The sequence below is a fragment of the Halomonas sp. AOP7-E1-9 genome, assembly GCF_052376035.1.
In the GTDB taxonomy this organism is placed as follows: domain Bacteria; phylum Pseudomonadota; class Gammaproteobacteria; order Pseudomonadales; family Halomonadaceae; genus Vreelandella; species Vreelandella citrativorans.
In genome coordinates this window covers 1-111,158 of sequence record NZ_JBQSVC010000010.1, presented here as the reverse complement: position 1 = coordinate 111,158, position 111,158 = coordinate 1, and the positions used below count along the sequence as shown (strand labels likewise).

Annotated in this window: 115 protein-coding genes, 4 tRNA genes and 2 pseudogenes; 30 read left to right on the top strand and 91 right to left on the bottom strand. The window is 54.2% G+C overall.

What is annotated here, in order from left to right; all coding sequences use genetic code 11:
- Window positions 1–62 precede the first annotated feature (62 nt).
- The 46 genes from rplQ to ACT3R4_RS08085 form a co-directional block, all read right to left on the bottom strand.
- On the bottom strand, window positions 63–449 hold the full coding sequence (gene rplQ, locus ACT3R4_RS08310; protein WP_018917717.1) for a 50S ribosomal protein L17: 387 nt from the start codon (window positions 447–449) through the stop codon (window positions 63–65).
- A 39-nt stretch (window positions 450–488) separates the two neighbouring features.
- Window positions 489–1,484 (bottom strand): DNA-directed RNA polymerase subunit alpha, encoded by a 996-nt coding sequence (locus ACT3R4_RS08305; protein WP_172117703.1) that lies wholly within the window; start codon window positions 1,482–1,484, stop codon window positions 489–491.
- Between the two features lie 120 nt (window positions 1,485–1,604).
- Window positions 1,605–2,225 (bottom strand): 30S ribosomal protein S4, encoded by a 621-nt coding sequence (rpsD, locus tag ACT3R4_RS08300; RefSeq protein WP_087108925.1) that lies wholly within the window; start codon window positions 2,223–2,225, stop codon window positions 1,605–1,607.
- Window positions 2,226–2,237: 12 nt separating this feature from the next.
- Window positions 2,238–2,624 (bottom strand): 30S ribosomal protein S11, encoded by a 387-nt coding sequence (rpsK, locus tag ACT3R4_RS08295; RefSeq protein WP_009099028.1) that lies wholly within the window; start codon window positions 2,622–2,624, stop codon window positions 2,238–2,240.
- A 39-nt stretch (window positions 2,625–2,663) separates the two neighbouring features.
- Complete coding sequence (gene rpsM / locus ACT3R4_RS08290; RefSeq protein ID WP_192536496.1) at window positions 2,664–3,020, bottom strand: 30S ribosomal protein S13; 357 nt, start codon at window positions 3,018–3,020, stop codon at window positions 2,664–2,666.
- A 123-nt stretch (window positions 3,021–3,143) separates the two neighbouring features.
- The gene (rpmJ, locus tag ACT3R4_RS08285; protein WP_009099023.1) at window positions 3,144–3,257 is read right to left on the bottom strand and encodes a 50S ribosomal protein L36; all 114 of its coding nucleotides are present in this window, start codon (window positions 3,255–3,257) and stop codon (window positions 3,144–3,146) included.
- A 50-nt stretch (window positions 3,258–3,307) separates the two neighbouring features.
- Complete coding sequence (gene secY, locus ACT3R4_RS08280; protein ID WP_087108929.1) at window positions 3,308–4,639, bottom strand: preprotein translocase subunit SecY; 1,332 nt, start codon at window positions 4,637–4,639, stop codon at window positions 3,308–3,310.
- Window positions 4,640–5,074, bottom strand: a complete 435-nt coding sequence (gene rplO / locus ACT3R4_RS08275; RefSeq protein WP_193053640.1) for a 50S ribosomal protein L15 — start codon at window positions 5,072–5,074, stop codon at window positions 4,640–4,642. It abuts the gene before it with no gap.
- A gap of 3 nt (window positions 5,075–5,077) precedes the next feature.
- Window positions 5,078–5,260 (bottom strand): 50S ribosomal protein L30, encoded by a 183-nt coding sequence (gene rpmD, locus ACT3R4_RS08270; protein WP_087108933.1) that lies wholly within the window; start codon window positions 5,258–5,260, stop codon window positions 5,078–5,080.
- Between the two features lie 6 nt (window positions 5,261–5,266).
- Complete coding sequence (rpsE, locus tag ACT3R4_RS08265) at window positions 5,267–5,767, bottom strand: 30S ribosomal protein S5 (RefSeq protein ID WP_172117708.1); 501 nt, start codon at window positions 5,765–5,767, stop codon at window positions 5,267–5,269.
- An 11-nt stretch (window positions 5,768–5,778) separates the two neighbouring features.
- A complete protein-coding gene (gene rplR / locus ACT3R4_RS08260) occupies window positions 5,779–6,129 on the bottom strand; it encodes a 50S ribosomal protein L18 (protein ID WP_008959159.1) in 351 nt (116 codons plus the stop codon).
- 9 nt (window positions 6,130–6,138) lie between these two features.
- Complete coding sequence (rplF, locus tag ACT3R4_RS08255) at window positions 6,139–6,669, bottom strand: 50S ribosomal protein L6 (RefSeq protein ID WP_193053641.1); 531 nt, start codon at window positions 6,667–6,669, stop codon at window positions 6,139–6,141.
- A gap of 9 nt (window positions 6,670–6,678) precedes the next feature.
- Window positions 6,679–7,071 carry a 30S ribosomal protein S8 gene (gene rpsH, locus ACT3R4_RS08250; protein WP_172117710.1) on the bottom strand — a complete coding sequence of 131 codons (393 nt, stop codon included), beginning with the start codon at window positions 7,069–7,071 and terminating at the stop codon, window positions 6,679–6,681.
- A gap of 32 nt (window positions 7,072–7,103) precedes the next feature.
- Complete coding sequence (rpsN, locus tag ACT3R4_RS08245) at window positions 7,104–7,409, bottom strand: 30S ribosomal protein S14 (RefSeq protein ID WP_172117711.1); 306 nt, start codon at window positions 7,407–7,409, stop codon at window positions 7,104–7,106.
- 10 nt (window positions 7,410–7,419) lie between these two features.
- The gene (rplE, locus tag ACT3R4_RS08240; RefSeq protein ID WP_193053642.1) at window positions 7,420–7,959 is read right to left on the bottom strand and encodes a 50S ribosomal protein L5; all 540 of its coding nucleotides are present in this window, start codon (window positions 7,957–7,959) and stop codon (window positions 7,420–7,422) included.
- Between the two features lie 18 nt (window positions 7,960–7,977).
- Entirely contained in the window at window positions 7,978–8,292 is a 315-nt protein-coding gene (gene rplX, locus ACT3R4_RS08235; RefSeq protein ID WP_009723895.1) for a 50S ribosomal protein L24, read from the bottom strand.
- 14 nt (window positions 8,293–8,306) lie between these two features.
- Window positions 8,307–8,678 carry a 50S ribosomal protein L14 gene (gene rplN / locus ACT3R4_RS08230; RefSeq protein WP_172117712.1) on the bottom strand — a complete coding sequence of 124 codons (372 nt, stop codon included), beginning with the start codon at window positions 8,676–8,678 and terminating at the stop codon, window positions 8,307–8,309.
- Window positions 8,679–8,729: 51 nt separating this feature from the next.
- Window positions 8,730–8,990 carry a 30S ribosomal protein S17 gene (gene rpsQ / locus ACT3R4_RS08225; RefSeq protein ID WP_009723897.1) on the bottom strand — a complete coding sequence of 87 codons (261 nt, stop codon included), beginning with the start codon at window positions 8,988–8,990 and terminating at the stop codon, window positions 8,730–8,732.
- Between the two features lies 1 nt (window position 8,991).
- The gene (gene rpmC, locus ACT3R4_RS08220; protein ID WP_027337514.1) at window positions 8,992–9,183 is read right to left on the bottom strand and encodes a 50S ribosomal protein L29; all 192 of its coding nucleotides are present in this window, start codon (window positions 9,181–9,183) and stop codon (window positions 8,992–8,994) included.
- Window positions 9,183–9,596 carry a 50S ribosomal protein L16 gene (gene rplP, locus ACT3R4_RS08215; protein ID WP_007112000.1) on the bottom strand — a complete coding sequence of 138 codons (414 nt, stop codon included), beginning with the start codon at window positions 9,594–9,596 and terminating at the stop codon, window positions 9,183–9,185. Before rplP ends, rpmC begins: the two co-directional genes overlap by 1 nt.
- A gap of 15 nt (window positions 9,597–9,611) precedes the next feature.
- Complete coding sequence (gene rpsC / locus ACT3R4_RS08210) at window positions 9,612–10,316, bottom strand: 30S ribosomal protein S3 (protein ID WP_193053643.1); 705 nt, start codon at window positions 10,314–10,316, stop codon at window positions 9,612–9,614.
- Window positions 10,317–10,327: 11 nt separating this feature from the next.
- Window positions 10,328–10,660: a 50S ribosomal protein L22 gene (gene rplV, locus ACT3R4_RS08205; RefSeq protein ID WP_009723900.1), complete on the bottom strand. Its 333-nt coding sequence runs from the start codon at window positions 10,658–10,660 to the stop codon at window positions 10,328–10,330.
- 18 nt (window positions 10,661–10,678) lie between these two features.
- Window positions 10,679–10,954 carry a 30S ribosomal protein S19 gene (gene rpsS / locus ACT3R4_RS08200; protein ID WP_027337511.1) on the bottom strand — a complete coding sequence of 92 codons (276 nt, stop codon included), beginning with the start codon at window positions 10,952–10,954 and terminating at the stop codon, window positions 10,679–10,681.
- 33 nt (window positions 10,955–10,987) lie between these two features.
- Complete coding sequence (gene rplB / locus ACT3R4_RS08195) at window positions 10,988–11,818, bottom strand: 50S ribosomal protein L2 (RefSeq protein WP_193053644.1); 831 nt, start codon at window positions 11,816–11,818, stop codon at window positions 10,988–10,990.
- Window positions 11,819–11,835: 17 nt separating this feature from the next.
- Window positions 11,836–12,132 (bottom strand): 50S ribosomal protein L23, encoded by a 297-nt coding sequence (rplW, locus tag ACT3R4_RS08190; protein WP_087108950.1) that lies wholly within the window; start codon window positions 12,130–12,132, stop codon window positions 11,836–11,838.
- Window positions 12,129–12,734: a 50S ribosomal protein L4 gene (gene rplD / locus ACT3R4_RS08185; RefSeq protein ID WP_441678394.1), complete on the bottom strand. Its 606-nt coding sequence runs from the start codon at window positions 12,732–12,734 to the stop codon at window positions 12,129–12,131. Before rplD ends, rplW begins: the two co-directional genes overlap by 4 nt.
- A 15-nt stretch (window positions 12,735–12,749) precedes the next feature.
- Window positions 12,750–13,388, bottom strand: a complete 639-nt coding sequence (gene rplC, locus ACT3R4_RS08180; protein WP_193053646.1) for a 50S ribosomal protein L3 — start codon at window positions 13,386–13,388, stop codon at window positions 12,750–12,752.
- A gap of 149 nt (window positions 13,389–13,537) precedes the next feature.
- A complete protein-coding gene (gene rpsJ, locus ACT3R4_RS08175; RefSeq protein WP_087108956.1) occupies window positions 13,538–13,849 on the bottom strand; it encodes a 30S ribosomal protein S10 in 312 nt (103 codons plus the stop codon).
- 159 nt (window positions 13,850–14,008) lie between these two features.
- Window positions 14,009–15,202 (bottom strand): elongation factor Tu, encoded by a 1,194-nt coding sequence (tuf, locus tag ACT3R4_RS08170; RefSeq protein ID WP_172117716.1) that lies wholly within the window; start codon window positions 15,200–15,202, stop codon window positions 14,009–14,011.
- 29 nt (window positions 15,203–15,231) lie between these two features.
- On the bottom strand, window positions 15,232–17,355 hold the full coding sequence (gene fusA / locus ACT3R4_RS08165) for an elongation factor G (protein ID WP_172117717.1): 2,124 nt from the start codon (window positions 17,353–17,355) through the stop codon (window positions 15,232–15,234).
- A 232-nt stretch (window positions 17,356–17,587) separates the two neighbouring features.
- On the bottom strand, window positions 17,588–18,058 hold the full coding sequence (rpsG, locus tag ACT3R4_RS08160) for a 30S ribosomal protein S7 (protein ID WP_018917738.1): 471 nt from the start codon (window positions 18,056–18,058) through the stop codon (window positions 17,588–17,590).
- A 155-nt stretch (window positions 18,059–18,213) separates the two neighbouring features.
- Window positions 18,214–18,588 carry a 30S ribosomal protein S12 gene (gene rpsL, locus ACT3R4_RS08155; RefSeq protein WP_009098973.1) on the bottom strand — a complete coding sequence of 125 codons (375 nt, stop codon included), beginning with the start codon at window positions 18,586–18,588 and terminating at the stop codon, window positions 18,214–18,216.
- 188 nt (window positions 18,589–18,776) lie between these two features.
- Window positions 18,777–22,991, bottom strand: a complete 4,215-nt coding sequence (gene rpoC / locus ACT3R4_RS08150) for a DNA-directed RNA polymerase subunit beta' (RefSeq protein ID WP_193053649.1) — start codon at window positions 22,989–22,991, stop codon at window positions 18,777–18,779.
- 10 nt (window positions 22,992–23,001) lie between these two features.
- The gene (gene rpoB / locus ACT3R4_RS08145) at window positions 23,002–27,078 is read right to left on the bottom strand and encodes a DNA-directed RNA polymerase subunit beta (RefSeq protein ID WP_172117719.1); all 4,077 of its coding nucleotides are present in this window, start codon (window positions 27,076–27,078) and stop codon (window positions 23,002–23,004) included.
- A gap of 257 nt (window positions 27,079–27,335) precedes the next feature.
- Window positions 27,336–27,707 carry a 50S ribosomal protein L7/L12 gene (rplL, locus tag ACT3R4_RS08140; protein ID WP_087108966.1) on the bottom strand — a complete coding sequence of 124 codons (372 nt, stop codon included), beginning with the start codon at window positions 27,705–27,707 and terminating at the stop codon, window positions 27,336–27,338.
- 111 nt (window positions 27,708–27,818) lie between these two features.
- Entirely contained in the window at window positions 27,819–28,322 is a 504-nt protein-coding gene (gene rplJ / locus ACT3R4_RS08135) for a 50S ribosomal protein L10 (protein ID WP_018917742.1), read from the bottom strand.
- A 302-nt stretch (window positions 28,323–28,624) separates the two neighbouring features.
- Entirely contained in the window at window positions 28,625–29,317 is a 693-nt protein-coding gene (gene rplA / locus ACT3R4_RS08130; protein ID WP_193053650.1) for a 50S ribosomal protein L1, read from the bottom strand.
- A gap of 2 nt (window positions 29,318–29,319) precedes the next feature.
- Window positions 29,320–29,751 (bottom strand): 50S ribosomal protein L11, encoded by a 432-nt coding sequence (gene rplK / locus ACT3R4_RS08125; protein WP_172117721.1) that lies wholly within the window; start codon window positions 29,749–29,751, stop codon window positions 29,320–29,322.
- 104 nt (window positions 29,752–29,855) lie between these two features.
- A complete protein-coding gene (gene nusG, locus ACT3R4_RS08120; protein ID WP_193053651.1) occupies window positions 29,856–30,389 on the bottom strand; it encodes a transcription termination/antitermination protein NusG in 534 nt (177 codons plus the stop codon).
- An 8-nt stretch (window positions 30,390–30,397) separates the two neighbouring features.
- Complete coding sequence (secE, locus tag ACT3R4_RS08115; protein ID WP_193053652.1) at window positions 30,398–30,781, bottom strand: preprotein translocase subunit SecE; 384 nt, start codon at window positions 30,779–30,781, stop codon at window positions 30,398–30,400.
- Between the two features lie 69 nt (window positions 30,782–30,850).
- Window positions 30,851–30,926: transfer RNA gene (locus ACT3R4_RS08110), tRNA-Trp, on the bottom strand.
- Window positions 30,927–31,098: 172 nt separating this feature from the next.
- Window positions 31,099–31,173 (bottom strand) — tRNA-Thr (locus ACT3R4_RS08105).
- A gap of 14 nt (window positions 31,174–31,187) precedes the next feature.
- Window positions 31,188–31,261, bottom strand: a tRNA-Gly gene (locus ACT3R4_RS08100).
- Window positions 31,262–31,365: 104 nt separating this feature from the next.
- A tRNA-Tyr gene (locus ACT3R4_RS08095) sits at window positions 31,366–31,449 on the bottom strand.
- Between the two features lie 119 nt (window positions 31,450–31,568).
- A complete protein-coding gene (locus ACT3R4_RS08090) occupies window positions 31,569–32,408 on the bottom strand; it encodes a type III pantothenate kinase (protein ID WP_193053653.1) in 840 nt (279 codons plus the stop codon).
- On the bottom strand, window positions 32,405–33,388 hold the full coding sequence (locus ACT3R4_RS08085) for a biotin--[acetyl-CoA-carboxylase] ligase (RefSeq protein ID WP_172117725.1): 984 nt from the start codon (window positions 33,386–33,388) through the stop codon (window positions 32,405–32,407). The genes ACT3R4_RS08090 and ACT3R4_RS08085 overlap by 4 nt, the downstream gene beginning before the upstream one ends.
- A gap of 163 nt (window positions 33,389–33,551) precedes the next feature.
- On the opposite strand from ACT3R4_RS08085, the gene typA reads away from it, so the two are divergent.
- The 4 genes and pseudogenes from typA to ACT3R4_RS08065 all read left to right on the top strand — a co-directional run.
- Window positions 33,552–35,378, top strand: a complete 1,827-nt coding sequence (typA, locus tag ACT3R4_RS08080) for a translational GTPase TypA (protein WP_193053654.1) — start codon at window positions 33,552–33,554, stop codon at window positions 35,376–35,378.
- Window positions 35,379–35,694: 316 nt separating this feature from the next.
- Entirely contained in the window at window positions 35,695–37,128 is a 1,434-nt protein-coding gene (locus ACT3R4_RS08075) for a sodium-dependent transporter (RefSeq protein WP_193053655.1), read from the top strand.
- 113 nt (window positions 37,129–37,241) lie between these two features.
- On the top strand, window positions 37,242–37,958 hold the full coding sequence (locus ACT3R4_RS08070; RefSeq protein WP_287077452.1) for an ABC transporter ATP-binding protein: 717 nt from the start codon (window positions 37,242–37,244) through the stop codon (window positions 37,956–37,958).
- Window positions 37,959–38,020: 62 nt separating this feature from the next.
- A pseudogene (locus ACT3R4_RS08065) lies at window positions 38,021–38,440 on the top strand (ATP-binding cassette domain-containing protein); the annotation flags it as partial.
- 264 nt (window positions 38,441–38,704) lie between these two features.
- On the opposite strand, the gene ACT3R4_RS08060 reads toward ACT3R4_RS08065, so the two are convergent.
- A complete protein-coding gene (locus tag ACT3R4_RS08060) occupies window positions 38,705–38,941 on the bottom strand; it encodes a hypothetical protein (protein ID WP_193053656.1) in 237 nt (78 codons plus the stop codon).
- Between the two features lie 67 nt (window positions 38,942–39,008).
- On the opposite strand from ACT3R4_RS08060, the gene ACT3R4_RS08055 reads away from it, so the two are divergent.
- On the top strand, window positions 39,009–39,812 hold the full coding sequence (locus tag ACT3R4_RS08055) for a TlpA disulfide reductase family protein (protein WP_172117734.1): 804 nt from the start codon (window positions 39,009–39,011) through the stop codon (window positions 39,810–39,812).
- A 115-nt stretch (window positions 39,813–39,927) separates the two neighbouring features.
- Window positions 39,928–42,873 (top strand): RNA polymerase-associated protein RapA, encoded by a 2,946-nt coding sequence (gene rapA / locus ACT3R4_RS08050; RefSeq protein WP_193053657.1) that lies wholly within the window; start codon window positions 39,928–39,930, stop codon window positions 42,871–42,873.
- Between the two features lie 4 nt (window positions 42,874–42,877).
- On the opposite strand, the gene ACT3R4_RS08045 is transcribed toward rapA, so the two are convergent.
- A complete protein-coding gene (locus ACT3R4_RS08045) occupies window positions 42,878–43,789 on the bottom strand; it encodes a TIGR01777 family oxidoreductase (protein ID WP_193053658.1) in 912 nt (303 codons plus the stop codon).
- Between the two features lie 475 nt (window positions 43,790–44,264).
- Between ACT3R4_RS08045 and ACT3R4_RS08040 the strand changes: the two genes are divergently transcribed.
- Both ACT3R4_RS08040 and phrB read left to right on the top strand, forming a co-directional pair.
- A complete protein-coding gene (locus ACT3R4_RS08040) occupies window positions 44,265–45,185 on the top strand; it encodes a MerR family transcriptional regulator (RefSeq protein WP_193053659.1) in 921 nt (306 codons plus the stop codon).
- Between the two features lie 102 nt (window positions 45,186–45,287).
- Window positions 45,288–46,712: a deoxyribodipyrimidine photo-lyase gene (gene phrB / locus ACT3R4_RS08035; protein ID WP_193053660.1), complete on the top strand. Its 1,425-nt coding sequence runs from the start codon at window positions 45,288–45,290 to the stop codon at window positions 46,710–46,712.
- Here phrB and ACT3R4_RS08030 read toward each other — a convergent pair.
- The gene (locus ACT3R4_RS08030) at window positions 46,709–48,547 is read right to left on the bottom strand and encodes a putative bifunctional diguanylate cyclase/phosphodiesterase (RefSeq protein WP_193053661.1); all 1,839 of its coding nucleotides are present in this window, start codon (window positions 48,545–48,547) and stop codon (window positions 46,709–46,711) included. The genes phrB and ACT3R4_RS08030 overlap by 4 nt on opposite strands.
- Before the next feature lie 374 nt (window positions 48,548–48,921).
- On the opposite strand from ACT3R4_RS08030, the gene fabA reads away from it, so the two are divergent.
- Both fabA and fabB read left to right on the top strand, forming a co-directional pair.
- Window positions 48,922–49,437 carry a 3-hydroxyacyl-[acyl-carrier-protein] dehydratase FabA gene (gene fabA, locus ACT3R4_RS08025; protein ID WP_172117740.1) on the top strand — a complete coding sequence of 172 codons (516 nt, stop codon included), beginning with the start codon at window positions 48,922–48,924 and terminating at the stop codon, window positions 49,435–49,437.
- Window positions 49,438–49,449: 12 nt separating this feature from the next.
- Window positions 49,450–50,667 (top strand): beta-ketoacyl-ACP synthase I, encoded by a 1,218-nt coding sequence (gene fabB / locus ACT3R4_RS08020; protein WP_193053662.1) that lies wholly within the window; start codon window positions 49,450–49,452, stop codon window positions 50,665–50,667.
- 116 nt (window positions 50,668–50,783) lie between these two features.
- On the opposite strand, the gene ACT3R4_RS08015 is transcribed toward fabB, so the two are convergent.
- The 4 genes and pseudogenes from ACT3R4_RS08015 to ACT3R4_RS08000 all read right to left on the bottom strand — a co-directional run bounded on the left by ACT3R4_RS08015 (window position 50,784) and on the right by ACT3R4_RS08000 (window position 54,624).
- The gene (locus ACT3R4_RS08015) at window positions 50,784–51,527 is read right to left on the bottom strand and encodes a lysophospholipid acyltransferase family protein (protein WP_172117742.1); all 744 of its coding nucleotides are present in this window, start codon (window positions 51,525–51,527) and stop codon (window positions 50,784–50,786) included.
- Window positions 51,524–52,413, bottom strand: a pseudogene (locus ACT3R4_RS08010) (sugar nucleotide-binding protein). Before ACT3R4_RS08010 ends, ACT3R4_RS08015 begins: the two are co-directional and overlap by 4 nt.
- A gap of 51 nt (window positions 52,414–52,464) precedes the next feature.
- Window positions 52,465–53,145: a single-stranded DNA-binding protein gene (locus ACT3R4_RS08005; protein ID WP_193056588.1), complete on the bottom strand. Its 681-nt coding sequence runs from the start codon at window positions 53,143–53,145 to the stop codon at window positions 52,465–52,467.
- A gap of 102 nt (window positions 53,146–53,247) precedes the next feature.
- Window positions 53,248–54,624 (bottom strand): MFS transporter, encoded by a 1,377-nt coding sequence (locus tag ACT3R4_RS08000; protein ID WP_172117745.1) that lies wholly within the window; start codon window positions 54,622–54,624, stop codon window positions 53,248–53,250.
- 169 nt (window positions 54,625–54,793) lie between these two features.
- Here ACT3R4_RS08000 and uvrA point away from each other — a divergent pair, with 169 nt between their 5' ends.
- The 3 genes from uvrA to ACT3R4_RS07985 all read left to right on the top strand — a co-directional run bounded on the left by uvrA (window position 54,794) and on the right by ACT3R4_RS07985 (window position 59,229).
- The gene (uvrA, locus tag ACT3R4_RS07995) at window positions 54,794–57,637 is read left to right on the top strand and encodes an excinuclease ABC subunit UvrA (RefSeq protein ID WP_193053665.1); all 2,844 of its coding nucleotides are present in this window, start codon (window positions 54,794–54,796) and stop codon (window positions 57,635–57,637) included.
- Window positions 57,638–57,808: 171 nt separating this feature from the next.
- Window positions 57,809–58,552, top strand: a complete 744-nt coding sequence (locus ACT3R4_RS07990) for a Crp/Fnr family transcriptional regulator (protein WP_193053666.1) — start codon at window positions 57,809–57,811, stop codon at window positions 58,550–58,552.
- Window positions 58,553–58,683: 131 nt separating this feature from the next.
- Complete coding sequence (locus ACT3R4_RS07985) at window positions 58,684–59,229, top strand: hypothetical protein (RefSeq protein ID WP_193053667.1); 546 nt, start codon at window positions 58,684–58,686, stop codon at window positions 59,227–59,229.
- Here the strand turns inward: ACT3R4_RS07985 and ACT3R4_RS07980 are convergent.
- The 26 genes from ACT3R4_RS07980 to fliS form a co-directional block, all read right to left on the bottom strand.
- The gene (locus ACT3R4_RS07980; RefSeq protein ID WP_193053668.1) at window positions 59,206–59,397 is read right to left on the bottom strand and encodes a hypothetical protein; all 192 of its coding nucleotides are present in this window, start codon (window positions 59,395–59,397) and stop codon (window positions 59,206–59,208) included. The genes ACT3R4_RS07985 and ACT3R4_RS07980 overlap by 24 nt on opposite strands.
- Before the next feature lie 23 nt (window positions 59,398–59,420).
- On the bottom strand, window positions 59,421–60,092 hold the full coding sequence (locus ACT3R4_RS07975) for an OmpA/MotB family protein (RefSeq protein ID WP_193053669.1): 672 nt from the start codon (window positions 60,090–60,092) through the stop codon (window positions 59,421–59,423).
- Between the two features lie 4 nt (window positions 60,093–60,096).
- Window positions 60,097–60,915: a motility protein A gene (locus ACT3R4_RS07970; protein WP_087109028.1), complete on the bottom strand. Its 819-nt coding sequence runs from the start codon at window positions 60,913–60,915 to the stop codon at window positions 60,097–60,099.
- A gap of 43 nt (window positions 60,916–60,958) precedes the next feature.
- The gene (locus ACT3R4_RS07965) at window positions 60,959–61,660 is read right to left on the bottom strand and encodes an RNA polymerase sigma factor FliA (RefSeq protein WP_087109031.1); all 702 of its coding nucleotides are present in this window, start codon (window positions 61,658–61,660) and stop codon (window positions 60,959–60,961) included.
- 26 nt (window positions 61,661–61,686) lie between these two features.
- The gene (locus ACT3R4_RS07960) at window positions 61,687–62,088 is read right to left on the bottom strand and encodes a flagellar protein FlhE (RefSeq protein ID WP_193053670.1); all 402 of its coding nucleotides are present in this window, start codon (window positions 62,086–62,088) and stop codon (window positions 61,687–61,689) included.
- A 16-nt stretch (window positions 62,089–62,104) separates the two neighbouring features.
- The gene (locus tag ACT3R4_RS07955; protein ID WP_193053671.1) at window positions 62,105–62,683 is read right to left on the bottom strand and encodes a hypothetical protein; all 579 of its coding nucleotides are present in this window, start codon (window positions 62,681–62,683) and stop codon (window positions 62,105–62,107) included.
- A complete protein-coding gene (flhF, locus tag ACT3R4_RS07950) occupies window positions 62,680–64,857 on the bottom strand; it encodes a flagellar biosynthesis GTPase FlhF (protein WP_193053672.1) in 2,178 nt (725 codons plus the stop codon). The genes ACT3R4_RS07955 and flhF overlap by 4 nt, the downstream gene beginning before the upstream one ends.
- A gap of 54 nt (window positions 64,858–64,911) precedes the next feature.
- Entirely contained in the window at window positions 64,912–66,993 is a 2,082-nt protein-coding gene (gene flhA / locus ACT3R4_RS07945) for a flagellar biosynthesis protein FlhA (RefSeq protein ID WP_193053673.1), read from the bottom strand.
- A complete protein-coding gene (gene flhB, locus ACT3R4_RS07940) occupies window positions 66,990–68,156 on the bottom strand; it encodes a flagellar biosynthesis protein FlhB (protein WP_193053674.1) in 1,167 nt (388 codons plus the stop codon). Before flhB ends, flhA begins: the two co-directional genes overlap by 4 nt.
- A gap of 116 nt (window positions 68,157–68,272) precedes the next feature.
- Window positions 68,273–68,968 carry a protein phosphatase CheZ gene (cheZ, locus tag ACT3R4_RS07935; RefSeq protein ID WP_193053675.1) on the bottom strand — a complete coding sequence of 232 codons (696 nt, stop codon included), beginning with the start codon at window positions 68,966–68,968 and terminating at the stop codon, window positions 68,273–68,275.
- A gap of 42 nt (window positions 68,969–69,010) precedes the next feature.
- Window positions 69,011–69,400: a chemotaxis response regulator CheY gene (gene cheY / locus ACT3R4_RS07930; RefSeq protein WP_172117759.1), complete on the bottom strand. Its 390-nt coding sequence runs from the start codon at window positions 69,398–69,400 to the stop codon at window positions 69,011–69,013.
- Window positions 69,401–69,451: 51 nt separating this feature from the next.
- A complete protein-coding gene (locus tag ACT3R4_RS07925; RefSeq protein WP_193056589.1) occupies window positions 69,452–71,149 on the bottom strand; it encodes a methyl-accepting chemotaxis protein in 1,698 nt (565 codons plus the stop codon).
- Between the two features lie 41 nt (window positions 71,150–71,190).
- Complete coding sequence (locus ACT3R4_RS07920) at window positions 71,191–72,252, bottom strand: protein-glutamate methylesterase/protein-glutamine glutaminase (protein ID WP_193053677.1); 1,062 nt, start codon at window positions 72,250–72,252, stop codon at window positions 71,191–71,193.
- Window positions 72,253–72,345: 93 nt separating this feature from the next.
- Window positions 72,346–73,212 (bottom strand): CheR family methyltransferase, encoded by an 867-nt coding sequence (locus tag ACT3R4_RS07915; RefSeq protein WP_193053678.1) that lies wholly within the window; start codon window positions 73,210–73,212, stop codon window positions 72,346–72,348.
- Entirely contained in the window at window positions 73,209–75,377 is a 2,169-nt protein-coding gene (locus tag ACT3R4_RS07910; protein ID WP_441678391.1) for a methyl-accepting chemotaxis protein, read from the bottom strand. The genes ACT3R4_RS07915 and ACT3R4_RS07910 overlap by 4 nt, the downstream gene beginning before the upstream one ends.
- A 53-nt stretch (window positions 75,378–75,430) precedes the next feature.
- On the bottom strand, window positions 75,431–76,720 hold the full coding sequence (locus ACT3R4_RS07905; RefSeq protein WP_226912073.1) for a methyl-accepting chemotaxis protein: 1,290 nt from the start codon (window positions 76,718–76,720) through the stop codon (window positions 75,431–75,433).
- A gap of 130 nt (window positions 76,721–76,850) precedes the next feature.
- Entirely contained in the window at window positions 76,851–77,351 is a 501-nt protein-coding gene (cheW, locus tag ACT3R4_RS07900; protein WP_193053680.1) for a chemotaxis protein CheW, read from the bottom strand.
- Window positions 77,348–79,429 carry a chemotaxis protein CheA gene (cheA, locus tag ACT3R4_RS07895; RefSeq protein WP_193056591.1) on the bottom strand — a complete coding sequence of 694 codons (2,082 nt, stop codon included), beginning with the start codon at window positions 79,427–79,429 and terminating at the stop codon, window positions 77,348–77,350. The genes cheW and cheA overlap by 4 nt, the downstream gene beginning before the upstream one ends.
- A 43-nt stretch (window positions 79,430–79,472) precedes the next feature.
- Window positions 79,473–80,396 carry a flagellar motor protein MotB gene (gene motB / locus ACT3R4_RS07890; protein ID WP_087109056.1) on the bottom strand — a complete coding sequence of 308 codons (924 nt, stop codon included), beginning with the start codon at window positions 80,394–80,396 and terminating at the stop codon, window positions 79,473–79,475.
- Window positions 80,393–81,262, bottom strand: a complete 870-nt coding sequence (motA, locus tag ACT3R4_RS07885) for a flagellar motor stator protein MotA (RefSeq protein ID WP_193056592.1) — start codon at window positions 81,260–81,262, stop codon at window positions 80,393–80,395. The genes motB and motA overlap by 4 nt, the downstream gene beginning before the upstream one ends.
- A 191-nt stretch (window positions 81,263–81,453) precedes the next feature.
- A complete protein-coding gene (flhC, locus tag ACT3R4_RS07880; RefSeq protein ID WP_193056593.1) occupies window positions 81,454–82,011 on the bottom strand; it encodes a flagellar transcriptional regulator FlhC in 558 nt (185 codons plus the stop codon).
- Window positions 82,008–82,337, bottom strand: a complete 330-nt coding sequence (gene flhD / locus ACT3R4_RS07875) for a flagellar transcriptional regulator FlhD (protein WP_193056594.1) — start codon at window positions 82,335–82,337, stop codon at window positions 82,008–82,010. Before flhD ends, flhC begins: the two co-directional genes overlap by 4 nt.
- Before the next feature lie 112 nt (window positions 82,338–82,449).
- Window positions 82,450–82,734 (bottom strand): EscU/YscU/HrcU family type III secretion system export apparatus switch protein, encoded by a 285-nt coding sequence (locus ACT3R4_RS07870; RefSeq protein ID WP_193056595.1) that lies wholly within the window; start codon window positions 82,732–82,734, stop codon window positions 82,450–82,452.
- Window positions 82,718–83,998, bottom strand: coding sequence for a flagellar hook-length control protein FliK (locus ACT3R4_RS07865; RefSeq protein WP_193056596.1), 1,281 nt, complete (start codon window positions 83,996–83,998; stop codon window positions 82,718–82,720). Before ACT3R4_RS07865 ends, ACT3R4_RS07870 begins: the two co-directional genes overlap by 17 nt.
- On the bottom strand, window positions 83,995–84,399 hold the full coding sequence (fliT, locus tag ACT3R4_RS07860; protein WP_193056597.1) for a flagellar protein FliT: 405 nt from the start codon (window positions 84,397–84,399) through the stop codon (window positions 83,995–83,997). The genes ACT3R4_RS07865 and fliT overlap by 4 nt, the downstream gene beginning before the upstream one ends.
- Before the next feature lie 7 nt (window positions 84,400–84,406).
- Window positions 84,407–84,823, bottom strand: a complete 417-nt coding sequence (fliS, locus tag ACT3R4_RS07855; protein WP_087109068.1) for a flagellar export chaperone FliS — start codon at window positions 84,821–84,823, stop codon at window positions 84,407–84,409.
- Between the two features lie 328 nt (window positions 84,824–85,151).
- Here fliS and ACT3R4_RS07850 point away from each other — a divergent pair, with 328 nt between their 5' ends.
- Window positions 85,152–85,532, top strand: a complete 381-nt coding sequence (locus ACT3R4_RS07850) for a flagellar protein FlaG (protein WP_193056598.1) — start codon at window positions 85,152–85,154, stop codon at window positions 85,530–85,532.
- An 88-nt stretch (window positions 85,533–85,620) separates the two neighbouring features.
- Here ACT3R4_RS07850 and fliE read toward each other — a convergent pair whose 3' ends face one another.
- Window positions 85,621–85,950 carry a flagellar hook-basal body complex protein FliE gene (gene fliE, locus ACT3R4_RS07845; RefSeq protein ID WP_087109075.1) on the bottom strand — a complete coding sequence of 110 codons (330 nt, stop codon included), beginning with the start codon at window positions 85,948–85,950 and terminating at the stop codon, window positions 85,621–85,623.
- A 255-nt stretch (window positions 85,951–86,205) separates the two neighbouring features.
- On the opposite strand from fliE, the gene fliF reads away from it, so the two are divergent.
- From fliF to fliR, 13 genes are all read left to right on the top strand, one after another.
- Window positions 86,206–87,978 (top strand): flagellar basal-body MS-ring/collar protein FliF, encoded by a 1,773-nt coding sequence (gene fliF / locus ACT3R4_RS07840; RefSeq protein WP_193056599.1) that lies wholly within the window; start codon window positions 86,206–86,208, stop codon window positions 87,976–87,978.
- Complete coding sequence (gene fliG, locus ACT3R4_RS07835; RefSeq protein WP_087109079.1) at window positions 87,971–88,978, top strand: flagellar motor switch protein FliG; 1,008 nt, start codon at window positions 87,971–87,973, stop codon at window positions 88,976–88,978. The genes fliF and fliG overlap by 8 nt, the downstream gene beginning before the upstream one ends.
- Window positions 88,971–89,729 (top strand): flagellar assembly protein FliH, encoded by a 759-nt coding sequence (gene fliH, locus ACT3R4_RS07830; protein ID WP_193053690.1) that lies wholly within the window; start codon window positions 88,971–88,973, stop codon window positions 89,727–89,729. The genes fliG and fliH overlap by 8 nt, the downstream gene beginning before the upstream one ends.
- Window positions 89,730–89,740: 11 nt before the next feature.
- Complete coding sequence (gene fliI, locus ACT3R4_RS07825) at window positions 89,741–91,135, top strand: flagellar protein export ATPase FliI (RefSeq protein WP_193056600.1); 1,395 nt, start codon at window positions 89,741–89,743, stop codon at window positions 91,133–91,135.
- A complete protein-coding gene (fliJ, locus tag ACT3R4_RS07820; protein WP_192527266.1) occupies window positions 91,132–91,584 on the top strand; it encodes a flagellar export protein FliJ in 453 nt (150 codons plus the stop codon). The genes fliI and fliJ overlap by 4 nt, the downstream gene beginning before the upstream one ends.
- Before the next feature lie 19 nt (window positions 91,585–91,603).
- Entirely contained in the window at window positions 91,604–93,031 is a 1,428-nt protein-coding gene (locus tag ACT3R4_RS07815) for a flagellar hook-length control protein FliK (RefSeq protein ID WP_193056601.1), read from the top strand.
- A gap of 152 nt (window positions 93,032–93,183) precedes the next feature.
- Entirely contained in the window at window positions 93,184–93,660 is a 477-nt protein-coding gene (fliL, locus tag ACT3R4_RS07810) for a flagellar basal body-associated protein FliL (RefSeq protein ID WP_087109089.1), read from the top strand.
- A 20-nt stretch (window positions 93,661–93,680) separates the two neighbouring features.
- Window positions 93,681–94,736 (top strand): flagellar motor switch protein FliM, encoded by a 1,056-nt coding sequence (fliM, locus tag ACT3R4_RS07805; protein WP_087109091.1) that lies wholly within the window; start codon window positions 93,681–93,683, stop codon window positions 94,734–94,736.
- Window positions 94,733–95,320, top strand: coding sequence for a flagellar motor switch protein FliN (gene fliN, locus ACT3R4_RS07800; protein WP_193056602.1), 588 nt, complete (start codon window positions 94,733–94,735; stop codon window positions 95,318–95,320). The genes fliM and fliN overlap by 4 nt, the downstream gene beginning before the upstream one ends.
- Window positions 95,317–95,754, top strand: a complete 438-nt coding sequence (fliO, locus tag ACT3R4_RS07795) for a flagellar biosynthetic protein FliO (protein ID WP_193056603.1) — start codon at window positions 95,317–95,319, stop codon at window positions 95,752–95,754. Before fliN ends, fliO begins: the two co-directional genes overlap by 4 nt.
- Before the next feature lie 8 nt (window positions 95,755–95,762).
- The gene (gene fliP, locus ACT3R4_RS07790) at window positions 95,763–96,530 is read left to right on the top strand and encodes a flagellar type III secretion system pore protein FliP (protein ID WP_140398986.1); all 768 of its coding nucleotides are present in this window, start codon (window positions 95,763–95,765) and stop codon (window positions 96,528–96,530) included.
- 27 nt (window positions 96,531–96,557) lie between these two features.
- A complete protein-coding gene (gene fliQ, locus ACT3R4_RS07785) occupies window positions 96,558–96,827 on the top strand; it encodes a flagellar biosynthesis protein FliQ (protein WP_087109097.1) in 270 nt (89 codons plus the stop codon).
- Window positions 96,828–96,831: 4 nt separating this feature from the next.
- Entirely contained in the window at window positions 96,832–97,623 is a 792-nt protein-coding gene (gene fliR / locus ACT3R4_RS07780; RefSeq protein WP_087109099.1) for a flagellar biosynthetic protein FliR, read from the top strand.
- Between the two features lie 57 nt (window positions 97,624–97,680).
- Here the strand turns inward: fliR and flgL are convergent, their stop codons facing one another.
- From flgL to flgB, 11 genes are all read right to left on the bottom strand, one after another.
- A complete protein-coding gene (flgL, locus tag ACT3R4_RS07775; protein ID WP_193056604.1) occupies window positions 97,681–98,928 on the bottom strand; it encodes a flagellar hook-associated protein FlgL in 1,248 nt (415 codons plus the stop codon).
- Between the two features lie 16 nt (window positions 98,929–98,944).
- Window positions 98,945–100,864, bottom strand: a complete 1,920-nt coding sequence (flgK, locus tag ACT3R4_RS07770; RefSeq protein WP_193056605.1) for a flagellar hook-associated protein FlgK — start codon at window positions 100,862–100,864, stop codon at window positions 98,945–98,947.
- A gap of 62 nt (window positions 100,865–100,926) precedes the next feature.
- Window positions 100,927–101,946: a flagellar assembly peptidoglycan hydrolase FlgJ gene (gene flgJ, locus ACT3R4_RS07765; protein WP_441678389.1), complete on the bottom strand. Its 1,020-nt coding sequence runs from the start codon at window positions 101,944–101,946 to the stop codon at window positions 100,927–100,929.
- Window positions 101,946–103,076 carry a flagellar basal body P-ring protein FlgI gene (locus ACT3R4_RS07760; RefSeq protein WP_441678387.1) on the bottom strand — a complete coding sequence of 377 codons (1,131 nt, stop codon included), beginning with the start codon at window positions 103,074–103,076 and terminating at the stop codon, window positions 101,946–101,948. Before ACT3R4_RS07760 ends, flgJ begins: the two co-directional genes overlap by 1 nt.
- 46 nt (window positions 103,077–103,122) lie before the next feature.
- Window positions 103,123–103,812, bottom strand: coding sequence for a flagellar basal body L-ring protein FlgH (locus ACT3R4_RS07755; RefSeq protein ID WP_087109109.1), 690 nt, complete (start codon window positions 103,810–103,812; stop codon window positions 103,123–103,125).
- Window positions 103,813–103,837: 25 nt separating this feature from the next.
- Window positions 103,838–104,620 carry a flagellar basal-body rod protein FlgG gene (gene flgG, locus ACT3R4_RS07750; RefSeq protein WP_087109111.1) on the bottom strand — a complete coding sequence of 261 codons (783 nt, stop codon included), beginning with the start codon at window positions 104,618–104,620 and terminating at the stop codon, window positions 103,838–103,840.
- Window positions 104,621–104,653: 33 nt separating this feature from the next.
- A complete protein-coding gene (gene flgF / locus ACT3R4_RS07745; RefSeq protein ID WP_087109113.1) occupies window positions 104,654–105,412 on the bottom strand; it encodes a flagellar basal-body rod protein FlgF in 759 nt (252 codons plus the stop codon).
- 31 nt (window positions 105,413–105,443) lie between these two features.
- Window positions 105,444–107,540, bottom strand: a complete 2,097-nt coding sequence (locus ACT3R4_RS07740; RefSeq protein WP_193056608.1) for a flagellar hook-basal body complex protein — start codon at window positions 107,538–107,540, stop codon at window positions 105,444–105,446.
- Between the two features lie 36 nt (window positions 107,541–107,576).
- Window positions 107,577–108,272, bottom strand: coding sequence for a flagellar hook assembly protein FlgD (locus ACT3R4_RS07735; protein ID WP_193056609.1), 696 nt, complete (start codon window positions 108,270–108,272; stop codon window positions 107,577–107,579).
- Between the two features lie 2 nt (window positions 108,273–108,274).
- Window positions 108,275–108,685 (bottom strand): flagellar basal body rod protein FlgC, encoded by a 411-nt coding sequence (gene flgC, locus ACT3R4_RS07730; protein WP_087109119.1) that lies wholly within the window; start codon window positions 108,683–108,685, stop codon window positions 108,275–108,277.
- A gap of 27 nt (window positions 108,686–108,712) precedes the next feature.
- Window positions 108,713–109,144 (bottom strand): flagellar basal body rod protein FlgB, encoded by a 432-nt coding sequence (flgB, locus tag ACT3R4_RS07725; protein WP_087109121.1) that lies wholly within the window; start codon window positions 109,142–109,144, stop codon window positions 108,713–108,715.
- Between the two features lie 252 nt (window positions 109,145–109,396).
- On the opposite strand from flgB, the gene flgA reads away from it, so the two are divergent.
- The 3 genes from flgA to ACT3R4_RS07710 all read left to right on the top strand — a co-directional run bounded on the left by flgA (window position 109,397) and on the right by ACT3R4_RS07710 (window position 110,857).
- Window positions 109,397–110,044, top strand: a complete 648-nt coding sequence (flgA, locus tag ACT3R4_RS07720; protein ID WP_319643846.1) for a flagellar basal body P-ring formation chaperone FlgA — start codon at window positions 109,397–109,399, stop codon at window positions 110,042–110,044.
- A gap of 85 nt (window positions 110,045–110,129) precedes the next feature.
- Window positions 110,130–110,396, top strand: a complete 267-nt coding sequence (gene flgM / locus ACT3R4_RS07715) for a flagellar biosynthesis anti-sigma factor FlgM (RefSeq protein WP_192527248.1) — start codon at window positions 110,130–110,132, stop codon at window positions 110,394–110,396.
- A gap of 11 nt (window positions 110,397–110,407) precedes the next feature.
- Complete coding sequence (locus tag ACT3R4_RS07710) at window positions 110,408–110,857, top strand: flagella synthesis protein FlgN (RefSeq protein ID WP_193056611.1); 450 nt, start codon at window positions 110,408–110,410, stop codon at window positions 110,855–110,857.
- Window positions 110,858–111,158 lie beyond the last annotated feature (301 nt).

Here is a 111,158-nt window from a genome sequence, read left to right as displayed (position 1 = left end):
AAAAAAAACCGACCCAGCTGGGTCGGTTTTCATTCTGCTTTAAAGAGGCAGCAACTAAAGATTTACTCTTCAGCAGCGGCTTCTTCAGCAACCGGACGGTCTACTAGCTCAACGTACGCCATAGGCGCGTTGTCGCCGGTGCGGAAACCGCACTTGAGAATACGGATGTAGCCACCCGGACGCTCGGCGTAACGCGGACCCAGCTCATTGAACAGCTTGCCAACGGCTTCTTTGGAACGTGTGCGAGAGAACGCCAAACGACGGTTCGCAACGCTATCCTGCTTGGCTAAGGTGATCAGCGGCTCGATAACGCGACGCAGTTCCTTGGCCTTGGGCAGGGTTGTCTTGATGACTTCATGTTCGACCAGCGAGACAGACATGTTCTTGAACATGGCCTGACGATGCGAGCTGGTGCGATTCAGATGACGACCACTCTTACGATGACGCATGGTTGTAATTCCTTACCAAACTGGGACTCAAGTCGACACTCACGCGGTGGCCTTGTCGTCCTTCAGGCTAGCGGGCGGCCAATTTTCCAACCGCATGCCGAGGGACAAGCCGCGCGCCGCCAAAACGTCCTTGATTTCATTCAAGGATTTTTTACCGAGGTTCGGTGTCTTCAACAGCTCAACTTCTGTGCGCTGGATAAGATCACCGATATAGTAAATATTCTCGGCTTTTAGGCAGTTCGCGCTGCGAACGGTCAACTCAAGATCGTCTACGGGGCGCAATAGGATTGGATCAACGTGATCTTCTTCCTCTTCGACTTCCTGCTCTTTATCAGCTTCAAGGTCGACGAAGGCGGCCAGCTGCTCTTGCAGAATGGTCGCACTGCGACGGATAGCCTCTTCCGGATCCAAAGTACCGTCGGTTTCCAGATCGATAATCAGCTTATCGAGGTCGGTGCGCTGCTCAACACGAGCGGCTTCAACCGAGTAGGAAACGCGGCGGACAGGGCTGAAGGTGGCATCCAGCTGCAGGCGGCCAATAGCACGGGTCTCTTCATCAGAGCCACGGGCGTCAGCCGGTTCGTAGCCACGACCCAGCGCTACCTTAAGCTGAATTTTCAGCTCGGCACCTTCATTGACGTGTGCAATGACGTGGTCCGGGTTGACGATTTCGACGCTATGATCAAGCGCAATGTCGCCAGCAGTGACGACGGCTGGGCCCTGCTTGTTCAGCGAGAGCACCGCCTCATCGCGGCTGTGCATCTTGATCGCAACATCTTTCAAGTTCAGGAGGATTTCGATGACATCTTCCTGCACCCCTTCGAGCGCACTGTACTCGTGCTCTACACCCGCAATTTCAGCCTCTACCACGGCAGCGCCGGGCATAGACGAAAGCAGAATGCGACGCAGTGCATTCCCCAGGGTGTGACCAAAACCACGCTCGAACGGTTCGAGAACGATTTTGGCATGATGTGCGCTGATTTCTTCGACCTTGATGTCGCGAGGACGAAGAAACTCTGTCACTGAACGCTGCATATGAACACCTTTCAGGCTGCCAAACGGATACTGAGTTCTTAAGAACCGTACTCAAGAGCATCTGGGCGGTTAGCTTTGCTATCCCGCCCAGGCTTCAAGAAGCAGATTAATTAACGCCGCTTACTTGGAGTACAGCTCGACGATCAGGTTTTCGTTGATGTCGGCAGTCAGGTCACCGCGTTCAGGCAGAGCCTTGAAAGTGCCTTCCATCTTCTTGGCGTCGATTTCAATCCAGAGGATATCGCCACGGTTGGCCGCAATGGTCAACGCGTTTTGAATACGTGCCTGATTCTTCGCCTTTTCGCGAATAGCAACAACGTCACCCGGCTTCACTTGGTAGGAAGCAACGTTAACGGTGCGGCCGTTCACGGAAATCGCCTTGTGGCTAACGAGCTGACGCGCTTCAGAGCGAGTCGAGCCGAAACCCATACGGTAGACGACGTTATCCAGTCGGGATTCAAGCAACTGCAACAATACTTCACCGGTCGCACCTTTCAGGCGAGCAGCTTCTTTGTAGTAGTTACGGAACTGTTTTTCGAGTACGCCATACATGCGACGTACTTTTTGCTTCTCACGAAGCTGCAAGCCGTAGTCTGAAAGACGCTGACGACGCTGGCCGTGTACACCCGGGATTTGCTCGGATTTACACTTTTTCTCGAAGGGAGTCACGCCACTCTTCAAAAAGAGATCGGTGCCTTCACGACGAGACAGTTTGCACTTCGGTCCAATATAACGAGCCATGAATCTGTCTCCTTAAACGCGGCGTTTCTTAGGCGGACGGCAGCCATTATGGGGAATGGGCGTCGCGTCTACGATGCTTTGCACGCGGAAGCCTGCGGCATTGAGTGCGCGCACGGCGGATTCACGACCGGGACCTGGGCCTTTAACCAGTACGTCTACGTTTTTCACACCATACTCGGCTGCAGCAGTCGCTGCACGCTCGCTTGCTACTTGAGCAGCGAACGGGGTGCTCTTGCGAGAACCACGAAAACCCGAACCACCGGCAGTTGCCCAAGAAAGAGCATTGCCCTGGCGGTCTGTGATCGTCACGATCGTGTTGTTAAAAGAGGCATGGATATGCGCAACGGCGTCCACTACCTGCTTTTTAACCTTTTTACGGTTACTACGCGGGTTAGCCATGTTGATGTCTATTCCTGTCTTTACGCCAGAACGTGCGTGTTATTTGCGGATCGGCTTACGCGGGCCCTTACGGGTGCGCGCGTTAGTCTTGGTCCGCTGACCACGCAGCGGAAGACTACGACGATGACGCAGACCACGGTAGCAGCCTAAGTCCATGAGACGCTTAATGTTCAGCGTAACATCACGACGAAGGTCGCCTTCTACGGTGTACTTACCAACTTCAGAACGCAGGGTATCCAGCTCTTCGCCAGATAGGTCCTGGATCTTGGTAGTCAGCGCGATACCGGCAGCAGCACAGATATGCTGCGCGCGAGTACGGCCAATCCCGAAGATATAGGTCAGCGAGATCGCCGCATGCTTGTTGTCCGGGATATTGACGCCTGCAATACGGGCCATCAGCTTACTCCGAAATTTGAGCGGCTTGCTCGTTTATTCATCTACAAAAGGCGCAACAGCATACCCCTTTAAATGCCCTAAGGCAAGGGGTATGCCGAACACCCACTTAAAACAACGTAGGAATTAACCCTGACGCTGCTTGTGCCGTGGTTCGATGCAGATGACGCGAACAGCGCCATTGCGACGAATGATCTTACAGTTACGGCACATTTTCTTTACGGAAGCTCGAACTTTCATCGTTCTTTCTCCAAAAACGGCTCGCGGCGCGCCAATCGTAAGGCGGCGCCTCAGCGCATGATGCCGCCGCTACCGTAGCCTTTCAGGTTGGACTTCTTCATCACCGAGTCATACTGATGCGACATGAGGTGTGACTGCACCTGAGCCATGAAGTCCATGATGACCACCACCACGATCAGGAGCGAGGTGCCGCCAAAAAAGAATGGCACATTCCACGCAACGATCAGGAACTGGGGCATCAAGGAAACCGCAGTGATATACAGGGCACCGAACAAAGTCAGACGCGTCATGACTTTGTCGATATAGCGAGCGGTCTGCTCGCCGGGGCGAATGCCCGGCAGGAACGCACCTGACTTTTTCAAATTGTCAGCTACATCCTTCGGATTGAAGACCAGCGCTGTGTAAAAGAAGCAGAAGAATACCACTGCCGCCGCGAAAAGCAAGATGTAAAGCGGTTGCCCAGGGGCTAATGCTTGTGATGCACGCTGTAACCACTCCATACCTTCACCTGCACCTACCCACTGACCAATAGAAGCCGGGAAGAGTAGGATACTGGACGCGAAGATCGCAGGAATAACACCCGCCATATTCACTTTCAAAGGCAGGTAGCTGCTTTGGCCTGCATACATCTTGTTGCCAACCTGGCGACGTGGGTAGTTCACTTTCAAGCGGCGTTGACCGCGCTCAATGAACACCACAAACGCGACGGTGGCAATACCTAGCACTGACAGCGCTAACAGCGGAAGGACATTCCAGGCCCCTTCGTTACGAGCAAGTTCAAACGCTTGCCCCACGGCACTGGGCAGCCCAGCGACGATACCAGCGAAGATCAGCAACGAAATACCGTTGCCGATGCCCTTCTCGGTAATCTGCTCACCTAGCCACATCATAAACACCGCGCCTGACACAAACGTAATCACGGCGGTGAAATAGAAGCTGAAGTCAGCGCTGTAAGCGATGCCTTGGCTAGCCAGACCGACCGACATACCGGTAGCCTGGACAAGAGCCAGTATCACCGTGCCGTAGCGGGTGTACTGGCTAATCTTGCGGCGGCCGGACTCACCTTCCTTCTTGAGCTGTTCAAGATGGGGTGAGACCGCAGTCATCAGCTGCATGATAATCGACGCAGAAATATAAGGCATTATGCCCAAAGCGAGGACGCTCATGCGCTCCAGGGCGCCACCCGAGAACATGTTAAACATGCCCAGGATGGTGCCCTGTTGCTCCCTAAACAAGGCAGCAAGCTGGTCAGGATTGATACCGGGAACGGGAATGTGGGCACCGATACGGTACACCACGATGGCGAGGAGCACGAAGCGCAAACGCGCCCACAGTTCACTCAGACCGCTGCCCATCGCCGGCATATTTCCTGACTTGGCCATTTAGTCCTCTACCTTGCCGCCAGCAGCTTCGATCGCTTCACGGGCACCTTTGGTGACCTTGATTCCACGAACGGTAACTGCCTTGTTCAGTTCGCCTGAAAGGATGATTTTCGCGTGTAGCGTTGCATCCTTCAGCACGTTGGCTTGCTTCAGTGTTTCCATAGTGACTTCGTCACCGGAAACCTTGGCAAGTTCAGCCAGGCGTATTTCTTCAGAGACCAATGATTTAGCAGACGTAAAACCGAATTTCGGCAAACGACGCTGCATGGGCATCTGACCGCCTTCGAAACCAGGCTTGACGCTACCGCCACTGCGTGATTTCTGACCTTTGTGACCACGGCCGCCGGTCTTACCAAGACCGGAACCGATACCACGACCAACGCGCTTTTCAGCGGGTTTGGAGCCCGGGGCCGGGCTTAAGGTATTAAGTTTCATGGATTACTCTCCCTCAACACGCACAAGGTAATTTACCTTGTGGATCATGCCGCGAACGGCAGGGGTGTCTTCCAGTTCAACCGAGTGACCGATGCGACGCAGGCCCAGGCCTTTCATAGTAGCCTTGTGCTTGGGCAAAACGCCGATGGTGCTGCGGATCTGGGTAACCTTGATCGTTGCTGCCATGGTGCCTTACCCCGTGATCGCGTCGACAGACAGACCGCGCTTGGCGGCGATGTCTTCCGGTGCATGCATAGCAGAGAGACCTTTAACAGTCGCTCGTACCACGTTAACCGGGTTGGTGGAACCGTAGCACTTGGCCAGTACATCGTGGACGCCAGCAAGCTCTAATACAGAGCGCATAGCACCACCGGCGATGATACCGGTACCTTCGGAGGCTGGCTGCATGTAGACCTTGGAAGCACCGTGACGGGCTTTCACAGGGTACTGCAGCGTGTTGCCTGCAAGGTTAACCTTGACCATGTTGCGACGAGCCTGGTCCATTGCTTTCTGAATTGCGACCGGCACTTCACGCGCCTTGCCACGACCGAAACCAACACGACCTTTACCATCACCTACGACGGTCAGCGCGGTGAAGCCGAAAATACGACCACCCTTGACCACCTTGGCGACGCGGTTAACCTGCACTAACTTCTCTTGCAGATCACCGTTTTGCTGTTCGTTCTTCGCCATCGTAAAACCCTTTAGAATTCCAGGCCGCCTTCACGAGCGGCGTCGGCCAGAGCCTTGACGCGACCGTGATACTTAAAGCCAGCACGGTCGAAGGCCACCTGGGTGATGCCTGCTTCTTTAGCGCGTTCAGCAATCAGAGCACCGACCTTGGAGGCCGCATCTGAGTTACCGGTCGCACCCTCGCGCAGTGCTTTGTCCAGCGTTGAAGCGCTGGCCAACACTTTGCCACCATCCGGCGAGATAATCTGCGCGTAGATGTGACGCGGGGTACGGTTGACGCACAGGCGATACACGCCCAGCTCGCGGATCTTGGCGCGAGCACGGCGGGCACGACGGAGACGAGATTCTTTCTTCGCGTTCATAACCCTGCCTTACTTCTTCTTGGCTTCTTTGCGACGCACCTGCTCGTCGGCGTACCGAACACCCTTGCCTTTATACGGCTCAGGCGGACGGAAAGCGCGGATTTCCGCGGCGCACTGACCGAGCATCTGCTTATCCGCGCTTTTCAGCACGATCACGGTGTTTTTCGGCGTTTCCGCTGTGACACCTTTCGGCAGTTCGTAGTCGACCGGGTGCGAGAAGCCCAGTGAAAGATTGAGCGTCTGGCCCTTAGCTTGGGCACGATAACCGACGCCAACAATTTCGAGAGTTTTTGTGAAACCCTCGGATACGCCCGTTACCAGGTTCTGAACCAAGGCGCGGGTAGTACCGGCCATTGCCCAGCTCTTGGCAGATTCGCTCGGGGCGAAGGTCAGCTGGCCATCTTCTTGACCAATCACCACGTCCTGGTGAATGGGCAGTGACAGCGTGCCTTGGCCGCCTTTGGCGGTCAGCTGGCTAGCATCGATTTTGATCTCGACACCAGCAGGCACTTTAACCGGATATTTCGCTATGCGGGACATTCCAGCCTCCTAGAATACGGTGCAGATGACTTCGCCACCTACACCCGCCTGGCGTGCGGCACGAGCGGTCATGACACCATTAGAGGTGGTGACAATCGCGATGCCCAGACCATCGGCAACCTTGGGCAGGTTGTCCTTGCCCTTGTACTGACGCAAAGACGGCTTGGAAACCCGCTGAATGTGCTCAATGACCGGCTTACCCTCAAAGTACTTGAGAGTCACGGTTAGTGCAGGCTTAACGCCTTCATCAACCGCAAAGTCGGTAATGTAGCCTTCTTCCTTTAGCACGCGGGCCACTTCCACTTTCAACTTGGAAGACGGCATGACTGCCGTCTCCTTGGTGGCCATCTGCGCATTGCGGATACGGGTAAACATATCCGCCAGAGTGTCTTGCATGCTCATTTAATGTGCGCTCCTGATGATTCTACGTGGCGTTACCAGCTGGACTTTTTCAGACCAGGGACGTCGCCACGCATGGCGGCTTCACGCAGCTTGTTGCGGCCAAGGCCGAACTTGTTGTAAAAACCGTGCGGACGACCCGTGATGCGGCAGCGGTTACGCTGACGTACCGGGCTTGAGTCGCGCGGCAGTTGCTGCAGCTTCAGCGTCGCCTCGAAGCGCTCTTCCTCAGACGTATTCACGCTTGAGATGATTGCCTTGAGCTCAGTACGCTTGGCCGCATACTTCTCGACCAGCTGCGTACGCTTGAGCTCACGCTCTACCATACTTTTCTTAGCCATGATCCAACCCTTATTTCTTAAACGGGAAGTTCAGTGACGCTAGCAGCGCACGACCTTCCTCGTCGGTGTTGGCAGTAGTAGTGATAGTGACGTCCAGCCCCCGAATGCGATCGATTTTATCATACTCGATCTCCGGGAAGATGATCTGCTCACGCACACCCATGGAGTAGTTGCCGCGACCGTCAAAAGACTTCGGGTTAAGACCACGGAAGTCACGCACGCGAGGAATCGCAATGTTAACCAGACGGTTCAAAAAGTCCCACATACGCTCACCGCGCAGCGTTACCTTGACACCAATCGGCCAACCTTCGCGCACCTTGAAGCCCGCGATGGACTTACGTGCTTTGGTCACCAGCGGCTTTTGACCGGACAATTTCTCCAGGTCACCGACGGCATTGTCGATCAGCTTTTTATCACTAACCGCTTCACCGATACCCATGTTCAGAGTCACTTTCGTGATCCGTGGTATCTGCATAACGTTGTTGTAGCTGAACTGCTCTTTGAGTTGAGCTACGACCTCGTTTTGATAACGTTCTTTCAAGTTCGCCATTTTGCTACCCGACTCGCGTTAGGCGTCGATCTGCGTCTGCGTCGACTTGTAGATACGTACCTTGGTACCGTCTTCCTTAACTTGGAAGCCGACGCGATCCGCCTTACCGGTCTCCGAATTGAAGATGGCTACGTTGGACGCGTGAATCGGAGCCTCACGCTCGACGATACCGCCCTGATTTCCCGCCATGGGATTCGGCTTGGTGTGACGTTTAATCATGTTCACACCCGATACCACGAAGCGGTTTTCTAATACCCGCTTAACGGTACCACGTTTGCCTTTATCCTTCCCGGCGATGACGATGACTTCATCGTCACGTTTGATCTTTTGCATATCCGCCTCGCTCCTTACAGCACTTCAGGCGCTAGGGAAATGATCTTCATGAACTTCTCATTACGAAGCTCACGAGTAACCGGCCCGAAGATGCGCGTGCCGATCGGCTGTTCGTTGGTGTTATTCAACAAAACCGCCGCATTTCCATCGAAACGGATCAGCGAACCGTCACTACGACGGACGCCACTACGGGTGCGAACCACTACCGCTTTCATGACTTGGCCTTTTTTGACCTTGCCACGCGGAATAGCTTCTTTCACCGTTACCTTAATGACGTCACCAACGCGGGCGTAGCGACGGTGTGAACCGCCTAGCACCTTGATGCACTGCACCCGGCGCGCTCCGCTGTTGTCGGCGACATCCAGCATTGTCTGAGTCTGAATCATCGGTTTTCTCCAAACCTAATCTGACTGCACTGATCGGCAGACTTTAGGTAATTAACCCTTAGCCTGCTCAACCACCTCGACCAGCGTCCAGGCTTTCTTTTTGGAAAGCGGACGGCACTCCTGAATGGAAACCGTATCGCCTGCCTTAGCCTGGTTCGCCTCATCATGGGCGTGCAGCTTGGTGGAGCGCTTAACGTATTTTCCGTAGATCGGGTGACGTTCACGACGCTCGATCATAACGACGATGGATTTATCCATCTTGTCGCTCACCACCTTACCGGTGAGCGTACGGGTTTTTTTCTCTTCGGCCATCTCAATCACCTGCCTTCTCGTTGAGCACAGTCTTAACGCGGGCGATATCCCGACGGACCTGCTTGAGCAGATGAGTCTGGCTCAGTTGGCCAGTGGCCTTCTGCATGCGCAGGTTAAACTGCTCGCGGAGTAGCTCGAGGAGCTGCTCTTTGAGCTCTCCTGCTGACTTTTCACGAATTTCCTGGGCTTTCATCACATCACCGTCCGTTTCGCAAAGGTGGTGGATAAGGGCATCTTCTGTGCGGCCAGTTCAAACGCTTCACGGGCCAGCTCTTCGGATACGCCTTCAATTTCGTACAGGACCCGACCCGGTTGGATCTGGGCTACCCAGTACTCAACAGAACCTTTACCTTTACCCATACGAACTTCGAGCGGCTTCTTGGAAATCGGCTTATCAGGGAAAACGCGGATCCAGATTTTACCGCCACGCTTAACGTGACGTGTGATCGCACGACGGCCGGCTTCGATCTGACGCGCAGTGATGCGGCCGCGACCAGTAGCTTTCAGACCGTACTCCCCGAAGCTGATCTTGCTTCCGCGATGCGCTAGGCCACGGTTGCGGCCTTTCATCATCTTGCGGAATTTCATACGCTTGGGCTGTAACATCGACTCGCTCTCCCCTTACCTGGAACCTTTCTTCTTGGGCGCGTTGCCGGCAGGCTGCTGTTGCTTAGCCTTGGCACGTACTTCCTCGATACCGCCGAGGATTTCGCCCTTGAAGATCCACACTTTAACGCCGATGACGCCATAGGTGGTGTGAGCTTCGTAAGTGGCGTAGTCGATGTCCGCACGCAGAGTGTGCAGCGGAACGCGACCTTCGCGGTACCATTCGGTACGTGCGATTTCGGCACCACCAAGACGACCTGACAGCTGAATCTTGATGCCGCCAGCGCCAAGACGCATTGCGTTCTGTACCGCGCGCTTCATGGCACGACGGAACATGACGCGACGCTCAAGCTGACCCGCTACGTTAGCAGCGACTAGCTTGGCATCCAGCTCTGGCTTGCGAACTTCTTCGATGTTCACATGAACCGCAACGCCCATCATTTCGGTAAGATCGCGACGCAGACGGTCGACATCTTCACCTTTTTTACCAATCACGATACCCGGACGGGCAGTGTGAATGGTGATGCGGGCATTGTTAGCCGGACGCTCGATGTGAATGCGGCTTACGGAAGCGCTTTTAAGACGCTCTTCCAGGAAGCTGCGCACTTCGAGATCGTTATTGAGCTTATCGGCATAGGCGCCGCGCTCGGCATACCAGACAGAAGCATGGTCTTTGACGATGCCCAGTCGAATGCCTGTTGGATTGACTTTCTGACCCATCTGGTCGACTCCTACTTCTCGGCTACCTTGACGGTGATGTGGCAGGTGCGCTTCAAGATACGATCCGCACGGCCTTTGGCGCGCGGCTTGATACGCTTGAGCGTCATGCCCTCATCGACGCAGATGGTCGAGACACGCAGCTCGTCGATGTCCATGCCGTTATTTTCTTCCGCATTCGCGATGGCGGACTGAAGCACTTTCTTGACCAGTTTGGCAGCCTTCTTCGGTGAGAAGGTCAGCAGGTCAATAGCTTCGGCGACCGGTTTACCGCGCACCTGGTCAGCCACCAAACGGGCCTTCTGTGCGGATAAAGCAGCGCCACTCAGCTTAGCTGTGACTTCCATCTCTAAATCCTCTCTGGCTTACCGTTTGGCTTTCTTGTCCGCCACATGCCCGCGATATGTGCGAGTAGCAGCGAATTCGCCAAGTTTATGACCCACCATTTCCTCGGAGACGTGCACCGGGACATGCTGGCGTCCGTTATGGACCGCAATAGTCAGACCTACCATATTGGGCAGGATCATCGAACGACGCGACCAGGTCTTGATCGGTTTACGGTCGTTCTTCTCCACTGCAGCCTCTACCTTCTTCAAAAGATGAAGGTCAATGAAGGGACCTTTCTTTAGTGAACGTGGCACAGCCGTTACCTCTTAAGTTCTTGGCAATTTCGATTAACGCGTCTTGTTACGACGACGGATAATCAGCTTGTCGGTGCGCTTGTTCTTACGCGTCTTGTGACCCTTAGTCGGCATGCCCCACGGGGATACCGGGTGACGACCACCGCTAGAGCGGCCTTCACCACCACCGTGCGGGTGGTCTACCGGGTTCATCGCGACACCGCGAACAGTCGGACGCACGCCTCTCCAGCGCTTCGCACCGGCCTTGCCAAGTTGACGCAGGCTGTGCTCGGAGTTGCTCACTTCACCCAGCGTTGCGCGGCACTCAGCCAGGATCTTACGCATTTCGCCAGAGCGAAGACGCAAGGTGGCGTAGTTACCTTCACGAGCAACCAGCTGAGCGCTAGTACCGGCACTGCGAGCAATCTGCGCGCCTTTACCCGGCTTCAGTTCGATACCGTGAACGGTAGAACCAAGCGGAATGTTGCGCAGCGGCAAGGCATTGCCTTTTTTGATGGGCGCGTTGACACCAGATTCCAGCACGTCACCCGCGCTGACACCTTTCGGTGCAATGATGTAACGACGCTCGCCATCTGCATATTTCAATAGTGCAATATGCGCGCTACGGTTCGGATCGTGCTCAAGACGCTCAACAGTGGCTGGAATGCCATCTTTGGTGCGTTTGAAGTCGATCAAACGGTAGTGCTGACGGTGACCACCGCCCACGTGGCGGGTGGTGATGCGACCGTTATTATTACGGCCACCGGACTTGGACTGTTTTTCCAAAAGCGGTGCATACGCACGGCCCTTGTACAGCCCCTCGCCAACGATCTTGACGACGTGGCGACGACCGGCGGATGTGGGTTTGGTCTTGACGATTGCCATTATCCGTACTCCTGCCCTTATTCGGCGCCAGAGAAGTCTTCGAGCGTTTCACCCGCAGCCAGGGTCACATACGCTTTGCGGTAACCCTTACGCAGGCCAACGCCGTGTGCAGTACGTTTGGTTTTACCCTTAACGTTCAACACTTGAACGCTGCCGACCTGTTTGCCGAACAGTATTTCAACGGCTTTCTTGATCTCGGGCTTGGTAGCATCAGATGCCACCTTGAAAACGTACTGGTTGCGCTCTGCAGCCATCGCGGCCTTTTCGGTCACGTGCGGTCCAAGCAGAACCTTGAATACGCGTTCCTGGTTCATGCCAGCTTCTCCTCGAATTTACGCAGGGCGGAGACGGTGACCAGGACCTTATCAAAGGCAACCAGGCTCACCGGGTCAGCTGCCGCGACATCCACCACGTCAACGTGGGGAAGGTTGCGTGCGGCTAGATAGAGCGTTTCGTCCATTTCTTCAGTGACGATCAACACTTTCTCAAGGTTGAGCTCTTTCAGCTTGGCAGCTACCTGCTTGGTCTTGGGCGCTTCGACGCTGAACTCTTCAATTGCGACTAAACGCTCTTGACGGACAAGTTCAGACAGGATGGAGCGCATCGCCGAGCGGTACATTTTGCGGTTAACCTTCTGGGTATAGTCTTGCGGACGTGCCGCGAAGGTTACGCCGCCACTGCGCCACAGCGGAGAACGGATGGTACCAGCACGTGCACGACCGGTACCTTTCTGACGCCACGGTTTTTTACCACCACCGCGAACATCGGAACGGCTCTTTTGAGCGCTAGTACCTTGACGGCCACCAGCCAAATAGGCGGTAACAACCTGGTGAACTAGCGCTTCGTTGAATTCTTTGCCAAAAGTGGCGTCGGCTACTTCAACGGTACCCGTGCCTGCAGCAAGATTCAGATTCATTGGTAATTATCCCCTTCAGCCAGCTTTCACGGCGCTGCGAACGATAACGTCGCTGCCGGGTGCTCCCGGTACGGCGCCCTTGATCAGCAGCAGGTTACGCTCGGCGTCAACACGGACGATCTCAAGGCTCTGTACGGTGCAACGGGCGTTACCCATTTGACCGGCCATTTTCTTGCCTTTAAATACGCGACCAGGTGTTTGACACATGCCGATAGAACCCGGCGCGCGGTGCGACAGGGAGTTACCATGGCTGTTGTCTTGGGTACGGAAGTTCCAGCGCTTAACAGCACCCTGGAAGCCTTTACCCTTAGAGGTGCCGGTCACGTCGATCATTTGACCAGCTTCGAAGAGGGATACGGTGAGCTCGCCACCCACTTCTGGAGCTTCTTCGCCTTCTGCAAGGCGGAATTCCATCAGTGAACGACCAGCCTCAACACCCGCTTTGGCAAACTGACCAGCCTGCGCTTTGGTGAGGTGTTTGGCTTTACGAGAACCTGTAGTGATCTGAACCGCTGCGTAGCCGTCAGACTCAATGGTCTTAACGCGCGTCACACGATTAGGATCAACTTCAATAACGGTCACGGGCACGGATGCGCCATCTTCGGTAAAGACACGGGTCATCCCGGCCTTTGTACCGACTAAACCGATAGTCATACTCAGTCTCCTATAGTGTACGGGGCTATCACCCGCTATGGCTGCCCTTTCCAGAGCATTCCACTAGCACATTGTGTGGCGCCTCACGGCGCGGCGGCTGCTGTTCATGCGATAAATGATGAACGCTGGGCCGCAAGTGTCTAGTGTAATTAGTTGAGTTTGATTTGCACGTCTACGCCAGCGGCGAGATCAAGCTTCATCAACGCATCAACTGTTTTTTCAGTTGGCTCAACGATGTCGAGCACACGCTTGTGCGTACGAATCTCATACTGATCACGCGCATCCTTATTGACGTGCGGTGAAACCAGGATGGTGTAACGCTCGCGGTTGGTCGGCAGCGGGATCGGCCCACGAACCTGAGCACCAGTACGCTTAGCGGTTTCAACAATCTCCGCTGTGGACTGGTCGATCAGGCGATGGTCGAACGCTTTCAACCGAATGCGAATCTTTTGGTTCTGCATTTGCCCTAAACTCCAATGGATGTCGACGGCGCGAGCCGTCTACCCACGCATTCAAAGGATGCGCATTATAGGCACGCCAAAAGCCCATGTCAAACATTTGCTATTGGTGCGCAGAAAAGGGGGCTCGCGAGAGCCCCCTTCATCGATCAAGTAAATCGATTACTTAACGATTTTTGCCACAACGCCAGCACCAACGGTACGACCACCTTCGCGAATAGCGAAGCGCAGACCGTCGTCCATAGCGATCGGAGCAATCAAGGTAACAACCATCTGAACGTTGTCACCCGGCATTACCATTTCAACACCTTCCGGCAGTTCACAGGTACCGGTGATGTCAGTGGTACGGAAGTAGAACTGCGGACGGTAGCCCTTGAAGAAAGGCGTGTGACGACCACCTTCTTCTTTGGACAGTACGTAAACTTCGGCTTCAAACTCGGTGTGCGGATTGATAGTACCCGGCTTGGCCAGAACCTGACCACGCTCAACGTCATCACGCTTGGTACCACGAAGCAACGCACCAACGTTCTCACCTGCACGACCTTCGTCGAGCAGCTTACGGAACATTTCAACACCGGTAACGATAGTTTTGGTGGTCTCGCGGATACCCACGATCTCAACTTCGCTACCCGGATTGATAATACCGCGCTCTACACGACCGGTAACAACAGTACCACGGCCAGAGATAGAGAATACGTCTTCAATCGGCATCAGGAACGGCTGGTCGACAGCACGCTCCGGCTCAGGAATGTAAGCATCCAGAGCTTTGATCAGATTAGCAACGGCGGTAGTACCCATGCCGTTCTCATCTTCACCGTTCAGAGCCATCAGCGCTGAACCAGTGATGATCGGCGTGTCATCGCCCGGGAAGTCGTACTCGTCGAGGAGCTCACGAACTTCCATCTCAACCAGCTCAAGCAGCTCTTCGTCATCGACCATGTCCGCTTTATTCAGGAACACAACGATGTACGGAACGCCAACCTGGCGAGACAGCAGGATGTGCTCGCGCGTCTGCGGCATCGGGCCGTCAGCAGCAGAACATACCAGGATCGCGCCGTCCATCTGCGCAGCACCGGTGATCATGTTCTTGACGTAGTCAGCGTGCCCCGGGCAGTCAACGTGCGCGTAGTGACGCTCTTCAGACTGATATTCCACGTGGGAAGTCGCGATAGTGATACCACGCTCGCGCTCTTCAGGAGCGTTATCGATAGTATCAAATTCACGCCAATCGCCGCCGAAAACCTCAGCAGATACGCGGGTTAGGGCCGCAGTCAGAGTCGTTTTACCGTGGTCGACGTGACCGATGGTGCCGACGTTGACGTGCGGTTTGGAACGTTCGAATTTTTCCTTAGCCACTGCTATAACCTCTTTACGTTAGCTAACGGTTAACCGTTTTGATTGATGACGGCTTCAACGACGCTGGAGGGCGCCTCGTCGTACTTCGAGAACTCCATAGAGTAGCTCGCACGGCCCTGGGTTTGTGAGCGCAGGTCGGTTGCGTAACCGAACATCTCACCCAGCGGCACCGTCGCACGAATGACTTTACCAGAAGAAGAGTCATCCATACCCTGCACCAGACCGCGACGACGGCTCAGGTCGCCCATGACGTCGCCCATAAATTCCTCGGGAGTCACGACTTCGACCTTCATCACCGGCTCCAGCAGCACGGCCTTGGCCTTCCTGGCACCTTCCTTCACTGCCATAGAAGAAGCAATCTTGAACGCAGTCTCGTTAGAGTCTACGTCGTGGAAGGAGCCGTCGAACAGCGTCACTTTAACGTCGATCATCGGGTAACCCGCGATGACACCGTTTTTAAGCTGCTCGTAAGCGCCTTTCTCAACCGCAGGGACGTATTCCTTGGGAACCGTACCACCTACGATCTCAGAGTTGAATTTGAAGAAAATCTCTTCTTCGCCTTCACCCTTCTCTTCAGCAGTCAGCGGCTCAATACGCAGCAAAACGTGACCGTACTGACCACGACCACCGGACTGACGTACAAACTTGCCTTCCTGCTCAATGCTGCCACGAATAGTTTCGCGGTATGCTACCTGCGGCTTACCGATATTGGCTTCCACCTTAAACTCGCGACGCATACGGTCAACGAGAATATCCAGGTGAAGCTCACCCATACCAGAAATAATCGTCTGGCCGGTCTCTTCGTCGGTTTTAACCTGGAAAGAAGGATCTTCCTGGGCCAATTTACCCAGTGCAATACCCATTTTTTCCTGGTCAGCCTTGGACTTCGGCTCAACGGCAACCGAGATAACCGGATCCGGGAACTCCATGCGCTCAAGAACGATCTTGTTATCAATATCACACAGGGTATCACCCGTGGTGACATCTTTCAGACCGATACATGCTGCAATATCGCCAGCGAGTACTTCTTTGATCTCTTCGCGCGAGTTGGCGTGCATCTGTACGATACGACCAACGCGCTCTTTCTTCTGCTTAACGGAGTTATATACACCGTCACCAGACTTCAGAACGCCCGAGTAAACGCGGATAAAGGTCAGCGTACCAACGAAGGGGTCGGTAGCGATCTTGAATGCCAACGCTGCAAACGGCGCACTGTCATCGGCTTCACGCTTAGCGATGGTGCCATCTTTATCGTCCAGCTCACCTTCGATCGCCTTAACTTCAGTTGGCGAAGGCATGTACTCGATAACACCGTCCAGCACTGCCTGAACACCTTTATTCTTAAAGGCAGAACCGCAGGTAACCAGAACAATCTCATTGGCCAGAGTACGCGTACGAAGACCTGCCTTGATCTCTTCGATCGACAGCTCGACGCCTTCCAGGTACTTGTCCATTAGCTCGTCAGAGCCTTCGGCAGCCGCTTCAACCATCTGCTCGCGATATTTCTCGGCAGTCTCTTGCAGCTCAGCCGGAATATCCACGAGTTCGAAATTCATACCCAGGCTAGCCTCATCCCACAGGATAGCCTTCATCTGAATCAGGTCGATAACGCCCTTAAAGTCTTCTTCCGTACCCCAGTTAATCTGGATCGGCACGGCATTCGCACCCAAGCGCTCTTTCAACTGGTCAACAACCATGAAGAAATCAGCGCCAGTACGGTCCATCTTGTTAACAAAGACCATACGCGGTACTTCGTACTTATCGGCCTGACGCCATACTGTTTCGGTCTGCGGCTGAACGCCGGAAGACCCACACAGTACGACAACCGCACCATCTAGCACGCGCAATGAACGCTCAACTTCGATAGTGAAGTCAACGTGCCCAGGCGTATCGATGATGTTGATACGGTGCTCATCAAACTGCTTGGCCATACCTTGCCAGAAGGTGGTGACAGCGGCAGAGGTGATCGTAATACCACGCTCCTGCTCCTGCTCCATCCAGTCAGTCGTTGAGGCACCCTCGTGTGTTTCACCCAACTTGTGATTCAAGCCGGTATAGAACAGTACCCGCTCGGTCGTTGTGGTTTTACCCGCATCAACGTGCGCTACGATACCAATATTGCGATAACGATTAAGTGGTGTCTTGCGTGCCACGGTGAAACTCCCGTTAGTTGGCGATGCTCGTTAACTTAGCAGTGGCAAAAGTGAGCCTTACGCTACCGCCGCTATCACAGAATGATAACGGCGGGGTGTTGCAACAAAGCGACTCGACCTACCACTTCCAACGACGCCCTGCTGAAACAACGTGCATATATAAACGCGAACTTTATAAACACTGCGCTTACAAACGCCGTACTTAAAAACGTCACTCTTGAAAGGGACGCTCTTAGAAACGATAGTGCGAGAAAGCCTTGTTGGCTTCGGCCATACGATGCACGTCTTCGCGCTTCTTAACAGCAGAACCTTTACCTTCTGCGGCATCCAGCATTTCACCTGCCAGACGCTGAACCATCGTTTTTTCACCGCGGCGACGCGCCGCGTCTACCAACCAGCGCATAGCGAGCGCTTGGCGGCGAGACGGACGAACTTCAACCGGAACCTGATAGGTCGCACCACCCACGCGGCGCGACTTCACTTCGACCATCGGCTGGATGGTTTCCAGCGCTTTGTCGAAGATTTCCAGCGGCTCTTCACTACTACGCTCGGCAACCTTGTCCAACGCACCGTAAACAATGCGCTCAGCTATGGACTTCTTGCCGCTGACCATCAGGTGGTTCATGAACTTCGCCAGACGCTCACTTCCGAACTTAGGATCCGGCAGGATTTCGCGTTTAGCTACAACTCTTCTTCTAGGCATGATAAGCCCTCAATTAAGGATCCTTCAGGTAAACCCGGAACTCGCGCTTAGTATCGACTACCCTGCACTGCCCGACCTTACTCTTATCAGACCATCATATTCGTGTTGGACATTACGTTACATACGCTGCAAACACAGCGTGACGGCAAGCTGTCTTAAGACTTCGGACGCTTAGTACCGTACTTGGAACGGCCCTGCTTACGATTCTGTACGCCAGAGGTGTCAAGGGCGCCACGAACGGTGTGATAACGCACACCTGGCAAATCCTTTACACGACCGCCGCGAATCAGAACAACAGAGTGCTCCTGCAGGTTGTGACCTTCACCACCAATGTAAGAAGAAACTTCGAAACCGTTGGTCAGGCGCACACGGCAAACCTTACGCAGGGCCGAGTTCGGCTTCTTGGGAGTAGTGGTGTATACGCGCGTACATACGCCGCGCTTTTGCGGACAAGCCTGAAGCGCGGGCACGTCACTTTTAGTAACGGGGCGCTTGCGCGGCTTACGCACTAGCTGATTAATCGTTGCCATGGTGTTTAGCTGACTCCAATGGTTGCCTAGCCTTTAACAAATACGGGCAGCGGATGCGGGCGCACCCACCCCACTGTTAAAGGCTGCGCATTCTAAAGGCTGACCCTAGTCGACGTCAAGTCTTGCCGGCGGTTTTACCGGCAAGATAGCGCTTCCAGGGTCAGATGCTCATTTTTTACTACTCATTTTTAGAGCTCGTCGTCAGAATCAAGTGCTGTCAACTGTGCTCCAAGCTCCTGCTCTACCTCAGTCGCTGAGGGATTGAACAGGCGCTCAACGTCTTCGCGTTTGCGGCGACGTTCAGCGTGGTGAGTCAGACCGGTACCTGCCGGAATCAGACGCCCAACTACCACGTTTTCTTTCAGGCCGCGCAGATAATCGCGCTTGCCGGTAACAGCCGCTTCGGTCAGTACGCGGGTTGTCTCCTGGAAGGAGGCCGCAGAGATGAACGATTCGGTCGCCAGGCTGGCCTTGGTGATACCCAGCAACAAGCGCTGATACTTCGCCGGGAATTTACCTTCTTTTTCGAGACGAGCGTTCTGCTCCAGCACGCGCACAAGCTCAGCCTGGTCGCCGGTGATGAAGTCAGAATCGCCTGAATCGGCAATTTCGACCTTACGTAGCATCTGACGCACAATAACTTCGATGTGCTTGTCGTTGATGCCTACGCCCTGCAGACGGTAAACATCTTGCACTTCGGCCGTAATGTACTTGGCAAGCTCCGCTACGCCGAGCAAACGCAGAATATCGTGCGGATTGCTCGGGCCATCGGAGATGACCTCACCCTTCTCAACACTTTCGCCTTCAAAAACGGCGATTTGACGCCATTTCGGGATCAGCGCTTCAAACGGATCGCCAGACCCTGGCGTAATCGTCAAACGACGCTTGCCTTTGGTCTCTTTACCGAAGCTCACCACACCGCTGATTTCGGCAAGGATCGCCGGTTCTTTCGGCTTACGTGCTTCGAATAGGTCAGCAACGCGTGGCAGACCACCGGTGATATCCTTGTTACCTGATGCTTCAACCGGAATACGGGCAACCACCTCACCCACACCGATGGTGGAACCATCATCAACGGAGATAATGGAATTGCCTGGCAGCAGATATTGCACTGGCGTGTTCGAGCCGGAAACCGACACGTACTCACCGGCCGCATCTTGCAGCATGACCATCGGACGCTTGTCGCGACCAGCCATCGGGCGAGCGGCGGACTCAATGACTTCGATAGAGGAGAGACCGGTCATCTCGTCGACTGAGCGGTGCATGGTGACACCTTCGTCGAGATCGATGAACTGCGCCTTACCCTCTACTTCAGCAATGATCGGATGGGTGTGCGGATCCCACTTGGCAACCATCGCACCGGCATCAACCACGTCGCCGTCGCGTACGGAAAGTTCAGCACCGTAGGGCAGCTTGTAGTACTCACGCTCACGACCGTGATCGTCAGCCACCGCCAGGGCGCTAGAACGCGATACCACGACCAATTTGCCGTCGGCACGCTCTACGTGCTTAATGTTGTGCAGACGAACCTTACCGCCGTGCTTGACCTGTACGCTATCGACGGCCGATGAACGCGATGCCGCGCCACCGATGTGGAACGTACGCATGGTCAGCTGGGTACCCGGCTCACCGATTGACTGAGCGGCGATAACACCGACAGATTCACCGATGTTGACCTGGTGACCGCGGGCAAGATCACGTCCGTAACAGGACGAACATACGCCGTGCGGTGTGTCACAGGTAATGGTTGAGCGTACGATAATCTCATCCACACCCATGGTGTCGAGCTCAGCACACCACTTCTCGTCTAGCAGCGTGTTACGTGGGATCAGAACTTCTTCAGTACCTGGATCAACCACATCCAACGCAACCACACGACCCAATACGCGCTGTGATAGCGGTACGATGATGTCGCCACCCTCGATAATCGGGTGCAGGGTCAGACCGTTTTCAGTACCACAGTCAACCTCGGTGATCACTAGATCCTGGGCCACGTCCACCAGACGACGCGTCAAGTAACCGGAGTTAGCCGTTTTCAGAGCCGTATCCGCCAGACCTTTACGTGCACCGTGGGTCGAGATGAAGTACTGAAGTACGTTCAGGCCTTCACGGAAGTTGGCCACGATCGGCGTCTCGATGATCGAGCCATCCGGCTTGGCCATCAGGCCACGCATACCCGCCAACTGGCGGATCTGAGCGGCACTACCCCGTGCACCGGAGTCGGCCATGATGAAGACGCTGTTGAACGATTCCTGCTCAACTTCGTTGCCATCGCGGTCAATAACGGTCTCTTTGGAAATACCGGTCATCATCGCCTTGGCGACTTTATCGTTGGCCTTGGACCAGATATCGATAACCTTGTTGTACTTCTCGCCCGCAGTTACCAGGCCAGAAGAGAACTGGTCTTCGATCTCTTTGACTTCAGCTTCGGCCGCGTCGACGATCTCGGTTTTGGCATCCGGGATGACGAAGTCGTTAACGCCGATAGAGGCGCCGGACCAGGTCGCCAGACGGAAACCGGTGTACATCAGTTGGTCAGCGAAGATGACCGTCGGCTTGAGGCCGGAGCGGCGATATACTTCGTTGATCAGGCCAGAAATCGCCTTCTTCTTCATCGGCTGGTCGATCAGCGCAAACGGCACGCCTTCAGGCAGAATGCGGAACAACAGCGCACGGCCAACCGTGGTTTCGTATAGACGACGATGGAATGACTTCTCGCCGGTCTCTTCTTCGATGTCGACCTCGTCCAGACGCACCTTGACACGGGCGTGCAGCGATACCGACTGAGTACCGAAGGCGCGCTCAACCTCGTTGAGGTCAGAGAACACCATGCCTTCGCCCTTGGCGTTGATCTTCTCACGGGTCATGTAGTAAAGACCCAGAACAACGTCCTGCGACGGCACGATGATCGGCTCGCCGTTGGCGGGCGACAGCACGTTGTTGGTCGCCATCATCAGCGCACGGGCTTCGAGCTGGGCTTCCAGGGTCAGCGGCACGTGTACCGCCATCTGGTCACCGTCGAAGTCGGCGTTGTAGGCCGCACACACCAGCGGGTGCAACTGGATCGCTTTACCTTCAATCAGCAGCGGTTCAAACGCCTGGATACCCAGACGGTGAAGCGTCGGTGCACGGTTAAGCAGTACCGGGTGTTCGCGGATAACATCGGCAAGGATGTCCCACACTTCCGGCAGCTCGCGTTCAACCATTTTCTTCGCGGCTTTAATCGTTGAGGCGAAGCCTAGCGACTGAAGCTTGGAGTAGATAAACGGCTTGAACAGCTCCAGTGCCATTTTCTTCGGCAGACCACACTGATGCAGGCGCAGAGTAGGACCCACGGTAATCACCGAACGGCCCGAGTAATCGACGCGCTTACCCAACAAGTTCTGACGGAAACGACCCTGCTTACCTTTGATCATGTCGGCGAGCGACTTCAGCGGGCGCTTGTTGGAGCCCGTGATCGCGCGGCCACGACGACCGTTGTCAAGCAAAGCATCGACCGCTTCCTGAAGCATACGCTTCTCGTTGCGCACGATGATATCCGGCGCATTAAGGTCGAGCAGACGCTTCAAGCGGTTGTTACGGTTGATCACACGACGGTAAAGGTCGTTGAGATCGGAGGTCGCGAAGCGGCCGCCGTCCAGCGGTACCAGCGGACGTAAATCCGGTGGCAGGACAGGCAGCACTTCCATGACCATCCACGCCGGCGCATTGCCGGAGTGGTAAAACGCTTCCAGCAGCTTCAAACGCTTGGAAAGCTTCTTGATCTTGGTTTCAGAGTTAGTCTGCGGAATCTCTTCACGCAGGGTGTTTATCTCTTCTTCAAGATCAATATCTTTGAGGAGTTCTTGCACCGCTTCGGCACCCATGCGGGCATCGAAGTCATCGCCGAACTCTTCAAGGGCTTCAAAGTACTGCTCATCGTTCATCAGCTGACCACGCTCAAGCGTGGTCATGCCTGGATCGATAACAACGAAGGACTCAAAGTACAGCACGCGCTCGATATCACGCAGGGTCATATCGAGGAACATGCCGATACGCGACGGCAATGATTTCAAAAACCAGATGTGAGCAACCGGCGAGGCCAGCTCAATGTGCCCCATACGCTCACGGCGCACGGCTGCCTTGGTGACTTCAACGCCACACTTTTCACAAATGATGCCGCGGTGCTTCATGCGCTTGTACTTACCGCACAAGCACTCGTAATCCTTTACCGGGCCAAAAATCTTGGCGCAGAACAGACCGTCCCGCTCCGGCTTAAAGGTACGGTAGTTAATGGTCTCAGGCTTCTTCACCTCGCCAAACGACCAGGAGCGAATCATGTCCGGCGACGCCAGAGTAATCTTGATCGCGTCAAACTCTTCGGACTGAGACTGCGATTTGAGTACTTTCACCAAATCTTTCATAGCACGGCTCCTAGCTCTCTAACTCAATATCGATGCCCAGCGAGCGGATTTCCTTCACGAGTACATTGAAGGATTCCGGCATGCCTGCCTGCATGGTGTGGTCGCCATCCACGATGTTTTTGTACATCTTGGTGCGGCCTTCGACGTCGTCCGATTTGACGGTGAGCATCTCTTGCAGGGTGTAGGCCGCGCCATAGGCTTCCAGCGCCCACACTTCCATCTCACCAAAGCGCTGACCACCGAACTGTGCTTTACCACCCAAGGGCTGCTGGGTAACCAGCGAGTAAGAGCCGGTAGAACGAGCGTGCATCTTGTCGTCTACCAAGTGGTTCAGCTTCAGCATGTACATGTAGCCGACGGTGACCGGGCGATCAAACGCATCACCGGTACGGCCATCGTGCAGCACCATCTGGCCAGACTCAGGAATGTCAGCAAGCTTCAGCAAGTGTTTGATTTCGTGCTCTTCGGCACCATCAAATACCGGCGTGGCCATGGGGACACCGCCTTTCAGGTTTTTCGCCAGCGCGATAACTTCGTCATCACTGAGCGAATCCAGATCTTCAAGGCGCGCACCCGGCGTGTTGTATACCTGGCCAAGGAAGTCACGGATCTCGGCAACCTGCTGGCCGCGCGCATCACGTAGCATAGCGTCGATTTTGACACCCAAACCACGCGCTGCCATTCCCAGGTGAGTTTCAAGAATCTGACCCACGTTCATACGCGACGGTACACCCAAGGGGTTAAGTACCACATCGACCGGCTCGCCCTTCTCATCGAACGGCATGTCTTCGATCGGCATAATCGCGGAGATAACACCCTTGTTACCGTGACGACCTGCCATCTTGTCGCCTGGCTGGATACGGCGCTTGACCGCCATGTAAACCTTGACGATTTTGAGCACGCCAGGCGCCAGGTCATCGCCCTGAGTCAGCTTGCGTTTCTTGTCTTCAAAACGCTCGTCCATCTCTTTACGACGGTTTTCCAACTGCTCGTCGGCCTGTGCCAGAAGCTCGTTGTAAGCCTCATCCTGCATGCGCAGCTTGAACCACTGCTGACGCGGCAGCTCGTCGAGGTAAGCCTCGTCCAGCACGTCGCCTTTCTTGAGGTTCGGACCGCCGTTAACGGCTTGGCCATCCAGCGTACGCTGCAGACGCTCAAACGTTGCGTCTTCAGCAATACGGTAGGTTTCCTGCAGGTCCTTACGCACTTCATCCAGCTGCATTTGCTCGATGGAGAGCGCACGTGAATCTTTTTCAACGCCGTCGCGAGTGAACACCTGAACGTCGATAACCGTACCTTTCATGCCCGTAGGAGCACGCAGGGAGGTATCTTTTACGTCAGACGCTTTCTCACCGAAGATCGCACGCAGCAGCTTCTCTTCTGGCGTCAGCTGGGTTTCACCCTTCGGCGTTACCTTACCGACCAGAATGTCGCCCGGGCCAACTTCAGCACCGATGTACACGACGCCCGCCTCGTCCAATTTACCCAGCGCGGACTCACCGACGTTGGGAATATCAGAGGTGATCTCTTCCGGCCCCAGCTTGGTGTCGCGAGACACACAGGTCAGTTCCTGAATGTGGATCGTGGTGAAACGGTCTTCTTGAACGACCCGCTCAGAGAGCAGAATGGAGTCCTCGAAGTTGTAGCCGTTCCAGGGCATGAACGCGATGCGCATATTCTGACCCAGTGCCAGGTCACCCATGTCAACAGACGGGCCGTCGGCGAGAATATCGCCACGTGCAACGCTGTCGCCAGGACGCACAATGGGGCGCTGGTTCATACAGGTGTTCTGGTTCGAGCGGGTGTACTTGGTCAGATTGTAGATATCAACGCCGGCTTCACCACCGATGATCTCATCTTCGCTAACCCGTACTACCACACGACGCGCATCTACCGAGTCGATAACGCCGCCACGACGCGCCACGGCACATACGCCGGAGTCACGCGCAACGAAACGCTCCATGCCGGTACCTACCAGCGGCTTGTCAGCACGCAGAGTAGGAACGGCCTGACGCTGCATGTTCGCACCCATCAAGGCGCGGTTAGCATCATCGTGCTCCAGGAACGGAATCAGGGCAGCCGCCACCGACACGACCTGGCGAGGAGAAACGTCCATCAGCGTCACTTGCTCAGGACGCATAAAGGTGGTTTCACCACGGTGACGCACCTGAACCAGGTCGTCAGAAAGCTTATTGGACTCATCTACCGCTGCAGAAGCCTGAGCGATGATGTAGTCGCCCTCTTCAATAGCAGAGAGGTGCACAATATCGTCAGTTACCTGACCCGCATTCACCTTACGGTACGGCGTTTCGAGGAAGCCGTAGCTGTTGGTGTGGCTGTAGGTGGCCAGCGAGTTGATCAGACCGATGTTCGGTCCTTCAGGTGTTTCGATCGGGCATAAACGGCCGTAGTGCGTGGCGTGTACGTCACGTACTTCAAAGCCAGCGCGCTCACGGGTCAAACCACCCGGGCCGAGTGCAGACACACGACGCTTGTGGGTAACTTCCGAAAGTGGGTTGTTCTGGTCCATGAACTGGGACAGCTGGCTTGAACCGAAGAACTCTTTCACCGCCGCTGCAACTGGCTTGGCGTTGATCAAGTCCTGGGGCATCAGGCCTTCGCTTTCCGCCATGGAAAGACGCTCTTTTACCGCACGCTCAACGCGTACCAGGCCGACACGGAACTGGTTCTCGGCCATTTCGCCCACACAGCGAATACGACGGTTACCCAGGTGATCGATATCATCAACGTCACCAAAGCCGTTACGGATATTGATCAGCTCGCGCAGCACATCGAGGATGTCCTTGCGATCCAGTACGCCGGAACCCGTGTCGGATTCACGACGCAGGCGACGGTTGAACTTCATGCGGCCAACGCCCGACAGGTCGTAGCGGTCCTCAGAGAAGAACAGGTTGTTAAACAACGTCTCGGCAGACTCTTTTGTGGGCGGCTCGCCGGGACGCATCATGCGATAAATTTCAACGAGCGCTTCAAGTGCTGAGCCAGTCGTATCCAACTTTAAGGTGTCGGAAATGAACGAGCCGCAGTCGAGGTCATTGGTGTAAAGCGTTTCAATGCGCTTGATGCTGCCTTGCGCCATGCGCTCAAGCACTTCAGGCGTAATTTCGGTGTTGCACGGGCAGATCAGCTCACCGGTTTTGGTGTCAATCTGATCCTTGGCCAGCGTTTTACCGAACAGGTATTCCATCGGCACTTCCAGACGCTCAAGGCCGGCTTTTTCAAGCTGACGAATGTGCTTCTGAGTAATCCGACGACCTTCTTCAACAATAATGTCGCCGTTGCCATCCTTGATATCAAAGGTGGCGGTCTCGCCGCGCAGACGCGAGGGCACCAGCTCCACGGAGAAGCCAGACTTCTCGATGTGGAAAACGCTGGTTTCGAAGAACTCACCGAGGATTTCTTCAGTACTCATGCCTAGCGCACGCATCAGCACCGAGGCCGGCAGTTTGCGGCGACGGTCAATACGTACAAACACGTTGTCTTTGGGGTCGAACTCGAAGTCCAACCAGGAACCACGGTAAGGAATTACGCGAGCAGAGTAGAGCAACTTACCAGAAGAGTGGCTCTTGCCCTTGTCGTGATCGAAGAACACACCGGGCGAGCGGTGGAGCTGGGAAACGATAACCCGCTCAGTACCATTGATAACAAAGGTACCGTTCTCAGTCATCAGGGGGATTTCCCCCATGTAGACTTCTTGCTCTTTAATATCCTTGATTGCCTTGTTCGAGGAATCGCGATCATAAATGATCAAGCGAACCTTGACGCGCAGCGGGGCGGAATAGGTCACGCCACGCAGCTGACACTCCTTAACATCGAACGCCGGCGTACCAAAGCGATAGCTAACGTACTCAAGTGCCGCGTTGCCCGAGAAACTCTCGATCGGGAAAACGGACTTGAACGCCGCATGCAGGCCAACTTCGTGACGCTCGTCAGGCGAACGATCTTGCTGGAGAAAGTCGTAATAGGAATCAAGCTGGATGGCCAGCAAGTAAGGCACATCCATCACTTGGGGCAGTTTGCCGAAATCCTTGCGGATGCGTTTTTTCTCAGTATATGAGTAAGCCATCTGTATTCCCCAGCTTGTTCACCATGGGTGACCGATGCGTGGTCATCGCTGCCCTGCGCGGGCGTGTCAGACGCAGACAGCAAGCTCCTAAACCGGTAGCTCGCCGTCGAAAATCTTGATCGATAACAGTATTACAACAACGGTATTACTGTGTTTCTGCTGCAACCTAAACGTTGCAACAGAAAAAGGCCGGCAGCGGGAAAACCCGCCGCCAGCCGTGGAAGCTTACGCAGCGCGTAAAGCCGTCAGCACAAGAATTACTTGAGCTCGACGCTTGCGCCCGCTTCTTCCAGCTTCGCTTTTGCTGCTTCTGCGTCGTCTTTGGACATGGCTTCTTTGATCGTTGCCGGAGCGCCGTCAACAGCGCCTTTAGCTTCTTTCAGGCCAAGACCAGTGATTTCGCGAACGGCTTTGATGACGTTAACTTTCTTGTCACCAGCAGCGGTCAGAACCAGGTCAAACTCGGTTTGCTCTTCTGCAGCAGCTTCGCCGCCAGCAGCCGGGCCAGCCATAACAGCTGCAGCAGCTGATACGCCGAATTTCTCTTCCATTGCTTCGATCAGCTCAACAACTTCCATTACGGACATGTCGGCTACAGCATTGATGATATCGTCTTTAGACAGTGCCATTTTTCATTCCTAACTTTGCGGGAGCCTCGGTCGGCCGAGGACTCAGGATTCATTGCTCGGTTCAGGCAACGTAATCGGCATAGCGTTCACGCCGCCTGCAAAAAGGTCTGCTTACGCAGCTTCTTCTTGCTTCTGATCGCGCAGAGCGGCCAGGGTACGAACCAGCTTGCCAGCGGAGGCTTCTTTCATTACCGACATCAACTTGGCAATTGCTTCGTTGTAAGTCGGTAGGGTTGCCAGACGGTCGATGTCAGCAGCCGGGATCAGTTCGCCTTCGTAGGCCAACGCCTTCACTTCGAAGTTCTGCTCAGTTTTAGCGAACTCTTTGAACAAACGAGCGGCAGCGCCCGGATGATCGGTAGAGAAAGCCAACAGAGTCGGACCAACAAAGCTCTCGTTCAGACACTCCCACTGAGTGCCCTCGAGGGCGCGGCGAGCCAGCGTGTTACGAACAACACGAAGCTCTACACCATTCTCACGTGCCTGCTTGCGCAGATCGGTCATTTTACCGACCGTTACACCGCGAGAATCGGCAACTACGACGGAGAGTGCGCCCTTGGCCGCTTCACTGACCTCGGCAACAATCGCTTTCTTGCCTTCAAGTGCTAGTGGCACAGTGATCACTCCTTCGTGCCGGAGCCTTTTTAAGGCGCCGGAGGTTACCATCTCTTCCAGGCCTACTCTAACCAGCACTGGAAGCCTTAGGGGATGGTGCTCACCAGAAAGCAATGTCGCTAAAAAGCTTCAACCAACTGGCGGCCACACCATCTGCGCAGGCGCTTTAGGCAATTAAGCCGCGTGAGATAAAAACATCCAGCGCGGCACCTGCGGTCTTTGACGGTGCTCCAGTAGGCTTACCTAACTAGAGGACCGCAAAGTTCTTGCTCGGTTCTTACTTAAACCTGTCGACGGTCTGCTTATACAAACGCAGAGTGGTCGATAGTCAGACCTGGGCCCATGGTAGTGGACAGGGTGACTTTCTTAAAGTAAATACCTTTAGAGGAACTCGGCTTGAGCCTCTTAAGGTCAGCAACCAGCGCTTCCAGGTTGCCTTGAACAGACGCAGCATCAAACGTCACTTTACCCAGCGTCGTGTGGATAATACCGTTTTTGTCAGTACGGAAACGTACCTGACCGGCTTTGGCGTTCTTAACTGCGGTTGCAACGTCAGGCGTTACGGTGCCGACTTTCGGGTTCGGCATCAGGCCGCGCGGACCAAGAATCTGGCCCAGCTGACCAACAACGCGCATAGCGTCCGGAGAAGCGATAACGACGTCAAAATCCATCACGCCTTTCTTCACTTGCTCAGCCAGCTCATCCATACCCACAATGTCAGCGCCTGCTTCTTTAGCAGCATCAGCGTTAGCACCTTGAGTGAAGACCGCTACGCGTACATCTTTACCAGTACCGTTAGGCATGACGGTTGCGCCACGAACGACCTGGTCAGATTTACGCGGATCAACACCCAGGTTGATCGCGACATCAACAGACTCATTGAACTTAACAGTAGACAGCTCAGAAAGCAGTGCAACCGCGTCTTCCAGAGAGTACGTCTTGTTGGCATCTACTTTCTCGCGAATGACCTTCGCGCGCTTAGACAGTTTAGCCATGATCAGAGACCCTCCACGTTAAGGCCCATGCTACGAGCGCTGCCTGCGATAGTACGTACGGCGGCATCGAGATCAGAAGCCGTCAGATCAGGCTCCTTGGTTTTGGCGATCTCTTCAATCTGCTCGCGCGTCACGGTACCGACCTTCTTCTTGTTCGGCTCACCAGAACCCGACTTGATACCAGCGGCTTTTTTCAGCAGCACGGCAGCAGGCGGTGTTTTGGTAACGAACGTGAAGCTACGGTCAGAGTAGACAGTGATCACGACAGGCGTCGGCAGACCCGGCTCAATCTCTTGAGTCGCTGCGTTAAACGCCTTACAAAATTCCATGATGTTCACACCGTGCTGACCCAGTGCTGGGCCTACGGGCGGACTTGGATTGGCTTTACCTGCAGCTACCTGCAGTTTGATATAAGCCTGGACTTTCTTGGCCATGGTAAACACTCCAATTGGGTAATAGCGCCTTGCGGCTCCCCGGGACTAGCGAGACAGCCAACGGCTGCCTCTTACGAATTTACGACGTTTTCTTAACCTGCATCCTACTCTTTCTCGACCTGAGAAAATTCAAGCTCGACAGGTGTTGCACGCCCAAAGATCAATACACTGACCTGCAAACGGCTCTTGTCGTAGTTGACTTCTTCAACCAAACCGTTGAAGTCGGCAAAAGGACCATCGATAACACGTACCGACTGGCCCGGCTCAAACATTGTCTTGGGCCGCGGCTTATCAGTTCCGTCTTTAACGCGACGCAAAATAGCGTCCGCTTCACGGGTCGTGATCGCAGCCGGTTTCTCTTTCGTTCCGCCGATGAAGCCCATAACGCGCGGAGTCTCATTAACGAGATGCCATGTCTCATCGACCATCTCCATCTCGACTAATACATAGCCGGGATAGAATTTACGCTCACTCTTGCGGCGTTTGCCGTCGCGCATTTCCACGACTTCTTCCGTCGGCACCAGAATTTCGCCAAAACGATCTTCCATACCGTACATTTTTACGCGCTCAATCAGTGAGCGCATAACATGCTTCTCAAAACCGGAATAGGCGTGGACGACGTACCAACGTTTGGACATGAAAACTCCTAACCAATGACGCCGGACATTGCCCAGCCAAGAAGAGTGTCAATCAACCACAGCATCAACCCCACCACGAGAACCGCCACCAGAACAATCGCAGTGGTTTGAATAGTCTCGGGACGGGTCGGCCATACAACGCGCTGAATCTCTTTCTTGGCGCTTACGGCAAGCTCTGTTAAGTCGCGACCTTTAGTAGTGGTAAGTGCGATAAAACCTGCAAGCGCACACAACACCACCACACCTAATACGCGGTAGAGCAAGCCAATATCGGCGAAATAGGTATTACCAACGACAGCAACGACAAGCAGCGCTGCAACCACAGCCCACTTAAGCCCGTCATGGCGCGCCTGCTGCACCTCGGTACCGTGCTTTACAGAACCAGGCTTCATAAAACGAGACTCCTTGGGATGCGGCTACAATAAAGGAATTCTGAAAAAACATGCCAACCTGGGGAAGGTTGGCAGGCCAGGAGGGACTCGAACCCCCAACCTGCGGTTTTGGAGACCGCTGCTCTGCCAATTGAGCCACTGGCCTATCATCGCTGCATAGGATAAGAAAAGCCTACACAACAGCGGGCGCCATGATAGCGGAGAAATAACCACCTGACAACCCCACTCTGCATCGAACACTCAAAATATACAGCGCCCTACGACAGAGACGAACTCAGAAACAAAAAAAGCGAGCTTCGCTCGCTTTTCTCGAAATATGGAGCTCATGGACGGAATTGAACCGTCGACCTCACCCTTACCAAGGGTGTGCTCTACCCCTGAGCTACATGAGCCAAATCACATCAACTGGAGCGGGCGGCGGGAATCGAACCCGCACCATCAGCTTGGAAGGCTGAGGTTCTACCGTTGAACTACGCCCGCGTAACTGCTGCATGGATTACAAGCCGCTGCACGCCGAACGATAGACAATGCCCTCTACCGGCTTTCATCCCACAACACCGACAAACGTCGCTGCTGCTTAAATCTGGTGGAGAGAGAAGGATTCGAACCTTCGAAGCTTTCGCGGCAGATTTACAGTCTGCTCCCTTTGGCCACTCGGGAATCTCTCCAGCGTTGGCGGCACATTATGCCAGCCTCCAAAACACTGTCAAGCTAGATATTTACTTAATTTATCGTAGCTTGCGATGCTAGCGCATCTGTTAGCTGCCTTGGAACGCGCTGCATTCTGTCAAAGCAGCATAGAGAATGCAAGCCCTGCGCGAATTTTTTCTAACGATACAGGCTCAGGCACCCGCGGCGCACCGGCCATTTTTCCTGCTCGTTCAGTGAAGGTAAGCGGAAAACTGGCCTCAAGCCCCCCATACACCATATCAGGCCATACCGCGTGAGGCACTTGTACGCCTCGAGAAACCACGCGTGCATCGCCGCCTGTCAACAGCACGGGTAGCGCAATGCCCTGCTGATCGCACACTTCGCTATAAATACGGTTAATCGCGCTAACAGCCGCCATATAAATCCCGTGATTAACCGCATCGACGGTGCGACGCCCAGGCTCCAGCAAAGCGTCCGCCTCGCTTTCAGGATCAATCGCGACATTGCGGGTACCCAGCTTTAAGCTCTCTTTCATTAGCCGTAACCCTGGGATAATAAAGCCCCCCAGGTGCATACCGCCAGGCAGCACAAAATCAATAGTGATGGCACTACCACAGTCGACCGCACAGCAGCCTCCGGCCAGTTGGTAGCCGGCAAGCGCTCCCATCCATCGGTCGACCCCCAACCGAGCGGGCTCCTCATAGCCGTTAACAACGCCCAACGCCTCAGGTGTTGAGTGCGCCACATAGACATGGCGCACCTTGTGGCGCAGCAGCGTCACCGTCTCCTCCAACACAGCGGCCCGAGCAACGCTTGAAATACGTACGGCCTCAACCACATCAAGGTCTGGAATATCCGCCCCTGGGCGCCACTCTTCGCGCGTCCAGACAGCACCGCGCGAGCGTATTTCACTACTTTCGGCATCCTTGAGCCGCCATTTCGACAAGGTATTACCGATATCTAAATCCAGAATCATAAGCGCCTGCGTACGCTGATCTCACCGCCTGCCAAGCGCCGCGAGTGACCGTTTTCAGTAACCCATAAGTTACCGCTGTTATCGACGTCGCCTGCGATCGCATCGCTGACGCGCTCCCCTTGAATGATACGTACCGGCGCGCCTACATACGCATGGCGCGCATTCCACTCATCGCGCCATGCGGCAAAACCGACGTGTTCAAAATCTGCCAGCATGCTCAGAAGCCCCGCCACAACATCTGACGCCAACTGATTTCGCGTATGCCCGGCATGCACATCAAACAGCGCGGCTACCGGCTGGTCAATGGCGGCGCGCTGAGACTCGGTTAACGACAGGTTCATACCCATGCCAATCACAACCTCGCAAGGCCCCGCCGCATCGCCCGTCACCTCAATCAATATGCCAGCCAGCTTGCCCAGCTCGTCGCCTGCATCCACCATCAGAATATCATTGGGCCATTTTAGCTTAGGCGCAGCGCCTAGTTGCTCAAGCACCTGAGACACAACCACGCCTACCGCAAGACTTAACCCTTCAAGCGAGGCTACCCCCGCGTCAAAGCGCCAGCCCAACGAGAGCATCAAACTTTGCCCCCACGGGGTTGTCCATACTCGCCCACGGCGACCACGACCGGCGGTTTGGAGTTCAACCAGGCACACTTCGCCATGCCCCGCACCCTGATTAAATCGCTGACGCAGATACTCATTGCTTGAAGGCAACTGGTCTTCGACAAATAATCGTGTCAACAAATGGCGTGCCTGAGCAGGCAGGTGCTCAACAATTCGAGCACCTTCCAATGGCTCAAGGCGGTGAGCTAATCGATAGCCCCTCCCTTTGACCGCCACCAATTCCACGCCCAAGGCTTCCAATTTTTTTAGCTGTTTCCATACAGCAGCCCGCGAAACGCCCAGCGTTTCGCCTAATTGTTCACCAGAGTGAACATTGCCATCGCTCAACAAACGCACCAGGTTACCGATGGTCATGTGCTTGCCCCAACTGGGAAAACGCCTATCTTAACGGATGCACGTAGGAGGCGAAAACTGCCGCGTTTGGGTTATTGACTTAACGCTTTATTTGAGACAAGGCTGGTAGTCGACCATACCGAGACCCTATAATGCCGCCCTATTTTCCCAGCAGGATCGCGTCGTGATCGAGAATCTTCGTAACATTGCCATCATCGCCCACGTTGACCACGGCAAAACTACCTTGGTAGACAAGCTGTTAAGTCAATCGGGCACACTAGACCGCAAGGCCGAAGCCCAAGAGCGGGTTATGGACTCCAATGACCAGGAGAAAGAGCGCGGCATTACGATCCTGGCCAAAAACACAGCCATTCAGTGGCAAGATGGCAATGGTACGGGCTACCACATCAACATCGTTGACACCCCTGGGCACGCTGACTTCGGTGGTGAAGTAGAGCGCGTTATGTCCATGGTGGATTCAGTGCTACTGCTGGTTGACGCAGTTGATGGCCCGATGCCGCAAACCCGCTTTGTGACTCAAAAAGCGTTCTCTCAAGGCCTCCAGCCGATCGTCGTGGTGAACAAGATTGACCGCCCTGGCGCACGCCCTGACTGGGTTATCGACCAGATTTTCGATCTGTTTGACAACTTGGGTGCCACCGACGAGCAGCTCGACTTCCCAATCATCTACTGCTCAGCACTCAACGGCATTGCCGGCATGGAGCCTGACGCACTTGCCGAGAACATGGACCCCATGTTCCAGGCGATTGTAGATATCGTTAAGCCGCCGCAAGTTGAAGTCGACGGTCCCTTCCAGATGCAGATTTCCGCACTGGATTACAACAGCTACGTGGGTGTTATCGGTCTTGGCCGCATCAAGCGCGGCAGTGTCAAGCCGGGCCAACAGATCACCGTCATCACCAAGGAAGGCGCTACCCGTAAAGGTAAAGTCGGCCAGGTCATGACGCACATGGGTCTGGAGCGTGTACAAACGACCGAAGCGACCGCAGGTGACATCGTTTGTATCACCGGTATCGAAGATCTGGCGATTTCCGATACGCTGTGCGACAACAGTGCCGTTGAAGCCCTGCCGCCGCTTTCCGTTGATGAGCCAACCGTGTCCATGACCTTCCAGGTCAATGACTCGCCGTTCGCCGGTAAAGAAGGCAAGTACGTCACCAGCCGTAATATCAAGGATCGTCTTGATCAAGAGCTGATTCACAACGTGGCACTGCGTGTTGAACAGGGCGACACCCCTGAAAAATTCAAGGTTTCCGGGCGCGGCGAGCTTCACTTGTCGGTACTGATCGAAACCATGCGTCGTGAAGGCTTTGAGCTGGCCGTTGGCCGTCCCGAAGTTATCATCAAAGAGATCGACGGCGAGAAGCAGGAGCCCTACGAAGAAGTCATCATTGACTGTGAAGAGCAGCATCAGGGCTCGATCATGGAAGAGCTTGGCTATCGTAAGGGTGAACTGACTAACATGAATCCGGATGGTAAAGGCCGTGTTCGCTTGGACTTCATCATTCCTGCACGTGGTTTGATCGGTTTCCGTGGTCAGTTCTTGACCCTGACATCCGGCACCGGCATCTTGACCAGCCGCTTTGACCACTACGGTCCGCTGAAGCCCGATGCGTCTATTGAGCGTCGTAACGGCGTTCTGGTCTCCATGGTAGGCGGTAAAGCGCTGGCCTATGCCCTTTACGCGCTGCAAGAGCGTGGCAAGCTGATCATCGATCACGCTACCGAAGTCTACGAAGGCATGCTGATCGGTATTAACAACCGTGCCAACGACATGGTAGTTAACCCGACCAAGGGTAAAAAGCTCGATAACATGCGCTCCACCGGTAACGATGAAAACATCGTACTGACGCCGCCGATCAAGTTCACGCTGGAACAGGCCATTGAATTCCTGGATTCCGATGAGCTGGTGGAAGTCACGCCGACGCACATCCGCCTGCGTAAGAAGCACCTGACAGAGAACGAGCGTAAGCGCGCTGGCAAGAAATAAGTCAGCTGAGCAAACGCTCAACAAGCTCTAAAGCAAGACCGAAAGCCCGCCACCGTGCGGGCTTCCTTGTATCTGGGGCGCTCTTTGCAAACGTTTGCGCCATTCATTGCCCCGCGGCTACCTCCGCTACTCTTTTTTAAAGCCCCGCCAAGTGCACCAATAAACGCAGCCTAAACGCCAAGGCGCTGGAAAGCGCACGCATTCTACCGCACAGTAGCTTACAACTGGCGACGCCAAAGCTTTCTGCCAAACTGCAATACATACAGGCATTTGGATACCGATCTTTGCCTATCACTTGCACAGGAACACTCTGTACATGAGTGGACACAACGTCTGGACGCACAAGGGTACTTTTTTACTGGCGGCGGTAGGCTCCGCCGTGGGCTTGGGCAATCTTTGGCGTTTCCCGTATTTAACCGGTGAAAACGGTGGCGGGGCGTTTATCCTGGTGTATGCCGCCACCATTTTGGCCGTCGGCACTCCTATCCTGATCGCCGAGACCATGCTGGGCCGCACCAGCCGTCAGAGCCCTATTATGGGCATGCGGCACTTAACCAAAACGCACAAAGCCTCGCGCGCCTGGGAGTTAATCGGCTGGCTGGGCGCGGCTTCGGCTTTTTTGATTTTAAGCTTTTACTCGGTCATCGCTGGCTGGGCACTGCACTACACCGGGCTGATGCTGACCGGCTCGCTTGTGGGTGCCGACGCGCAAACGATGGCGGCGAGTTTTGACGCACTGCTGGCGTCCCCTTCCCTTATGACGCTGTATCACACGCTGTTCATTGCGGCGTCTGCACTCATCGTCAGCATGGGCGTTCACCGAGGAATTGAGACGGGCCTGCGCATTATGATGCCTGCGCTGTTCATTATTCTGACGGTAGTGCTTGCTTACAGCGTGATGAATGGCGATATACATGCGGCGGCGCGCTTTCTGTTGACCTTTAACATCGCGGACCTGAGCCTTGAGGGCTGGCTACAGGCCGTGGGGCAGTCCTTCTTTACGCTAAGCCTGGGGATGGGCGCTATTATGGCCTACGGCGCCTATATGCCCGGCGATGCCTCTCTTACGCGCACCGCCATTGGCGTGGCCGTAGTGGATACGGCGATTGCCATGGTGGCAGGGCTGGCGATTTTCGCGCTGGTATTTGGGGCAGGGCTTGAAACCGGCCAGGGCCCAGGACTGATGTTTGTGACATTGCCACTTGCCTTCGCTGAAATGCCGCTGGGGGCGCTAATCGGCGGCGTCTTCTTTATTTTAGTGCTGGGGGCTGCGATTAGTTCCTCCATCTCGCTTATCGAGCCCGTGGCCGCTTTTCTGGTCGAGCGCTTCAACCTTACCCGACCCCAGGCAGTCATCATCGTGGTGGTGGCGGCTTGGGCAATGGGACTGCTCACCGTCGCAAGCTTTAACATCGGCGCAGAAGACAGCCTTTTCCACCATCTATTTGGCCGCAGCGCCTTTGATGTTATCGAACTATTGACCAATATCTTTATGCCGCTGGGTGGCCTGATGATTGCGCTATTCGCAGGCTGGGTGCTCACTCAAAGCGAAGTGATGAAAGAGCTGGATACTACCCATGCCTGGTTTATTAGCTGGCGGTTTCTAGTGCGTTTTGTTGCCCCTACCGCGGTCGCGTTTGTCTTTTTACGCACTATTCCCCAGGTTGAGGGCTATATGATTCCTGCGCTTGGCGCACTGCTACTGGTCGGCCTCTTTGCGCTTAGCCAACGACGCCAAAAACCGCGCTGACCAGCACCCTACAATAACAATACAGACGATCCAATGGTCGCCTACATCACGAGGGCACTATGCATCCTCTTATTGAAGTACAGCAGGTGAACAAGGCGTTTGGTGGATGACAGGTGATTAACAACTGCTCCATTCGCGTCGAGAAAGGCTCAATTACCGGCATGATCGGCCCTAATGGGGCAGGTAAATCGACCCTGTTTAATCTGATCGCTGGTTCCCTGACGCCGGATAGCGGCCATGTATTTCTCGACGGTGACGATATTACCGCGCTCAGCGCCAACCAACGCTTCCACAAGGGGCTTTTACGCACCTTCCAGATTGCCCATGAATTTAGCCAAATGAGTGCGCTGGAAAATCTGATGATGGTGCCGCCTCATCAGGCGGGAGAACGCTTATTCAACACGTGGTTTAAACCGGCACGGGTGCGTGAAGAAGAAGCGGCGGTCCGAAAACGTGCGCTTGAGGTCATCGAGTTTGTCGGCCTGCACCATGTCCGCAATGAGCTGGCAGGCAACCTGTCTGGCGGGCAAAAAAAGCTGTTAGAGCTTGGCCGCACCATGATGACGGATGCCAAGGTCGTGCTGCTTGATGAAATTGCCGCAGGCGTTAACCGCACCCTGCTGGGCGACTTGATCAGCAATATTGAGCGTTTGAATCGCGAGTTGGGTTACACCTTTTTAGTGATCGAACACGACATGGACATGATTGCCCGGCTATGCGACCCGGTGATTGTCCTGGCTCAAGGGAGCATGATGGTCGAGGGGCATATTCAGGATATTCAAAATAACCCAGAGGTGATTGAAGCTTACTTTGGCACCGACGCTGTCTGATCAAACGCTCCCTATAAACGACAACAAGCCGCTTAAAAGCGATGCAGCGAGATACTTTTGCCATGTCATTAACAACATCAACGACGCCACTGCTTGAGGCACGCAACGTGCACGGTGGTTATGGCGCCATGAACATCCTTAACGGGGTGAACATGTCACTTTATGCCCATGAAGTGGGCGTTATTGTAGGGCCCAACGGCGCTGGCAAGTCGACCATGCTCAAAGCCGTATTTGGACTGTTAAACGTTAGTCAGGGCGACATTCTGCTCAACGGCGAGCCCATTCATAACCTGGCCTCCAATAAACTTGTTGAGCGCGGAATGGGCTTTGTCCCCCAGGAGAAAAACATTTTCCCAAGCCTTACCGTTAAGGAAAACCTGGAGATGGGCGCCTATCTCAAGCCCCACAACGTCAAGCGCATGCTGGAGCAGGTATACGCGTTTTTCCCGCCATTGGTAGAGAAGCGCCATCAGCCCGCCGGTGGGCCGCAACGGTAGTGGCTAATGCGCGCCTTATTGATCATATTATTTGTCGCTCCCAGTGAGATAGCCCGTCCTGCGCAAGCGCAGAAACTTCCTCTAATTTGGAACCACAACGTTAAAAATACAAGCAACACTTTCTAACGCTACTTTGATGGTTTATCGACTACGCGCTGCATCTATAACCAGCGTAACAGGCGTTAAAGCACCGCCATCTGTAAGAGCAGTACGCACAGCATTAGCCAACCCAGCCACCGCCTGCATCCTTTACTCATGGCGGCTATTACCCACCCGCTGGTCTTGTTGTTTACGCTGTCGATTACGGCGGTACACGCGCACCAGCGCAATACTTAGCGCCGCGGCTAACATGAAGCCCAAGGTGAGTCCTTGCCAGGGCCGTGCCGCACTTTCCAATAGCGTCTCCAGCGTGATGATAACGATCAGGCCCAACGCCTGAGAACCAATAGCCAGCGCGCGCAGCACGTCAAAGGCGGGTTGTGACATAGTCAGACTCCGTAATTTTCAACTCACGTGGTATGGTCTCGTAGTGTACCTGCTTATCGGAAAGACCATGAATGCCATTGCCCTTGGGCCGCTATTGATTTCATTACCCAGGTTATACGCCATCGGCTGTGCGCTGCTGGTGCTACTGTCGGCGCGTTACTTACTGCGCTTACCACCGCCACTGTTAAATCGCTGGTTCACCGGGCTAATCCTTGCCTGGTTAATCGGGGCGCGTATCGCGCACATTACGCTTCACCTGGAGAGCTATAGTGCCAATCCGCTTGATGCACTTAAAGTCTGGCAACCGGGATACCACGGCATCGGCGGATTATTGACCGGCTTGCTATGGTCCGCTTGGACGCTTCGCAAGCGGCTTTCAGCGTTACTTGGGAGCACCGTCATTCTGCTCTGCGCCTCGGGTCTATGGCTTATGCTGGTATCCCTGTCGCCCTTGGGTAGCGCATCTGCCGTCAGCCAATTACCCGAAATCCACCTGGAAAACGTAGACGGCGCCGACGTGTACCTGCCCGACCTGGCAGACGGCAGCGACCGGGTGATTGTTAACCTCTGGGCCACCTGGTGCCCACCCTGCCGACGCGAAATGCCATTACTCGAAGAGGCTGCCCAGCGCGAAGGCGTAAGCGTCGCGGTCGTTAACCAAGGGGAAGATTTGTTGCCTATCGTGCGTTATTTGGACGCAGAAGGGTTGGATTTTACCCATGCACTGCGCGACCCAGGCCAAACGCTGATGGCCCTGTTTGAAGCGCCCGGGCTACCCACTACAGTGCTTTTTGATGGCCAGGGCACTACCTTGGATATCCACGTTGGCGAGCTTACCCGTGCCCATCTTGAACACTGGTTGGAAGATTGACGCCGATACACCTTAATCCCCCGGCGCCTTTGCGTTAGAATCCCCCGCCCTACCGCTGCTGATGGCGTGCCCTCGGCAGCGTATGACCCGTTTTTGTAGACTTCCCCGAGGCATCATGAGCGATTTTTCACCCGGCCAGCGCTGGATTAGCGACGGCGAAGCCGAGCTTGGGCTTGGCACCGTGCTTAACTGCGACTTCCGTAGCGTTACCATCTTGTTCAGTGCCAGCCAGGAAACCCGAACCTATAACACGCGCCAGGCGCCGTTGACCCGCGTGATGTTCGGCAGCGGCGATCGGGTACTGTCGGCCGATGGCTGGCAGATGATCGTTGATGACAGCAAAGAGTCTCACGGCCTGATTACCTATATCGGTGAGGACAGCGAAGGCACGCCGCGCGAACTTCCCGAAGCCAAGCTGGCTGACACCATGCAGTTTGATCAGGCACGTGATCGCCTGCTGACAGGCCAGGTAGACCGCAACGACTGGTTTGATCTGCGCTTTCGGACGCTGCACCATCACCAGCGCATCGAGCAGCACAACGCCCTGGGCTTTGCCGGGCCGCGCATCGATTTGATTCCGCACCAGCTGTATATCGCCGACGAAGTTGCTCGCCGTCATGCACCGCGCGTGCTTCTGGCGGATGAAGTAGGCCTGGGGAAAACCATTGAAGCCGGACTGATTCTGCACCGCCTGCTGCTGACCGGCCGTATTGAGCGGGCGCTTATATTGGTGCCCGACAGCCTGACCCACCAGTGGCTGGTGGAGCTTCTGCGCCGCTTCTCGCTGAATGTCAGCCTGCTTGATGAGCATCAAAGCCAGGCCCATGGCAGCGCCAACCCGTTTGAGAGCGCCCAGCTAGTGCTGGCAAGCCAGGGCTGGCTGTTTGCCAACATTCATCGCCAGGACCAGGCGCTAGCCAGCCGTTTTGACCTGCTGATTGTCGATGAAGCTCACCACCTGGACTGGAGCGCCGAGGGTAGCGGCCCAGGTTATCAATGTGTTGAGCAGCTCGCTGCTGAAATTCCTGGCCTGCTGCTGTTAACGGCCACACCTGAGCAAATGGGTATTGAAAGCCACTTTGCCCGCCTACGCCTGCTGGACGCCGAACGCTATCACGACCTGGAGCGCTTCAAAGACGAAGAGCGCCACTACACCGCTGTCGCCAGCGCCATTGACGCTTTAGATGAATTGCCTGCCACGCCGGATGCCCGTGCCCGAATAGATGCCGTCGCCGACGACCGCGACAGCCAGGCGCTGCTGGCAACGCTGTGTAACGCTGAAGCCAGCACAGAGCAGCACGATGCGGCCCGTCATCAACTGCGTGACGCCTTGCTTGACCGCCATGGCACGGGGCGGGTGATGTTCCGCAATAGCCGCCGTCATGTTGGCGGCTTTCCCGAGCGTCGCCTGCACCTCTCCTCGCTTGAGCTACCCTCCGCGTATCGCCGCGTGCTGCGCCGCCTGGAGCGTGATGACGACTACCTGGACGAGCTGCTGATCGAAACCGGCATGGATCATCCGGATGTCTTGATCTATCCGGATGCCATGTACCGTGAGCTCAGCAACGATCCGCTCAACGGTGAAGCCTGGTGGCATATCGACCCACGGGTTAACTGGCTGCTGGATAAGCTCAGCGACGATAGCGAAACAGGCTTTGCCAACGACAAAGTACTGGTCATTGCCCACCATCGTGAAACCGCCGAGGGGCTGGCTGAAGGGCTGCGCGTGCTGGGCGGCTATCAGGCGCCGGTCTTCCATGAAGGGCTTTCACTGGTTGAGCGTGACCGCGCCGCCGCCGCTTTTGCCGATGAAGAAGAGGGCGTGCAGGTACTCGTCTGCTCGGAGATTGGCTCAGAGGGGCGCAACTTCCAGTTCTGCCGCCACTTGGTCATGTTCGATATGCCCCAGCACCCTGACCAACTGGAGCAGCGCATTGGCCGTCTGGACCGTATCGGCCAGAAGCACGCCATTGAGCTTCACGTGCCCAGCTTTATTGGCAGCCCCGGCGAGCGGCTGCTGCGCTGGTATAACGAAGGCATGGATGCGTTCAGTGCCCCCCATGGCATCGGCAGCGACCTCTACGAGGCCTTTGGCGATGCACTTGCCGATGCGCTTCTCGACGATGAAACGCTGGACGAAATCATCGTTGAAACACGGGAAATGTTTACCGCCAAGCTGGCCGAACGCGATGCCGGGCGCAACCGCCTGCTGGAACTTAACGCCTGTCGGCCAGCACGCGCCCAAGAGGTGATTAGCGCTGTACGCGAGTTGGATGAAGATACCGCGCTCCCACGTTATGTAGAGCGCGCGCTGGACGTATTTGGCGTGGACAGCCAGGAGATCGGCAAAGGGCTTCTTCACTTGCAGCCCAGCCAGCATATGCTGGACGGACTGCCTGGCCTGGTGAAAGGCGAAGAGGGCTTTACTGCGACCTATAGCCGTGCCCAAGCGCTTGCGCGGGATGATATTCAACGCCTTTCGTGGGAGCATCCGCTGCTGCGCGAAATGATGGAGCGTATTCTGGACGGCACCATGGGCAACACGGCCCTGGCACTGCTGCGTCACACGGCCATCCCCAGTGGGCGGCTAATGGCAGAGCTTGTCTTCCGCACCCACTGCCCGGCGCCGAAGTCACTGCACCTTAACCGCTTCTTGCCGCCCACCGCCGTACGCGTTCTGCTGGATGAATCAGGTGCCAACCTGACCAGCAAAATCTCGTTCACGGGGCTTGGCAAAAACCTGCAAAAGGTCAATAAATCGCTAGCGCGGGATTTAATTAAAAGCCGCCACGATCAGTTGCGTGAGCTGCTTATTCAGGGTGAAGGCGAGGCAGAACGTGAGCTGCCCAGTATTGTAGAGGCCGCTGAAACGCGCATGCGCGCCCAGTTGGATGCCGAGCTTGCCCGCCTAACAGCGCTAGCCGAGCATAACCCCTCGGTACGCGCTGAAGAGCTGGATGCCCTGAAGCAGGAGCGCCAGGCGCTGAGCGAGGCGATAGAAAATACTCGCCTGCGGCTGGACTCCGTTCGGGTCGTGATTACCGTTGACCCCAACGCCTAAGCGCTCAATCTCGCCTTAATATCTCGGCCAGCGCCTTATCGAGTGTCGGGTACTGAAATTCAAACCCCGCCTCGATAAGGCGCGCCGGGCGCATGTCAGCCCCGGTTAGCAGCAGCCGAGACATTTCCCCCAGGCCTGCTTTTAACACAAAGGCAGGCACGGGGAGTATGGCCGGGCGGTTAAGCCGTTTGGCTAGCGTTTTGGAAAACTCGGCATTAGTGGCTGGGTGCGGCGCACTGCCGTTAAAGGCGCCATTAAGGTCCTCTTTTTCCAGCAGGAACACAATCGCGTCCACCAGATCCTCGCGATGAATCCAAGGCATATACTGCTCACCACTGCCAAAACGTCCGCCTAGCCCCAGCTTAAACGGCGGCAGCATTTTCTGGAGTGCTCCACCTCCTGCATCCAGCACCAGCCCCGTTCGCAGAAGCGCCAAACGTACGCCGAGCGCTTCAACAGGCTTTGCGGCGGCTTCCCACTTAACGCATAGCCGGTGGGCAAATTCATCGTGCGCGGTAGTGTCTTCGGTAACGACACGCCTACCTTGATCACCGTAGTAGCCCATGGCCGAGCCACTTACCATCACCTTAGGCAAGGGCTGCCCATTGGCCTGAAGCTCTTCACATAGCGTAACGAGCTGGTGAGTCATGTGGGTGCGTGACTGAATAAGCGTCTCTTTCTGCGCATCACTCCACCGTTTAGCAGCAATCGGCTCACCGGCGAGGTTAACGATTGCCTCGGGCGGCGCCGCTAAAAAATCAAGCACGCTGGCGCGAATATCGCACTCGCGAGGCAACCGCTTACGCGCTTTCTGCGGGTCTCTTGATACCACTTGTACGGCATGTCCTTGGCCTTGCAGCTTTTCGCAAAGGCGTTTTCCGACAAAACCGCTGCCTCCGGTGACTAATATACGCATGGTGTTGCTCCTGTTGTGACGCCGCGCAAATACGCGCTAGCCACGCGCTTGCTTCTTCACCAGGCATAGCAGGCCATTCCCAGCACGGCAAACACTCAGGTTGGCTTACTACTCACTAATGTAGCGTTAAGTACACTACCTATACACTAACCGCACCTAAACATTCCCAAGGATAGCTTTGGTAGTATCTATGTAGAAGTTGATAGCAATATAACCCTTGGCTATAGAAGCATAACAAGTAAGCTACCCCAGTAACATCACACACTTAGGCCCGACGTGACGTTTCACCAAGACCTCCTGTACAGACAAAGGTTGTACCTGATAGCGACAAGTTGTACAAAGAGAGCTACGATAGCGCGTTATTTTTATGTGTATTCAAGCGACACAACATGGATTGTGAATCATTTTTGCCCCAGAGAATGCAAATAGCCTTTTGTATCCTGCGGCTTCAGACGACCAAGAGGCACAGGCGCCCATGAGTATCAAGGCGACCCACCCACCCGATACCCCGCTCTATCCGATCCGGGAAGTCTCCCGTTTAACGGGTGTGAATTCGGTCACCCTGCGCGCCTGGGAGCGTCGCTACGGTTTGATTCGCCCTAAACGTACACCTAAAGGGCATCGCTTATACGCCCAGGATGATATCACCCGCATTGAACGTATTTTGCAGTGGCTCAACCGAGGCGTTCCCGTTAGCCAAGTCGTTGACCTGCTTGACCAGCCAGAAACGGTAGAAACCCCCGCGCCCAATGCCGGCGATTGGATTAGCCAGCGTCAGCAGCTGCAGGTGGCGATAGAAGCGCTCGACTTACCCAGGCTTGAGACGCTTTATTATCAGAGCCTGGCCCTGTACCCGCTAAGCACAGCAGTAAGCGAGCTCTGGCAGCCGGTCATCCTGGCACTGGAAGCCAAGTGGACGATTCAGCCAGACATTTTGGCACGACGGACACTTGAAGCCTTTTTACGTAGTCAAGTGGGCACACGCCTTCATTACGCGAACCAGGCCACGCGTGGGCCTTTACTGCTGCTGGCTGCCATGCCCGACGACCAAGGCCCTCTATGGGTATTGATCGTCGCCTTGATGGCCAGCGAGCAGGGTTACCGTATACAGATGTTTGATCACACGCTGCCTCTTGAAGCATTGCCCCAAGCGGTGACTCGGCTACATGCCTCAATGGTGCTGCTAACGAGCGGCCAGCGAGAAAGCGATAGCTATATTCATACGGTACTACCCAATGCAGCCGAGGCGCTTAGCGTTCCACTGGGTATCTGCGGTGAAGTCGCCCGGCTGCGTGATAGCGAGCTGCGTGATAGCCCCGTGCATACGCTAGGTGATGAGCTCCCCCAAGCCATTGCACGCCTGCGCCCACTGCTACGTGAGTCTGGCGTTTTATAGACCATTTAACCCCTTGTGCCAGCGATGGGCTTTAAATGTCGTTAGATGAGTGGCCGCACGGAGATGGTTTTTGAAATGGTTTTTCACCGCGCCGGAGGCAACATGGACGTTCAATTAGTTTGGTTACGTAGCGATCTGCGCATTCATGACAACACAGCCTTGGCTGCTGCGGCGACTAAAGGCCCGGTGATTGCCGTCTTTCTTCGCAGCGTGGCCCAGTGGCAATCCCACGACCATGGTGCTAACAAGATCGACTTTTGGGCGCGCGGTGTAGCGGCCGTTAAAGATGCCCTTCACGGGCTTAACATTCCTCTCTTGCACCGCGACATCGGCCACTATCGAGAGGCGCCCAAGGCGCTCCTCGACATTGCCCGCGAGTACTCGGTTAAACAGCTACACTTTAACTACCAATACCCGTTAAACGAACAGCAGCGCGATAACGCGGTGTTGGGCGCCTTTAAAGAAGCTGGTATTACCGCTCATGGGTATCATGACAGCGTGGCGTTCGCGCCCGGCACGCTGCTAACCGGCAAAGGCGACTATTACGGTGTTTTTACGCCTTTTTCCAAGGCCTGGCATAAGCAGATCAGTGCTGAACAGCTGGCTTTACGCGATACGCCAGAACCTCAACAGCGTTTACCGATTAAAAGCGATACATTACCAGGTCTCCCCAGGCTCGATGACACACCGGTCGATCATCAACAATGGCCTGCTGGAGCGGAAATAGCAGGCGATTACCTGGCACGGTTTTTACGTTTTCGTGGCCGCCACTACCGCCAGCAACGCGACATTCCAAATGTATGCGGCACCAGCGAGCTTTCACCCTACCTCGCACTGGGGATGATATCGCACCGCCAGTGCATGCAAGCGGTGATGAGCGAGAACAGCGGACACTTGGCCGATGGCGATGCCGGGCTTACCACATGGGTCAACGAGCTTATCTGGCGCGAGTTTTATCAGCACGTTGCGGTAGGCTTTCCTGAGGTATGCCGCCATCAACCGTTCCAGAAGCATACCCAACAGCTTGCCTGGCGCGATGATGACGCAGGTTTTAACGCCTGGTGCGAAGGGCGCACAGGCTACCCACTGGTGGATGCCGCGATGCGCCAGTTGGTCGCCACGGGATGGATGCATAACCGACTACGCATGGTGACAGCGATGTTTTTGAGCAAGCATTTGCTGATCGATTGGCGACGCGGCGAGGCGTTTTTTATGCGCCACCTGGTAGACGGTGAGTTTTGCGCTAATAACGGTGGCTGGCAATGGGCGGCGTCAACAGGCACCGACTCAGCACCTTATTTTCGAATCTTTAACCCTACCACCCAATCCAAACGCTTTGACCCAGACGGGGAGTTTATTGCTCGCTGGCTCCCTGAGCTTGGCACATTGCCAGCCAAGGCACGTCATGCGCCGCCGCACGATATGCTTACCCAATTGGATTACCCTGAGCCCATCGTTGAGCATAAGGCAGCTCGTCAGCGGGCGTTAGATGCCTTTAAAGCCCTTTCCAAATCGCCAGGCGGCTAGACCGCGGCCGCTTCAAGGAGTGGCGATGCCCAGCGCTGTTCCAGCTCAGCGGCAGGCATCGGCCTGGCGAAATAGAAGCCTTGCACGATAGTGCAGCCCGCATCCACCAGAAACAGGCACTGCTCCAGGGTTTCGACCCCTTCGGCGACGACGTCAAGCCCCATACCTTCGGCCATCGCGAGCACCGCCTTGACGATAGCGGCGTCCGCTTTGCTATTGGGTAGCTCTCGGATAAACGCACGATCCAGCTTGATTTTATCGACCGGCAGCCGCTTAAGATAACCAAGCGACGAGTAGCCGGTTCCGAAGTCATCAATGGCAATGGCATATCCCTGCTCACTTAGCGTTTTTAATCGAGGCCCCATATCGCCTGCGCGTTCATCCAGCAGTACCGACTCGGTTAGCTCCAGGCCAATCTGCGAAGGTTCCAGCTGGTAGCGCTTTAAGCAGGTGTTTAGCTGCGTCTCTAAATCGCCCTGGAAAAGCTGCAACGCGGAAATATTGACCCAGATGGTCAACCCTGACATGCCGCTGTGTTGCCAATGGGCCTGCTGGGCGCAAGCCTTTTCAATCACCCAGCTTCCCAGTTCTGCCATTAACCCATGGCGTTCGGCCAAGGGGATAAAATCGCCCGGTGAAATCATGCCATCCAAGGGATGGCGCCAGCGTAATAGCGCCTCCATCCCCAACAACTCACCGGTGCCGGGGTGGTGCTGGGTTTGGTAATGTAGCTCAAGTTGATCACCAGATATCAGCGCGGCACGCAGGTCACTGACCAGAGCAAGCTGTGGGTTATCCTGCTTATCCAGCGCCGGGCGAAAACGCAGGCTATGGTTACGGCCTAATCGTTTGGCACTATAAAGTGCCGACTCCAAACGCTGAAAAAGCACCCCCGAATCACGCCCATCTTCTGGAGCACGGCAGCTGCCAATGGTAACGCCCAAACGCAGCAGGTGATCACTCACTTCAAAAGGCCGACACATATGCTCACGCAGTGATACAATCCATGGGTCGTGATCATCAAACGTGGTGGTACGGATAACCATGAATTCATCACCGCCCAAACGCCCGACCACGCTACCCGCGACATAGCCTGCAAGCCGCTGGGCAAAACACGCCAGCAGGCGGTCGCCTTGCTCGATGCCCAGGCTGTCGTTAACCGACTTCAAACCATCGATATCGATCAGAGCAATATCTAAACTCTCGCCTGCGCGTAAATGGCGCAAGCGAGATGTCATTAAGTCGTGCAGGCGGCGACGGTTGGGCAAGCCGGTTAGTGGGTCTTCGTATCCAATCCGCCGCAAATCATGTTCGCGGGCTTTTTGCACTGAGATATCGGTGAACAGGCTAATAAAGTGGCTAATATTGCCCTGTTTATCGGTAACCGCGCGTACTTTTAACCATTCAGGATACTCATCGCCGTGTTTGCGGCGATTCCACATTTCCCCTTCCCAGCGTCCCGTCGCTTTTAGCGTGCTCCAAAAGTTTTGATAAAACACTTTATCGTGACGAGGAGCGGCCAGTGTTTCCAGCTTGCGGCCCACTATTTCCTGGCTGTTATAGCCGGTAATTTCTGTAAAGGCTGGATTAACGGCCATGATCCGATTATCGGCATCACAGACCACTATCGCATCGCTTGCCAGGTTAATTGCGCTTTGGGACAGTTGATAACGCTGGCGCTGCTGACGCACTTGGCACCACATATCCCACAACCCAAAAATAACCAGGCTCGCAGCTACCATGCGTAACATCGCATCGGTTAACCAGATACAAGCTGGCAGCGCCGCTAATGCTACCCAAACCAACGGTCGATTAAGAGAAATTGGTAGCCACATGGCGGTTCGCTATATCCTGTCACTAAAAACTAACACTAATTAAATAAACATAATTTTCTAGCAGCATACCCATCCTGTCCTGGACCAAAGGCTTGAATAACGCATATAACGTTAATAAGCCGTTTATCCAGGCCAACTTACTGATGCCGATGGGGCGTAAAAGCTTACCTTAAAACCTCTATTACTTAATAAAAAAACGTTCGATGTACGCGATAGGTAGTGACTTACGTGCATTCGTCTGTTTCGGGAAGTAGACTAGCTAGACCTTGCGGGCCGTGTCTCGACACTGCATTTCCGTGCTATGCTCCGGTGCTACACCTCAGCTATAGGTGCCGCACGCGGCCAACAATCATTTTGAAACTCGGAACGATTCAGTGACCAAGCAACATTCCTTTGATCGCGAAGAACTGCTGGCCTGCTCACGCGGCGAGCTATTTGGACCCGGTAACGCGCAGCTTCCGGCTCCCAACATGCTAATGCTCGACCGTATCGCACACATTCATGAAGAAGGCGGTGAGTACGGCAAAGGCGAGCTGATCGCCGAGCTGGATATCTCTCCTGACCTGTGGTTTTTTGACTGCCACTTTCCAGGTGATCCGGTGATGCCCGGCTGCCTGGGCCTGGATGCCATGTGGCAGTTAGTGGGTTTCTACCTGGGTTGGCTGGGTCACCCAGGGCGCGGACGCGCACTTGGCTGTGGCGAGGTAAAATTCAGTGGCCAGATCATGCCAGATGCGAAAAAAGTAACTTACCGCATTAATATAAAGCGTATTATTACCCGTCGACTTATTTTGGGCATTGCTGACGGCACCGTTTCCGTCGACGGACGCGATATATACCAGGCTAATGATTTACGCGTTGGCCTATTCACCTCTACTGCGAATTTCTAACAGGAGGCTCCCATGCGACGAGTGGTAGTCACCGGCCTTGGCATTGTGTCGTGCTTAGGCAACGACCAGCAACAGGTCCTGGACGCTCTCCAAAACGGGCGCAGCGGTATTCGTTTTAAGGAAGAGTACGCTGAACGTGGCTTTCGTAGCCATGTTGCGGGCAGTGTCGATATCGATCTGGACCCCCTTATCGACCGTAAACTGCGCCGCTTTATGGGCGATGCTGCAGCGTATGCCTATGTATCCATGGCTCAGGCCATTGAAGACTCAGGGCTTTCCGAAGAACAGGTTTCCAACGAACGTACCGGCCTTATTGCAGGCTCCGGCGGCGCTTCTAGTGCTAATCAGGTCGAAGCGGCTGACGCCATGCGTGAGAAAGGCTTGCGCCGCGTTGGCCCTTACCGCGTTACCCGCACAATGGGCAGCACGGTCTCAGCCTGTTTAGCAACTCCGTTTAAAATCAAAGGCGTAAACTACTCAATCTCATCTGCCTGTGCCACCTCGGCACACTGTATCGGCAGCGCGATGGAGCAGATTCAGCTCGGCAAGCAGGACGTGGTTTTTGCCGGCGGCGGTGAAGAGGAGCACTGGACCCTCTCGTGCCTGTTTGATGCCATGGGAGCGCTCTCTACCCATTACAACGATACGCCTGAAAAAGCCTCGCGCCCCTACGACCAAGCGCGCGATGGCTTTGTTATCGCTGGCGGCGGTGGCATGCTGGTATTAGAAGAGCTGGAGCATGCCAAGGCCCGCGGCGCTAAAATATATGGCGAGCTGGTAGGCTATGGCGCCACCTCTGACGGCCATGACATGGTCGCGCCTTCCGGCGAAGGCGCGGTGCGCTGCATGCATCAGGCAATGGCGACCGTGGAAGGCGATATTGACTACATCAATACTCACGGCACCTCAACGTCTGTTGGCGATGTAGCTGAGCTAAAAGCGGTACGTGCCGTGTTTGGCAACTCCACGCCTGCGATGAGCTCAACCAAGTCGCTGACGGGCCACTCTCTGGGCGCTACCGGTGTTCAGGAAGCCATCTACTCACTGCTGATGATGCAACACAACTTTGTTGCCGCCTCTGCCAATGTTGAACACCTCGACGAGCAGGCAGACGGCTTTGATATTGTGACAACACGGCGTGACGATGTGGCGCTTGAACGCATCCTGTCGAATAGTTTTGGTTTTGGCGGCACTAATGCCTGCCTGGTCTTCCAGCGCTATAACGGCTGAGCAATGCCTTAATGGCTGACGAGTTGTTGCAGTAATAAAACGGCGCCTTATCAAGGCGCCGTTTTTGCTGTTAGCGTTTGTCGCTATTCATGGCGAGCTACCCGCCCTTTATCGGCTCAAGGTCTTTGGCTAGTCGACGGGCGCGGCACCTCTGAAATCTCCTGCAACTGCGCCTCTATCCAGGCTTCAACGTCGGCCAGTACCTCATCAGGTGTGCGCCCTTCGGTCTCAATTGGCGGACCAATGCGTACCCGCAGCACCCCAGGCTGCTTCACCCAGTGGCGCCCAGGCCAGCGTTCGCCTGCGTTATGTGCGATTGGTAGCACCGGCACACCCGCGCGGCAAGCCACCACGCTGCCGCTCTTGTTATAGCGCTTACGCACACCGGGGTCGACTCGCGTTCCTTCCGGGAAAATCAGCACTGAAAGACCCGTTCCTAGCCGCTCCACACCTTGCGTCAGCACCTGTTTCAAGGCACGCGCGGGCTTGGAACGGTCCAGGCTAATCGGTTTTAGCAGGCGCAATCCCCAGCCAAAAATCGGGATATGCAGAAGCTCCTGCTTAAGCACCGTGCATACCGGCGGCTTCATGACTTGAAGAAAAACCGTTTCCCACTCGCACTGATGGTTCGCCTGAATCACACAAGGCCCATCCGGAATACGCTCGCGCCCCTGAATATCGTAGCGAACCCCACAGGCTAGTTGAAACCAGGCCACTAAAAAGTGGTTATACAGGTTCAACAGCCGGTAGCGGCCTGCCAACGGTAAAAAAGGGGCGATGGGTAGAAACAGCACGCCAATAATCAGCATGGCAAGAAAGTACCCGGCATAAAACACCAGGCTACGAACCACATTGGTCAAACGGACTCTCCTGTACTAGCGTCTTGCTGGCCATCACGCGTTAAACACCAGGCATCCAGCATACGCCCCACCTCTAGCCGCCACGGCTTTTGATGCACACCAAAGACATCCAGCACCCGGCGACAATTTAAAACACGCCGCAGTTTTGCATCGTGATGATGATTAAGGGCCGTGACTTCGCCAAGCTCAATTTGCTCACCACGGCCTTCCAGATGCGTTGCCAACTGAGTACGCACCATGGAGCTAAACGTAAACACACTGACAGGTTCAGTGCCTGCCAAATGGTAGGCCCCCCACGCGTTGGCGCCACACGCCTGCTGCTGAAGCATGCCTACCAGTGCCATAGCGACCGCATCGGCTGACGTTGGGCAACACACGAATCTTCTGCGGCCCGCACACTTTGCCCTGTCACCAGGCTATCCAGCATTTCATTCAACCAGGCGTGGCTACCTTCAAGCGCAAACAAGGGACCCAGACGAATGATCAGATGGTGATGGTGCTCGGCCCGAATACGGTCACCCGTGGCAACCAGACGCCGCAAACACTCATCACGCGGAGTCGGTACTACGTGCTCGTCGATAGGCTCATCAAAGCCATCCTCATAGAGCTGGTCTGAAACACACCACACCAGCGGCACCGACTGCGCAAGACATGCCTCCAGGCAGCTGTCAACCGCGTCGGCATGTGCGCCTACCTCGGCGGGTGTCATGTTCAGCGGCTGCGCCAGCGCTGGAATAACCACCGCATCCGGGGCAATCTCGTGTAACTGCGCCGCCGTTATGGTGGTGTCCTGCTCAATCACCAGCTCCATATCCGCACGACGGCTTACTTCCCGGGCCAGTGCCAAACTTAAGCAGTGCCCGGAATTCAGTATTAGCAGTTTCAAGACAGACCCCTTCTATCAACGAACATAGCGTAATGGGCTTGATCAGCCGCTTTAGAACGGGATTTCGTCGTCGAAATCGTCAAAGCTACCCGGATCAGGCGCGCCATAGTTGCTGTTCTGTTGGCCTTGCTGGGGGGCAGCATTTCCCTGGTGAGCGGGCTGGGCCTGCTGGGGCGCAGGTTGGGGGCGAGGAGCCTGCTGACCACCCTGCTGAGGATTGCCCTGGCCCTGGTTGCCCGGGTTGTTATTGCCATACCCTTGGCCGCCAAAGTTATTGCCCTGTGGAGCACCACCTTGCTGGGGATATCCCCCTTGAGGCGCCGCGCCTTGAGCCATGCCGCCCTGGTTACCAGGGTAATTATTCTGCGATGCACCGCCACCCTGGAAGTCGCCGGAACGGCCATCCAGCATCTGCATATCGTTGGCAACGATTTCAGTGCTGTAACGATCCTGGCCGTTTTGATCCTGCCATTTACGGGTTTGCAAGCGCCCTTCGATATAGACCTTGGAGCCTTTATTCAAATACTGCTGGGCAATTTCAGCCGTCTTATTAAACAGCACGATCCGGTGCCACTCAGTACGCTCCTGGCGCTGGCCGCTTTGGCGGTCCATCCACGTATCAGAGGTGGCCAGATTCAAGTTGGCCACTGCCGTACCGCTGGGCGTAAAGCGCACCTCAGGATCTTGCCCGAGGTTACCGATCAGAATCACTTTGTTGATACCGCGAGCCATAAGGCGCTCCTTCCATTGTGTTACGTATAGATAAACATCGACGCGATCATGCCTACACTGCCGATACCACTGATTATTGCCTGCGGCTGGCAGCCAGCCGCATTAAGATTTGGGGGGAATCAGCCTGGCCAGTGCCGCCCTATCAAGCTGCTGACGATTCACTTTTAAATAGACCAGATGTTCTTCGGGCACCAGCATGACATCTTCGACGCCCACAACCTCTGCCAGCCGCTCCATCAATACATCCAGCGTATCTGGCAGCGCGTCATTTAAGTCCACCACCTCGCTGGAGAGCGGCGGTGGTGAGGGCATTTTCCACATCGCAAGCCACCATAGCAGAGCCAGTGCCGCACAGCCGATAAAAACGGCATCAAGGCCCCACACATTCGCCAATAGCCCTCCCAGCGTACCGCCCAGAAAAGCCCCTAAAAACTGGCTTGTAGAGTACACGCCCATGGCGGTGCCTTTAGCGCCAGCGGGAGCAAGCTTACTGAGCATTGATGGCAGCGTCGCTTCCAGCAGATTAAAACCGGTAAAGAAAATAAACAGCCCAACAAACAGCCAGTGCCCATGAGAGAACGACGACCCAAGCCCGCCCAGGCTTACCGTAATGGCGCCAATAGCCAACAGGCATACGACTTTAATCTGCTGCTTTTTCTCGGCCACTATCATGAGCGGCACCATGGCAACAAATGAAAGCCCCATAATGCCCAGGTACGCCAAACCGTGATGCGCCAGCGGTATGCCGGCTTCCTGCAACCGAAAGGGCACCGCGACAAAAATAGCCATCAGCACCAGATGTAGTGTAAAAATCGACAGGTCCAGACGCCACAGATCAGGGCGCATAATCACACTTTTAACCTGCTGACGATCCATCCCCACATCACGGTGGCGCAGCCGCCGAGGAGCGGGCGGCACCCAGCGCCACAGAACGACTAGCCCTAAAAGGGTTAGCAGCGCGGTAAACCAGAACACGCCGGAAAGCCCCGCCCATGAGGCAAGCCAAGGGCCCACGACCATGGCAATACCAAACGAGATGCCAATCGACAGCCCGATGGTCGCCATTGCCGCCGTACGCACCTGTTCGCGCGTTTGGTCGGCAAGCAGTGCCATGATGGCCGCCGCCACCGCACCACCGCCCTGCAAGGCTCGCCCAATAATAACCCCTCCGATGGAGTCGGCCATCGCGGCCACCACACTGCCTATGGCGAAAACAAGCAGCCCAAAGGCGATAACCCGTTTACGCCCAATGCGGTCGGACAGCCAACCAAAGGGGATTTGCAGTATGGCCTGGGTAAGCCCATAAACACCTAATGCAAAGCCCACCAGCAAGGGTGTCGCCCCTTCAAGCGCGTCGGCATACAGCGCCAGCACCGGCAACACCATGAAAAGCCCCAACATACGAGACGCATAAAGCCCAGCCAAGCCGCTGATTGCACGACGCTCAGAGGCCATTAGCAGTGCGGAAACCTTGCGCATAATGCCCTTGTGTATGGTGGATAAGGTAATTTTCTCGGATAACCCCCCATTCTAGCGGTTTGCAACCACGCTGGAAACGCCGTCCTGCGTTAACGGATAACAAAGCGTTTTTGCCGAGAGGGGGTGGCAAACGTATAATTACTTTTTTGCCGCGCGAGTCGAGGTGTTGATGGACAGCATTCTGGTCAGGGGTGCACGCACCCACAACCTCAAGCAGATCGATGTGGAACTGCCCCGCGACAAGCTGATTGTGATTACCGGCCTATCCGGTTCGGGAAAATCGTCGCTGGCGTTCGATACGCTGTATGCCGAAGGGCAGCGACGCTATGTAGAGTCGCTCTCTACCTATGCGCGCCAGTTCCTGTCGATGATGGAGAAACCCGATGTGGATCACATCGCGGGACTTTCGCCTGCAATCTCCATTGAGCAGAAATCCACCTCTCACAACCCGCGCTCAACCGTGGGTACCATCACCGAAATATACGACTACCTGCGCTTGCTGTTTGCCCGTGCGGGCACCCCACGCTGCCCAGAACACGGCGAAGAGCTTGAAGCCCAAACCATTTCACAGATGGTCGACCAGGTAATGAATCTGGCCGAGGGCACCAAGCTAATGCTGTTGGCACCTGTGGTTAAAGGCCGCAAGGGAGAACACTTACAGCTGCTTGCCGAGCTTCGCGCTCAAGGGTTTGTGCGTGCGTTAATCGACGGCCAAGTGCTGGAACTTGACGATATCGCACCGCTGGATAAACGTAAAAAGCACGACATCAGCGTTGTGGTTGATCGTTTCAAAGTGCGCGACGATATCGCCCAGCGCCTGGCAGAATCTTTTGAGACGGCCATCAATCTCGCCGATGGCACCGCCATGATTCATTTTATGGACGGCGAGCAGGAAGACATGGCGTTTTCATCACGCTTTGCCTGCCCGGTCTGCGGCTATTCTCTGTCAGAACTTGAACCCCGAATGTTCTCGTTCAACAACCCTGCGGGTGCCTGCCCGACCTGTGATGGTTTAGGCATACAGCAGTATTTTGACCCTGAAAAGCTGATTAGCCATCCTGAGCTCTCGTTAGCAGAAGGCGTGATTAAAGGCTGGGATCGGCGCAATATTTATTATTTCACTCAGTTACAAGCGCTCGCCAAGCACTATCAGTTTGAGCTGGAAACGCCCTGGAAAGATTTGGCGCGTCACGAACGTGACATCATTCTTAGCGGCAGCGGTGATGAACAGATTCCCTTTGCCTATGTAGGCGACCGGGGGCGCAAGGTCACTCGCGAGCATGCCTTTGAGGGTGTGCTGCCCAATATGCAGCGCCGTTATCGGGAAACCGAGTCCAACATGGTGCGCGAAGACCTGGCCAAGTACATCGCCCTGCAGCCCTGCGCCACGTGTCACGGTACGCGATTGCGCAAAGAGTCGCGTCATGTGTTTGTGGATGACCGTAATATCGCCGACGTAGTGCGCACACCGATTGGCGAGGCGCAGCGTTACTTTGCAACGCTTAGCCTGCCTGGCCGCAAAGGTGAAATTGCCGACAAAATTGTTCACGAGATCCAGGCCCGCCTGGAGTTTCTGGTTAACGTGGGGCTTGATTACCTGAACCTTGAGCGTAGCGCCGACACCCTTTCCGGCGGCGAAGCCCAGCGGATTCGCCTGGCAAGCCAGATTGGCGCGGGGTTGGTGGGTGTCATGTACATTCTTGATGAACCCTCCATTGGCTTGCACCAGCGCGACAACGACCGGCTATTAAAGACCCTGGAGCGCCTGCGCGACTTGGGCAACACCGTGATTGTGGTAGAGCATGACGAAGATGCCATTCGCGCCGCTGACCACGTATTGGACATTGGCCCAGGCGCCGGTGTGCACGGTGGCGAGATTGTCGCCCAGGGCACGCCTCAGGACGTTATGGACAACCCCAACTCGCTGACCGGCCAGTACTTAACCGGCACCCGCGAGATCAGCGTGCCGCCCTACCGTATTCCCGGCAACCCCGAAAAACAGCTGGTGCTACGCGGTGCCACTGGCAATAACCTGCAGGATGTAACGCTCAGCCTGCCACTGGGGCTGTTCATTGCAATTACCGGCGTATCCGGGTCGGGTAAATCCACACTGATCAACGGCACGCTAATGCCGATTGCCGCGCGGGAGCTGAATCGCGCAACAACCTTGACGGCTGCGCCTTACGAGAAAATCGAAGGGCTCGATCAGCTTGATAAAGTGATCGATATTGATCAAAGCCCAATTGGCCGCACACCACGCTCCAACCCCGCCACCTATACCGGCATTTTCACACCTATCCGTGAGCTGTTTGCCGGTACCCAGGAAGCTCGCTCGCGTGGCTACAAGCCAGGCCGCTTTAGCTTCAACGTTAAGGGCGGGCGCTGCGAGGCGTGCCAGGGCGAAGGCATGATTAAGGTCGAGATGCACTTTTTGCCGGATATCTATGTGCCGTGTGACGTTTGTAAAGGCAAGCGCTATAACCGCGAGACGTTGGATATCCACTACAAGGGTAAAACGATCCACGAAGTGTTGGAGATGACGGTTGAGGATGCGCTTGAGTTCTTTAGCCCGGTACCGGCGATCGCGCGCCGCCTGCAAACGTTACTGGATGTAGGGCTTTCCTACATCCGCTTGGGCCAGAGCGCCACCACACTGTCAGGTGGCGAGGCGCAGCGGGTCAAACTTGCTCGTGAGCTTGCCAAACGTGACACCGGCAAGACGCTGTATATCCTGGATGAACCTACAACCGGGCTTCATTTTGAAGATATTCGTCAGCTACTGACCGTATTGCATCGTTTGCGCGACCACGGCAATACCATCGTGGTCATCGAGCACAACCTGGATGTGATCAAGACGGCTGACTGGATTGTCGACCTGGGCCCGGAAGGCGGTTCCGGCGGCGGGCAAATCATCGCCGAAGGCACGCCGGAACAGATCGTCAAGCAGCACGTTTCACATACCGGACGCTTTCTCTCTCCGCTACTTGAACGCGGCAACCGCGCCGCTTCGTAATCGGGCGTTTCAGGGTGGGCATGCGCCCACCCTGAACGTGATTTTATGCCATAATTTAGCCGATTCGCCCCTGTATCAAGGTCATCGGGCAGTGCAGTGCGCGATTAATTGCTTATCGTCATTCGCCAAATAACTTGATATTTGTTAGGCAACACTCATGGAGATCAAGCTGTGAGCGAAGATCAAAGCTGCATTCTTCACCACTTCAGCCACTACTGCTCATTAAGCACGGCAGATAAAGCCCTGTTAGCGTCCCTGGAAGAGAGCCCTACGGATATCACAGCGGGCTCACTGCTATGGGAACTCGGTGATCCGGCTGGCGAATTTTGCACCTTGAAAAGTGGTTGGGCCTACTCCTATCGCCACCTTGAAAACGGTGATCGACAGATTCTGGAAATTTATTTGCCTGGCGATATTATTGGCCTGCGTGAGTTCGCGTTTTCGCAACGTCTGGAAAGTGTTCGCATGATTACCGATGGCGTAATCTGTCATTTTCCGCACAAACGCCTGCTTGACGTATTTCGTCAGTCGGTGCCACTAACCTCGGTGGTATTTGCGATCACCAGCCGTCACCAGGCACTGCTCACCGAACGACTAGTAACGCTTGCCCGACGCAGTGCTCGGCAAAAAACAGCGCACTTCCTGTACGAAATGTATTTGAGACTGCGCCAGACCAATAGCCATACCGACGGGCAGCTTCGACTCCCGCTCTCTCAAGAGCAGCTAGCTGACATTCTGGGCTTAAGCCCTGTACATGTTAGCCGCACCTTTAGCTTGCTGAGCGAAGAAGGTCTGGTATTTCGTGATCGTCACAACGTTACGATTCCTGATCTTCAAGCACTGGCGGCAGTCGGCGAGTTTGATGACTGTTATCTTAATGACGACGTTAGGCCATTATTCGAACTTTCTGCCTAGTGGCCATTACCACTACCATTACCACGTGCTGCCACGGGCGGTAGTGGTTTATAGAAAGCACCCGGCGCCTTTGCTGCGGGCAAACCCGTCATAAACGCTGGGCTTTTCTTACCCAACCTTGATGTGCTGACATGACACCCTATTCAACAGCCTTGGCAAGCGCCACCCTTCTACTTATTGCACCGTTAACACAGGCGGCGAACTTTAATATGGAGGACATACAGTCGCATGGCCAGTGGCAATCAATGGCGTTAACGCTGGGTAATGAGCACCACTTTCGCGCCGTTGAAACCCATAGTTATTCCGACGCGACACTCAGCCTGAATGCCACCCAAAACGTGTGTGATTTACCGTGGCTTGAAGTGCGTGTCACGCTGGAGGAGCAGCAAGGCGAAAGTAAAACCGTCAACCTGGTGCCGACCCGGCTGCGTATCGATGAGCAGCCCGCGGTCGATACCATGGCAGAATTCATCACCGAGCGAGGCGATAACGGCTTTTACGTACACTTTTATCTTGCTGATATGCAGACGCTAATGCACCAGATGGAACAAGGCGAGCAACTTTTCCTGGGGTTTGATCGAGGCGAACAGCCCCCCTGGTACATGACGTTTCAGCTTGAAGGCGCCGATCAAGCGATTGAGCGCATGCAAACGCTATGTGAAACCGCGTCGCCCTGAAAGTCGCTGGATTAAACGCGTCCCCAGCAATTGGGTTAACGTTACCGATTGGCGTGAGAGTCCCATCAGCGCGGCCAGATTTGTACTGGTCGCCTGGATGCGCCGACGATCGACATCAAGCACCAACAGGGCAGCATACGACTGCAGCAGAAGGGGATGCTTAGGCACAACCCCAGCCTTGAGCAGTCCACTCACCCTTCTGGCTGTTGTCGTAACAACAGTTCAACGCGCCGGTTAGCAGCTCGCCCTTCAGGTGTTGCGTTGCTCTCCATAGGTTGAGTATCCGCATAACCAACGGCCCGCATTCGAGAAATCGCTATGCCCTGACCTTCCAGGTGGCGCATAACGGCAATCGCACGTCCGGCGGAGAGTTCCCAGTTGGAAGGGAACCGAGTGGTCGCAATAGGAAGATTGTCAGTATGTCCTTCAACGGAAACCTGACCATCAAAGGCCGCGAACACATCGACAAGACTTTCTATCACCTCTTGGCCTAGAGAGGTGAGCACTGCCTCGCCACTGGGAAATAAAAGGCTATCATCAATGCGTAGCGTTACGCCCTCCTGGCCCTGCGATACGCTGACGCCGGGAATATCCAATGCCGCCATCTGGGGCTGCAACCCGCTATGGCGCGGGTGAATACCGGTGGCAAGCGTTGCCAAGGGCAGTGAGCTAATCACGCTGGCCATGGACGCTTCCTCACCCTCAAGTGCTTCATTACCACCGGGGGGAGCCAAAGCCAGCAACAAAACAAACAGCGTAATCAGCAGGGTGAGCACGTCCAGATAACTGGTCAGCCAGCTCTCATCGCTTTCACCCTGCCCGGCGGGAAGCTCCAGCGCATGGCGCGTATTGTTATCCAGCATCGCCTTAGCCCTTTGCCGTCGCGCTTGGTGTATCAGGCCGGGGCTTTATAGTGGCATCGCGAATCTCATCGTTATAGTTGGCGATAAATGAATTGAGCGTTTCCTCAATAAAAGAGGGCAGGCGGCGCTTGGTGATCAGTGAAATACCTTCCAGCACCATGTTCATGGTAATCAGGCGCTCTTCTGTACGTCGTTCTAGCTTCACCGCGATGGGTTTAAACACCAGATTCGCCAGCAAAATACCGTAGAAGGTGGTGAGCAGCGCCACCGCCATACGGGGGCCAATGACATCCAGGTCACCGGCATCCATGACTTCCAGCATATTAACCAATCCCACCAGCGTGCCAATCATGCCAAACGCTGGCGCATAGGTCGCCATGGTGCGAAAAATCTGGGCTTCTGCGTGCTCGCGAGCCTTGAGCCGGGCAATCCGCCAACGCAGCATGTCGAAGATCTCATCTTCTTTGGTATTGGCAATGACTAACTGAATACCGGTACGTAAAAACGGATTGCGCGTATGCTCCAACTCTTGTTCGACTGCACGCACATCGCCTTTAAACCATAGCCGGGACATGGCGACCAGCTCGTTGATATCGTCGCGTATATAGGTATTTTCACGCCGAAAGACAAGCCCTACCAAGCGTACAACGCGTAACACCTCTTTTAGCGGATAGCTTATAAAAGTAGCGGCCAGAGTACCGGTTATAACAATCGCCAGGCCCGGCAGATTGATAAAACTTTCAGGGGACTCCGCAGTAAAGAACAGCACGCTTACTAGCAGCAGCATACTGGCGAATATACCTATCAACGTGGACGGGTTCATCAACGGCTCCTCGCCGGTTATTGTGAGTTAACGTATCGGTTGTTTAGGCTGAATCATGCAACCGGGCACGCAGACGGCTAATGGCTTGGCTATGCAACTGAGACACACGCGACTCGGTCACGCCCAGCACGGCGCCCACTTCTTTTAAATTCAGCTCTTCCTGGTAATAAAGTGCCATGAGCAGTTTCTCGCGCTCTGGCAACGCCTCAATGGCAGCAACCAATGTTTGGCGCTGCTGCTCATCCAGCAGCTTTTCAAACGGCAAGTTGCTCACATCAAAACTTACCGGCTCACCACCATCGGCAACCAACTCTTCAAACGGCAATAGCTGACCGCTATTGGTGTCGTTGAGCAGCTGTTGGTAATCACCCAGCGGCATCTCAAGCGCCAAGGCAATTTCACTCTCTTCCGGCGAGCGCCCGAGCTGCTGCTCTAGCCGCCGGATCGCGTCGTCCACAGCGCGCGCAGCGCGGCGCACGCTGCGTGGCAACCAATCCCGCGTACGCAGTTCATCGACCATCGCCCCACGGATACGCTGGCTGGCAAACGTCGCAAAGCTGGCACCATGAGCGGCATCAAAACGGCCCAGTGCTTCTAAAAGCCCTACCGTGCCCGCCTGAATAAGATCATCAAGTTCAATACTGGCTGGCAACCTGACCTGCAGTGTTAAGGCATGACGTCTTACCAGTGGCATGTATTGTGTGAATAGCTCGCCTTGCTTGATTCTGCCTTGTGCTGTGTACATCTTTTTGCCTCGCGGCTATACAACTTTTACTGATAGTTCACAATGACTTGCAGACCCTGAACACGAACAGGCCGCTGTCCAGGCAGTAACTTAAAACGAAACTGCAAAGGAGCACTTACCTGCCTTCCCGCCAGCTCGGTGACCGTTCCGCGCCCTCCCGAGAGAGCCACACACTGCTCCGGATGGCATAGCCATGCGTTGATAGCGCTGCCCGGCGGCGCCTCAAGCTGCCAGTGTATCCGATCAATCACACGATTGTGCACCTGTACAGAATCGGGTGGCGTCATTGACTGGCTACGGGTTTCCCGGTCACTCATGGCCACCATCACGCCCGGCACCGAGGTGCTCCAGCTGCCCGCCGCCTGAGCGCTACCGATGAGACCTATCAACCCGCAAACACCCATCATCTTGAATAGCTTGCTTAACATGTCGAATATTTCCTTATCAGCGCGCCAGCACCAGAAGATCGATGGCCAAATAGTGGCTAGCGGCTTCACGCAAGTTTTCCAACAAGCCTTGGCGCGACAAAGAGGGCTCGTGCAGTGCCAATAATCGGCGAGGCCCGCCATTGTCACGCGCCTGGCGAAGTAGCCGGTACATCTCGGCAAATGCGTCCGCATCGCTGTTAACCCAGAGCGCCCAACGCGCATGCCGAGCACTTAGCTGAGCCAGATCAGGCGCATTAACGCTAACCGCCTGTATATCCCAATCGTCAGGTGATCCTGCCCAGTGACGGCCCAGCGCAGACCATTGAGCCAGGCGATGTTGAGCCTGTTTGACAGCCTGCGCGCCCTGCCCTGGCAAACCAATAATATACAAGGGCTTTTTAGGTCGCGAAGGGGCTTTCGCAACCGGCTGCTCGTCAATCGTGGGGGTGGGCGAAACAGCACCTGGCGCGGGCGCAGGCGCTTCGCTCATCACCTCCATATCACTTGCCAACGGCGCATCAGGCTGGCTGGGTGCCTGCTTCTGACGCTGGCTGTCGGCCCATTGGCGCAAGCCCGCCGCCTGATCCTGACTCATACATTCACCTCTCGGCTAACGCTGCCCAATTGGCGAATGGCGTCGCGCGCCATAAAGGCGTACATCAACGCATCCAGCATGGCCGTATCGCGGCGTTTTCGGCGCGTGCCCAACAGGCTGAGTAGATCGCTACGCAGACTGGACGCCTCATCATCATCCGCGTTATCCAAATGCCCGACCACTGACGCGACGCCGCTGGCTAACAGTAGACGTACTTCTGGATCCACGTCCCCGCTATCGGCCTCTTTAAACTGCTGCAACGCGCGTTTGGTGAGCGCTGCCAGGCCCTCACTTTGCAGCTGAATGACCAGTTGGAAAAGTACATCGGCGCCTAAACGAGCCGGCGTCAACCAGTAGCGCCGGGCAACGACCTTGGCACTTTCGGGGTCACGAACCTCCCCATACCACGCAAGCAGTACACTGCCCGCCTCATTTTGCACTTCGGCATAAGCGGTCCATAACTGCATGGACTGGCCACGAAACCGCACGCTGACATGATGGCTGAGCGTGCTTTGTTCAAATAGTCCGCGTAGCGCAGAACGCTCGCCATGAAAGTATACACGCTGTGCGGATGTCACAAGGCTGACCCAAGTCAGCTGTTGCTCATTCAGCCACTGCACGGTTTCTGCCGGAGGCAGCACGGGCAATAGATGCACCGTGGCGCCCGCCTCCATTCGTGTCTCAAGCCTGGCCTGCCAACCCGCAGGTTGGCGATGTTGAAGCATGGGGACGGCATGCCAAGCGCCCCGTTCGTCCATGCTGATATCCGGCATCGACCAATCACAGCCACGCTCGTTACGGCGTGCCGCCCACACCACACCAGGGGCGGGTAACGCGTGCGGCAACAGACGAGTAAGCTGCGCGCTCTGTAGCTCGCTCGGCAAAGCGCTAACATCCCACATGGCTTCCAGCGTGGCGAAGCCTGCCAAACGCTGGCGCAGCCGCGTCAGTAGTAGCGACAGCCTCCGCCCTTGGCCAAGCACATCTCGCGACCAGCGAGGCATGCTAGCCGGTGCCGTGAAGCCAGGCTGCGGCGCTGCTTTCGCCTGGCTTTCCAACGCCTGGTTGATCAGCGCATCCGGCAGCGCCACGCTCATATCTTCGGGCACTTGCTGCCCATGAGAGCTAAACAGCACGCGCATACCATGACGGATAACAATATCCAGCACGGGGGCTAGTCGGCCGGCTTCATCCTGCTTGGTAATAATACAGTCATCAAGCTCAGCGCCTGCCGCCCGCGCGGCCTGACGATAACGCAGCACGACTTCTTCCAGGGTTTCTGGCTGGCTAGCCGCGTTCAACAGCAGTACCAGCCTTACCGTGGAACTTCCGCCCTGCAAATGAGCAATTTGATCAATAACACGCTGGTCACGCTGGCTCATCCCAACCGTATCAATCATGACCCACTGCTTGCCGTGAAGGCGGCCCAGCAGATCATCGACCGGCTGCTCAGCATCAAGGGCGTACATGGGGGTATCCAACAGGCGTGCGTAAATCCTGAGCTGCTCATGGGCGCCGATACGAAAGCTATCCGTGGTGACCAGCGCGACAGGGCGTGTGCCATGTCGCATCACAAAGCGCGCCGCAAGCTTTGCGGTGGTCGTGGTTTTGCCTATTCCGGTAGGACCGACCAAGGCGACGATGCCCGTTTGGTCAAAAAAACTGGCCTCGTCATTTAACACATGAAGCCTGCTTGTCAGCTGCTGGCGCAGCCAATCAAGCGGTTGCTCACTTTCAGGGCCAAGCGCTTTCAATGATGCTGGCAGACCCGCGAGTACTTCATCGCCAAGCTCGGCGCTAAAGCCAACTCGCGTCAACAACTGAGAAAGCCGCGCGCGCGTATCGGAGGCTTGTTGCACCGACTCGGCGGGCCGAGGCGCCTGCTGGCTCGTTACCTGTTGGTTAGTTAAAAGCGCGCGCATATCTTGCATTTCACGCAGTAGGCGCTCACTCATGGCCTGAAGAGGGTCCGTCGCTGTAGCGGGTTCTACCGTACTTGCGGTTACCTCTAACGCGGCGTCGACAGGCTCGACAGCCTCATCGGCCATCGCCATGATTTCAACGCCGTCATCAGTACGGCGGTTCGCCAAAATTAGCGCATCATCTCCCAGCGTTTCACGCACCTGGCGCATGACATCACGACTGTTTGCTCCCGTAAAACGCCTAACGCTCATGTCTTACCTTTTGTTTGTACACATAGCTGACACGTTCGCTGCTTGCGGTCATGGTTAGCGGCCACCCACTGTGGTGGTCACACGCAGCGTGCGGTCATCCGGAATTTCTGCTTGTGACATGACCACAAGATGCCGCAAACGACGGCGCAAAAAGCGTGATAGCACGCCACGCAGCGAGTGCTGAACCACCAATACCGGTGCCTCCCCGCTACTTTCATGCTGCTCCAGAGCCTGCTGCGCCTGATCCATCAAGGTTTCAGCCAAGCCTGGCTCCATCGCGCCATTCCCGTTCATCGCCTGTATCAGTACCTGCTCCAGTTGGGCATCCAGCCCCATCACATTGAGGGTTTCCTGTCCGGCAAACCACTGCTGCGTAATGGCCCGGCCTAATGCAATACGCACCAGCGCGGTAAGCTCATTAGGATCTTTTTGCTGACCGGCATGCTCTGCCAGGGTGTCCAGAATCGTGCGCATGTCACGAATAGACACATCCTCTTCCAGCAGATTCTGCAAAATACGTTGCAGAATGGTCAGAGAAATTGCCTTGGGCACTACTTCTTCTACCAGTGATTTCTGCTCTTCGCCCAGCTTGTCGAGCAGCTTCTGGACCTCCTGGCGGCCCAGCATTTCGGGTGAATGTCGATGTAGCAAATGATTAAGGTGAGTCGCAATAACGGTACTGGCATCGACCACAGTATAGCCATACACCTGGGCGTGCTCACGCTGATTGGTGTCGATCCAAACCGCGGGTAAACCAAAGGCAGGGTCGTGAGTGGCAGTCCCTTGCAGTTCCCCAGAGACCTGCCCCGGGTCAATGGCGAGCCACTTGCCTGTCTGCGCTTCGGCGCGACCTATTTCAGCGCCTTTCATGGAGAGCACGTAGGTATTAGGCGGCAGTTCCAGGTTGTCGCGGATATGCACCACCGGTGGCAGGAAACCGACCTCCTGAGCAAACTTTTTACGCACGCTTTTAATACGCCCCAGAAGCTCGCCTTTTTGGCGGGCATCGACCAGTGGGATTAAACGATGGCCCACTTCAAGTCCAAGGGTATCGACCAGATGGACATCTTCCCAGCTGGCCTCAGGAGTTTCCTGGGTAACAGGTGCTTCTGTAGCGATCTCCTCTTTCACTTGGACTTTCTGATTGTGACGCATCAAGAGCCAAGCCAAACCGCCCAGCAGTGCGGTAAAAAACAGAAAGACAAAGTTCGGCATGCCCGGCACCAGGCCCAGCAGCCCCATAACCGCGGCCGCCAGAATCATCACCTGAGGGTTCACGAACAGTTGGCTGATCATTTGCTGGCCAACATCCTGCTCGGTATTAACGCGCGATACCGTTACACCAGCCGCGGTGGAAATGACCAGTGCCGGAATCTGAGCGACCAGGCCGTCGCCAATCGTTAGCAGCGTATAAGTACGGCCCGCATCGGCGAAGCTCATATCGTGCTGCATCATACCAATCAACAGGCCACCGATAATATTAACCACCATGATGACCAGACCCGCCATGGCATCACCGCGTACAAACTTACTGGCACCGTCCATCGAGCCATAAAAGTCGGCTTCCTGGGCGACTTCTGAACGACGCTTTTTGGCTTCTTCTTCACCAATCAAGCCAGCATTTAAATCGGCATCAATGGCCATCTGCTTGCCAGGCATTGCATCCAGCGTAAAACGTGCGCCGACCTCAGCAATTCGCCCAGCGCCCTTGGTGATCACCATGAAATTGATAATGACCAGTATCAAGAAGACCACTAGGCCAACGGCAAAATTACCCCCTACCAGAAAGGTACCAAACGCTTCGATGACCTTACCGGCCGATGCGCCGCCCGCGTAGCCATCCATCAATACTACCCGCGTTGAGGCGACGTTAAGCGAAAGACGCAGTAGCGTGGTAAATAGCAAAACAGCAGGAAACGCAGCAAAATCCAAAGGCTTTTCGGCAAACATGCTGACCAACAACACCATGATGGCCAAGGCGATGTTAAAGGTGAACAGCATATCCAGCGCAAAGGGCGGCAAGGGCAGGATCATCATGCCCAAAATCATTAAAATCAGCACCGGCCCGGCAAGCAGCTTCATGCGTACCTCGCCCATCCAGCCACGCTGAGAGACCAGTTGGTTTAAACCTTTCATGGCGGTGCCTCATTGCCACTGGCCTGACGGCCAGGGGTTTGCATTTCCGGGGGTACCGGCAGATTATCGGGAGTTGGGGGCACCTCGCCTCCTTGTTGTCCAACATGCTTTAAGCGGTAAGCCCACGCCATCACTTCTGCCACCGCTGTATAAAGCTCGGCAGGCACTTCGGCCTCTAGATCCACATGATGATAAAGGGCGCGCGCCAGCGGTGCAGCCTCCAAGCGAGGAACGCCTGCCTCTATGCCCAGCTCGCGTATTTTTACCGCAACGGCATCCGCCCCTTTGGCCACCAGTCGCGGTGCTCCCATGCTGCCCTCTTGATACATCAAGGCCACGGCATAATGCGTTGGGTTGGTAATAATAACGTCGGCCTCTGGCACCTTGCTCATCATTCTACCCCGAGCCATCGTCTGCTGCTGTTGACGAATGCGTCCTTTAACATGGGGGTCACCTTCTGACTCTTTATGCTCGCGCTTCACCTCTTCTTTACTCATGCGCAGCTTCTTGGCGTTACTCCACAGCTGAAAAGGTACATCGATAAGAATGACGATCATTAGCGACAGTACGACCAAACCAGCCGCCTGGGCCGCCATATTAAGCGCACTGACCAGTGCTTGATGCACGGGCTGATCCATTAGCGCTAAAAACTTACCCAGGTTGAGATACAAAAACGTCCCGGCCACGCTACCCACCAGCACCGACTTGGCAATCGCTTTCGCCAGCTCAATCAACGCTTGGGTCGAAAATATCCGCTTAACCCCTGCGATAGGGTTTAGCTTGGAGAGCTTGGGCTGCATGGACTTTGCGGATATCAGCCACCCCCCCAGTAAGGCAGGAGCCGTTAACGCAATGACCGCCAGCAGTAGAAATAGCGGCATCATGGTAAACAGCGTCCGCTGCCCCAGGTTTAGCGCATTGACCAGCATGGGCATCTCTTCCATGGCTTGGCGCCGGTCAAACATGAAAGCCTGCTCCATGACCATTCCCAACTGGTCATAAAAAATCTGCCCCATGCCCCATAACCCACCGACACCGCCCAGCAGCAGCAAAAACGTGGTTAGCTCACGCGACCGAGGTACCTGCCCCTCTTCACGCGCTTTGCTTTTGCGCCTGGGCGTGGCCTCTTCGGTCTTTTCCTGATCGCTATCGTTATCTGCCATGCTACATCCGGCTTAGCGTGCGTGGCGCACCATAAAGTCAGCCGCCCCAAGGGACGGCTGAACAAAACGCTTATATTGCCAGATACGGCTTTTTACAATGCTCTAATAACGCCGCATTAAAAGCCCAATTCGTCCAATAAGTCGTCCACCTGATCCTGACCAGTGACGATATCGGGCGCACTCTCCTTGATTTGCGGGCCGTTCAACAAATCCTCTTTACGTCGTGCACTGTCGTTTTTCCACTGATCTTCGGCCTTGCGCTGCATCGATTCGCGTACCTGAGCACCCGGTACGTTGTCGATCAGCACCTGAACAAGCTGATATTCGATCTCACGGATCACGTCCATCATTTTCTTGATCACCTGGCCGGTCAGATCCTGGAAGTCCTGAGCCATCATGATTTCAAGAAGCTCTTTACTCGTCGCCGCCGTCATCGTAGGCACATCGCTTAAGTAGCTGCGCGTATCCTTAACGAGCGCCTTGGCATCTTCCAGATCCTTGGGCGCTTCAAACCACTCAGCCCACTGCTTATCAAGCCCTTCAGCACGCTCAGAGAGTTCATCCTGAAGTGGCTGAGCACGATCAATCGCATTCAATGCGCGGTCGGCTGCCTGCTCGGTCATCGTGGCAACATAGTGCAGCCGATCTCGCGCATCAGGAATGGCTTCAGCCGCTTTTTCGATCTCTTTATCCAATCCCAGCTCGCGCATATTATCGCGTAGCATGCGAGTAAGCTTGCCGATGCGATGAATTAGCTCTTCAGCGCCTTCCTCGGATAGCGGGCTAGAGTCGATCTGCTCATTCTGACTCATGGTATTATCTCCTCGCTCACCAGGCCCTTCGGCCCAGCCGCTTTATTTACCCATTTTTTCGAAGATTTTATTAAGCTTCTCTTCAAGGGTAGCCGCGGTAAATGGCTTAACGACGTAGCCGTTAGCACCCGCTTGAGCGGCCGCGATAATATTTTCTTTCTTGGCTTCTGCCGTTACCATCAATACCGGCAAATGCTTCAAGCCGTCATCCTGACGAATTTCCTTGAGCATTTCCAAACCGTCCAGGTTAGGCATATTCCAGTCAGAAACAACAAATTCAAAATCACCTGCACGCAGCTTATTAAGCGCGTCCTGACCATCTTCTGCTTCATCGACATTGGTAAAACCCAGCTCTTTAAGCAGGCTACGTACAATCCGGCGCATGGTAGGAAAGTCGTCGACTACCAAAAAGCTCATGTTCTTGTCGGCCATTGCTCATCCTCTTATCAATTCACGTCTTGATGACGAGTTATATAGTCAGGGTTAAAAAGCTTCCCACTCTGCGTGGTCGCTGTGGGTTGGCGTTGATCGTGGCGCGGAGGCCGCCGGTAAACTTTTTTCCGCAGCGCGAGGCGGCGTAGAATTCGTTTGCTTAGGCAATGAAGTGCGCTGAGGCGTCTGAGATCCTAGCAACTTAAAGACGGCAACCGCCTGCTCTAACTGATTGGCCTGCTCTTCCAATGAGGCAGCAGCCGAGGAAGCTTCCTGGACAAGGGCAGCGTTTTGCTGGGTGACCTGATCCATCTGCCCAACCGCATGGCTCACCTGCTCAATGCCATCGCTTTGCTCCTGTGAAGCGGCCGATATCTCATCCATGATGTCAGTCACACGGCGCACGGCAGTGACAACGTCTGACATGGTAGAACCTGCTTGCTCCACGAGCGTTGAGCCTTGCTTAATCTGGCTCACCGAGGCATCAATTAGCGTTCTGATTTCCTTGGCAGCATCGGCACTACGACTAGCAAGATTGCGCACTTCACCCGCCACCACCGCAAAGCCACGACCCTGCTCACCGGCACGTGCAGCCTCCACTGAGGCATTCAGTGCGAGGATATTGGTTTGAAACGCAATGGAGTCAATAACACTGGTGATATCGGCCACTTTTTGCGAACTTGTCGATATACCATGCATCGTTTGAACCACTTGGCTGACCACTTGGCCACCGTGCTCAGCAGTTGTCGAGGCATCTGCCGCCAGCGTGCTGGCTTGACGCGAATTATCTGCGTTCTGCTTCACGGTGGCCGTCATCTCTTCCATGCTGGCTGCGGTTTCCTCAATGGCCGCCGCTTGCTGCTCCGTACGTGAGGAAAGGTCGGCATTGCCGCTAGCGATTTCCCGCGTACCATAGTGGATTTCAGAACTGCCCTCTCGGACCCGAGCAACAATCCCCGTCAGGTTTTGCTGCATGGTGGCCATCGCCGAAAACAGGCGACCAATCTCGTTATTGCCCGCCTCAGGTAGTGGTTGGGTAAGATCCGCTTCGGCAATTTTATTTAACCGTTTAACCGCATCGTTTAAGGGCGTCGTCACGGTGCGGCGTAAGCCAATATAAATGGCAAGCGTAACCAGCAACGCTATACCCAATGCAATGGTGCTAACCAGTTTAAAAAAGTTGCCTTGGGCGTGCGCCTCTTGGCCAATACCATCAACCAGCTGGAAGCCATACTCAACGAACGCCGTCGTGCTGGCTGCAAGGCTCATCAGCGGTTCACTTAACGCATCGCGCAGGTCGTTATAGGTATTCATATCCATCTGCTCAAAGCTTTCGTGCTGCTGCTTTACCAATGTCATAACGGCGCGAAAACTTTCGATTAACTCACTTCCTAACACTTCACCCTGCGGCGTACGAGGAGTCGCCACAAAGTTCTCAAAACGCATCTCGGCACGCTCAATACGCTCGGCGGCAATCGCCAACTGCTCGTTGGTTTGGCTCATCTGGCCAACCATTAAGTAGTTTGAAGCCACCTCCATAGCCAGCATGGCCTGGTTGAGTAGCGAATCGGCCCGATTAATCTCATTCAACTGAGCGCTACTGATAAGCCCGTAAGTCGCCAGATTTTCCTGTGATCGTTCCTCTGATAGAAAACTGATGCTCGCCAGTATGATAATCAGCATGGTAAAACACAGTAATGCTGCCACAACAGCCGCATGGATACTCAGGTTACGCAGTAAACGTGTCATTCGATCATCCCCTTCGCCAAGCATTTTTATAGTAAAAAGGTTTATACCCGCTGGGAGCGACCCGAGGCAGCTACCATTGCCATCAACCGGGCGGGAATATCATCGAGTGCCGCAACTTCCACGGCGCCCCCCACGGCTATCGCTTCACGCGGCATACCAAAGACCACACACGTCGCCTCGTTTTGGGCAACGGTAGGCGCGCCAGCCTGGCGCATTTCCAAAAGCCCCGCAGCCCCATCTTTGCCCATGCCGGTTAGAATCACCCCGATGGCGTTACGCCCAGCCTGTTCAGCGGCGGAATGAAACAGTACATCGACGGATGGCCGGTGCCGGTTGACCGGCGGCCCGTTGTCCAGGCGTGCCACATAGTTTGCTCCGCTGCGTACGAGCTTTAAGTGCTGGTCGCCAGGGGCAATGTAGGCGTGGCCCGGCAGCATACGTTCACCATCAGTCGCCTCTTTGACGGTTATTCGACACAACCGATCCAGGCGCTCGGCAAACGAGCGCGTAAACCCTCCCGGCATATGCTGGGTGATCAAAATGGCAGGGGAGTTGGCAGGCAACGGCTCTAATACCGCACGGATGGCTTCCGTGCCGCCCGTGGATGCGCCGATGATAATCAGCTTTTCGCTTGAGACTAACGGCGCTTTTAACTGTGCAGGCGGTGGAGCATTTTTATGGCGCGCCTGACGCGGCCGTGAACGTGCGGCCGCACGCAGCTTTTCGGCGATTTCATTGGCGTACTCCATCATGCCATGCCGAATACCCAGGCTTGGTTTGGCCACAAAGTCCAGCGCGCCAAGCTCAAGTGCACGCAGCGTGATTTCCGAACCGCTTTGCGTGAGCGATGACACCATCAAGACCGGCATGGGCCGCAGGCGCATCAGGCGTTCCAGAAAATCGAGCCCATCCATGCGCGGCATTTCAACGTCAAGCGTGAGCACATCAGGGTTGTGTTGCTTAATTAAATCCCTGGCAACCAGTGGATCAGGCGCCACGGCAACCACTTCCATGTCCGGCTGAGAGTTGATAATTTCGGTTAACAAATCACGAATCAGCGCCGAGTCATCGACACACAATACTTTGATCTTGGCAGCGCTCAATGCACGCCTCCTTTGCAGTTAATGCCGGGTATACTGCCTTGTTTGCACGGATAACCACGCATTAGGCGTATGAAAAGCACGAAAATGGTTCCATTAAGCCCGCGTGTATACCGTCTGGCCCCGCAGCTTGAACGCATCACTAATATACGAAAAGTTTTCAGAGTGGCCGGCAAACAGCAGGCCATCCGGCTTCATAAGGGGCGCAAACCGCTTAAGAATCTTTGCCTGCGTCTCTTTATCGAAATAGATCATGATATTTCGACAAAAAATGGCATCAAACGGGCCTTTAATCGGCCACTGTGTCGACAGCAGATTAAGTGGCATAAACTCAACCAGCTCGGAAACTTCCGGGCGCACACGAGCGAGACCCTGTTGCTGCCCGGTGCCCTTCTGAAAAAAGCGCTTTACACGGGCTTCGTCTAATTTGCGCACCTGCTCTTGCGGATAAATACCGAGGCGCGCACGGCTTAGGGCATCGGTATCTATATCGGTGGCAATAACTTTCGCCTGCGCGGCTTTCGGCCCTAACGTTTCTAACAGCGTCATGGCCAATGAATAAGGCTCTTCCCCTGTTGAGGCAGCCGAGCACCAAATAGTGAACGGACCTTGCTTATGGCGAAGATGCTCTGCCAGAAGAGGGAAATGGTGCGCCTCGCGAAAAAACGCGGTCAGATTAGTCGTCAGCGCATTGGTAAACGCCTCCCACTCTTTTGCGTCAGGCTGACGCTCCAGACGCAACAGGTAATCGGTAAAACGCGTCAAGCCATGATGCCGAAGGCGCTTGGCTAACCGGCTATAAACCATCTCGCGTTTATGCTCGGCCAACACGATGCCAGCACGCTGGTAAATAAGCTCTCGTATTCGTAAGAAATCCGCATCCGTGAGCATCAGATCTCGTTCAATCTGATGACTAGACGCCCACTGATTGGCGTCGACACCTGGTTCGCGTTGTTCGCTCAAAATTCTTCCCATTCCTCTACAGGTGTCGCTTGTCGCTGCACAGCAGGCGCGGCTACTTTGTTGCGCGCTGCGGGGCTGGCAAGCGTTGTTGCTTGTTTAGCAGGTAACGTGTTCGCCAAGGCAACAGGGCGTTCTGGGCTCTTCTGGTTAAGCCGAACGGCTTCAACCGATAACGCCAGCAGGCTTGCCTGTTGCTCTAACGCGGCAGCCGCGCGGGCGGTTTCCTGGACTCGAACAGCATTTTGCTGCGTTGCTTGATCCATTTCGGCGACTGCCTGGTTTACCTCCGCAATACCACTGCTTTGCTCTTCAGACGCTGCCGAAATTTCGTGCATGATATTGGTAATACTGCGTGCCGCCTCAGCGACCTCACTGATCGCGGCTTCTGCTTTTTCAACCAGCCCAGCGCCCGCATTGACTTCCTTGTTAGAACCGTCAATCAACCCTCGAATTTCCTGGGCAGCGCCGGCGCTTTGTCCGGCTAAATTATGCACTTCTTCGGCCACCACGGCAAAGCCACGCCCATGTTCGCCGGCGCGCGCCGCCTCCACCGAGGCATTCAGCGCCAGGATGTTGGTTTGGAAAGCTATCGAGTCGATGGTATTGATGATATCGGCCATCTTTTGAGAGCTTTGGGTAATGCGTTGCATATTGTCTACCAACTGCGCCATTAGCTCGCCCGTTTGAGAAACCCGAGTAGAGTTATTATCGGCGAGTCGGCGGGCTTCTTGAGCGTTGTCGCTATTCTGACGTACGGTAGCCGTCATCTCTTCCATACTGGAGGCCGTTTGCTGTAGCGAAGCAGCCTGTTGCTCGGTACGTGAAGAGAGCGCTTCATTACCTGTCGCAATATCTTGTGCGGCAGGCGTTACGATATCTATCCCGCCTTTTACGTCGCCAATAATGCTGCTTAAGCTTTTACGCATGGCATTAAGCCCATCAAGTAGCTGGCCCACTTCATCGTGCTGACGCTTGGGCGCGGAAGCCGCCAGGTTACCGCCCGCGATTTGCAGCGTAAAACGTGATGCGCCCTTTAGGGGACGTATAATTGCGCGGAAGGTTAACCAACCAATCGCTATCAGCAGCGCCAACCCAACCCCCAGCACCACCGCTTGCGTTGCGATAATGGTGTTTTGCGCGTGCTGGGCATCAACCGCCATTTGTTCAGCCGCTTGCTGTTTTTGCTCAATGAGCTGATTCACGCTTTCAGAAAGTGCCCGCCCCTCATCAGACATGACGCTGATGACGGCGTCCAGCCCAGTAAACGCTTGGTAGGTCTCTTCGGCTTGCAGCACACGGGCCACCTGACCCATTCCCTCCTCAAGAAAGGCCTGAAGTTGATCGTTAAACGCACTGGCAAGCGGCGTGTTATTGACCGCACGGGTGTAATAGCCCTGCCATACGGTGGCTACTTCTTCAGCACGCTGCTCAATGGTTTCACCTATTTCAAAACGCTGATTGATCAACTCCATACGCTCTGGTTCAATCATTCCCTGGCGCGTATTGGCGATCATTTGGTCAATTTGTTGCAGCCTGACGACATCGCGCAAGCCATCGCTATTAAGCCTCTCAAGCCGGTCACTCGACGCGTTAAGGCCGTAAAGCCCCAAGCCACCGCTAACCAACAGCAACGCCGCGGCGACCACGATCATGCCCACCAGTTTGGCACGAATGGTATTAAACTGAATCCTTTTCAGCCGCTGGCCGATACCGCGCTGACGCAGACGCCCCTTGTCCAGGTAGAGATGCTTGTTACGCCCTTCCCGTATTTCAGCATAAGCCTGTTCAGCATGCTTTATGGCCTCACGTGAGGCTTGAACACGCACCGAGGCGTAACCCACCACCTGCTCGTTTTCAATAATTGGCGTTACGCTGGCGTCCACCCAGTAGTGATCACCATTTTTACAGCGATTTTTAACCAACCCACGCCAGGTATCTCCGCCCTGTACGGTTTGCCAAAAATTCTCAAACGCGGCAGGCGGCATATCCGGATGGCGAACCAGGTTATGCGGAGCACCTATCAACTCGTCATGCGTGTAGCCACTTATCTCAATAAATGCCGGGTTCGTGTACGTAATACGACCTTTTAAATCCGTACGAGAGACCAGAAAATCGTCTTCTTTTAGCTCGATTTCACACTGCGAAATGGGTTGGTTATTGCGCATTTAGGGGCCTTATTGTTCAGTTCTTAAACTATCGTTGTTTATAGCGTTTGCTATTAAAATGCTTCCCAGGCTTCTGTTTCCACCTTTCTTGAAGCAGTGCCGATAGAAAGAGGCTTGGAAGTGACGGACGCGACAGGCCCCGCCGTGGATGAGGCGGATACAGGCGTTGGGTTATGAGCAACCTGAAAACGCTCAACGGTATTTCTTAACCGCGCCGCTTCGTCTTCAAGCTCATTGGCATTATGTGCCGCATGTTGAACAAGCTGAGCGTTCTGCTGAACCACTTGATCCATTTGTGCAACCGCTTGGTTAACCTGAGCAATACCGTTGCTCTGTTCTTCAGAGGCTGCAGCAATTTCATCCATGATATCGTTGACCCGCTGCACTGCATCCACCAGCGCCTGCATGGTCTCACCTGCCTGATTGACCCGCTGCGTGCCGGTCTCTACTTTACCCAACGAGGTATCAATGAGCGTACGAATCTCCTTCGCCGCGTTAGCGCTGCGACTGGCCAGGCTACGCACTTCCTGAGCGACCACAGCAAACCCCTTGCCATGCTCACCCGCACGGGCAGCCTCTACCGATGCGTTAAGCGCCAGGATATTGGTTTGAAACGCAATATTATCAATCAACGTGATGATATCGGCCACTTGATGAGAGCTGGCATTGATATCCTGCATGGTTTCAACAATGCCGCTCACTTCTTCACCGCTTCGCCTCGCTGTTAACGTAGCATTTTGCGCAAGCTGGCTAGCCTGACGTGCGTTATCGGCATTGTGGCCCACCGTTGAGGCAAGCTGTTCCATACTGGAGGCGGTCTCTTCAAGCGAAGAGGCCTGCTGTTCAGTACGCGAGGAGAGGTCGTTATTACCGCTGGCAATCTGTTGAGAGCGCGCATAAATGGACGACCCACTGCCACGCACAACGCTCACTGTTTCTGATAAAGAAGCCTGCATATGCGCCATCGCAACGTATAGCCGACCTATTTCATTATTGCCCGGTGCCGAGATCTGCTGGCTTAAATCGCCCTGCGCCATGCGTTCGAAATAGCCAACCAAACGATCCAGTGGCTTAAGTACATTGACCGTCACGCCCCAAATCACCACCACGACGGTCGTCACTGTGATCACCACAATGGCGATAAGCGCCCAGCGAATGCGGCCGGTAAAGTCCGAGAATTCAGCCTGTTGAACGCTGCCATCACTGGCGGCCTGCATGATGGCTGCCCCATGCTGAAGAGCATAAAAACCGATGCCACAGGCCACAATCACCAGTAACGAAAAGGAAGCAAGCACCAGCCCCCAACTGAGCCGCACGGTCATGTTTCCCAACATCTGCCGCATTAGCTGTGTCACAATGTTTTCTCCAAACACAACGTCACTCGCAGGCGCATTCCTTGGCGCTAGAGGGGCCGTTCAACTTGGGAAGACACGTTCCGTGTGGCCTTTTTAGTACAAAGTAGCGGCAGTCGCCTTAACGATTGCTGGTGCTATCCACCAATGCCATCTCTTCACTGGTAAGCAGCTTATCGATATCGACAAGTACCAGCATGCGGTCATCCAGGCTGCCAAGACCGCTCAGGAAATCAGACGACAGGGTGACGCCAAATTCAGGCGCCGGTTTAATTTGCTCAGGGTTTAATGTCATGACGTCAGAAACGCCATCGACCACGATACCCACGACGCGATCGGCGACGTTAACCACAATCACCACGGTCTGGCCGCCGTACTCCACGTTGTCAAGATGGAATTTGATACGCAGATCGACAATCGGCACAATCACGCCGCGCAGATTGGTAACCCCTTTAATAAAGTCAGGCGCATTGGCAATACGCGTTACATTTTCGTAACCGCGAATCTCCTGTACCTTCAAAATATCAATGGCGTACTCTTCTTCGCCTAATGAAAATACTAAAAACTCACGGTTTTCAGCTTCATCCGCGGCGAGAACCGCCTCATTATTTGCTTGACTCATGACGGCTCAGCCTCCTTATAAAAAGAGATAGGTTGATTATTAATCACTTTGCTCGCTTCTTTCTTGACCCTGCTCAAGCGATGCAGTCCTGTGATATCCAAAATTAGCGCTACGCTGCCATCCCCCAGGATGGTTGCCGCCGAAATCCCCGGCACCTTGCGGTAATTGTCTTCAAGGTTTTTCACCACTACCTGCTGCTGCCCAACCAGCTCATCAACCAGCATGGCGTAACGACGCCCTTCGCCCTGCACAATGACCGCGATACTCTGGGTAGGATCCGTAATGGCGTTTTCCACATCCAGAACTTCATGAACCGCAATAACAGGCAGATACTCGTCGCGTACCTTTAAGACAACGTCGTCTCCGGCCATCGCGTACATCTCGCCCTTGGTTGGCTGTAACGATTCAAGCACGGTAGAAAGCGGCAGAATAAACGTCTCCCCACCGACCTTAATCGACATGCCATCCAGTATCGCAAGCGTTAACGGCAGCACGATCCGCGTGTTGGTGCCTTCGCCTTTTTTGGACTGGATCTCAACACGACCGCCCATTCCCTGAATATTACGTTTAACCACATCCATACCCACACCACGCCCCGAGACGTCGGTCACGGCCTCAGCGGTTGAAAAGCCTGGCGCAAAAATAAGTTGGTAAACGTCTTCGTCGCTCATGGTGTCAGAGACGCTAAGGCCATTTTCACGTGCCTTGGCTAGCAGTCGCTCACGATCCATTCCGGCGCCATCATCGCGCACCTCAATCAGGATGTTACCGCCCTGATGGCGAGCAGAAAGTACGAGCTTGCCAATACGGGGCTTGCCAAGCGCTTCGCGCTTATCCGGCATTTCAATGCCGTGATCAAGGCTATTACGCACCAGGTGAGTTAAGGGATCGGTAATCCGCTCAACCAGACTCTTGTCAAGCTCCGTGGACTTACCCTCGGTCACAAGCTCTATCTCTTTACCCAGCTTGCCCGCGGTATCGCGAACAACACGCGGAAAACGGCTAAACACGAATTCCATGGGAATCATGCGGATCGACATGACCGCTTCTTGCAAGTCTCGGGCATTACGCTGCAAAAGGCTCATGCCATTTTGAAGCGAGCTGTTGCCCACCGACTGATCGTCCAAATCGCTAACCGTTTGATCAAGCATCGACTGGGTAATGATTAGCTCGCCCACCAGATTGATAATCTGGTCGACTTTATCCACCGAAACGCGAATGGAAGAGGACTCGGCGGCCGCCTTTTTCGACTTAGCACTGCTATCGGGCGTCTTTTTGGCCTCTGCAGGTGGGCGCGCAGCTTCTGGTGCAGGCGTTGTAGGCTCCGGTGTTACTGGAGCAGGAGCAGGCGGCGGCGTGCTTTTAGCCTCCTCTTGTGCAGTTGCAGGGGCACCACTCGCTACACGAATCTCAATCTGCTCTGGTTCAATGATGAAACACATGACGGCTTCAATATCGTCAGCGCTGACATCGCCACTCAGTATGACTTCGTAACATTTCTCATCGCCAGACTGCGACTGAACATCGCCCAGCTGCTCAAGCTCTTCAACCAGCAACGTACGCTCTTTTTCAACCACATTAAGCAGGGCGACAATCAGCTGGTTTTGACCGGCTGAGGCTTTCGCTGGTTCTTCAGCCTGGACGACCGGTGCAGGTGCCGCTGCCTCCACCGGCGCATCCAATGTTTGACCAATTTCTTCCAGAGCTATCTGCTGTAATACTTGGCAAATTCTTTCGTACGCCTCTTGATTGGGCGCTTCCTCGTTGCGATAGGCATCGAGTTGCTCATGCATGATGTCTTTAGCCTCTAAAAAGGTATCCACGAGCTCGGCACGCAGTACAAGCTCCCCTTTACGTGCATGATCCAGCAGATTTTCGAGTATATGCGTTGTCTTTTGTAGCACGCTAAAGCCGAAGGTACCTGCTCCACCTTTGATCGAGTGCGCCGCGCGGAAAATAGCGTTTAGCTGCTCAATGTCGGGATTATCGACATTGAGCTCCAGCAAGTGCTGCTCCATATCAGCAAGCAACTCTTCAGCCTCTTCAAAAAAGGTGTCAAAAAAATCCGCTATATCCATGCACCACTCCACTCTAACGTCATATTTTTGTCACAAGCCAACGCTAATCCGACGCATTTGTCGGCAGGGGCTCTTGCGTTAAGTCTTCGACCAGGTCATCCGCAGAAGCAGGCAGCGTGGCATCAGAACTCATCGTTCCCGGGTTGCGAATCGCCTCTGCGATTTCGGGTAGCAAGACGACAAGTTCAATACGGCGATTAACCGGATCTCGAGGATCCGTATCGGGTAACACGACACGGTTAGCAAAGCCTGATACGCGCAGCAGTTGATCAGGATCAAGCCCTCCGGTCACCAGCTCGCGGCGCGAGGCATTGGCACGATCATTAGAGAGTTCCCAGTTGCTATAGCCCCGATATCCTCCGGCATAGGGCACGTTATCGGTATGTCCACTAATACTAAGATCGTTAGGCAATTCGTTAAGTAACGGCGCAATCGTACGCAGTAAATTGCGCATATACGGGGCCACCTGATCACTGCCCAACTCAAACATTGGGCGTTGCTCGGTATCCAGCAGTTGGATACGAAGCCCTTCACGGGTTAAATCAAAGCGCATTTGCCTGCGTAGCTGACGCAGTTCGGGGTCTGCCTCAATGGCGCGTTCGATGCGCTCCTGTAGATCGGTGAAGAAACGTCGCTCCTGCATGCTTGGCCGGGTCTGCTGCATGGTATCGATGCGCGCCCTTTCACCATCACTGTGTGTCGGGTCCGGGCCACCACCAGGGATAACCCTGGTACTGCCTGATTGATCACCACCGGTGATTGCCGTCACCAGTGGCGTACTGAAATATTCCGCCACGCCGCGCCGCGTTTCTTCACTGGAGACACTTAAAATCCACATTACCAGGAACAGCGCCATCAGCGCGGTCATGAAATCCGCTAGAGCAATTTTCCAGGCGCCGCCGTGATGCGCATGCACCACCTTTTTACGCCGGATAATAATCGGGCGCTTTTCACCGCCCTTACTCATGCAGTACCGCCCTTCCTGGCATTTTTCACATACTCTTCAAGCTCGAAAAAAGTTGGACGCTCGGCGGTATACAGCGCTTTACGGCCAAACTCAACGGCCAGCTGAGGTGCGTAGCCGTGCAAACTTGCCAATAATGTTATCCGAATGCATTGCATCATCTTTTCTGCTTCCTGGGCTTGCCGACCGGCGAAGCTGGCAATGGGGTTAATAAAGCCGTAACCCAACAAAATACCCAGGAAGGTTCCCACCAGCGCGTGGGCAATCATTTCACCCATCTGTTGCGCAGTGGCATCCGCATAGGTCAATGCCTTGATGACCCCCATTACTGCCGCCACGATGCCGAAGGCGGGCATGGCATCGCCCACTTTTGCAATCGCATCGACGGGGACATGAGCCTCTTGTTCAAATACTTCGATTTCGTGCAGCATCAGCTCATCAATTTCCATAGGCTCCATGCCGCCACTCACCATCAAGCGCAGATAGTCCGTCAAGAACGTCATGACATGCGGATCAGCTAATACAGTAGGATGCTCTTGAAACAGGGGACTTTCTTGAGGGTTGTCAATATCTCGCTCTATGCCCAGCATTCCTTCACGGCGGATTTTTGACAATAGCTTGTACTGCATTGCCATCACTTCCATGTAAAATGCTTTGTTATATTTTTTTGCTCCCCTGAGTCTGGGCAGTAGTTTGAAGGTGGCTTTAATCGCTTTGATGTTGTTGGCAGCGATAAATGAGCCAACACCAGCACCACCGATAATGACTAGCTCAAGTGGTTGGTACAGAGGGCCTAGACTGCCACCTGCCAACACATAGCCACCAAATACACATAACAAAACGACTACATAGCCTAAAAGTATCAGCACAAGCAGGGTCCTTGCGGTGTTTCAGTATTAAGTAGGGAACCAAAACTTAGCCATCTGTTCGGATGGTTGAGTGGCGTTCCGGCTCAAGTACAAATTAGCTTTATCATACCAGGGCTAATGTACAGTCTAATTAAAAAGTAACGCCGCCTTTTAACGCTATCTATTCGTTAAAGGCGCATTTGATAATTCTTTTACCCTTCACTGATGCCGTGGCTATCTTCCTTGGCTTGCTGCGCCTTACGGGTTTTACCTGCCCGCGATGGCGGCTGACAAATACCACAGATATAGTCGTGGGCCGGGCTATGGGCATGAGCCACAAACTGCCCACCACAGCGGGTACAACGGCTAAACTCAAGCAGGTCGCTTTCAAAAAAGCGCACTAACGTCCAGGCACGCGTCAAACCCAATACGGGCTCGGCGCCCTCCAACATCATCTGCTCGTTGTAAAGTCGATAGGCTTTTACAAACGCTTCGATTCTCTCGCAGCAGGTGTCTCGCAGCAGACTGGCGTAGATATTGTAAAAAAGCGATGAATGAACATTGGGCAGCCAGGTAATAAACCAGTCGGTCGAAAACGGCAGCATGCCCTTGGGCGGCGACATCCCACAGACTTCTTTATAAAGCTTGATTAGGCGCGTACGGCTTAATTCGGTTTCCGTTTCCAACACCTGCAAGCGTGCGCCCAGCTCAATCAGCTCAATTGCCAGCTGCACTTGGTGCATTTCATCCACCAGGCTTTTCTGGGTCACCCCTTATCTCCTGATAATGACTCAAATGTATCGCCAGCTAACAGCAGCGAAGCGTGTAGACCGGCGAGTCCCTGATCGCGCGGATTCTCAGTGATCTGGCGTAACCGCTGAGCACTCGTCTGGCTGAATCGACATATCAGCTGGTTAGTACGCGCCAACTTCGTCAACTGGCGAGCACTCAGCGAAGACAGCAGTTCAGCGACGTCATTATCTATTTTCAAACGAAATAGTGCTGTCTCGCGGTCTTCACTTAACAGGCGCTGCGCGAGAAGCAAATAGGCTAAATTTATTTCTTCAATTTCATCGAGATAATTGGTGTGACTCATAATGTTCCATCAAATGACACAGGCGCAATCTTGTAACCGTTATGCGGACGCCTTGATGACTTTTCTGCCCCTTCGCCATGGTTGCACACTATCTATATATTGGCTACTTGGCTCAATCATGGCGTTTTAGGCCTTCGTCTGACAGTTCAAATACCCACACCAGCAGCTCTGCCACTACTTGATAGAGGCGCGGAGGTATCTCTGCGTCTAAATCCAGCTGCATTAAAAGTGCTACGATCTCAGGTGCATCATGCACATAAATCCCTTGCCGGTGAGCTTCCGCCATAATGCGCTCGGCAAGCTCGCCGTACCCCTTTGCGACAACACGCGGCGCACGTTCATTTTCCTGGTAAGCAAGCGCAACCGCCTGGCGACTACGTTCATTCGGCAAGGACATCACTACTCTCCAGCGGTATATACCGCGCACGCACCTGCGCTTTGTCCAAATCCAGTGCATTCAAACGCTGCTCTAAAGCAGGGACACCTTGCTCCAGATACTGATGCGTGGCTTTATCGGCCGTTGTTAAATCAATACTTAACACCGCTCGATAAAACCACAATGAGACGCTAAATGCCCCTAAACTAGGCACGTCCAACTGCATCTCAGAGCGCCACCCATCCTCCTCCTTATTATCCCCCTCACCGCCCCCATTTTTTTCTTGAGCAGGCAGATGGATCACAAGTGCCATAAAAATGCCTGCCCAAACGTCACCCTCCCAACGAACCACAGGCATGACCAGCATGTCCAACTGCTGACGTACGATACTTTGCAAACTTTCATGGACCACTTCACGGTGCCCACGATTACTGAGAGCTTCCATGCCTCGCTCATAGGCCATGGCATCGCGCGTCAACCTGGCATTATCCTCCATACTGGGCGGCGCACTTTGCGTAAAAGCTGCTGTATTCGGCATTGGGGCTGCACGCGTGGCGGCAGTCTGATCGTTGGATACATACTGCAAAGCGCTGCCGGGCACTATTGCTTTGGTTAAAGGCGACTCGGAAAAAGACGCCTTTAATAAAAACGGCACATTAGGCGATAACGCCTCGGCTGGCTGTAACGGTGCATGGAGCTGCAGCGGCGCACTTGGCAGTGATGCACCAGGCTGTAGCGCAACGCCTGAGGGCAGTGCGAGTGGGCGAGGGCCGGGCTGCATTTGCGGCTCTCGTAGCAGTTGCTGACGTGCCATATCGCCTTGAAACCAACGCTTTAAATGGGACTCATAAAACAGCCCGCTATCGCGTATGCTGGACTCCAAACGTTCCGCAACAACCGTCGCCGCTGGCGCCTCTTGCGCAGCCAACAAGGGCGCGGGTGGCCGAATGACAGCAGGTGGCGCAGGGAAGCGCAGTAACACATCCGCAATACTGCGCGCTGCTGGACTAAAATGGGTCTGTGTTGACCCCGGCGGCGTACCCTGCGTATCACCTCGCGCCAACAGCCTGTCACCGTTAAGTGACTCCGGCGCGCGCTTTAAATCATTCAGCAATGCCGGTTCAGTACGCCCATCAAGGCGTGAATCGCCCTGTAGAGCGCGCGGACCCTCACCAGGAGGAATCGGCTTAACAGGTTCGCTCAACGCATGCTTTAACGACACTTCCCCCTGCCGACCCAACACTTGATGCATAAGCGTATCAATCAACGGCGTGATACCACTCACTTGATCACTTCTCCATCGTCAGAACCCAAGGCACTAAAAGAAGCGCCCTGCTGGGGTGCGTAGGCACGATGAAGATCTCGCTGACGCTGAGAAACACCAATTAGCTTGCCTAACTCATCTCGCCTTGCCATCAAGCGACGCCGAATTTCCACATCATATTCTAAAATGCGCTCAAGTAACTCTGCCTTACGCTGCTTGGCGGGATCATCCAGCACCACCACGCTATCGAGCTTGCGCACCTCCTCGACCAGCAAGACATAATGGGTGCGCTGCTCAATCAGTTCTACCCACTGCTCGGCGCTGGCCAGCTCATGCATTTGAGTAACATGAACCAGCAGCCCCTCATACGCATCTAACAGTACGTGCGGTGCGTGATCGTGGGCATTTATGGAAGCTGCCATGAGGGCCTCATACGCTTTGCTGTTGTCCAATTTCACGCCATGCAGAGGCAATATTTTCAAGCAGTTGCTCCGCTTGGTTTAAGCTTTCCTCGTCATTTCGCAAATTGGCGGTGAGTAATAAGCGAGCGATGTAGTCATAAAGTGACGCCAATCGCTCAGCAATATCGCCACCTTTTTCTTGGTCAAGGGCGGCGCCAAGGCCGTTATTGATAATATCCAACGCTTTGGATATTGCTTTGCCTTTCTCACTCGTGTTGCCGCTTTGCATGTGGATACGCGCAGCACGAATAGATGTTTGCGCTCCCTCAAACAACAAGACAATAAGCCTATGCGGATCAGCTGACATCACGCCACTTTCGACACCAACGCGCGCATAAGCGTTAGCACCTCTTCCGTAGGCAGCACTGCCGCGAGAGTATGTCACTAGCTTGAACTCCTAATTGATACCGGTTACTGGTCAGACAACACGGTAACCGCCGCCCGCCTTTTCTCATTTAATACGAGCACACCATGCTCATCTATAAAATGATATCGGCGCAATGGCGCCAGACTTTAATGGCGCAGCCAACTTTCTTTGCAACAAAAAGAATACCTGACCAACCCATTATAAAGTTTGTGGCGTATCAGCCGATAATAGTAAGGAGGCTCAGCTATAGAGGCAGGGCTGACGCTTTATCCAAACCGACTTATCCATGGGTTGTTACTACTGAGTCACTACTATTTAGCCCTTATCTTTACAAGGAACGGCTGTCATGACATCACCGCTAACGGATACCATAACAACACTATCAGCCACACCATCACCCCACCTAACGCCGCAACAACGCCTGGACAGCACGCTCGCCCAACTGTCAACGACAGACAATAGCGGCGCTCAAACTGGCTCAGGAGCTGTCTCAGGAACTACCGCCGTAACAAAAGGCGAGCTGATTGAACCCATCCAGCGTATTAACGCGGCGATGCAAGCGCATGGAATAGAGTTCGATGTTAGCGATGAGTCATCACGTATTGTGACACGCGTTATTGACCGGGAGTCTGGGGATGTCATTCGCCAGATCCCTTCAGAAGAAGTGCTGGCCATTGCTGAGCGCCTAGAAGAAATGCAAGGACGCCTTATTTCACTGGAGGTATAAAGACTCGGCAAAGCCTTCTTCAAACAAGCGCCAGCTAACGCAACACTTACTTATTTCTGGCGCCTTGTTTGAAGGAAGCTTCAAGCCACTACACTTGCATATTCATTACATCGCGATACGCAGTCACCACACGGTTACGCACCTGAAGCCCCATCTGGAAGGCAACGCTCGCTTTTTGCATATCCACCATAACGTCGTTCAGCTCAACGTTCGGCTCTCCTGCCTGAAACGCCATGGCTTTTGCATCAGCCGCTTTTTGAAGACGATTAATACGCTGAATTGATGCCTGTAGCTCGCTACCAAAACCGCCCTGCCCTACTGCCGTCGAGACATGCTCACCTTTTAACGGTTGCGCTGCCGCTTGCGTCGCGAGCCCTTGCATTTGTTGAAGCGCTGCTTGTATTGCCGGCGTACTCATACATAAGCCTCATCAGCTTTAAATAAAGTAATGGGCAAAGCCTAACACTGCTGTCGCTGCGCTCATACGTACAATTGCGCACTAAAAGCCAAGCTTTTCGTTCATTTATGCTCGACACACCTCGGGATAATGGCGCCCATCACAATTCCGCCTTTTCCTCCAGGCGGATAACCGCGATTGACGGATATAGCCTATGCCTTCTTTGGTGATGCGCCTGGGCCGGCATCTGTTTTGCTTACCCCTTTGGAGGGATGCATGAGTGAAACCGGTGCAACGGCAGGCCGTCAAAACAGCACGACACAAAGCACTCTCCGCAATGGTCCAACAGACAGCGATGTAAAAAGCAGTCCTATGGTTGAGCGCCTGTTAAAACAGTTACGTGGTAGCCCGCTGGTAGTGCTGCTAATTGCAGGAGCAGCCTCTATTGCTCTTGTCGCCGCACTGTTCATGTGGGCAAGCAGCCCCGAGTACCGCGTTTTATACAGCAATCTTACCGAGGCGGATGGTGGTCAAATTATTGCAGAGCTTGATAGCCGCTCCGTGCCCTATCAGTTTAGCCAAGGCGGCCAAGCTCTGCTGGTACCAAGTGATCAGATATATACACTGAGGTTGCAGCTTGCCGAGCAAGGGCTGCCTCGGGGCGGCAATCTCGGCCTTGAGTTAATGGATACCCAGGCGTTTGGTATTAGTCAGTTTGCTGAACAGGTTAATTACCAGCGCGGCCTGGAGGGTGAGCTGGCCCGCTCAATTGAGTCGCTAGGGCCTGTTGAGCGGGCTCGCGTTCACCTTTCGCTGGCCAAGCCATCCGTGTTTATTCGTGACCGCGAACCGGCCAAGGCCTCCGTTATATTGACGCTGCTACCCGGCCGCGTGCTGGGCGAGGGGCAGGTAAGCGCCATTATCCATATGGTATCCAGCAGTGTTCCCGAGCTTGCCGCAGAGGATGTCACGGTTGTTGATCAAAATGGCCGCCTTCTGTCAGCTAATTCCTCGAAAGGTAATGATCTTGACGGCTCCCAGCTTGAGTATATCGCGGAAGTAGAGCGCTCTTATCAGCAGCGCATCGAGCATATTCTTACGCCTATCCTGGGCCAGGCCAATGTGCGCGCTCAGGTCGCCGCACAAATCGACTTCTCAAGCCGAGAACAAACCTCCGAGCGCTATGGCCCGAACCAGCCGCCCAATGAAGCGGCCGTACGCAGCCGCCAGTTGAGCTTCTCCTTTGACGGTGACGACCCCTTGGCAAGCGGCATTCCTGGGGCACTCAGCAATACGCCGCCCGGCACAGCCCCTTCTCCCATTAACCAGCCAGAAGGTGCAGAGGGTGACGAGGAAGAAGCTGATGACGTTCCGCCTGAAGCACTGCGTAGTCTGCGTCAGGAAGATGTGGTCAATTATGAAGTCGACCGCAGCGTTGAGCATGTACAGCATCGGCTGGGGCAAATTCAGCGGCTTTCTGCGGCCGTCGTAGTTAATTACCGCGACACCGTTAATGCCGAAGGTGAACTTGAGCGCGTCGCGCTAACGGACATTGAGGTTGCCCAAATCGAGCGCCTGGTACGCCAGGCAATGGGCTTCTCTGAAGTGCGCGGGGATCAAATTGAAGTGGTGAATTCACCCTTTGCCGATACCCGCGAGGATGCGGCTGAAACCGATTGGTGGAAAGACCCCGGCACACTCGCGATTGCCAGCACCCTGGGGCGCTATCTGCTTGTCGCGCTTGCTGCCTTATTGCTTTATCTACTTATTTTACGTCCCTTGATCAAGCGTTATACGCAGACACCCGCTGTGGCGCCGGTCCTTCCAGGACAAACGCTTGCGACCAGCGTGGGTGGCGATGTGGAAGACGAGGCTGGGGCTGAGGGTGAAGCGCTTGATGAGGAAGGCAACACCTATAGCAATAAGCCCAAGCGAAACCGCAAAACGTCGCTATACGAACACAATCTTAATGACCTGCGTGACATGGCACAGGATGACCCACGCATGATCGCCATGATTATTCGCAGCTGGATGAATGCCAATGAGTAGCGAACTAGCCGACATGAGCGGCGCTCGCAAAAGCGCCATTCTTCTGCTCGCTCTTGATGAAGACAGCGCGGCAGAGGTGTTCAAGTACCTAAGCGCCAGCGAAGTACAAGATATCAGTATGGAAATGGCGCGCCTAAATCAAGTATCCCACGAGGATATGAAGGCCGTACTTGAAGCGTTCCACAAAGAGACAGAAGAGTTTGTCGCGCTCAATCTTAACTCCAGCGAACATATCCGTTCTGTGCTCACCAAGGCATTGGGTAGCGAACGCGCGACCAGCCTGATTGAAGATATCATGGAGACAACCGGCGGCAACTCAGGTATTGATGCGCTCAACCTGATGGAAGCCACCATGGTTGCAGAGCTGATCCGCGATGAGCATCCGCAGATTATCGCGACGGTTCTGGTTCACCTTGACCGCCATCAAGCGGCAGATATTCTTGAGCACTTTGAAGAAAAACTGCGTAACGATGTCGTCTTGCGGATCGCCACGTTTAGCGGTGTTCAGCCCGCCGCACTGCAGGAACTCACCGAAGTGCTCACCAGCATGCTGGATGGTCAGAACCTTAAGCGCAGCAAGATGGGCGGCGTGAGAACCGCAGCCGAAATCCTCAACCTGATGAACTCTTCTCAGGAAGAGACAGCCATCGAAACCGTTCGCGCGCACAACGAAGACCTGGCTCAAAAGATTATCGACGAAATGTTTCTGTTCGAAAATCTGCTCGACCTGGACAACCGCGCTATCCAAATGGTGCTTCAGGAAGTCGAAACCAATTCGCTGGTGGTGGCGCTCAAAGGTGCACAGGATGCATTGGTCGACAAGTTCTTGCGCAACATGTCCCAGCGCGCCTCAGAGCTCGTTCGCGAAGACATGGAAGCACGCGGACCCATTCGTGTTTCACAAGTTGAAACGGAGCAAAAAGCCATTCTACAAGTGGTGCGCCGCTTAGCCGATTCAGGTGAGATCGTGCTGGCCGGAGGAGATGACGAATATGTCTAATTCGTCGTCTCCTGAGTTTGACCGTCATCGTAGCTGGCAACGCTGGCAAATGGATGAGCTTGTCCCGCAACACAAAGAGGCCAACCAGGCGCCTGCGGTGCCGTCTGCGCACCAGCGCAAAGTGCTGGCTGCACAAAAAGCAGCCGAACAGGCACATCAGCGCGAACAGCAGGAGCGCGAGGAGCTTTATGAACGTCTTCGCCAGGAGGCTGAAGAGGCGGGCTATCAGGCTGGGTTACAACAGGGTCATGAAGAAGGGTTAGCAAAAGGTCTGGAAGAGGGTCGCGCCCAGGCAAAAGAAGAGCTCCAGGAACAGATTCATCAAGCGGTTACGCCTTTGCATACGTTGGCTAAACAGTTTGCAGATGCCCTGGAGCGTATTGATGAAATCGTTGCTCACGATCTTGTGGCGCTGTCATTGGCGACAGGCAAGCAGTTAGCTGGGGAAGCCCTGCAAGAAACACCCGAACAAATTCTGAATATTGTCCGTGAGCTTCTACATACGGAGCCACCGCTGGTTGGGCAGCAGCGTCTGTGGCTAAACCCTGAAGACCATACTCTGGTAGAAACTCACCTAGGTAATGAGCTTAGCGCCGCTAACTGGAAATTACAGCCTGACGACCAGCTGGCGCGAGGTGGCTGTCGCGTCACCAGCGCTCAAGGTGAATTAGATGCCACCTTTGAAAGCCGCTGGCAGGCGATCCAGTCCCAGGCCCGTAAGCGTCATTCACCCAATACTACGTCTTCATAGGCGGACCGCGCATGTCTGACTCAACATGTCCTCATCAACACCGCTGGCATAAAGCAATACGCCGCACCACGCAGCGGATAAGCCGCTTACCGCACCAGCGCAGTAGCGGCCGCGTAACACGCGCGACCGGCATGGTGATTGAGGTCGTTGGGCTGCGCGTAGCCGTTGGCAGCGCCTGCCGTATAGAGCTTTCTGGCCCTGATGGGCGCCTTACCGACAGCGACAAACATGCAGAAGCCGAAGTGGTCGGCTTTGCGGGCGACAAACTCTTCCTTATGCCGCTGGAAGAAATTTCCGGGCTGATGCCTGGCGCCAGAGTCTCTCCACTTGGCGATGGAAGCGGGCACAGCGCACGCCGTTTTCCCATCGGAGATGAATTATTGGGCCGCGTTTTAGACGGCAACGGCAACCCTTTGGATGATCGTGAAAGCGTTGAGGAAGTAACCCATGCAACGCTTAGCTCGGCGCCACTGAATCCGCTATCCCGCGCGCCGATTGAAGACCAGATTGATGTTGGCATTCGTGCCATCAATGCGCTTTTAAGTGTCGGTAGAGGCCAGCGAATGGGCCTGTTTGCAGGCTCCGGTGTCGGTAAATCGGTGCTACTGGGCATGATGGCTCGCTATACCCAAGCCGATGTTATCGTGGTGGGCTTAATTGGTGAACGTGGTCGAGAAGTACAAGATTTTATTGATCACATTCTAGGGCCGGAGGGCCGACGTCGTTCTGTAGTCGTCGCTGCGCCAGCCGACACCTCGCCGCTGCAGCGCCTCCAGGGGGCCGCTTATGCGACACGGCTGGCCGAAGGGTTTCGCGATGCTGGGCGCAATGTGTTGCTGATTATGGATTCGTTAACTCGTTATGCTATGGCCCAGCGTGAAATCGCCCTCGCCATTGGTGAGCCACCAGCAACCAAAGGGTATCCACCCTCCGTATTTGCCAAGCTACCAGGCCTTGTTGAACGGGCAGGCAATGCTGAGCGTGGCGGCGGATCCATTACCGCATTTTATACCGTGCTTACCGAAGGTGATGATCAGCAGGACCCGATTGCCGACTCTGCTCGAGCAATTCTGGATGGCCATATTGTGCTATCTCGCAGCCTTGCTGAAGCGGGCCACTACCCGGCTATTGATATTGAAGCCTCCATTAGCCGTGCGATGACGGCAATTGCCACACCGGAACAACTGCAGGAAGCCCGCGCTTTTAAGCAAATGTTTTCTCGCTATCAGCGTAATCGGGATTTGATTAGCGTCGGTGCTTATAGCCCAGGCCACGACGCAAGGCTTGACGAAGCGGTGAACCTTTTTCCCGCGCTTGAGCGCTTTCTTCAACAAAACATTAGCGAGTGTGCCACGCTTGAGGATTCACGCCAGGCACTGCATACCGTAGTGGGAGGTCGAACATGAGCCATTCACAGCTAGAAATGTTAACGGGTTTAGCCAAGGATGCTCGCGACCAGGCAGGTCAATTGCTTGCACATGAGCGACAAACCGAGCAGCAGACGGCCGCTCAGTTGCAGTCGCTTAGCCAGTATCGCACGGAGTATGCCGAGCGTTTGCAAAAGGCCATGCGTGAAGGTATTGACCCCGCTACCATGTACAACTATCAGCAGTTTCTGGCCTCACTTGACGCTGCGTTAAGTCGTGCTCGCCAAGCGTTAATCGCTCAACAGCAGCGCGTTCAACAGAGTCAACAGCACTGGCAACAAGAGCAGCGCAAGCTCTCTTCCTACGATACACTGACTACCCGTCGGCTATCAGAAGAGCACCGTCGTCTTGAACGCCATGAGCAAAAAACCAATGATGACTTGGTGACCAGCCGCCTGGCTCGCCAGCACAATGAAAAACCGCATTAGTGGCACTGAGGAACGATAAATGAACATACAGCTATTGCTGTCAGGTGCACAGAATCAGGGTTCTGCCTCAATGGCCAGCTCGCCTCTCTCTGCGTCTGTAAATACGCCGGATCTTTTTCGCCAAGCGTTATCTCAAGCAGCTACTTTGCCATCAACTAATGCGCCATTACGTGCTACGGAAGTAGACAGCCAAACGCCAGCACAGGTTCAAAAACAGCTTGCCTCATTACAGGCCAGGTTATCACTCGCAGCAAGCGACACGTTAGCGTCACAGCAGCCGGTTGATCCATTAAACAGCGAGTCATTAACGCCTCTTGATGAGGTCGCAACGAGCGATATGTTAACGCCAGAGCTAGCGATTGATCCGCCCAACAGCGAGCCATTAACGTTTCTTGATGAAATTGCTGCTCGCATGAACCTGCTTGCTTCCTTTGCAGAACCAGCCGAGCCGGCTGAAGCGCTTCAAGGGGTAGCGCCCGAGCTTGAGGCACTGCTCCAACAGCTCGACCTGAGCCAAGAGCAGACCGCTGAATTGCTCAGTGCACTCGGCATAGACCCCCAGCCGGGTATGGCGTTAGAGCACTCAGACAACGCCATTGAATTACTCTCGCATCTTAGCGAAGAGGAAGCGGGTCAGCTTGTTAGCGCGTTAAGTGTCATGCTTACCGCTACGACACAAAGCAGTACTGGGGCATTAGCTACTCACAAAGGGCCGCAGAGCCAACCGTTGAGCAGTGGCGCCTATCGTCACGATGCCTCAAGCACTCTTTCTACAACCAACGCTATTGCGACAAAGCTGGGCACCGCTAACGGCCAACCAACCGTTGCCAACAGCCAGGATGTTTTGACAAAAATTGGCCCATTGACGCCCTCAGCGCCGCTGGCAACGCCAGACGAGCTTGAACCGCTTTTACGTGGTGGCCAACCAACCGCTGCTGGGTTCCCGAACTCAGCCTCCGCCGGTAATGCCCCTGTAGCAGCGTCCTCGTCGATGCCATCTTCACACGCTTCGCTGGGAACACCAGTCAGCAGTCCTGCCTGGTCTTCACAGCTTGGCCAGCAGTTGGTTCAGTTCGCTCAGCGCGGAGGCGAGCAACAGATTAAGATGCAACTACATCCTGCTGAGCTTGGGCCACTGTCAATTACCTTGAAAGTCAGTGAGCAAGGGACACAAGCACACTTCTTATCGTCGCACATGCAGGTTCGCCAAGTGGTTGAACAAGCGATTCCTCAGCTTCGTGAAGCACTAGCAGAGCAGGGTATTTCGTTAGGCGAAACCTCCGTTGGCGAGCAGCATAATTCCAATGAACAGGCCTTTGCTGAAAAAGGCAATAACGCTGGTGCGCAGGTGGGCAGTAGCGTAACGGACAGTGATCAGGACACGCTAGCGCCCGTTGCGGAGAATATTTCACACCCCCTTGATGGGCGGGTTGATCTTTACGCTTAAATATTCGTTGTACGAGTAGCGACTCACGCGCCCAGGTGCGCAAAACCAAAAGATAGGCTCGCCAAGCGAGCCTGTTCATTTCATCACCGCCCGCCATATTAGGCATAATGCGTAATCAGTGGTGTGTGGCGATTATGGGAACGGAACGACTAATGGCTGAAAAAAGTGGCGGATCCAAAAAACTGCTCTGGATAATGATTGTTCTGGTGCTCCTTTCCTCAGCAGGGGCAGCAGCAGCCATTTATATGGTGCTTGACCAGCGTAATGAACAGAGTGCTGATGGCGAATCACAGCTACCAGCAGAGCGTGAAACGCCTGTATTTACGCGAATTGATCCTTTTACGGTCAACCTTGCAGATGATCGCTATGGTTCTCGCCTCTTGTATACAGGAATTACGCTGCGTGTTGGCAATGAAGAGAGCAAAGCGATTATCGAAGAGCACATGCCTCAAGTGCGTAGCCGTCTGCTGATTTTACTCTCAGGCAAGCAAGCCAGTGAACTTACCTCCACAGAAGGTAAGGAGCAGCTAGCACAAGCGATTATCAGTCGCCTTGGCGTACCCCTGACGGAAAATCAGCCGCCGCTTGATCTACGCGAAGTGCTGTTTACTGAATTTATTGTGCAATAACCCGGGCACTGGAGCCGTTCATGTCGCAGGACGATCTACTGTCCCAGGAAGAAATTGATGCCTTACTAAAAGGCGTCAGTGGTGATGAAGAACCATCGCCCTCCTCTTCGCAGCCAGCTAGCGAGACGCGCATTCGCCCTTATGACCCTTCAACACAACATAGGGTCATCCGTGAGCGCTTACATGCATTCGACTTTATTAATGAGCGATTTGCCCGCTATTTCCGAAATGGCTTGTTTAACTTGATTCGGCGTAGCGCTGACATCACGGTGGAGTCCGTCCGTTACCAAAGCTTTAGCGAGTTTTCGCGTAACGTGCCGGTACCTACCAACTTAAACCTGGTAGCAATGAAGCCATTGCGTGGCTCGGCATTGGTGGTTTTCCCACCTAACCTTGTTTTTATGGTGGTAGACAATCTGTTTGGTGGCGATGGCCGTTTTGTTACCAAATCAGACGGCCGTGAATTTACCAATACAGAACAGCGTATTATTTACCGTCTTCTGAACTTGGCAATTGATGCCTACCAGGAAGCATGGAAGGTCGTGTATCCGGTCGACGTTAATTTTGTGCGCTCTGAAGTCCAGGCCAAGTTTGCTAATATCACCAATTCACCGAACGAAATTGTCGTCAACACCAAGTTCAATATTGAAGTGGGCAATCTCTCAAGTAATTTCCAGATTTGCATGCCCTACGCCATGATTGAGCCTCTGCGGGATCTGCTCGCCAATCCTATTAACGACAGTAATCAGGACCATGACGGCACCTGGTCCCGACGCATGGCCAGCGAGATACGCCAATCAGAAGTAGAGCTGGTGGCAGAGTTTGCTCAAATACCTAGCCGTATTGCACAGGTAATGGGGCTAAAGAAAGGCGATGTATTGCCGCTGGATATTCCCGATACGATTACCGCTCGTGTTGATGGAGTCCCGGTCATGGAGTGCGAGTATGGTAGCCAGCGCCAGCAGCATGCGCTGCGCGTTCTCCATATGATCGACCATGCCGCTATGAATAACGTATCGTCACTGGACTTTATTAAAGGTTCGAAGCGACAGCAAGCCAAGGAATCCAAAGCATGACTGATCCTAATAAACCCGATCAAAATGTCTCCGATGACGATTGGGCGGACGCCATGTCTGAGCAAGAAGAGACGCCAAACGCTGCCGATACGGCTAGCGAGGAAGATCCTTGGGCAGCCGCAATGGCTGAACAAGAGGAGACGACAAACACTGCCGATACGGCCAGCGAGGAAGATCCTTGGGCAGCCGCAATGGCTGAACAAGAAGCCGCCGAGGAGGAGGCCCCAACCCCTGAGGATGCAGCGCCAGACACTTCAGCCGCGAAACCCGCCAGCGATGAAATATTTAGGCCGCTAAGTCCCGCTGACGAAAGCAAGCAGACACGCGATCTTGAAATGGTCATGGATATCCCGGTAAAACTGACCGTGGAACTTGGCCGGACGAAGCTTACGATCAAGCAACTGCTTGAGCTTGCCCAAGGGTCAGTGATTGAGCTCGAAGGCTTGGCAGGCGAGCCGATGGATATTCTCATTAACGGCTACTTGATCGCGCAGGGTGAAGTCGTTGTTATCGAAGACAAATACGGTATTCGTATTACCGAAATCATCACACCCTCTGAGCGCATTCACAAGCTTAACCGATGAGTGCTGACACCTCTCCATTGCAAGATAGAACTATCGATGCGCTAGGCAGCAGCGGTGATGCGTTTATCGGCATGGCCATGTTCGGTAAAACCGCCGCTGCCTTGGCATTGGTTATAGTCATGATTCTACTCTGCACAGCGCTCTTAAAGCGCTGGCAGAATGCTCGCCCGCAACTGGGAGCCCACCTACGCGTCATTACGAGCACGGCGGTCGGCAATCGCGAGCGCGTCGTCGTCGTCGAAATTGAAGACACGTGGCTGGTTCTTGGAGTAGGCAATGGCCGAGTCACCAAGCTGCATGAGCGCCCGGCACCTGACGACAGACCTGCTCCTTCCCCTCGTTCTGATTCGCCGCCTTTTGCACAACGGCTTTCTCAGGCGCTGGCAAAGCGTCGGCGTAAAGGCTCCGATACCGACCCACATCAAACACCATGAGGCATAGGATGCACTCCGTTAGGTCCTACTGGCAGCTTTGGCTGCTGTTTGGCGTTGCTGTCGCACTTTGTATGTTGACTAACCCCGTGCATGCACAACAATTGCCAGGCATTATCTCTCAACCGCTTGAGGATGGCGGTCAGCAGTGGTCGCTATCGCTTCAAACACTGCTGCTTTTAAGCTCGCTGGCGTTCCTGCCAGCGATGCTACTGATGATGACCAGCTTTACACGGATCATTATTGTGCTGAGCCTGCTGCGAACCGCGATGGGCACGCAGGCAACACCACCCAACCAGGTGCTGCTGGGTATCGCGCTGTTCCTAACCTTTTTTATCATGTCACCCGTTCTTTCTCAGGTGTATGACACAGCCTGGCAGCCTCTATCGAACGAGACGATTAATTTTGAAGAGTTTTTGCTGCGTGCCCAGCTACCGTTTCGTGAGTTTATGCTTGCCCAAACGCGGGAGCCTGATTTAGCCCTATTCGTCCGCTTGGCAGACGTAGGACCTTTGCAAGGTCCTGAAGAGCTCCCCATGCGCGTGTTATTGCCTGCCTTTGTCACCAGCGAGCTTAAAACTGCCTTTCAAATCGGTTTTACTATTTTCATTCCCTTTTTGATTATCGACCTGGTGGTCGCCAGCACGTTAATGGCGTTGGGAATGATGATGGTGCCGCCCGTGACAATTTCATTACCGTTCAAATTAATGCTTTTTATACTGGTTGACGGTTGGCAGTTAATCGTTGGCTCACTCGCCCAAAGCTTTTACGTTACCTAGGTGCCGCGCCAGCGGCAAGGAGCAAGCATGACCCCTGAGGTGGTAATGAGCATGGCGTATCAAGGCATGCGCGTCACACTATTTCTAGCAGGCCCCATACTGCTGGCGGCGCTTTTTACCGGTTTACTTGTTAGCCTTTTTCAAGCGGCCACGCAAATTAACGAAATGACGCTCACCTTTATCCCTAAAATCCTGGCGGTGTTTGCCGTTCTGGTTTTGGCGGGCCCGTGGTTGATTAGCTTGATTACGGATTTTACGACACGACTGTTTACTAACATTCCCAACATGGTGATGTAGTGCCATGGTGGAAATCACCTTTGCTCAGTTGCAAGGCTGGTTGATAGCCTTTTTATGGCCCTTTGCGCGCATTACAGCATTTATGGCCGTTTCCCCGCTGTGGGGACATTCCAGCATCCCTAACCAGGCAAAAGTGGGAATCGCCGCGTTAGTGACCATTGTGATTGCACCGATTCTCCCAGCCATGCCGAACGTCGCCATTATGTCCTGGGCAGGCATAGGGATCATGGTAGAGCAAATAGTGATCGGACTAGCCATAGGGCTGGTCATGCATATTATATTTGCGGTTGTTCAGGCGGCAGGTGAGTATATTGGCTTACAAATGGGGCTCGCGTTTGCCACGTTCTTTGATGCTTCTAGTGGCACCAACATTATGGTGCTATCACGCATTTTATATATGATCACATTGCTCATGTTTTTAGCATTTAACGGCCACCTAATGGTACTTGAAACGCTGATCATGAGTTTTGAGACACTGCCCATCGGGATAGCCGGTTTGAACCCGGGGGCCTTCGATCTTCTGGCCCGCTACGCAGGCACTATTTTCGCCGCAGGTATGCTGCTAGCACTACCCGTTGTGGGCGCGTTACTGATTATCAACCTATGTCTCGGTATTCTTAATCGCTCTGCCCCACAGCTCACCGTGTTCAATATTGGCTTTCCCACCTCACTCACCGTCGGGCTAACGCTCTTGATGGTCTTAATGACGCGTATTGACCGTTTTCTACAGGCCCTCTTTAGCCAAGGGCTGGGAATGATGCAAAATCTGATAGAGGCGATGGCTCCTTTAAACTAAAAAGCCCTGTTACGGTAAATAACCGTGACAGGGCTAATATCATGCTCTTATCTGTTTTTACATATAGTTAAACAGTGATAACCCCTTCACATCGACAAACGTCTTCTGCGCGGCCTGCATGCCCACTTGGCGCAGGCTATACTCGGAAATAGCCTCCACATAATCCAGATCTACTAGATCCGACAGCGTTTGCGTATAGTTCATCATGCGGTTACTGCCCACCGCATCAATAACGTCCAACTCATTAAGACGTGCGCCTGCAGAGGCACGCACGGTCAGCACGTTATCCAATGCGTTATCCAGTTCGCGCATCGAGCTATTTAAGGTGTTACGCATAGCCGCTTTTTCGGTATCCGTTTGTGCGGGATTTTCAAGCACGCCAATCGCCGCTTCCAGGGTCTTAAAGAGATCTGCAGGCTGCTCTGGAGTTCCTGGGCGGGCCATGGAAATTTCGTCGCCGTCTGCCGGTTCCCCGGTAAGGGTAATGCTGATGCCGCCAAACGATAGCTGCTGCCCATCGCCCGTATAAGCAAACGGACCAGGTGCGGTTTGACCATCGGGAGTAATGTCACCATCAGGCCCGGTTACCCTATACGTAATATCACCGCTACCACCATCGACACTGAATTCGACGGTGAATGCTTCCCCATAATTATCATCAGTGACATCTTTAACATTAGGGCCCGAAAAGGTCACATTGCCGTCATTTTCTGGCGCTGCTTTTGCCACATAGCTAGCACTGCTTGGCACACTTTGGAAAATGGTTTTACCATTTTCAGTCACCGGCATTAACCGAGATGAATCAACCTGCTGCTCGCGGCTATTCGCATCACCATTATATTCAACGCTGCCTTCTGCATTTTTAGCAAACGGAGGCGCATTATCCTTGTAACCGCCAAATAGATAACGTCCACTACCATCGGTCGCATTTGCCTGACCGATGAGCGTTTCGTAAACGCCTTTTAATTCACTGGTAACCGACTCACGGTCCACATCGCTAAGCGTATCGCTAGAGGCTTGGATGAGCAGCTCTTTTGCGCGGATTACCGCATCGCTCACGCTATTGAGGATACTCTCTGTTTGTGCTACTGAGTTGCGAGCCGAGACACGCGAATCAGCGTATTGCTCAGTAATAGAGATTGACTGATCAACGCCCACCGCACGTGAGGCCGCCTGCGGGTCATCCGAGGGGTTGACTACCCGACGACCACTGGCGAGTTGCTGACTCACCTTTAAGAAATCACTTTGCTGGCGATTCATGGAGGCCGTGCTTTGCTCAAACATCGTTACGCTGCTAATACGCATAGCCTAGACTCCTGGATTAACCGCGCAGGTTCAAGATAGTGTCCATAATCGAGCCAGCCGTATCAATAACACGTGCGTTGGCCATATAGTACTGCTGGTAGCGAATCAGATTGGCAGCCTCTTCGTCCAGGTTTACACCAGACTCAGACTGCTGCACCGCACGCAGCTGATCGGTGAGTCCTTGACGCGCGTCCAGGTTAACCTGGGTAATATTAGCGCGGTTACCGACATCGCTCACAATGGAGGCGTAGCCGGAACTCACGGAAGCTGAACCTCCTACCACTGCCTCACTCTGCAACTTTTGCAAAGCTAATGCGTTACGGTTATCAGCCGAGGCCGCGATAATGTTTTGAGCAACCGTTAACGTCGCCGTTTCACCATCAGCAGGACGTGAGGAAAGTGTAAAGCTCATCCCATCAATTTCAACCGCTTGGCCTTCCTCTAATTCACCGCTATCCACATCAAACGGCTGACCATCAACGCGGACCGTTGCCCCCGCTGGCTCTACCTTTAGCGCACCCTCTGAATCCAGCGTTAACGTATACTCTTTATGGTTAGAGAACGCCCCTGGCGACATCTTCAGGTCATCAACGGCTAAATCACCCGAGTGTTTAAATGAAGTAAGAGAACTGCCTTCTTCACCGTCTAAGCCTGCATCACCTGCGGCTATTTTATCCCCGTCCGTAATCGCCACCTTCATATCCTGGCCGGCGCGACGAACAGGCTGAATTTCGAACTTATCGCCATTCTGTGGCGTACTCTCAAAGGCAACATTAACGCCACCAAAGGACAGTACTCCGCCATCCAATGTGAAGTCCACCTCGTCACCACTGTCATTACGTGTCACGCTAAACGCGTCATTGCGATAACTGATGGTGTAGTCTGTAGCGCGTAGCTCATCAATATTATCCGTATCGAATTCAACGGATGCTATTTCAGAGGCATTGCCTTTATAGCTGTATCCTAGCGGCTTACTTAGTTCAAAGAAGTCCCCACCCAATTCGCCATCCAGGTCCACACCCTTTTTATGCTGATCGTTAAAAGCAACCGAGAGCGAAACAGCCAGCTGACCAATCTGGTTCTGCGTTTTATCCAACGTCTCGGAACGAAACGCCATTAGTCCGCCCAGCGTACCGCCTTTTATCGTTGACTCATTTAACTTTACAACGTTACCACTACCATCGCGATAGCCAACGATGGTGCGTTGTGGGTCGTTGTCAGCCTGTACAGCCTCGAGTTTAAAGGAGTCTGTACCCGTCACGAGCGGCTGGCCGTTGGGAAGGCTAATGTTATAGGTTTTACCGTCCTGAATATTCAGGCGCAGATCCATTCGCTCGTTAAGCTCAGAAACCAGATGATCGCGCTGGTTAAGCAGGCTATTAGGCGCATCCCCCGTACGCGCACGCGCCAGAGAAATTTCTTTATTCAGCCCCGCAATCTGCTCAAGCGAGTTATTAATTTGGGTAACTTCATCCTTGATTTGGCTATTAATATTGCTCTGCATATCCTGCAGATAGCCATCAAAGGATCGAAACTGAGCACTTAATGTGCTTGCTGTTCCAAGCACCCCTTGACGAGCGGCCGGGTCAGACGGCGAGCTTGCCAGGTCTTCAAGCGAAGAAAAGAAGCCCTGCATCAGCGGCGCCAAACCAGCGGCTCGGTCGGCCAGCAGGTTATCGATTTGCGAGACCTGATTGTTATAGGTCTCAAGCGCACTCGATTGTGTCTTCGCGCTATTAAGCTGATTAGCGACGTAGGTATTAAACTGTCGCTCAATGGCATCCACTTTCACACCACCGCCTACATTGCCCTCACCCAGCTGAGTGAGTTCACGGTTGTAGCCCGGCGTGTAAACATTGCTGATGTTATTACTGGTGGTGTTTAAGGCATTCTGGGCAGCATTAAGGCCGCTTAAGCCAACAGAAAACATGCTCATGGTTGATATCCTTAGGCCGATACCTAATATATCGGCAGCACCCTAAAAAACTTGAGCCCTACCTAGCGCGAATCCGCCAGGTAGGTGCTCTCTGTTGTTAGCGACCCCATGGTATTCATAACGGCTATCAGCTTTTGGGCGTAGCGTGGGTCTGTGGCATAGCCGCCTCGCTGCAACGCATGCGCGGCTTGCTCGGCATTGGGCGCCTGCACCACCGCTGCGTAACGCGAATTTTTGCCGATCAGGTTGGCATAATCAGTAAGCGAATGCTCAAATGAATCATAGACACGGAACGTATCAACCACCTGTGTGCGGCGCCCGTTAATATATTCATGCGTCACAATATCGGTGGTTTTACCCTGCCAATGGCTACCCGCTTTAATCCCGAACAGGTTATGGCTGTTGCCTCCCTGACGGGTGGCTATTTCATGCTGCCCCCAGCCGGTTTCCAAGGCTGCCTGGGCTAATATCAACTCGGCGGGAACACCGCTTGCTTTACTGGCAGCTTGCGCGGGAACCGCCAATTTATCGAGAAAGCGCTGCACATGCTCTGGCGCGTTGTTATTAGCGCCAGACATGCCAAGTGATGTCTGCTCACCAACGTCAGCACGCTTGCGTATCGCATCCAATTCTAACAGAAAGCGACCGCTTCCCGGAGAGTTAGAAGGGTGCTCTCCTTGCGGCTGTATGGCGCCATCCAGCACACGTGGAGTGCCGCGTGGAATACCGGCAATGAGCGCTTGTAATTCTTGATCAGCTACATGTTCTTCGCCCACCACACCCTGGCGCTGAAGCTGCTCGACCAGTACATCTGCCAGGCCTATTCCTTTGGATGCAATGACCTGCGACCACTGCTGGTCCAGCATCTGCTGATAGGTATCCGTCGTCGTGCTACTCATCAGATCTGAAGAGGGAATAGCGTCACGCATGCTCTTCATCATCATATGTACAAAGAGCGCTTCAAACTGTTGGGCGGCTGAGTCTACCCCCGCTTCCGGGTCGATGCGTGCCGTATGCTGCAATCGCTGAAACCCCTGAACGTCTAACGCAAACTGGCCGGCCATATCATTAGAGACGCTCATTAAATCACCTCCAGCTCGGCACGCAGCGACCCAGACGCTTTTAGCGCCTCAAGAATCGTCATCAAATCCTGAGGTGTCGCCCCCAAGGCATTCAGCGCATTAACCACGTCTGTAAGCTGAGCACCCTCTACGATTTGTAGATACGCTTCCTGCTGCTCAATATCGATATCCGTATCCGGCACCACAACGGTTTGGCCCTGGCTAAACGGGCCTGGCTGGCTCACACCCAGGTTTCTATCGATAGTGATTGATAAGCTGCCATGGGCGACCGCTGCCTGGCGTAACGTCACGGCACTGTTCATTACCACGGAACCAGTACGCGAATTCAATACCACTCTGGCCGGCGCTTCAGTGGGCGTTATCTGAACGTTCTCTACGCGTGCCATAAAGTTGACCCGCGCGTTAGCGTCGACAGGGCCATCCAGCGCAATGACACGTCCATTACGGGCATAGGCCACCGATTGGCCAAATTCGTTATTAATCGCGGTCACCATACGCTGCACGGTACCGAAGTCTGATTCATTTAACTGCAGCTCCAGCATCCCGCCATTGCCGCCCAGGTTAAGTGCTACTTCACGTTCAACCAGTGCGCCGCCGGGGATGCGGCCCGCTGCTTGCTGGTTAACCTGTACGCTGCTACCGCCTGCCTGGGCACCCGCACCGCCTACCAGCATATTGCCTTGAGCAATCGCATAGGTATCGCCATCCGCACCTTTTAACGGTGTCATCAATAGCGTCCCCCCGCGTAAGCTACGCGCGTTGGCAATAGATGAAACCACAATATCCACACGCTGACCTGGACGCGAAAAAGGCGGTAGATCTGCGGTCACCATTACCGCCGCTACGTTACGTAGCTGCATATTAGTGCCCGGCGGAATAGTCACGCCAAGCTGAGACAGCATGTTGGAGAGGCTTTGGCTGGTAAAGGGGGCCTGGGTTGTTTGGTCACCCGTGCTATCCAGCCCGGCCACCAAACCATAACCCACCAATTGGTTATCGCGCACGCCTGCAAAGCTGGCTAACTCAATCACGCGCTCGGCATAAACGGGTAAAGCAAGTAGGCACATAAGTAGCAGAGCACCCAGTTGCGCCAGCCGCATTTTAATTAATCGAAAACCGTTTAGCTGCATGACGATCACTCTAGGCCACTAAGTTGTTTAGCCATTCCAGGTACCATTAGAAGGGCGAAATATTCAAGAAAAAGCGTTGCAGCCATCCCATGTGCTGAGCTTCATTAATATAGCCATCCCCCACATACTCTATGCGCGCATCCGCTACTTGCGTGGAGGGCACCGTATTCTGGGTGGTAATCGTGCGTGGATTCACGACGCCTGAAAAACGTATGAACTCGGTCCCTTGGTTAATACCGATCTGCTTTTCGCCCCTAACGCGCAAGTTACCGTTATTCATGACTTCTAAAACCGAGACGGTAATAGTGCCGGTAAACGAGTTGTTCGCTTGCGCACCGCCGCCGCCGTTAAAATCGCTGGCCCCGGCAATATCGAAACCATATTCAGCCAGGGTGTCGAGTACATCAGGCAACTGGGCAAGATCCAGCGATGCGCTGCCGTTACGCGACGCATTGGTACGCGCATTTTTGCTGGCGCTTACCTGCTCATCCAACACGATGGTGAGGATATCCCCCATTGCTCTTGGTCGACGGTCTTCAAACAGCGGCTGATAGCCTTGCCGGGCTTGGTAAATTGAGCCATTGGGAATAGGCGGTGGGCGATCCACAATTTCAATCTGCTCTTGTTCACCCACTACTGAGGCGCGGGGTATCTGGGCACAGCCGGCCGCCAGTAAGGTAAAAAACAGCAAAGCAATAACGCTTAGCCGACGGCTAACATGGTAAAAATCCCGCATGGTTCAATAAACCTCAACGCGCTCTTTATAGCTGGCTCAAACGTGCCAACATTTCATCGCTGGTAGATACGGCTTTGCTGTTAATCTCATACGCGCGCTGGGTTTGGATCATGCTAACCATCTCTTCCACAACGTTCACGTTCGAGGTCTCGACGTAGCCTTGGAACAAGCGCCCGGCACCGTTAATACCCGGTATATTTTCATTGGGAGCACCGGAGGCACCGGTTTCCAAGTAAAGGTTTCCACCTATGCTTTCTAAACCAGCGGGATTAATAAACGATGTCAGCGTAACTTGGCCAATGTCGTTGTCTACCGCAACGCCTGGCTGACGAACACTTACCGTACCATCTTCAGCGATAGTCACAGCCAAGGCATTTTCCGGCACAAAAATAGCTGGCTCCAGCGGGTAGCCGTTCGCCGTTACCATCTGACCATTTTCGTTGAGCTGGAAGCTTCCGTCCCGGGTATAGCCACTTGTACCATCAGGCAACAGCACTTGGAAAAAACCTTCGCCGTTGATAGCAAGGTCACGCGAGTTTTCGGTTTGCTCCAGGCCACCTTGAGTATGTAAACGCTCGGTGGCCACGGCGCGAACGCCGGTACCGACCTGCATACCTGAAGGCAGTCGGTCCTGGATATTGTTCTGTGCACCTGGCTGACGCATATTTTGGTACAGCAAGTCTTCAAACACGGGGCGCGAACGCTTAAAGCCATTGGTACTCACGTTGGCCAGGTTATTGGATATAACATCCAATTTCGTTTGCTGAGACTCAAGCCCGGTTTTAGCAGTCCACAAAGAAGTAATCATGAGTGTTCGTGTTCCCTTGTTAGGCGGCTGCTATCAGCCCTGAATAGAGAGCATGCTGTTGGCCCGCTGAGCATTCTCATCAACGGTGCTGAGCACTTTCATTTGCATATCGTAACGTCGCGCGACATCAATCATCGCGACCATGGCATCCACCGCGCTGACATTACTGCCTTCAAGCGCACCGCTGACCAAACGAGCATCCTCGTTTGCTGGCAGCACACCAGGTGCTCCCTCGTCATTGAGCGGAGCACGAAATAAGCCATCGTCACCGCGTGTCAGAGCCTGCTCGTCAGGCGTTACCAATTTGATCCGGCCAACATCAACGAGCGCTTCTGGGCCCTCGCCTTCAGGAATAGCGCTGATCGTGCCGTCAGCGCCGATGGATACCTGCGCTCCTTGAGGCACCGCAATAGGACCACCATCGCCCATCACTGGACGCCCTACGTTTAGCAGGACGCCATCACTATCCAGTTGCAGGTCGCCACGGCGTGTGTAGGTTTCCGTACCGTCATCGGCTAACACCGCCATCCAGGCATCACCCTGCATCGCGATATCCAGTGCACGCCCGGTAAACTCAACCGGGCCTTGTGAAAAATCACTTCCTGGCGTAGTGGTCATGACAGACGTACGCGTTGCCAAGAACGCTTCGCCTTGCACAGGCACCGAGCGCGCCGCCTGAAGCTGCCCACGAAAGCCGGTGGTGGTCACGTTCGCTAGGTTATTGCTGACCACCGACTGCTGATCCATGGCGTTTTTAGCACCGCTCATGGCGGTATATAGCATCCGATCCAAGTGATTTACTCCTTACACGAAAAGCCCATTATTAAAGGTTAATAATGGTTTGCAGGAGCTCATCCTGGGTGCTGATGGTTTGTGAGTTGGCTTGATAGGCGCGCTGAGCGACAATCATACTCACCAGTTCCTGGGCCATATCAACGTTGGAGGCTTCAGTGGCGCCAGCTTGTATTAAGCCTCGCATTCCTGTCCCTGGAGCGCCCACCAGTTCCTGACCAGAGGAGGCTGTGGCCGTCCAAAGGTTATCGCCGCCTGGCTTCAACCCTTCTGGATTACGAAAACTCGCCATAGCTACTTGGCCCGCAGCAAGCGATTGCTCATTAGAGTAATTGCGCATAATGGTGCCATCATCCTGGATAGTAACGCCAACTAAAGAGCCGGATGCATACCCATCTTGAGATACATCATTGGCTACCGAGGCATTACCAGACTGAGTGCTACCCGCCAGGTTTATATCAAAGCTAAGCGCTTCAGTTGCTCCCCCAAGTGGAGTAGAAGGGTCGCTGGCATAATTAATATTTGGGCGGTTATTGGCTACATCTACGTACTCTACACCACCACCGTCAGCCAGCTGCGGCTGCCCTACTCGCTTTAAGGTACCGTTTTGATTAAATTCAATAACAAAATCGTTAACACCATAGGCCTCAAAAGCTTCTCCCGGATCTGCAGCTTGTGCAGCTTGCACGACTGCCGAAATTGATCCTGTTGCGGATGCTGTAGCGGCTATTACGTTATTCACAGCGTCAGCAACGTCCGGATCATTAACACCAACTAAAGCTTGTTGTGCGAGATTGTTTGCAACTGCTTGGATCTCCGCAATAGTATTTGCGTCTGCCTCCAAATCTGTCGCTTGAGCTGCGTTATTTTGAGCAGCGATATCACCGCCTGTAGCTGCATTAACAATAAGGTCGGTTGCACTCTGAACTGCAGAAGCCAACTGCACAGGCGCTTCACCTACAATCGCTGTTTGACGAGTTGCAATGAAGTTATTAAATGCTCCAACTGTTGAAGGGTCATTTAATGGATCAATAGATGTTGCTGCAGTAACAACGCCATCTGCGTCGGTAGCGCCATCCATCTGCGCTTGAACTTCAGCAATGTAAGCTGCGTAGACAGCATTAGCCCCAGGTGTTACTTGCTGACCATTTAGGTATTTATCCAAAACCTCACTCAGAGAAAAACCTGCGCTTGAGGCAAAACTCTGTGCGGCACTGTTTACAGCTGCAATAACCTGCTCTTGAGTAGCCCCATTAGTATTTGCTGTGGTAGCGGCATTTTCAATGGCTGTTTGCAAACTTTGCAAACCAGTTTGAACATCGGACATGCTACTTAGCAGGTTATCGTACGAGTCTTTAACAACTTCTTGAGCATCAACAACTCCCTCAACCACACTGCCTGCGGCCAAGCCAACAGGATCCGAGTTCGTACTGTAGTACCCATCCATTACTACTTTTCCCAACCAGCTATTTTCAGCTTCTGGGCGCTTTTCGTAATAAACTGTCATATTTCTTGGATTACCCAATGAGTCATAGACGGTAAAGTTAGAGCTAAAGTTATAGCTCAGGTCTTCTTGGCTCGTTGGATTATCAGGGTTCATCAAATCAGTAGTTACTTGTACTTGCTGTAGTCCAGTACCGGCCTGCACTCGTGAATCCAAATTAAGAGAGGTAGATGCAGAAGTAGTCGCATTAGCAGCCAAGTTCCCCGCATCTACTGCCAATGCTTGCACAGCGCCACCTGCCTGTACATTGCCTTCAGCGTCTGCTGCGTACCCCATGATTTGCGCGCCTTGGGCATTTACTAAACGTCCGTCCGCCGTCATGGTTAGTTGGCCGTTACGTGAGTAACCCACTTCACCATTGGGCTGCTGAAAGCGGAAGAATCCTTCCCCTGAAATGGCCAAGTCCATATTACGTGATGAAGACTCAACATTGCCTTGGGTAAAATCTTGCAATACGGCAGATGTGCGTACACCAAGCCCTATGCGTGATTCAGCAAATACGTCGGCAAATTGTACATTTGAACTTTTAAAACCGACTGTCTGCGAGTTAGCAATGTTGTTACCGATAGCGCCTAATTTCTCACGCTGAGCGTTCAGACCACTAAGTGCTTGTGAAAAGCTCATGATGTTCCCCTGAAAAAGATATTGTTTAGCGAATAGTCAAAGAATTTGTTTAACGTCATTCAGGCTGATTTGGCCATAAATAGCGCCTAAATCCAGCCGCACGCTTCCACTACCGTCGTTAGGCGTCACGCGGTTGACCACCGCATACTGCAAGGCTGTGGATTCAACTCTTTCACCTTCAGCGTCGGCCGCCTCTAGTTGAATCGAATACCGACCACTGGCAGCGGCTGCCCCTTGGTCACTCAATCCAGGCCAATCAAATGAGTGAACGCCGGCATCTAGAGGGCCTAGATCGTCGTAAGTTTTGATGACTTGACCACCTTCACCAACAATCGTCGCCTTAACGCTCTTCGCTGGTTCTGCCAACTCTATCCCAAAGGGTGTTGTATACAATTTCCCTTCGTTATCTTGCTCCAGCAACACATCCTTACCGGGCACCATGATGCCTTTACCAATTAGACCGCTCGCCTGTAACGCCTGATTGGCATCCATTTGGCTGGTAATGCCTTCAAGTGTGCTATTCAGCTCTTCAATGCCACTTACCGTGTTGATTTGCGCCAGCTGGGACGTCATTTCCGCGTTTTCCATCGGATTTAGCGGGTCCTGGTTCTGCAGCTGGGTGATCAGCAGAGTCATAAAGCTATTGCGAAGCTCGTCTGACTGGCGAGCCGATAGACCGTTAGAGCCACCGCTGTTAATACTATTAACAACACTCGTATCGATACTACTCATGATTACCCCTCACCCAGTGACAGCGTCTGCATCATCATCTGTTTTGTGGTATTGAATACCTCTACGTTCGCCTGATAAGAGCGGGACGCGGAAATCATATTCACCATTTCATGCACAGGCTCTACATTGGGCTTGGCCACATAGCCCTCTTCATCAGCTGCGGGATGATTGGGCATGTATTCCAGACGCAGCGGTGAGTCGTCTTCCACAATGTCGGAGACTCTCACGCCACCAATACCAAAACGGGTGTTTTGTGCCTGCGCTTCAAACATCACGTGTTTCGCGCGGTATGTTTCACCATCAGGCCCGGCAATACTATCGGCGTTGGCCATATTGCTGGCGGTGACGTTCATTCGCTGGGATTGAGCACTCATGGCAGAGCCAGCAACATCAAACGCTGAAAACATCGACATCATTTATCTCCTACGCAGTTTGCTGGCCTACTCAGGCTGCATTGCGTTTTTTAGACCCTGGATACGGCGATTCATGATCGTAAGCGCCGCTTGGTAACGCACGGCATTATCAGCAAACTGAGTACGCTCGCGATCCATCTCAACCGTATTGCCGTCCAGACTCGGCTGGGAAGGAATTCGGTACAGTAACGCCGCATTACCGGCGCCTTGCCAAGCAGGCCCGGCACCGGCTAAATGCTGCCCAGACGTCCGAGCGAGCGTTAACCCCCCTTGGCTGCCCTGTTGTGAAACGCCACCGTCAACGGCTTTTTTAAGCTCGTTGGCAAAATCAATGTCCCGCGCCTTATAATTTGGCGTGTCGGCATTCGCAATATTAGCGGCCAGCACTTCATGACGCGATTGACGCAAGCCTAATGCCTGCTGGTGGTAGTTAAAGGCAGATTCTAGTTGATCAAGCATGCCGCGCCCTCGCTCGCCGGGAGGCAAAAAAATTAAATTTATCGATGGTGAAGAATACGCTTACGGCTGTCAGCCCAAAGCATGGAACAGCTAGCGTTTACACCAGCATTTCGTCTGTTTCATCTACTTCTTTTTCGCTACACTTACTGACTAAATCTCGTTATCCCCCGCCTGCTGAGCTGCCCCGCCATGTCACATCCGCTGCACATAAAACGTTGCTTCTCAGCAGTGTTCACGCGCTATTTTTCACTGGTGGTCTGTTTGGCGTGTTTCTCAAGCGCACAGGCAGACGATGCGCTCATGCAGGAAGTGCATCAGTTCTTGTATCAACAAACGCAGCCTCTAGGAGAGGAGGTGGTCATCGACGTGCGCCCCCCTTCTCCTCACTTACCGCCCTGCGTTCAGCCGGAACCTTTTTTGCCCAATGCGGGTCAATCACCTTTAGGGCGTGTTTCGGTAGGCGTTCGCTGCGGTGAAACACATCAGCAAGTGCGCTATTTACAGGCCCAAATTGATGTTATTGGCAACTACTGGGTGGCGCAGCACGATATTAATCGTGGCACACTGATTACCCCTGATATGCTCGTTGAGCAAAGTGGCAATTTGGGGAAGCTGTCGTCGCAAGCCCTAACCAATGAAGAAGAAATTGTTGGCAAGGTTGCTCAGCGGCAGATTCGAAGTGGCAGTACCTTTTTAACGCACTTCTTACAAACGCCTTCAGTTGTTGAGCGCGGTCAGCGGGTTATGGTCATCGCTCAAGGCAATGCTTTTCGCGTTTCACGCGAGGGAGAAGTGCTGGAAAGCGGAGGGGTAGGAGACCAGGTTCGCGTGCGCTTTGATACCCGTGAAATAGTAACGGCACGAATTAATGAACAAGGCATTTTAGTGGTGGATTTTTAGATCTGGTCTAAAGTTTTAACCACCAGGGCCGATAGTTGTTATCACTGACGCCGAATACACAGACGTTGACCATAAGGCATACAACGTGAACATTGATAACCTCAATTCATTGTTACGCTCGAACCAAGCGCAGCAACGTGATGAAACACAAAAGATGGGCGGGCCCAAGGCGGCTGAAGTCGCCGGTCAAACGCGTGAATCTACTCAGCTTAGCCATTCTCATTTCGATGATACGCAGGATATCGATATGGTAAAAGTTCAAGAGATTCGCGATGCCATTCGTGAGGGCCGCCTCGAAATGCGGGCTGACCGTATTGCAGATGGCTTGATTGCCAATCTTTCAGAGTTATAAGGTAGCGTATTATGAGCCTTGCCCGTTTGCTTTCCGACCAGCAGCAGCGTATTGATGAGCTAGTGGCGCTATTATCGAGTGAGCAAACACTCTTAACGCAGGGTGACATTGACGGAAAAGCGCTTGCCGATACAGCAGAAGGTAAACAAGCGCTGCTGGCCGATATAGAGCGCATTGAAACGCTACGCCGCAATGTTCAAAAGCGACTTGGCTATGAAGACAACGCCAACGGGGCACGTTTGGCTGCTCGTGATGCTGGCTGTCAAACGGCCTGGGAAACGCTACTCGAAAAGAGCGAGCGTGTTGCGCGCATGAACGAACTAACCGGCCAGATGCTGTCGGTACGCATGAAGCACAATCAGGAAATGCTGGACTATATACGCCGAATTGCGGAAAAAACACTCTATAAACCTGATGGGCGTAATAGCGCGCAGTCAGGAAGGATCAACGCATCCGCTTAGTTATTCCCTTTAGACAAGTATCCCTTCTACAACTTCAATAAAAGCCTACCTTTTTATTACTGGCTCAGTTACCCGAACGTTATACCGCTCCAATTGCCAGGGCCAACGGCAGCACCGGTCATGCCGTAATGAATGGGCTTTTAGCCTCAACCGCACCACGCTTGTTAACGGTTAACTGCGTAACCTCCCCCCATCTAGGCGCTCATGCACGTAAATGCTTTCACGCCTGCCGATACTGGTAGCTTTTTAGGATTAGGAAAGAAAATCTATTGAATAGTGATGGGTTCTACTTTTCTTACAC

Excerpts from the sequence above, each read along its gene's own strand:
- rplQ (WP_018917717.1), bottom strand. The coding sequence starts at position 449 with ATGCGTCATCGTAAGAGTGGTCGTCATCTGAATCGCACCAGCTCGCAT.
- ACT3R4_RS08305 (WP_172117703.1), bottom strand. The coding sequence starts at position 1,484 with ATGCAGCGTTCAGTGACAGAGTTTCTTCGTCCTCGCGACATCAAGGTC.
- rpsD (WP_087108925.1), bottom strand. The coding sequence starts at position 2,225 with ATGGCTCGTTATATTGGACCGAAGTGCAAACTGTCTCGTCGTGAAGGC.
- rpsK (WP_009099028.1), bottom strand. The coding sequence starts at position 2,624 with ATGGCTAACCCGCGTAGTAACCGTAAAAAGGTTAAAAAGCAGGTAGTG.
- rpsM (WP_192536496.1), bottom strand. The coding sequence starts at position 3,020 with ATGGCCCGTATTGCAGGCGTCAATATCCCGGACAACAAGCATGCGGCG.
- rpmJ (WP_009099023.1), bottom strand. The coding sequence starts at position 3,257 with ATGAAAGTTCGAGCTTCCGTAAAGAAAATGTGCCGTAACTGTAAGATC.
- secY (WP_087108929.1), bottom strand. The coding sequence starts at position 4,639 with ATGGCCAAGTCAGGAAATATGCCGGCGATGGGCAGCGGTCTGAGTGAA.
- rplO (WP_193053640.1), bottom strand. The coding sequence starts at position 5,074 with ATGAAACTTAATACCTTAAGCCCGGCCCCGGGCTCCAAACCCGCTGAA.
- rpmD (WP_087108933.1), bottom strand. The coding sequence starts at position 5,260 with ATGGCAGCAACGATCAAGGTTACCCAGATCCGCAGCACCATCGGCGTT.
- rpsE (WP_172117708.1), bottom strand. The coding sequence starts at position 5,767 with ATGGCGAAGAACGAACAGCAAAACGGTGATCTGCAAGAGAAGTTAGTG.
- rplR (WP_008959159.1), bottom strand. The coding sequence starts at position 6,129 with ATGAACGCGAAGAAAGAATCTCGTCTCCGTCGTGCCCGCCGTGCTCGC.
- rplF (WP_193053641.1), bottom strand. The coding sequence starts at position 6,669 with ATGTCCCGCATAGCGAAATATCCGGTTAAAGTGCCTGCTGGTGTCGAG.
- rpsH (WP_172117710.1), bottom strand. The coding sequence starts at position 7,071 with ATGAGCATGCAAGACACTCTGGCGGATATGTTTACCCGTATCCGCAAT.
- rpsN (WP_172117711.1), bottom strand. The coding sequence starts at position 7,409 with ATGGCTAAGAAAAGTATGGTAGAGCGTGAGCTCAAGCGTACGCAGCTG.
- rplE (WP_193053642.1), bottom strand. The coding sequence starts at position 7,959 with ATGGCGAACTTGAAAGAACGTTATCAAAACGAGGTCGTAGCTCAACTC.
- rplX (WP_009723895.1), bottom strand. The coding sequence starts at position 8,292 with ATGCAAAAGATCAAACGTGACGATGAAGTCATCGTCATCGCCGGGAAG.
- rplN (WP_172117712.1), bottom strand. The coding sequence starts at position 8,678 with ATGATTCAGACTCAGACAATGCTGGATGTCGCCGACAACAGCGGAGCG.
- rpsQ (WP_009723897.1), bottom strand. The coding sequence starts at position 8,990 with ATGGCCGAAGAGAAAAAAACCCGTACGCTCACCGGTAAGGTGGTGAGC.
- rpmC (WP_027337514.1), bottom strand. The coding sequence starts at position 9,183 with ATGAAAGCCCAGGAAATTCGTGAAAAGTCAGCAGGAGAGCTCAAAGAG.
- rplP (WP_007112000.1), bottom strand. The coding sequence starts at position 9,596 with ATGTTACAGCCCAAGCGTATGAAATTCCGCAAGATGATGAAAGGCCGC.
- rpsC (WP_193053643.1), bottom strand. The coding sequence starts at position 10,316 with ATGGGTCAGAAAGTCAATCCAACAGGCATTCGACTGGGCATCGTCAAA.
- rplV (WP_009723900.1), bottom strand. The coding sequence starts at position 10,660 with ATGGAAGTCACAGCTAAGCTGAGTGGCGCTGCTTTATCCGCACAGAAG.
- rplB (WP_193053644.1), bottom strand. The coding sequence starts at position 11,818 with ATGGCAATCGTCAAGACCAAACCCACATCCGCCGGTCGTCGCCACGTC.
- rplW (WP_087108950.1), bottom strand. The coding sequence starts at position 12,132 with ATGAACCAGGAACGCGTATTCAAGGTTCTGCTTGGACCGCACGTGACC.
- rplD (WP_441678394.1), bottom strand. The coding sequence starts at position 12,734 with ATGAATCTGAATCTTGCTGCAGGCACGGGTACCGTTGAAGTAGCCGAC.
- rplC (WP_193053646.1), bottom strand. The coding sequence starts at position 13,388 with ATGACTATCGGTTTAGTCGGTACAAAGGCCGGGATGACCCGTGTCTTT.
- rpsJ (WP_087108956.1), bottom strand. The coding sequence starts at position 13,849 with ATGCAGAACCAAAAGATTCGCATTCGGTTGAAAGCGTTCGACCATCGC.
- rpsG (WP_018917738.1), bottom strand. The coding sequence starts at position 18,058 with ATGCCTAGAAGAAGAGTTGTAGCTAAACGCGAAATCCTGCCGGATCCT.
- rpsL (WP_009098973.1), bottom strand. The coding sequence starts at position 18,588 with ATGGCAACGATTAATCAGCTAGTGCGTAAGCCGCGCAAGCGCCCCGTT.
- rpoC (WP_193053649.1), bottom strand. The coding sequence starts at position 22,991 with ATGAAAGATTTGGTGAAAGTACTCAAATCGCAGTCTCAGTCCGAAGAG.
- rpoB (WP_172117719.1), bottom strand. The coding sequence starts at position 27,078 with ATGGCTTACTCATATACTGAGAAAAAACGCATCCGCAAGGATTTCGGC.
- rplL (WP_087108966.1), bottom strand. The coding sequence starts at position 27,707 with ATGGCACTGTCTAAAGACGATATCATCAATGCTGTAGCCGACATGTCC.
- rplA (WP_193053650.1), bottom strand. The coding sequence starts at position 29,317 with ATGGCTAAACTGTCTAAGCGCGCGAAGGTCATTCGCGAGAAAGTAGAT.
- rplK (WP_172117721.1), bottom strand. The coding sequence starts at position 29,751 with ATGGCCAAGAAAGTCCAGGCTTATATCAAACTGCAGGTAGCTGCAGGT.
- nusG (WP_193053651.1), bottom strand. The coding sequence starts at position 30,389 with ATGTCCAAACGTTGGTACGTCGTCCACGCCTATTCCGGTTTTGAGAAG.
- secE (WP_193053652.1), bottom strand. The coding sequence starts at position 30,781 with ATGAAGCCTGGTTCTGTAAAGCACGGTACCGAGGTGCAGCAGGCGCGC.
- ACT3R4_RS08090 (WP_193053653.1), bottom strand. The coding sequence starts at position 32,408 with ATGATTCTGGATTTAGATATCGGTAATACCTTGTCGAAATGGCGGCTC.
- ACT3R4_RS08085 (WP_172117725.1), bottom strand. The coding sequence starts at position 33,388 with ATGACCATCGGTAACCTGGTGCGTTTGTTGAGCGATGGCAATGTTCAC.
- ACT3R4_RS08075 (WP_193053655.1), top strand. The coding sequence starts at position 35,695 with ATGAGTGGACACAACGTCTGGACGCACAAGGGTACTTTTTTACTGGCG.
- ACT3R4_RS08060 (WP_193053656.1), bottom strand. The coding sequence starts at position 38,941 with ATGTCACAACCCGCCTTTGACGTGCTGCGCGCGCTGGCTATTGGTTCT.
- ACT3R4_RS08055 (WP_172117734.1), top strand. The coding sequence starts at position 39,009 with ATGAATGCCATTGCCCTTGGGCCGCTATTGATTTCATTACCCAGGTTA.
- rapA (WP_193053657.1), top strand. The coding sequence starts at position 39,928 with ATGAGCGATTTTTCACCCGGCCAGCGCTGGATTAGCGACGGCGAAGCC.
- ACT3R4_RS08045 (WP_193053658.1), bottom strand. The coding sequence starts at position 43,789 with ATGCGTATATTAGTCACCGGAGGCAGCGGTTTTGTCGGAAAACGCCTT.
- ACT3R4_RS08040 (WP_193053659.1), top strand. The coding sequence starts at position 44,265 with ATGAGTATCAAGGCGACCCACCCACCCGATACCCCGCTCTATCCGATC.
- phrB (WP_193053660.1), top strand. The coding sequence starts at position 45,288 with ATGGACGTTCAATTAGTTTGGTTACGTAGCGATCTGCGCATTCATGAC.
- ACT3R4_RS08030 (WP_193053661.1), bottom strand. The coding sequence starts at position 48,547 with ATGTGGCTACCAATTTCTCTTAATCGACCGTTGGTTTGGGTAGCATTA.
- fabB (WP_193053662.1), top strand. The coding sequence starts at position 49,450 with ATGCGACGAGTGGTAGTCACCGGCCTTGGCATTGTGTCGTGCTTAGGC.
- ACT3R4_RS08005 (WP_193056588.1), bottom strand. The coding sequence starts at position 53,145 with ATGGCTCGCGGTATCAACAAAGTGATTCTGATCGGTAACCTCGGGCAA.
- ACT3R4_RS08000 (WP_172117745.1), bottom strand. The coding sequence starts at position 54,624 with ATGCGCAAGGTTTCCGCACTGCTAATGGCCTCTGAGCGTCGTGCAATC.
- uvrA (WP_193053665.1), top strand. The coding sequence starts at position 54,794 with ATGGACAGCATTCTGGTCAGGGGTGCACGCACCCACAACCTCAAGCAG.
- ACT3R4_RS07985 (WP_193053667.1), top strand. The coding sequence starts at position 58,684 with ATGACACCCTATTCAACAGCCTTGGCAAGCGCCACCCTTCTACTTATT.
- ACT3R4_RS07975 (WP_193053669.1), bottom strand. The coding sequence starts at position 60,092 with ATGCTGGATAACAATACGCGCCATGCGCTGGAGCTTCCCGCCGGGCAG.
- ACT3R4_RS07970 (WP_087109028.1), bottom strand. The coding sequence starts at position 60,915 with ATGAACCCGTCCACGTTGATAGGTATATTCGCCAGTATGCTGCTGCTA.
- ACT3R4_RS07965 (WP_087109031.1), bottom strand. The coding sequence starts at position 61,660 with ATGTACACAGCACAAGGCAGAATCAAGCAAGGCGAGCTATTCACACAA.
- ACT3R4_RS07960 (WP_193053670.1), bottom strand. The coding sequence starts at position 62,088 with ATGTTAAGCAAGCTATTCAAGATGATGGGTGTTTGCGGGTTGATAGGT.
- ACT3R4_RS07955 (WP_193053671.1), bottom strand. The coding sequence starts at position 62,683 with ATGAGTCAGGATCAGGCGGCGGGCTTGCGCCAATGGGCCGACAGCCAG.
- flhF (WP_193053672.1), bottom strand. The coding sequence starts at position 64,857 with ATGAGCGTTAGGCGTTTTACGGGAGCAAACAGTCGTGATGTCATGCGC.
- flhA (WP_193053673.1), bottom strand. The coding sequence starts at position 66,993 with ATGAAAGGTTTAAACCAACTGGTCTCTCAGCGTGGCTGGATGGGCGAG.
- flhB (WP_193053674.1), bottom strand. The coding sequence starts at position 68,156 with ATGGCAGATAACGATAGCGATCAGGAAAAGACCGAAGAGGCCACGCCC.
- cheZ (WP_193053675.1), bottom strand. The coding sequence starts at position 68,968 with ATGAGTCAGAATGAGCAGATCGACTCTAGCCCGCTATCCGAGGAAGGC.
- cheY (WP_172117759.1), bottom strand. The coding sequence starts at position 69,400 with ATGGCCGACAAGAACATGAGCTTTTTGGTAGTCGACGACTTTCCTACC.
- ACT3R4_RS07925 (WP_193056589.1), bottom strand. The coding sequence starts at position 71,149 with ATGACACGTTTACTGCGTAACCTGAGTATCCATGCGGCTGTTGTGGCA.
- ACT3R4_RS07910 (WP_441678391.1), bottom strand. The coding sequence starts at position 75,377 with ATGCGCAATAACCAACCCATTTCGCAGTGTGAAATCGAGCTAAAAGAA.
- ACT3R4_RS07905 (WP_226912073.1), bottom strand. The coding sequence starts at position 76,720 with ATGCGGCAGATGTTGGGAAACATGACCGTGCGGCTCAGTTGGGGGCTG.
- cheW (WP_193053680.1), bottom strand. The coding sequence starts at position 77,351 with ATGAGTCAAGCAAATAATGAGGCGGTTCTCGCCGCGGATGAAGCTGAA.
- cheA (WP_193056591.1), bottom strand. The coding sequence starts at position 79,429 with ATGGATATAGCGGATTTTTTTGACACCTTTTTTGAAGAGGCTGAAGAG.
- motB (WP_087109056.1), bottom strand. The coding sequence starts at position 80,396 with ATGAGTAAGGGCGGTGAAAAGCGCCCGATTATTATCCGGCGTAAAAAG.
- flhD (WP_193056594.1), bottom strand. The coding sequence starts at position 82,337 with ATGAGTCACACCAATTATCTCGATGAAATTGAAGAAATAAATTTAGCC.
- ACT3R4_RS07870 (WP_193056595.1), bottom strand. The coding sequence starts at position 82,734 with ATGTCCTTGCCGAATGAACGTAGTCGCCAGGCGGTTGCGCTTGCTTAC.
- fliT (WP_193056597.1), bottom strand. The coding sequence starts at position 84,399 with ATGGCAGCTTCCATAAATGCCCACGATCACGCACCGCACGTACTGTTA.
- ACT3R4_RS07850 (WP_193056598.1), top strand. The coding sequence starts at position 85,152 with ATGACATCACCGCTAACGGATACCATAACAACACTATCAGCCACACCA.
- fliE (WP_087109075.1), bottom strand. The coding sequence starts at position 85,950 with ATGAGTACGCCGGCAATACAAGCAGCGCTTCAACAAATGCAAGGGCTC.
- fliF (WP_193056599.1), top strand. The coding sequence starts at position 86,206 with ATGAGTGAAACCGGTGCAACGGCAGGCCGTCAAAACAGCACGACACAA.
- fliG (WP_087109079.1), top strand. The coding sequence starts at position 87,971 with ATGAGTAGCGAACTAGCCGACATGAGCGGCGCTCGCAAAAGCGCCATT.
- fliH (WP_193053690.1), top strand. The coding sequence starts at position 88,971 with ATGTCTAATTCGTCGTCTCCTGAGTTTGACCGTCATCGTAGCTGGCAA.
- fliI (WP_193056600.1), top strand. The coding sequence starts at position 89,741 with ATGTCTGACTCAACATGTCCTCATCAACACCGCTGGCATAAAGCAATA.
- fliJ (WP_192527266.1), top strand. The coding sequence starts at position 91,132 with ATGAGCCATTCACAGCTAGAAATGTTAACGGGTTTAGCCAAGGATGCT.
- ACT3R4_RS07815 (WP_193056601.1), top strand. The coding sequence starts at position 91,604 with ATGAACATACAGCTATTGCTGTCAGGTGCACAGAATCAGGGTTCTGCC.
- fliL (WP_087109089.1), top strand. The coding sequence starts at position 93,184 with ATGGCTGAAAAAAGTGGCGGATCCAAAAAACTGCTCTGGATAATGATT.
- fliM (WP_087109091.1), top strand. The coding sequence starts at position 93,681 with ATGTCGCAGGACGATCTACTGTCCCAGGAAGAAATTGATGCCTTACTA.
- fliN (WP_193056602.1), top strand. The coding sequence starts at position 94,733 with ATGACTGATCCTAATAAACCCGATCAAAATGTCTCCGATGACGATTGG.
- fliO (WP_193056603.1), top strand. The coding sequence starts at position 95,317 with ATGAGTGCTGACACCTCTCCATTGCAAGATAGAACTATCGATGCGCTA.
- fliP (WP_140398986.1), top strand. The coding sequence starts at position 95,763 with ATGCACTCCGTTAGGTCCTACTGGCAGCTTTGGCTGCTGTTTGGCGTT.
- fliQ (WP_087109097.1), top strand. The coding sequence starts at position 96,558 with ATGACCCCTGAGGTGGTAATGAGCATGGCGTATCAAGGCATGCGCGTC.
- fliR (WP_087109099.1), top strand. The coding sequence starts at position 96,832 with ATGGTGGAAATCACCTTTGCTCAGTTGCAAGGCTGGTTGATAGCCTTT.
- flgL (WP_193056604.1), bottom strand. The coding sequence starts at position 98,928 with ATGCGTATTAGCAGCGTAACGATGTTTGAGCAAAGCACGGCCTCCATG.
- flgK (WP_193056605.1), bottom strand. The coding sequence starts at position 100,864 with ATGAGCATGTTTTCTGTTGGCTTAAGCGGCCTTAATGCTGCCCAGAAT.
- flgJ (WP_441678389.1), bottom strand. The coding sequence starts at position 101,946 with ATGAGCGTCTCTAATGATATGGCCGGCCAGTTTGCGTTAGACGTTCAG.
- ACT3R4_RS07760 (WP_441678387.1), bottom strand. The coding sequence starts at position 103,076 with ATGCAGCTAAACGGTTTTCGATTAATTAAAATGCGGCTGGCGCAACTG.
- ACT3R4_RS07755 (WP_087109109.1), bottom strand. The coding sequence starts at position 103,812 with ATGCGGGATTTTTACCATGTTAGCCGTCGGCTAAGCGTTATTGCTTTG.
- flgG (WP_087109111.1), bottom strand. The coding sequence starts at position 104,620 with ATGATTACTTCTTTGTGGACTGCTAAAACCGGGCTTGAGTCTCAGCAA.
- ACT3R4_RS07740 (WP_193056608.1), bottom strand. The coding sequence starts at position 107,540 with ATGAGCTTTTCACAAGCACTTAGTGGTCTGAACGCTCAGCGTGAGAAA.
- ACT3R4_RS07735 (WP_193056609.1), bottom strand. The coding sequence starts at position 108,272 with ATGAGTAGTATCGATACGAGTGTTGTTAATAGTATTAACAGCGGTGGC.
- flgC (WP_087109119.1), bottom strand. The coding sequence starts at position 108,685 with ATGTCGATGTTTTCAGCGTTTGATGTTGCTGGCTCTGCCATGAGTGCT.
- flgB (WP_087109121.1), bottom strand. The coding sequence starts at position 109,144 with ATGCTTGATCAACTAGAATCTGCCTTTAACTACCACCAGCAGGCATTA.
- ACT3R4_RS07710 (WP_193056611.1), top strand. The coding sequence starts at position 110,408 with ATGAGCCTTGCCCGTTTGCTTTCCGACCAGCAGCAGCGTATTGATGAG.